Here is a 115,343-nt window from a genome sequence, read left to right on the forward strand (position 1 = left end):
GTCGATGAAAAAATAGCAGCACCAGGCCGAGCGGTCACCGTCTCTTTACCAGCATTAATCATGTCAGCATCAAGCTCTTCCTCCGTCGGGAAACGCCCCATGCCCAATAAACCATTTTCTGACTGAAGCATCACATCAATGCCTTCAGGAATGTAGTTGGCGACCAGAGTGGGAATACCAATACCCAAATTTACATAAAAGCCATCTTCCAGTTCACGCGCAACACGCTGCGCCATCTGTTCACGTGTTAAAGCCATGGTGGCAACCTCATTATTGAGCGATTAAAAAAAGTTGTTTAGCCGTTAACGGTCAACGATTTAGCCATGCACCGTGCGTTTCTCGATGCGTTTCTCAAACGAACCCTGAATAATCCGATCCACATAAATACCCGGGGTATGGATCTGGCTGGGCTCAAGCTCACCAGGCTCTACAATTTCTTCAACTTCCACCACTGTGATTTTTCCAGCGGTCGCCACCAAGGGATTAAAGTTTTGCGCGGTATGGCGGTACACGACATTGCCATAACGATCCGCTTTCCAGCCTTTTACTATTGCGAAGTCACCGACGATAGCTTCTTCCATGATGTAGTGGCGGCCGTTAAATTCGCGCACCTCCTTACCCTCACCAATGGGAGTACCGTAGCCTGTCGCGGTATAGAACGCTGGAATACCTGCGCCACCCGCCCGCATTTTTTCAGCCAGCGTGCCTTGAGGGGTAAGCACAACCTCAATGTCATCGTTGAGCATCTGCTGCTCAAAGAGCGCGTTTTCGCCGACATAAGAGGCAAATATTTTGCGGATTTGACGATCTTCAAGCAAAACGCCCAAACCAAAACCATCAACGCCGCAATTATTAGAAGCAATCGTCAGGTTCTTAACACCTCGACGTTTTATTTCTGCTATCAGGTTTTCTGGTATTCCGCATAGGCCAAAGCCGCCAGCCAGTACGGTCATTCCGTCTTCGATACCTTCCATCGCTTCGGCATAGGAAGCAACACGTTTATCAAATCCTGCCATTATTATGCCTCGCCTCGTTGTCGGTGGTGCGTAAAATGCGCTTATCGGTACTGTCAGTGTTGTCTCTATTACTACACTTGGTTACCCAAGCCCAAAAAGTGATGCCTATCACAGGCTGCCTTAAGCTTAGCCATTAAAGAGCCGGAAGTGTCGCTGGATAGAAAATTACTTTTTGAAGCGCACGAAGGTAACGACAATAAAATAAATGCTTTTTTACCATTGTGCTGGGCAGTATGGCATTGATCCATTAGCATTAATCGCATCGTTATACGTTTCATTGAAGGACGGATATGGCTATTTTCAAGGGCTTAGTCAGCATTGCGCTGTTCACGCTCACCACGCTTTTTTGGGGCATTCCCCTTATTGCGCTCACTTTTCTAAAAGTCGTTATCCCAGTGAAACGCTTTAGAAAATGGATACTTGACGGCTTATGCGCCGTGGCCCTTAACTGGATCGGCGCTAATCTTTGGTGGATGAAGCGCTGGCTGAAGCCAGATGTCACTTTTTCGATTCCTGAATCGTTGAGCCCACACCAATGGTGGCTGGTCATATCCAATCACCGTAGCTGGACCGATATTTTTATTCTTTTCATGGCCTTGCACTGCCGTATCCCTATGCCGCGTTTTTTTCTAAAACGACAATTGATCTGGATCCCGATTGTAGGTCTTGCCTTTTGGGCACTTGAATTTCCGTTTATGCGCCGCTTTAGCCGTGAACAGATCGCCAAGAACCCCACTCTTGCCACGATAGACCGCCAATCCACAGCATCCATGTGCCATCGGGCACGGAGCGCCCCCATCGCTATATTTAATTTCATCGAAGGCACACGGTTTACCATAGCGAAGCGCGATGCACAGAAAAGCCCATATCAGCATTTGTTAAGGCCAAAAGCAGGGGGAATTTCGCAGGTACTTAGCCTGCTTGGCGATCAATTGGATGGTATTCTTGATGTAACGATCAGTTACGCTAACCCGTCGCCAACGTTTTGGGGGTTTTTATGCGGTCAGGAAGCGCCTATTACACTACAGGCACGAACATTGCCCATTCCCCAGTGGATGCACGAATCCGACTACCACGAAGAAAAGCAGCATAAGGAACGCTTCCACGCATGGACCAATTCACTCTGGCAGGAAAAAGATGCCTTGTTGGACAGCCAATCCGATCACGCCTAACTGTCAGGCTTGGTGCCTGCTTGCTAATTAGCTTATTAACAGGCTGTGCAGGTTCGTCGCCCTCTTCCTCCCAACGCGATGCCGCACCTACCCATAGTGCGAGCCAAATCAGTGGCAACTGGGTGGCCGTTCAACGTGGAGATACGCTAGGAAAACTGGCTAACCGGGCTAACGTACCTCTTGAGCGACTGGAGCGTTTTAATCCAGGCGTCAATGCGCGTCGTCTTGCGGTTGGCCAGCGCTTGATGATACCTACTCAACAAGAGCGTGCTCCCTCCGGCGGCCCTTACCGTTATCAAATCCGGCCTGGCGATACGTACTCCAACATAGCACGACACTTTGGCACGACCAGTGGACGTATTCAGAGCGCCAACCCCGGCGCTTCGCCCACCGCGCTAAGGATAGGCCAAATCATCAGCGTTCCTTTAAGTAGCGGCGGTACGCGTAGCCCAGCGCCTACCAGCAACGCCTCGCCCAGTAATCGTCCGGCGCCCTCTAGCAATACCCCGGCAGTGTCGCCTCCGACCCCCACGTCATTGCCCGCATCCGCGCGTCGCTGGCCTTGGCCGCTTGAAGACTACCGCATTGTCAGACGTTTTGGCGCAGACAGCCGAGGAGCATTGCAACCCATGCTGCTTGCGACCCAAGCCGGTGCGCGTGCTCAGGCCGTAGCCCCCGGCGAGGTACGCTTTGCAAACGGTATGCGCCAGCTAGGTGAAGTCGTGATTGTGCACCACGCTGATAATCTGCAAACCGTGTATGCACTGTGTGAACGCACGCTGGTCTCGGCCGGACAGCAAGTCAAAGCAGGTGATGAACTGTGTGAAGTAGGTCAAAGTAATACCACTCAACGTTACGATCTGCTGTTTGATTTACGCCAGGGCGGCAAGCCGATTGATCCCGGCAAGGTACTGCGTTAACACGCTTGCTAAACGAGCAAAGCCCCTTATCAAAAGGGGCTTTGTTTTCTATAACGACTATTTACAGTTGACTTAGCCGCGATAATATCGGGGCTTAACAAAGGGCATCGGCGTTACGGTCATCGGTAGTTGTTTGCCGCGCACATCCGCAAACACGTTGCTTGCTGGCGCTTCCCAATCGCGGCTGACATACCCTATAGCGACAGGATGCCCAACGCTTGGCCCAAACGTGCCTGACGTTACGACTCCAACTTCGTTACCTGACGCATCCCGCAACACAGCACCTTCTCGAATAGGTGCCCTACCTTCTGCCAGCAACCCTACACGCTTGCGTAAATGATCCCTGGCATCGATTTGATGAAGAATGACATCCGCCCCAGGAAAACCTGCCGAACGCTCCCCCCCATGACGACGAGGCTTACCAATCGCCCAAATCAACCCGGCTTCCACTGGCGTTGTAGTGGCATCCATATCATGCCCATAAAGGCATAGCCCGACCTCCAGGCGCAGCGAATCGCGAGCGCCTAGCCCAATCGCCTCAACTTCCGGCTCCGCCAACAGGCGCTTGGCAAACGCTTCACAGGCATCGGCTGCCACAGAAATTTCAAACCCATCTTCGCCGGTATAGCCACTGCGGCTCACCCATACCTCATGCCCATCAATGGTAAAACGTTGATGCTGCATGAACACCAGTTCACATGCCGCTGGGCAAAGGCGCTGCATAACTGCATGTGCCTGGGGGCCTTGCAGGGCAAGCAAGCCGCGGTCTAACAACTCAATTTTGTGGGTGGCGCCCAAATTTTCCCGCAAATGCGCCAAATCTTGGTCTTTACAAGCAGCATTAACCACCAGATAGAAGTGGTCGCCACCATTAACGACCATTAAGTCATCAATAATTCCACCTTCAGTATTGGTAAACAGACCATAGCGCTGCTCACCTTTTGGGAGCCCCACTAAATCCGCTGGAATCAGTGTTTCCAGCGCCTTGGCGGTATCTTCCCCCGATACAAGAATCTGCCCCATGTGAGAAACGTCAAAGAGGCCACACTGCTGCCGGGTATGCTCATGCTCTTTTTTTACCCCCAGTGGATACTGCACCGGCATATCATATCCAGCAAAGGGCACCATTTTTGCCCCGAGTTCAAGGTGCAGTGCGTGAAGTGGCGTATGCTTTAGATCGGTCATGATAGTTCCTTGGTAAAAACGAACAACGGGGAGCTATTGTCATAACTCCCCGATGCGATTACTGCTTAAGCGGCCAATATCGCTTACTTGTCATGGTCGAGTTCTTCACCGGCTAACACTTCCTTGCCCGCAAAGTAGTCTTTGGTGAGCTTGAAAACCACCGGGGAAAGCAGCGCCAGCGCAATCAGGTTAGGAATGGCCATCATGGCATTAAAGGTGTCGGCCATGAGCCAGATAAAGCCGAGTTGCGCAATAGCACCCAGTGGAATGGCTAATACGAACAGAACGCGATAGAGCATGATGGAGCGCGTTCCAAACAGGAACTGGAAACATTTTTCACCATAAAACGACCAGCCTAGAATAGTCGTGAAGGCAAAGATAGCCAGCGCGATAGCCACAATGGGGTTACCGAATCCAGGCAGTGCCTGGTCAAAGGAGAGCGCGGTAAGCGATGCGCCTTCTTCACCCGTTTGCCATACCGTAGAGGTCAGGATCACCAGTGCCGTAATAGTACAAACGATAATGGTATCAATGAAGGTGCCCAGCATGGCAATAAGCCCTTGGCGAACCGGGTTTTTAGTTCTGGCCGCGGCATGAGCAATAGGCGCACTACCTAAACCTGCCTCATTGGAGAAAATACCCCGCGCCACACCGAAGCGAATAGCGGCCATCACAGCGGCACCCGCAAAACCACCTGCCGCCGCCATGGGGTTAAAGGCGTAGTAGAAGATCAGGCTAAAGGCCTCGCCGATTTGCCCTGCGTTAACAATCAGCACCAGCACACCGGCAATCACATAGGCAATCCCCATGATCGGTACGAGCTTCCCAGCGACTTTCGCAATCCGCTTGATGCCACCTAGAATGACCGCGCCGGCCAATACCATGATGATGACACCGGTAAGCCAATGCGGTACGCCAAAGGTGACGTCCATCGCATCAGCGACCGAGTTAGACTGCACCGTGTTACCAATACCAAAGGCTGCGACAGCACCAAAAAACGAGAACAGACCGCCAAGCCAAAGCCACTTTTTACCCAGCCCGTTTTTAATATAAAACATGGGGCCACCTACGTGGTGGCCGGTATTATCTGTTTCACGATAGCGTACAGCCAATACCGCTTCGGCAAATTTTGTTGCCATTCCCACCAGCGCTGTAATCCACATCCAAAACACAGCACCTGGGCCACCTAATGCAATTGCGGTGGCCACACCGGCAATATTGCCGGTACCAATGGTGGCTGAAAGCGCCGTCATCAGGGCATTAAAGGGAGAAATTTCGCCGTCTTCATCGGACTTGTCGACGCCAGCCTTAGCGACGGAGTCCTTGTGGGCAGGTTTAGGCTCACGCCCCTGCCAAAGTAGCTTGAACCCCATGCCCAACTTTCTGATGGGCATTAATTTTAAACCAATTTGTAGGTAGATCCCCACACCCAGTAGCAAAATCAACATCAATGGCCCCCATACGACGCCATTGATCGCCCCAAAAAGGCTATTTAACGTTTCCACACGCTTCTCCTTACCCTATTAGTTCAATTTTTATAGATGTTTGGCCGTCAGAAAACGGGCATTCACGATTATTTTGTTTAGCTAATATAGCGATGTCATGGGCACGCCCCATCTTTGATAGCATGATAGAGGCAATTATTAACATGCTCAGGTGAACCACCTGTATGTTTTACACCATTATCCCTGTTCGCTTCTATGCTTAGGCCCTTCTAAATAGTAAATGCCTTCGTACCTCCCCGCCCGATAGGCACGCTGGGTCATAAAATCTCCCTTGCTGAGCATTTTTTAGCTCACAGGAAACTTGTTTCCGATCAGAAACACGTTAACATGCTTAAAAATTCGTTTATTGGCTGGCACGCTGGTAGTCGCCAAGACTTCCGACAAGCGCTAGTATTAGCCTGTCCAGTCAATTGTTTCATAAAGGGAATCATCATGAGCAACCTTCCTTCAAATCTGCGTTACGCGAAAAGCCATGAATGGGTACTTGATCATCAAGACGGCACCGTCAGTGTAGGGATTAGTGACCACGCCCAAGAAGCGCTTGGCGATGTGGTATTTGTTGAACTACCCGAAGTAGGTCAAACGCTTACCCAGGGCAAAGAGTTCGGCGTTATTGAATCAGTAAAGGCGGCTTCCGATCTCTACGCCCCGGTAAGCGGGGAAGTTATCGAAATTAATGACGCGCTTGAAGACTCACCCGAAACGGTGAACGACGCACCCTATGAAGGCGGCTGGCTGATGAAGGTACGCCTGACCGACCAGAATCTGGACGGCTTACTGGATGCTGATGCTTATCAGGCCACATTAAGCACTGACGATTAATACCGCAAAGCCTGCCCTTTACGGCAGGCTTTGTATTTTATGCCTCTACCACGCTTCTCTTTCTCGCTCGGAATCTTCCCATGTCATTTGAAACACGCCGCTTGTCCGAACTGGCCGACCACGATGCTTTTATCAAACGTCATAACGGCCCGAATGCCGACGACGTAGATACCATGTTAAACGTGCTCAATATCAAGCGCATGGAAGATCTGATTGAGCAAACCATACCCAGCGATATTCGCCTTGGCCGCGAACTGAACCTGGATGACCCACGTAGTGAGGCTGAAGCGCTTGAGTACTTAGGCCAGCTGGCTCGCCAGAACCGTGTTGCTAAAAGCTATATTGGCCAGGGTTATTACGGCACGCATATGCCAGCGGTTATTCAACGTAATGTGCTCGAAAACCCGGGTTGGTACACCGCTTATACGCCCTATCAGCCAGAAATTTCTCAAGGCCGGTTGGAAGGATTATTAAACTTTCAGCAGGTTATTATGGACCTGACCGGAATGGAGCTTGCCAATGCTTCATTACTGGATGAGGCCACGGCAGCCGCAGAAGCCATGGCGCTATGTAAGCGGAGTAATAAAAAGAGCAAATCCAACGCTTTCTTTATTGCCGACGATATTTTTCCGCAAACCCTTGATGTCGTAAAAAACCGCGCTGATTTTTTTGGTTTTGAAATCATTACAGGGCCTGCCGATACGCTTGCCGACCATGATGTGTTTGGCGCGTTGCTTCAGTACCCTTCCGCCAGCGGCGAAGTACGTGACTTGGCACCTCTGTTACAGGCGGCCACTGCCCATAATATCATGACCTGTGTAGCCTCTGACTTGCTGAGTCTGGTGCTTCTCAAGGAACCCGGCGCGTTAGGTGCGGATATCGTGATTGGCAATTCGCAGCGTTTTGGGGTGCCGATGGGCTTTGGTGGCCCACATGCGGCGTTCTTTGCCACCTCAGATAAGCTTAAGCGCTCTATTCCCGGGCGTATTATTGGCGTATCCAAAGATAGCCGAGGCAACACCGCCCTGCGGATGGCCATGCAGACGCGCGAGCAGCATATCCGTCGCGAAAAGGCCACCTCCAACATCTGCACGGCGCAGGCTCTTTTAGCCAATATCGCAGGGTTCTACGCGACCTACCACGGTGCTGAAGGGCTGCGTAAAATTGCTGGGCGTGTCCATCGGCTCACCACATTGCTTGCGCAAGGCTTGCAGCAATCTGGCGTTTCGCTGGTGCATAACAGCTGGTTTGATACGCTGCGCTTAACCCAGGTAGATGCAGGTAAAATTCATGGCCGCGCCATGACGCACGATGTCAATCTCCACTACTTCGCCAATGGCGATGTAGGCATCAGCCTGGATGAAACAACCACCGCACACGATGTTGCCACCCTATTTGATGTGCTGCTGGGTAATGAACACGGGCTTTCTGTCGCAGCGCTGGATGAGCAGGTAATTGCCAGCGCTACCACGGGCATCCCCGCCGCCTGCCAGCGGGAAAGTGGTTTTCTGAGCCACCCCACCTTTAACCGATACCGCAGCGAAACAGAAATGCTGCGTTATCTAAAACGCCTGGAGAATAAGGACTTGTCGCTTGCCCATGCGATGATCCCTTTAGGCTCTTGCACCATGAAACTTAACGCTACCAGCGAAATGATCCCTATTTCCTGGCCTGCGTTTGCAGACTTGCACCCGTTTGCGCCGCGCGACCAGGTCGCTGGCTATCATCAGATGATTGATGAACTGGCCGCGTTCCTGGTAGAAATCACCGGTTACGATCATATTTCCATGCAACCTAACTCGGGCGCGCAGGGTGAGTACGCGGGCCTGCTGGCCATTCGCCGTTACCAGGCTGCGCAAGGCGAAGCACACCGTAATGTGTGCTTGATCCCAAGCTCTGCCCATGGTACCAACCCGGCAACAGCGGCCATGGTGGGCATGGAGGTGGTCGTTGTAGAGTGTGATCAGAACGGCAATATCGATATAAATGACCTAATGGACAAAGCCGCCCAGCATAGCGACAAGCTCTCGGCGATCATGATTACTTACCCTTCGACCCATGGTGTTTTCGAATCTCATGTGCGCAAGGTCTGTGACGTGGTGCATCAGCACGGTGCCCAAGTGTATGTCGATGGCGCCAATATGAATGCTCAAGTGGGGCTCACGCGCCCAGGCGACTTCGGGGGCGACGTATCGCACCTTAACCTACATAAGACCTTCTGCATTCCCCACGGCGGCGGCGGCCCGGGCATGGGGCCTATCGGCGTAAAAGCTCACCTGGCGCCTTATGTCTCCAACCACGTGGTGACACCTATCAATGGCGTTAACCCAGAGAGCGGTGCCGTCTCAGCGGCAGCGTTTGGCAGCGCATCCATCCTGCCTATCTCGTGGGCCTATATTAAAATGATGGGCGCCCGGGGGCTTCGCGAGGCAACACAGTTAGCCATTTTGAACGCTAACTACACCGCCAAGCGCCTAGAGGAGTCCTACTCCATTCTCTATCGGGGAACTAACGGCATGGTTGCCCACGAATGCATTATTGATATTCGCCCACTAAAAGCAGCGTCAGGTATCAGTGAGGAAGATATTGCCAAGCGGCTGATGGACTATGGCTTCCATGCGCCCACCATGTCATTTCCGGTGCCAGGCACACTGATGATAGAGCCGACCGAGTCCGAGTCGCTCTATGAAATTGACCGATTCTGCGATGCCATGATTGCCATCCGCGAAGAGATCAAGCGTGTTGAAAGTGGCGAGTGGACGCTGGATAACAACCCGTTGGTTAACGCCCCCCACACGCAGGCCGACATTATGGACAGCCAATGGGAGCGGCCTTATGACCGCCAACTGGGCGCTTTTCCCACTGAGGCGGTCACTGCAGCCAAATACTGGCCAACCGTTAATCGGGTGGATAATGTGTTTGGGGATCGTCAGCTTATTTGTTCTTGCCCGGGCATTGATGAATACCGGAAGTAAAACACGCTAGACGCCTAATACGTAAGCCAACGCTTCAGCAAGTGAACGCCTTTGAGCCCTTATTCGGGTACCAGAGGCGTTCTTTCCTGGATGCGTTGCTTACAAAAACCATCCAACAGTTTTTCATAGCGTTTAGGAAGTACGGAGTCACGCCGACGTAGCAGATAGAGCTCTTCATTCACCGCAATGGGTAAGGTTAACGCTTTCACCTGACGTTGCCACGGTGACGTTTCCAATACCAATAAAGAAACCACTGTAAACCCAAGCCCGCGAGCAACCGCATCCAGCACCATACCGACTTCGTTGGTAAACCCCTGGTAGCGAAAATGTGTCATTGAGCGAAACTCACCTGGATAATTCGCTCTCAACAGTGAATACGCGTGGTTAATGCCATCGTAGTAGTTAAGAAAGCCGATACCCATTAAATCAGACAGCGTACTCCCGGCAAAATCAGCGGGCACCACTAGGCACAGCGGCTCTTTATGCCATAGCGTGCAGGTAAGGTCAGGATGGTTGAGCGCGTCCGTCACGATACCTATATCGTAGCGCCCTTCCAGCAAGTCATTCACAATCTCATGGTTAAACGCAAAGCTATAATTAACGGTTAAATTAGGATGCATTTGCTGCTGACCTAACATAAACGGATACAGCATGAGGCCAACACTTCCAGGCGACGCAATACGGCACTCACCACTGTCCAGGGAGTCATCATCCAAGCCATGACGAAATTGTTCATGCTCAGCAAAGAGTTTTAACGCGTAATCGTAAGCACGGCGACCCGATTCCGTTAAGGTAAAAATTCGCCCTTTACGCTCAATTAGCGTTTTATCAAGGTAGTTTTCCAATTTACGTACATGCTGACTAACCCCGGGCTGGGTCATCTCCAGGCGATGTGCCGTACGTGTAAAACTACCGGTCTCAACTAACGTAATAAATGTCCGAAAATACTGGGCATTAAACATAATAAAACGCCATTTTCTATAGCCACCGTGTGCGCGTATTTTGCGCATAGAGTAGCACAGTTGGGCTTGTCACTGGTTGCGCTGTACCCACCGCTTTAGCGTGCTAGTATGCAATGAGTTAAAAAAATGACCAGGAATCGACGCACTAATGACATCAATTATCCAGCCTCGTGCCACTATCTCTAGCATTATCTCTCCCGAAGGAAGCCTTGAAGTGCTTTCACAGCACGAGGTTAATCGGCTACAAAGCACCTCACAAAACGGCTTACATGATTTACTGCGCCGCTGTGCACTGGCTGTCTTGAATTGCGGAAGGCCCACCGATGACAGTGTGGCTATTCTTGAAGCGTATAAAGATTTTGATATTGAGGTGTTACAACAGGATAGAGGAATTCGCTTAAAGCTAACCAATGCGCCCGCAGAAGCCTTTGTCGATGGCCAGATGATACGCGGCATTCGTGAGCACCTCTCCTCCATTATTCGCGATATTGTTTACGTATATAACGAGATTCAGAACCACAACCGCTTTGACCTTAATACAGCGGAAGGAACCACCAACGCCGTTTTTCATATTTTGCGTAAAGCCGGCACATTAAAACCTGGGCGTGACCCAAGCCTGGTAGTTTGCTGGGGCGGACACTCCATTTCACGTGATGAGTACGAGTACTCAAAAGATGTTGGCTACCATCTTGGGCTGCGTGATTTAGACATTTGTACCGGCTGTGGGCCTGGCGCCATGAAAGGACCGATGAAAGGCGCAAATGTTGCTCATGCCAAACAGCGGCGTCAGGATAGCCGTTACCTGGGGATTTCCGAGCCAGGCATTATTGCTGCAGAAGCCCCCAATCCCATTGTTAATGAACTCGTCGTCATGCCTGACATTGAAAAGCGTTTGGAAGCGTTTGTACGTCTAGGCCATGGCATTATCGTCTTCCCTGGCGGGGTCGGTACGGCTGAAGAGATTTTGTATCTACTCGGCATACTGCTGCATCCAAATAACAGTGAAACCCCCTTCCCTCTCATTTTCACAGGGCCTGCGGACTCAGCCGCGTATTTCCAAAAAATAGACGAATTTCTGGTCTATACCCTGGGCGAAGAAATTCGTCGCTACTACACTATCATTACCGGTGACCCGGTGGCGGTCGCCCGTAAGATGCGTACCGGGATTGATACCATTAAAGAGTTCCGGCGCAATCAGCAGGATGCCTTTTACTATAATTGGCGTCTCACCATTGCACGAGATTTTCAAGCGACCTTCGAACCTACCCACGAAGCCATGCGTGAGCTCGCTCTGCATCGCCAGCAGCCCAAGCATGAACTTGCCGCCAATCTTCGTCGTGCCTTTTCTGGGATTGTGGCTGGAAATGTTAAGGAACAAGGCATTAAAGCCATTAAAGCCCACGGTCCCTTTGTGCTAACCGCAGAACCTGCTCTGATGCAGCACCTGGATGAGTTACTGACCTCATTTGTTGCCCAAGGGCGCATGAAACTTGATGGCCAGCCCTACACGCCGTGTTATGTTTTAAAATAACCGCAGCCCCAAGGCGCTATTTGCAGCACAATTACCAGTATCTGCAGCCGAGAAATCGGCTGCTTCACTTGCTCCCGGAAGAAAACCTTGCTCATCGCCCTACTGACGCTGTTAGCTGCTGGCATTATTAAAGGTGCTATTGGTTCGGGTGTGCCGGTGTTGGTTGTGCCGGTATTTACCATGCTTTATGACGTTAAGCTCGCGATTGCCGTACTGGTTGTTCCCAACCTGCTTAGCAACCTGCTTCAGGTATGGCAATACCGGCGCCACCTACTGCCCATCCGGTTTCTGGCTGCTTTTTCGATAGCGGGCGCGCTAGGTATTATTCTGGGCACTTGGGGGTTAGTGGTTCTCTCGCCAAAGCTGCTTTCGTTAGGCGTTGCGGGCGCGATTGTCTTGTATCTACTCATCAAACTAACAAGGCGGCGCTTGGTACTTTCCTACGCACTGGCTTCACGATTCGTCATCCCGGCTGGCTTACTGGGCGGTATATTGCAAGGCGCTGCGGGCATGTCCGCTCCCGCTTCAATTACATTTTTGAATGCGATGAAGCTCGAAAGGCCTGTGTTTATTGGCTCAATTTCCGTCTTTTTTGTGGCGATTACCTGCGTGCAAATTCCCGCGCTCTTAAAGGCTGACATACTGACAATGCAGCGTTCGCTTTATAGCGTCATTGCGCTAGGCATCATTTTGACGGCCATGCCGCTGGGTGCCTACCTGGGGAATCGAATGCCACACCGTTGGTTTGATAATTTAATCATGCTGCTGCTTACGGGTATCGCCATTAAAATTATTATTGATACGCTACTCTAAGCTTGATGCCCTAACTTGATGCCCTAAGATTAAGATCCTAAAGCAAAAAACAAGAAACAATCTACACTCTAGTCTGTCTTACCTTTATCAAGGCCGATATTGACCAAGGAAAGGAGCTAACCATGCAGATGATTAGTCAACTACACGACGGAAAGACAAAAGCCTTTGCAAAACACTGCTTTGAAAGTAGCTCAGCTGAAAAGCTCCGTGCAGCAGCCGAAGGTAAGGCTGATTCGGCTGAAATGAAGCACTGGGGAATAACGGAAGGCCAATGGGAAGAAGCTGTCGCGGCAGCCTTGGCCGATCATGAGGCTGACGAGTAACCTGCTTATTACCTGCTCATTACCTGCTCATTCGTTATGCTTTCCCTAAAAGCCGCTCACGCCATTCGTCGGCGGCTTTTCTATAGCTAAATTAACAAACATTAAAGCCACCTTTAACGCAGCCATTGTGTGATCACAAGCAAACTAAAACGTTCTAACGGAGTCCTAAAAAATAGCATGAAATAACGACGGCTGATGGAGAAATATCATGTCCATAATGATTGACGATATACTGATGTTGCCAAAAACGGATTTTAATGACGCATTAACTGTCGGCGACGAGCGAGAGCATTTTGGCCTAATTGATAAACGTGATGAATATAAACAGGTGTCGAGAGACGCTCTTATCAAGGTAGTCGCCATTCATGATGACAATTATGAAGTTAAAGTCATTGACATATTAACACCGTAATACTGGAGTGGCACTGGCAGGGCATATTATTAAGCTCGCCAGTGCCCTTTCTGGCTTTTTTCACTTACTCTTCCACCGATACCCTTCGAAGATCTTCAAGACGCACATTTTCCGGCAGCTCAGACGCCTTTGCAGGCAACCATACCGGCGACAAATCGCTATCCTCACGTCCATCCTTATGAGTACAGCCGGGTATGCGATAAACCACCCGGCCATGATGGTCATCCCACGCAAAAATACGGTCCATACGGCTCTCCTTGAAATGGATAACGCTCAGCAGTGTGCCGATGCCAAGAGTTTGCAGTTGAGTAACTAGCAACCCCCGCTCTTTCCTTGGCAAAATCTCTTGGTAGGAAAAGTGACATGTTCGTGTCACCAACCTGTGCAGCCTTCTCACATTTACTTCTTTTTTCGTTCTAATGCGTCCTTGATAGACAAAATCTTTAGCGAGCCACACATAACGCGCTATTGTGGCAAGCAATTTTCCCAAGATAGAAAACAATCGGTTTTGCCGAAAGCATTTGCTAAGCTAACATTAAGAATTAATCTATATTACCAATAATTAAATGCTTTAAAACACACTGGGGGACGAACCAGCATGGCCAAAGGAATCAAGATTTATAATAAACCGGCTGGCGGGTGGGGAGCACTCAAAGCTGTCGCCGAAGCAGTGCGTGAAGAAATGGGGATGAGTACCCATACGCGCGCATTATTGCAAATGAATCAGCCCGATGGCTTTGACTGCCCAGGCTGTGCATGGCCGGACCCCGAACACACATCATCGTTTGAATTTTGCGAAAATGGCGCCAAGGCCGTCACCTGGGAGGCGACATCCAAACGCGTCACGTCAGAATTCTTTGACACACACACCGTTTCAGAGCTTTGGGAATGGTCGGATCACCAGCTGGAAAACCAAGGGCGTTTGACGCAGCCTGTACGTTTTGATGCCCAAACTGATCATTTCGTTCCAGTAAGCTGGGAAGAAGCATTTAGCCGGGCTGCAGACGCTCTGAATAATCTCGACGATCCTACGCAAGCGGAGTTCTATACCTCAGGACGGGCATCCAACGAAGCTGCCTTTCTTTATCAGCTTTTTGCACGTGAATTCGGCTCGAATAATTTTCCCGACTGTTCCAACATGTGTCATGAGCCTACCAGTGTCGGGCTACCAAAATCGATTGGCATCGGCAAAGGGACAGTGACGCTGAATGATTTTGAGCAGGCTGATGCCGTTTTTTGTATAGGGCATAACCCTGGAACCAACCACCCACGTATGCTCAGAACGCTGGCGGATGTCTCGAAGCGCGGAAAGCCGGTGGTGGTTATTAACCCGTTACGTGAACGAGGCCTGGAGCGGTTTCAGGACCCACAATCGCCCGGTGAAATGCTCACTGATAGCGCAACAGGTATTGATCGTGCTTATTTTCAGGTGAAGGTCGGCGGCGACGTAGCCGTGTTCAAAGGCATTATGAAATCGCTGTTTGATGCTGATACGAAAAACATGAACGCAGGTGGGAGCGGCCTGCTTGATCGCTCTTTTATTGCCGAACACACGGTTGGCTTTGAGGCGTTGAAGTCGGATATTGAAAATACAGACTGGGACACCATTATTCGCCGTTCGGGCCTACCGCGTGAACAAATTGAAGCGCTTACAGACATCTATGCATCTGCCGAGAACGTTATCTTCTGCTATGGCATGGGTATCACCCAGCACCGGCATGGGACAGAAGCCATCCAGCAAATGGTCAACCTGCTTCTACTACGCGGAAATATGGGACGCCCCGGTGCTGGAATTTGCCCATTGCGGGGCCACTCCAATGTTCAAGGTGATAGAACAGTCGGCATCACAGAGATTCCAAACGAGGCATTTCTGTCGCGGCTAGATAAGGCATTCGGTATTAAAAGCCCTCGTGCCCATGGTCATAATGCCGTCAACGCACTGGCTGCGATGCGTGATGGACGATCAAAGACATTCATCGGTTTGGGCGGTAACTTTGCCGTCGCCATGAGCGATCCCCAAATCGCCTACGATGCCTTCCGCGGCCTTGATCTCAACATCCAGATTGTCACAAAACTCAACAGAACCTGCCTGCTGACAGCACATGAAACCATCATCCTACCGTGCTTAGGCCGAACCGAGCATGATATCCAGGAAACGGGCCCACAAAGCATCACTGTCGAAGACTCAATGTCGATGGTCCATGCATCAAGGGGCGGCCTAAAGCCCGCATCAGATGAACTGCGCTCAGAGCCCGCCATTATTGCAGGCCTCGCCATGGCAGCACTGCCCGAAACGGCCGTCGACTGGAAGGCGCTGATTGCCGACTATAACCAGATCCGTGACAAAATTGAGGCTGTGTTTCCGGATTTCTTTGACTTCAATGAGCGTATTCAAAAACCAGGCGGCTTTCGTCTGAGAGTTGGTGCAAGTCAGCGAGAATGGGATACGCCTGACGGCAAAGCGCACTTCCTTGTCATGTCGGGTACAGACGAAGATGACGGACGCGATGATACAGCACTCACGCTGACCACCATACGTAGCCATGATCAATACAATACAACAATATACGGCTTGAATGACCGTTATCGAGGCGTCCACGGCAGGCGTGATGTACTGTTCGCAAACCGTGATGATCTAGCAGACCTGGGGCTCGAAGAAGGTGATGTCGTCGACGTACGGTCAGGAGATCGAATTTTGGCAGGGCTGACACTGGTTGATTATTCGATTTCGCGTGGCTCATTGGCAACGTACTTCCCGGAAGCCAACTGCCTTGTTGGTCTGGATGACAAGGACCACGAAAGCGAGGTCCCTGCTTATAAATCCATTCCCGTCACCATCACAAAAGCAGAGGTTTCACTCCGATCACATGCGCTGTGAGGCGGAACCTCTCAGATGGGACTACTGAATCAAACGGAAATGTGATTTTTTAAGCTCACTACTTCAGGCATAAGCAAGGTGCTGGGCACCCAACGGGGAGACAGAGCATGTCTCCCTGAACTATCCAAACTGAGATACTCAATGATGGACGATCCTGTCGAAAATCTAGACAGACCGGGAAATCGTAATGCCCAGATACGCTATGTCACACTTGCCGGAATAACGGGAATATTAACAGGCACGGTCGGCTCGTTTTTCCACCTTTTGATCGACCGCCTCCAGGTTTGGCCACATCTGTTGGCTGAGCATATTAGCGGTACTGTGCTCATTATCTCGGCTGCACTAATCACGATGTGCATTACGGTTCTTTCCGCCTATTTCGTGAACCGCTATGCCCCTGAGGCGCGTGGTAGTGGCGTGCAAGAAATTGAAGGTGCCATGCTGGGCTTAAGAACCGTCCACTGGCGCCGAGTGCTTCCTATCAAGTTCTTCACGGGTGTGGCGGCCATTGCTTCTGGCATGGTCCTTGGACGTGAAGGCCCCACCATTCATATCGGTGCTTCGTTTTCCGCGGCGATCACCGATTTTTTTAAGGTAAGCGAAACTGAGCGGCGCGGCATGCTTGGCGCTGGTGCAGCGGCTGGCTTGGCTTGCGCCTTCAATGCTCCCCTTGCTGCTATTCTTTTCATCATTGAAGAGACACACCGTCAGTTTCCTTATACGTTCCGGACGTATATGGGCATTATCGTTGCCGCGCTGCTGGCAACCGTGATGACGCAAGTCATCGGGGGTACAGCGCCCGATTTTTCCATGTTGGTTGCAGCCCCTGAAAACTGGCTACTGCCAGCGTTTGTGGCGCTAGGCTGCCTTCTCGGCGTTCTCGGTGTTGCATTGAATGCAGGCCTTATGCACATGGCGGTACTCGCATCGAGCATCAATGCACGCATCCCCTACCTCTTTCCCGCGCTTGTCGGCTTTGCAGTTGGGGCGCTGCTTATTCTCATGCCGTTATCCGTGACAGGTGGCGAATATGCTCTGACGTTTATTGCTGAGCACAGCCAAGGATTAATGTTTCTTCTGCTATTGGCGATAATGCGCTATTGCACGATGGTTACCAGTTATTCAGCCGGCACACCAGGCGGTATCTTCGCGCCTATGCTGGCTTTATCAATGTGCGTTGGCTTGGCTTTTGGTGGCACCCTTGATGCCTTAGCGCCATCAGCCGGCATCGTCCCACTGGCATTCGGTATAGCGGCGATGGGCGGTCTGTTCTCGGCCTCAGTGCGCGCTCCCGTGGTCGGCGTAGCCCTGACCCTTGAGCTGACAGCTTCCTATACAATGGTTATGCCTCTGATAGCCACATGTGTCACTGCCAATATGGTGGCTCAATGGATCGGCGGGCGCCCCATTTATGACCAGCTACTCGAAAAAACATTGGCGCAAGCCGAGATTAACCCGGCAGCCAAAGGGCCCGACAAAACGGGTCTGGCATAAGCTTTTAGGCATTAGCACTACTGTCTTTTATACGTAGGCACCAAAATCGTTGGTACGAGGATAAAGTGGATATAACTGTCATCATATTTCTGCTGGTCTATCTGGCATTAGCACTCGGCCATCTTCCTGGTTTTCGTGTTGACCGAACGGGCGCGGCCGTCGTTGGTGCTGTCGCCATGATTGGCTTTCAGAGGATTACCGATGAGGCTGCCTGGAATGCAATCGATTATGAAACGGTCGGCTTATTATTCGGGCTAATGATCGTGTCAGGTGCTTTTTCCGTTTCTGGGTTTTACGCATGGCTCGCCAGTAAAGTGGCCTCGATGGATGTCTCTCCTCCGCGCTTGCTTGCGCTGCTAGTAATAACGGGGGCAGGCCTGTCGGCGGTGCTAACGAATGATGTCGTCGTGGTTGCCATGACACCGTTGTTAGTGTCGATAACCCTCTCTCGTGGACTTAACCCAACGCCATTTTTGTTGGCCTTTTGCTTTGCGACCAATACCGGTTCGGTAGCCACTATTATTGGCAGCCCACAAAATATGATTGCAGCCCAAGCGCTGGGCTTATCGTTTACCGGATTTATGAAAGTTGCACTGGTACCTGCGCTGCTTTCCTTACCACTCGTTTGGGGCGTTGTAGCCCTGCTCTATCGAGGCAACTGGAAGCTTGCGCCGCATAATCCGAGTGTGCCATGTGAGTCGCCAGCGCCGATAGCATCAATGGACCGATTAGAAACCCTTAAAGCCGCGATTGTGACTATTGGTGTAATTTCTGCTTTTGTATTTTCAGACTTACCTCGCGAACTTATTGCTCTGTCAGCAGCAGGTATTATTCTGGTGAACCGCCGCTTATCTTCCAAGGAGGTGCTCGGCACGGTTGATGGGAATCTGCTGCTTTTATTAATGGGATTGTTTGTTGTGAATGCAGCGCTCGCACAGACAGGACTGCCGCAAAAGATCATCACCGAAATGCAGGCGGCAGGCATCGACTTTTCCGACCCAACAACACTTTTTATTGTCGGCTCAGTCTTAAGTAATGTTATTGGGAATAATCCTGCGGTAATGCTGCTGGCGCCATATTTACAGCATTCAGGGGATGTGGATGCGCTTGGTGCAGCGCTGGCATTGAGTACAGGCTTTTCCAGTAACCTCATCATTTTTGGAAGCCTGGCGGGCATTATTGTGGTTGAGCAGGCGGCAAGTCGCGGCATCACCATTAGCATGCGTGAATTTTGCCGTGCAGGCGTTCCAGTTGCCGCCGCTTGCATAGTGCTGGCACTCGCCTGGATAACACTACTGACCGCGTGATCATGGCTGCTCGTATTTTACTAACGGTCTTCATTGTATCCGATGCAACACCCATGTTGCCGAGCAATTTATACGAGGCGTGGGTATCACCACACGCTATTTCCCGAATATTGACGCCCCGGACGATGGTCAGTCGATCACTTCGAACAGGCTGACGATCCAGATCACCTGAAACAGGAGCGCAAATACAACGAACCCCGCCTGATAGCGTTCTGATCGCCAGACCAGCGCCAATATGGTTCCGGCAATCAGCACCGCTTGGCGAACCGGGTAATACCAGCCATAGTGGGCTGCATAATAGTCACCGCCCTTGATCAGGGTGTCGATAACATCGACGACCAAAAGCACTAGCAGCAAAACATAAAAGCTCCGGCTGCGCTTTTGGAGGCAATCACCATATCCCTGATATTCGTCCATGCGATCTGGAAACAGAATCGCCGACAAGGCTGCAAACAGGCTAGCGTAGAATATCAGGAAGAAATAGATTGCGAAGGACCAGTTCGGGCGATGGGCGAGCGCGAATTCAAACCACCAGAAATGAATGATGAACAGTAGCAGGAATAGCACCCAGCCTATGTGTAGGAGATAAATTTTCTCCCGCCCCGGATGTTGAACGAAACGCGTGAGGCCGATAATCAGGCGACTAACGCTGAGCCCCAGCACCATTCCTACGATGATGCGGATATGCGTAAAGATTTCTACACTGGAAGGAACGTGCGGCAACTCGTTCATGTCACCTCGCGATGCTGCAACTGGATCAACATACGCAGGTTATCAAAACCTGTTTTTTTGTATTTTTACTTCCCGACGGTATCAGTTCGATTATCTCGGTAGAAGCTCTTAGTTATACAAAATCCTTGCTGACTGGTTTGCCCCTTTCTTCGAATATAGTTACCCCACATTTTTCGTGAATCCATCTGCCGTTAACTGGGCATGGGATTATGAGTGCAAAGCGGCATCACTCTAGCGGCACATTTTTAACATAGCTGTCTACCATGCTCAGCTTCCTGAGGCTTGCCTAGGTTGTCGCTACCTGACAAAAGTTAACAGGCCCATAGCTCACCGGAAAAATTAAATATTGGTAACACCTGGAACATAAGTCCGTCTTTCGAGCAGACCTAACAAGCTCGCTACGGTAGATGTCAACACCAGGTAAATCACCCCCGCCCAGAGAAAGACCATAAAAAAGTCCAGCGTGCGTGAGCCAATATCTGACGCAACCGCGGTGATCTCCACTACACCGATCGTAAAAGCAATAGAGGTAAATTTGAGTTCGATGATCGCCTCGTTTGACCATTGAGGAATCACGCGACGCAATGCCTGTGGCAGCAGAATATGGCGAATAGCCTGCCACTGGCTCATCCCACACGCCCGTGCAGCTACCAACTGCCCTTTTGGCACCGACAGCACTGATCCACGAAAATACTCTGCCTGATAAGCCGCACTATTAAGTGTGATGGCGATAACAGCAGCCGTGAATGCATCGAAAACAATCCCGACATGAGGCAGCCCCAAATAGATAAAAAACATTTGCACTAGCATGGGTGTTCCGCGGAACAACTCCACATACCCAGTGCTAATCCAATAAAAAAAACGATTGCCATACACCCGAGCCCAACACAGTATGAGCCCTAGAAAGAACCCCAACGTAATCGCAATTATCCACAGCGACAGCGTAACAGGAACACCCGCAAGCAGAGAGGGCAGCCATTCAATCCCAAATTCGATGAACTCCTGCATGGCTCACCCGTGCTCGGCAATAACGTTGAGAAAAGCGCGTGTCCGCTCGTGGGTAGATTGATTGAACATGACTTCAGGCTTCCCTTGCTCAACTATATATCCATGTTCCATAAAAATAATCTCGTCAGCAGCTTGACGTGCGAAGCTCATTTCATGAGTCACGACCACCATTGTCATCCCTTCCTTGGCGAGCTGTTGCATCACTTTCGTCACTTCTCCCGTTAGCTCAGGATCAAGCGCCGATGTTGGCTCATCAAACAGCAAAACATCGGGATCCATCGCCAAAGCACGCGCTATCGATACACGTTGTTGCTGGCCACCGGAAAGTTCAGCTGGATAAGCATTTGCCCTATCGGTCAAGCCGACCCGCTCTAGTTCTTGATGTGCCCGTTCAGTGGCGGAAGTTTTATCTTTACCCTTCACTTTGATCTGGCAAATACGCACATTGTCGAGCACAGTTAAGTGAGAAAACAGGTTGAAATCTTGGAAAACAAAGCCCATTCGCGCCCTCATTGCATCAATATTAGTGTCCAAGACTTCTTCACCGTTTAGCTTGATACAACCGGCATCCGGTATGGTGAGATAGTTAATACATCTCAACAAAGTACTTTTACCCGACCCTGAAGGGCCAATCAGCACCTTGGTTTCACCTTTTCTCAAACTAAAGCTGATGCCTTTGAGAACATCCACCCCATCGTAGGCTTTTTTCAGGTCTTGCACGTCCAGAATCAGATCGTTGGCCATTGTAGGCTGAACCCCTTATATTATTTTTCAAAGCCTGGTACGGCCAGCTTACGCTCAAAAGCGTACAGCAAGCTGTTACCCGCACGATTAAGAATGAAGTACATAAGCGCGATCACGGCAAACACGGTCAAAACATTTCCCTGAGTACTGGTAATGATATAGTGTGCCTGGCGTGTAAGCTCAACGACACCAATCACATAAGCCAGAGAAGTCTCTTTAATCGCGGAAGAAAACTCGTTTGTCCACGGGCCAATCGCATGGCGTGCTGCCTGCGGGAACATGATGTGCCGGATGGCACTTAATTTGGACATCCCCATGGCGCGAGCTGCCATCATTTGCCCGGCAGGCACTGACTGAAATGCACTACGAAAAATCTGCGACTGGTAAGCCGCTGAGCGCAGCCCCATGGCAAGAACAGCGGCACCAAATGCTGAAACATCCCAAACGCCCGAGATACCGTAATAGAATATGAACAACATGATGATGATCGGAATGCCGCGAAAAATACGTTCATACACTTTTAATGGCCACTGCACCAGGCGTGACTTAGGCCCATAGAGCTGGATTAAACAAATCGCCATCCCAAGCACAAAACCGATCAATAGAAGCGCCGCTAACAGAACAATGGCAACGCCTAACCCTTTAAGCAAGAAAGGGAAATCACGTATCAATACGTCATAGATATTCATGAAAGCTTCCCTACGAGGCAGACAGGAAGCGCCCTAAATAAAATCAGGCCGCTTCTTAATAAACCGAAAAGTTATTCGTTACCTAACTCGGGAAGACCAGCAACAGGCTTTTGATAAGTGTCAACAAAGTCGGGCATATGACCGGGAATCGCAGGAGGCGTTACGCCAGGAATGTATTCTTCAACAATCTCACCCCACGTACCATCTTCATAAGCTGTCAGAATCCCTTGGTTTAGAATGCCTAGAATTTCCTGAGGGTCACCTTTTGTAACGGCAAGTGCTAACGGGGCACGTATGTAAATTTTACCTGCCATTTTTACCGGTCTGCCCGCGTTGATATATTCCTGAGCAGATGTATCGTCGACGATTACGGAGGAAATACGACCAATGGCCATATCATCAACCGCAGTGACATAGTTATCGTACCTGGCAAGTTCGACGTCTATATCACTGGAGTTCACAACATTCTCTTCCATCCAGGCTTGCTGTGAAGAGCCACCTTGAACACCCACGCGTGCACCACAGCACACGGCAGTAAAGATGTTTTGATCAGAATCCTCCGGTACCAACACAACATCGTTCGTTTCCCACCAAGGGATTGTAAAGTCGATATTCTGACTGCGCTCTTCCGTCACCGTCAGCCCAGTTGCGAGAATATCAATTCTTTCTGCCGCTAACGCAGGGATCAAGGATGAAAAGGGCATATCCTGAAACTCAATTTCAAAACCAGCCTCATCTGCAATGGCCTCCATTGCATCAATGGCAATACCTTTGAATTGACCACTCTCAACGTATGCCCAAGGCGGAAAAGCAGCTTCCACACCGACAGTGTAAGTTTCCTGAGCATGCGCAGAGGTTATAAAAAAGCTTCCACTAATAGCCGAACAAAGCATTGCGGTGGATACAAAAGATAGTTTTTTCATAATAAGATGCCCTGTGATTTGGATTTATTGTCAGTAGCATGGGAGTTTGGTCAGCTCTGAGCATGCTTGTCAAGTTAACGAGCTAGCAATTGTCTTGCCAAATTTAATTTAATAAGATAAACATTTATTAAGGCCTGTTTACATGGGTAATCATAAAACCAAAGGCTAAGGCTAATGCCGCCATGCTTTCGCTGAACACAATCAGCGGCCCATAAGCAACCACGACCAAGTGAATCTTGCTCGTGTTACCCGCGCGACTTTTACCCCTTCGACGGCGCTACTGGGTCTCGGCAACTCCCTCCCAAAAATGATCATCCTCCCATTCAAGCTCATGCAGTGCCCAAGTACGGGCGTCACGGGTTAGCACCCATTCGCCGTTGATGCGCTCTCAGCGGGAGGCGGCACGCCACCGGCCATCGACGCGCACGCACTCTTCGACATAGTGCCATTGCTCGTCAATGCGTAGTTGCATGGGTTGGATCCAGCGCTGCAGCCACACATCGCCGTCGGTGCTGTAACGTCGGTGCTGTAACCATCCCTAAAATCGGTGCATGCGTGATTAGAGTTCTCCAGCCTACAATGAGGCAATCGGAGAACGGCATGAAGAAATAACGGTACACCGAATCTCAGATCGTCAAGACCCTGAAGGAAGTCGAGGGCGGACGCCTGGTCAAGGAAGTATGTCGGGAGTACGGCATCTCCGATGCGACCTACTACAACTAAAGCCAAGTACGGCGGCATGGAAGCGTCTTAAATAGCTGGAAAAGGAAAGCCGCCGTCTGAAGCAGATGTACGCCGAGCTCAGCCTCGACCACAAGCTTCTGAAGGATGTCATCGAAAAAAGCTGTAAAGCCGGCTGTTCGACGAGAACGGGTGGATTATCTCAAGCAGGCTCATGGCGTTAGTCTCCGACGGGCCTGCCGTATCGCTGGCATCAGTGACTCTGTGTACCGGTATCGGCCAAACACCTCCCGGGATGAACCAGTAATTGCAGCGCTTCAAAGCGCAACTAACCGCTATCTCGCCTACGGCTTCAGAAAAACCTTCAAGGTGCTGCAACGCTGGGGGGTATGGATGGAATCACAAGCGGGTCCACCGGCTATATTGTGCACTCAACCTGAATAAACGACGACGGGGCAAGAAACGGCTCCCGACACGAAACCCGGGGCCATTGAGCGTACCAGCCTCCGTCAATCAATGCTGGGCCATGTGAGCGACAGTCTGTTCAGTGGTCGCCGGTTTCGGACGTTTAACGTGCAGGACGACTTTAACCGGGAGGTACTGGCTATCGAGATTGACCTGAATCTGCCAGCACTCAGGGTCATATTGGTGAGGCTAAAACTCAATCAGAGTTAGCGCTCAATGCAATACACCAGCTCAACTACTTTTGATGCCTTTCTCTACAGGCATCGCCATTTGGTAGAAAACCTCTTTGCCCGGCTGAAACACTTTCGCAGTATTGCCACTCGCTTTGAAAAACTGGCACGAAATTTCAAATCCATGTTTTACCTGGCGCGCACCTTCATTTGGTTGAAAATGAAATGAGGACACGCCCTAGTAATATGTCAAAAATCTTCTGGCCTCCTCAAACTAAAGGGAATAAAGGCGAGCAGCGCAGGTTGCGCGGTGAGATATTGAGAGAAAAGTTAGGCCTCCCTGATCAAGGCCATTTTCTGTGCGATAGAAATATTAGAAACCACTTAGAACACTATGATGAGCGATTAGACGATTGGAGAGAAAATAGCCCAGAGCGTCACATCCTCTCAGACATGATTGGCCCGCCCAGCGCCATAGGGGGTATCGATCCCCAAAACATGATGCGAGGCTATGCCCCCTCCACACATTCATTTAACTTTAGAGGCGAATCGTACGATATACAGCAACTAGCAGATACTATCGTCTTAATAAATGAACAAATTTCGGATTTTGAATCCGAGAGATCTAACCATAGGTAATGGCCTAGCTGGCCCACACCTTACGACTATTTCTGCATAGCTTATCCAGAGCTACGGAGCGCTGGTTTTACCAAAATATTACCAATGTTTTACCAAGCAAAAAAAACCGCCGCTCGGCATGACCCGTAAGCGGCGGTTTTCAATAATATTCTTGGTCGGAGTGACAGGATTCGAACCTGCGACCTTTGCAACCCCATTGCAACGCGCTACCAAGCTGCGCCACACTCCGATGTCTTGTGCATTTCCCTCAAGACGGTGCGTATACTATCGCTTTATGCGCCAAATGAAAAGTTATTTTTGCGCTTTCTTTTCAAGTATTTGGCATTAGGCATGGTCTGCATCCAGCAACAGGCGATGCATCGCTTCATACACACCGGGCGCAGTCACCAGCAGTTCATTAGGATACAGGTCCGCAGGCACGCCTTCTGGAACGATACCCAAGTGCCCTACGCTTGCCCCAGCTTCACGGGCAACAACCCAGCCAGCAACAAAGTCCCAAGGCGAAACGCTTTCATAATAAGCACCCAAGCGTCCGCAGGCCACATCACATAAGTCCAACGCTGCTGCTCCATTGCGTCGTACATCTCGACAATGCGCCAGTACTCCATTCAAGCGTGCTAGTAGTTTTTGGCGGGCCTCTTTTTGATAAGGAAAGCCTGTACCTACCAGGGTTTCAGCTAGCCTCATCACCTTACTGGCTTGGATCGGTTGCTGATTGCAATAAGCGCCCTGTCCTTCTGCCGCACTGAAGGTTTCATCCAGGAAAGGCGCATAGACCACACCCACCTTGGCTATCCCCTCTTCCATCCACCCAATGGACACCGCAACATGCCGTAACCCTTGCGCAAAGTTGACGGTTCCATCAATGGGGTCTACCACCCAAAGTTTAGAAACATCGGCATTTAACGCATGCGCGGGGGATAGTTCTTCACTGAGGAGCGCTTCATCAGGGAAGTAAGTGTTTAATCGTTCTCTTATTAACTGATCGACGGCCACGTCAACATCCGTGACTAACTCATCACCCGCTTTAAGCCGTTGTGAAAATGACTGGTCTGCGCGTGCCTGACGAATGAGCTCTCCTGCCTCATGGGAAATAGAAACGGCTACATCCAGACGCTCTTTCAATGTATGCATTGCTCTGCTTTTCCTTCTACGCATTGCGAGGAGTTTGAGCATAGTCACACAATATGACTTTTTAAGTCACGATGATGCAATAAAAGCAGGAAAATTAACGCAGTGCACCCACCAGAATGTCGACGACTACACGCGTGGCCGCCTCAATCAGCACTACATCAGCGCCTACTCGTTCCCATTCGTAGCCAGGATAGCGCGGCAAATGACCGGCCAATGAGCCGTCAAAGCGCTTTGCTATACCGGGTGGTAGCGGTTTGCCACGCTGAATTTGTCGTTGAATGCCGGGGGGCAGTGATTCAGCAGCGGGTGCATTAAACTGGCGTAGCAAGCGCAGTAGCTCGCGCTCATTGACGCGTGGCAAATCCACATATTGCTTATTGTGGCTTTCACGCATCGAACGTGAGCTTCCTTGCTGATACCGCTGCTCTTGCCCATTATCGCGTGCGCCATGGGCTGGCGCGTGGGCAGGCGGCTGTGCAAACGTGTTGCTGGCAACTATCAATCCTCCCAGACAACTTACCAACACGGCTAGACTCGTTCGCTTCATTTGAAAACCTCTCACTAAACATATTGGCTAACACGGTTAGCTTGTAGTGTAGTGAGGAAATACGCACAGAGTATGGAAATATAAAGATCATACGGGGTCTTTTAACATCCACTCCCTATCGGATACTAAGAGCCTTTGACCACGATTTTTCCTGCTTCAATATTAATAATGCCCCCGCGTGCTGACTGAATTTCGATTCCATCCCCACTTGTGTTACTGCTCGTAAACGCGTCAAGCAGCTCTTGTTTACGGCTATCAGTGCCGCTATCACAGGCTTGAAAGCTGAAATCATCAGAAATAGCTGAGTCTGCTTGAGCTGTTTCGGACAGCGAATAATTTACCAATGCCATACTCCGATAGGAAGCCAGCTCCCCCTCGCAGGCGGTTAAAGACGCTTTATCAAGGTAATTCCCATACTGGGGCACTGCCACTGCCATCAAAACGCCCACGATAGCAATGACGATCATGAGCTCTATCAGAGTAAAGCCATCTTCACACCCTTTGGTCTTGCCGCTATGTTTATCCAAACTGCCCCCTGTTTATCGACATCACACACATTTTTATTGAAATTACCAACTAGTCTTACCGCAGCATTATAGATACAATACTAATCATAATTAATCAATTTATTAGTTAAAATATTAGTTTTTCTTACGAGCGTAGGCAAAGCATTTTTAGAAACTTTTCATGAATTATAACAATCACTTAAATATCAAAAGCTTAAAATATCATCTTTTCGAGATTATTGATGGAATTTGAAGGATTAGCCAAGCGTTTAATTAACAGCGAGCTGCTAAGCATTGACCAGGCCGAAAAAGCAGAAACAGCATCACTCGCCTTGGGGATATCATTATTACGCTATGTAGCTGAACAAAGACTCGTGGACGCTAGCGCCGCCGCCTGTGCAGCTGCTTGGGAATATGGTTTTCCAGTGATAGATTTAGAGGCTCTGCAGCTAGAATCACTGCCAAAAGCGACCAGTTTTCCTGCTCATTTTTTAACATCATTAAAAGTCCTGCCTCTGGCTCAACGGGGGCGTCATCTCACAGTCGCCATTTCCTGCCCATCAGTCCTGTCTCAACTTGATGAGCTAACATTTACTCTAGATGTCGTTAGTATTGAAGGGATTTTGGCCCCGTTCGATCAGCTTGAGACCGTATTAAGTAGCTACCTCACCCATCATAAATATGCCTCTTTGGGTTCCATCAAGCATCTGCCTGATTATAAATTAGCCTCTGAAGATGACGATTTTCAGCTTGAAGATATGGCCCAAAGTATAGAAGACGGGCCTGTCGTTGAATTCGTTAATAAAGTACTGTTGGACGCTATTGATCGGGGCGCTTCAGACATTCACTTCGAGCCCTATGAGCAACACTACCGTATTCGATTTAGGATTGACGGCGTGCTTATTGAAGTTGCTCAGCCACCACTGACAATGCGAAATCAGATAGCAGCACGCTTGAAGATCATGGCTCGCCTTGATATCTCGGAGCGTCGCCTTCCTCAAGATGGAGCCATTAAATTCTCGGCAAAACGCCATCAAACGTTAGATTTGCGTGTCAATTCATTGCCGACCGTTTACGGCGAGAAGGTCGTACTACGTCTGCTTGATCCTACCTCTCTTCAGCTTGGCATTGACCAATTGGGCTTTTCAGATACCCAGAGGGGGCTCTATGAAAAAGCACTTGAACAACCCCAGGGAATGATTTTAGTCACAGGTCCTACTGGCAGTGGCAAAACAGTCTCCCTCTATACGGGCATCGCCCTACTCAATCAAGTAGAGCGGAATATCTGCACTGCAGAAGATCCTGTTGAAATCAAGGTAGCAGGTATTAATCAAGTGAACGTGCTACCTCACATTGGATTGGATTTTGCCAATGCACTGCGCGCTTTTCTCCGTCAGGATCCTGACGTAGTGATGGTAGGTGAAATACGCGATCTTGAAACGGCAGAGATTTCAATAAAAGCAGCACAAACAGGTCATCTTGTACTTTCAACCGTGCATACCAATTCTGCGGCAGATACCCTGACTCGCTTATGCAACATGGGAGTATCGCCGTTTAACATTGCAAGTTCGGTGAGCCTGATTATTGCACAACGCTTAGCTCGAAAATTATGCAGTCATTGCAAACAGCCTACAAACATCCCCATGGATGCCCTATCCAGCGAAGTTACCAATGAAGATACCCTTCAACAAGCAACCTTTTACCGTGCTGAAGGATGCAAAAAATGCACACATGGATACAAAGGCCGGGTGGGTATCTATGAAGTGGTTCCCGTTTCCGAAACAATTCGGCAGCTCATTATGCACAACGCGTCCGCACTTGAAATTAACGAGCAGATCAAAAAGGAAGGACATGCCAGCCTTCGCCAAAGTGGCTTTTATTACGTTATCCAAGGCATTACCAGCCTGGAGGAAATTAATCGTGTCATTAAGGAGTAACGTTTGACTCGATATGCCGTTAAACGTAAAGCCAAGTCACCCCGCTTGTATCGCTGGAAATGGACAGGGACGGTGGGCCAAACACGTTTACTACATGGTGAAATTATCGGCCACAGCAAGGTCGCCGTTACCGCCGAGCTACGTAAACAAAATATTGACGTGCGGCGTGTCGCTAAAAAAAGCGACCTGAGTAGCCAAGGACGTATAAAGCCTCGCGATATCATGATTTTTTCACGCCAGATGGCAACGATGATTCAAGCGGGCATCCCCCTATTACAGGCTTTTCAGGTAGTGGCTGAAAGCCTGAAAAAACCGTCGATGGTGGCGCTTGTTCATCAGCTAACCAATGACGTAGCATCAGGGACAAGCTTTTCTGACGCCTTACGATACCACCCTCAATATTTTGATCGTTTGTTTATTAATCTGGTTGATGCAGGCGAACAGTCCGGCACTCTTGACAAAATGTTAGAGCAAAATGCGGTTTATAAGGAAAAACTAGAGTCCCTAAAGGGGCGTGTCAAAAAGGCGTTGTGGTATCCGACGACCGTTTTGCTGACCGGCATCGCGATTACACTGCTATTACTTATTAAAGTGGTACCTCAGTTTGAAAGCATGTTTCAAAGCTTTGACGCTGAGCTACCGGCGGTGACACAGCTAACCGTCGACTTATCGATGCTGGCCCAACAACTATGGCTACCTTTACTGGGAACAGCCACAACAGTGATTCTATTGCTGCGATGGCTGACGCGCCGCTCTCCAGCGCTTGTCTACCTGCTTCATCGCCTTTTGCTACGTATTCCTGTTATCGGCAACATCATTGATAAAGCGGCTGTTGCACGATTTTCCCGTACCTTGGCCACGACGTATGCATCCGGCATTCCTCTGGTAGAAGGGCTTGCAACTGCGGCTGGCTCAACGGGCAATAAGGTATATGAACAAGCGGCACTCCAGACACAAAAGGAGGTAGCAACAGGTCAGCAGCTGCATTTTTCAATGCGAATGACCAACCGTTTCCCTGCTTTAGCGATCCAGATGGTAAGCATTGGTGAAGAAGCCGGTGCCCTTGATACCATGCTCCACCGTGTAGCCAGTTACTACGAAGAAGACGTCGATAACCAGGTGGATGCGCTGACGTCTTTAATGGAGCCCCTCATTATCATTGTGCTGGGCATTTTGGTGGGGGGAATCGTCGTTTCTATGTATTTACCTATTTTTAATCTGGGTACCGTCATCTAGGTATTCTGAGGAGCATTATGAGTTCTCTTACGCTGAGCACCGGCCTGGTGGTTTGTTTGCTGGGCCTCTGCTTGGGTAGCTTTGCAAACGTTGTTATCACTCGTCTTCCTGTCATGCTAATGCGTCACTGGCGGCTTGAGGCCCGTGCGGCTCTTGAGCTGCCTATGGAACAAGCACCTCGCTTTAATATTGCGACACCTCGCTCACAATGCCCACGCTGCGAGAGTTCCATCGCCTGGCACGATAATATTCCCTTAATCGGCTGGGTTAAACGACGCGGCCGCTGTGCAAACTGCCACACCCGCATTAGCTTGCAGTATCCCCTTGTAGAATTAAGCAGCGGTGTACTGGCCCTAACAGTTGCGCTTCTGCAGGGCATAAACCTCTCCAGCCTGTTTATTTATGCAGCCTGCGTAACCCTTCTCGTACTGGCCGTGATCGATCTTCGCACCTACTTGTTACCGGATATTCTCACCCTTCCCTTGCTGTGGGCTGGCCTTGTCTATCAGCTCTTATTTCAGCCCTACTTACTAACCAATGCCGTCGTTGGTGCAATGGCGGGTTACCTGATCCTTTGGAGTTTTTACTGGGTATTTAAACTAACCACTGGAAAAGAGGGCATGGGGTATGGTGATTTTAAGCTTCTAGCCGCTCTTGGCGCTTGGTTGGGTTGGAGCTTCCTGCCCCTGCTCTTACTGCTCTCAGCCGGGATAGGTGCTGTTGTAGGCGTTGTGGCACAGACACGCTTTCCACACTTACGTGGCGCACCGCTTCCTTTTGGGCCTTTTCTCGCGTTAGCGGGCTGGACATGCCTCCTGGAAGGACATGACCTTATCGCCCTTTATTTGTCCTTTTTCCCTGGGGTTTAATACAAACCAAGAAGGTATATTGCATCTCATGCCCAAAGCGGCGCCTACATGGGCGTAATGCGCTATGGGTACCGACTTTCTACGTAAAAACACGTAAAATAGCGTTTTAAAGAACGCAATAAAGGGTAGCTATGATTATTGGCTTAACCGGAGGCATTGGTTCGGGTAAATCAACCGTAGCGCGCGCGTTTGAATCGCTAGGGGCCAGCTGGGTAGATGCAGATATCGTTGCCCGTGAAATTGTGGCACCAGGTGAGCCCGCCTTGAGCGCTATTATTGATTATTTTGGTTCAAATATTGTCAAGCAAGACGGAACGCTTGATAGAGCCGCTTTGCGTTCAATTATCTTTGAAGATCCACCCAAGCGTGAATGGCTAGAGTCGCTTACTCATCCGATTATCAGAAAACGGTTAGTCGCGCATTTAACCTCTCTATCCCACGATTCACCCTATGTACTTCTCGTTTCACCGTTACTTTTTGAGTCAGGACAAAACATGCTGGTCGCTCGAACAATTGTGGTTGACGTACCCACCGATGTTCAGCTTTCCAGAACACTCGCTCGTGATGACGTAAGCCCTAAACAGGTACGTGCCATTCTTGCAGCGCAAATGTCTCGTGAAGAGCGCTTGGCTAACGCCGACGATGTGATAGATAACAGCGGAGATTATGACTTTATGATGCGTCAGGTTGAGCGTCTGGACAGTATTTATCGCACTCGTTAATTCAATTTTATCTATATTTCAGGATTATTATGACTCACCCTGCTAATGATACTCCCATGGAAGTTAACTGCCCCCACTGCGGCCAAAAAGTGGCTTGGGCACCAGAGAGCACCTACCGCCCTTTTTGCAGCAAGCGCTGTCAATTAATTGATTTTGGCGCATGGGCTGAAGAGTCTCACCGTATCGCAGGCGAGCCAGCCATGGATGAGGCTGACTTGGATACCCTTCTGGCACAAGCGGATAAAGATGCGCCTCTTTCTTAACGAATGGTTTTCACGGTGAGGTAAATATTGGTCATGCAAGAGCCCGATGTAACCGCTTATCACTTATTGCATGAGCTTGATAATCGATTTGATAATCTGGTTTGCGCTATTGAAGCGGCGCTGGTGCTTTACGAAAGGCAGCGCCCGGCGGCGTGGGTCATGCATCAGCCGTCCGTCGAATTAAACTGGCTGCGAAACGCACTGCTGGATATGTGGCACTTGGAAGGCCAGGACGGTCGTGAAACGCGTAATTACATAGGAGTGATTGCCGCTGGCACTCCCCTTATTGAGGCAGTTGGCACTATTAACCATGCTAAAACAGCAATTAGCGAGTTAATCCATAGGATAAAAGAGCTCTCTCCAAAAGCATTCGGAGAAATCAAGCAACGCCTGCCACAACGCCACCCTCAAGTAGATAATGTATTGCGCCGTACCGGGCTTGCCAAACTCCACCTGAAACAGTGTTGGCGACAAATACCGATTGCTGAAGCGCCGGTTTCGCGTATACGGCTTGCCTGGTACAGCAGCGGGCGCTCTATCAAGCGTCTCAGCGTGCAGGAAGCGGAGAAAAAGCTCATGCAACTGGATACCGAAGCGCCGCATATACGTATTCAACTGCGCAAGCTGGCTGGCCTTCCTGGCGACGAAGCGTTGGCACAAGTACAAGCGCAGGCGCCTTTGATGCGGGCGAACCTTTTTTTTACTGAGCCTTTACTCGACGGGCACTCACGGCGGGCGCTCAATATTGCCATGCCGCTGTTTGTGCCCGCTCCTGACCAACGCCTGCCCCATATCAACTTGCCGCCGCTACACCCCCCTACGGAACGCACACGGGCAAGAAGGCGCGATGAAAAGCTTGAGCACGAAGCGTTTTTACCCAGCTTGCGTATTTATCGCTACCGATCCTGATCAAAGGCCTAGCCACCAGTGAGCTCAGGCGCTTGATGTTGTGGCCAGAGCTCATAAAACAACAGCGTTGAAATGAGCTCGTGCAGCTCCTGGTCCGATTGGTTGTACTCATCCATTAACGCTTTCAAGCGCTCTCCAAACAAGCGCTCTCGCTCTTGTGAGCGTTTTACTGCGTCATCTTCTTCTAACGCTGCCAATGAGCGTACCGGTGGCCCGGTTGGAATATCGAAGTCACTCTTAGGATCTTCCAACTGGCGCAAAGCTTGCGCAAATGCATCATCCAACTCACGAAACTTACGCAGCTTGTCACGTTCATCCGACTGTTTTGGAGTTTTGTGATATTTCATTGATGTTTCATTCATACCTTACTTGAAATGGTCGAAGTACCGCCACAACAGATATTTCCACAAGAGATACCCAATGCCGCACAGCCAGCCTGAAAGTCTGCCGTGCATCTCGGTGCAGTGGAATTACCACCAAGCGATGACAACAAGGTTATCGGCCAATGCCAATAGCCTTACGAGAAAAGGTTCAACGTATCATTCACTAAAAACGTATAGGACGTAAACGACAAAGCCTATATGCCGGCTAACTCACATCCCCGGAAACGCTATTAAAGGCACAGCTATCCAATAGCGTTTTAAAGGCAAGACGAGCAGCCACAGAATCGTACACAAAAAAATCAAACAATAGTCAACACGATACGATGGGGCAAGCTATATGCACAAGCGACCCATATATGTCAGACAGCAACTCGATATTCCCGGACAGCGCCCGCCTTTCAATAGCGATATCAAATCAGGCCAAGCCTGTTTTTAATAAACCATAAAAGAGCGTAGTGTACAAACAGAATACTCTCCACCCCTTTGCTCTTACCAGCACAGAACAGCAGCGTGACCGGTCTACTGCCGAGCTGATAGAAGCAGTTGAATATGCCACTGAACTAGGCAAGGAACGACTACAGGCTACTTAGGCTCTGTCTGAAAAGTGTCTGCGCTCGACAATACGGCGTTAAAAATTGGCTCAAAATACTCATTTACACATGTAAACTCCGTTTTTTCGCCAATTTTTGCCTTGTCTTGTCTTCGCTCGTCGACTTTTCAGACAGACCCTAGCATGTTCATACAAAACCGTATTGCCAGAAAGGCGACGCGATGGGCTCAACGGGTAGCCAGTATTGGGCGTATACCCGGAAATAGCAATGGCACTCACCGCATTCTGCATCAGATAGCCCATGAAGGCACTTACAGCCTCGCCAAGCGCCATGCATGCTTAGGCGACTATCCTTCCAGCAAGCTATGTCACAGCAACGACACGGCCATATCAGTGACACGATTACCAAACACGCTAAATAATTTCAAGCTGGCAAAGAATGCAGCACTAACTTTTGCGGCGCTAAGCTAACGGGAGATATTTTTTTAATATTGAATAGCTATCGGGCCTACTGTGAGCCGCGCACCGGAAAGCTGCCTCTTGTTAAAGCAAAGCCGGCATTTCTTAAGAGAAGTGCCGGTAGTTGCTAATTAATCTTCCATGCTTTCCAGCCAGGACTCAACAGTTTCGTCACCGTATTCATCCTTCCAGCTACGCAAACCTTTATGGTTACCACCACGGGTTTCGATAATTTCGCCCGTATTGGGGTTTTTATACGTTTTTAGGCGACGCTTACGGCGACTAGTATTATTGCTGCCAGAAGCCTTGGCGCCACGTTGATCGTTTGTCGGATCCAGCAGGGCGATAACATCTGCAGGACGCTTACCAAATTCATTCATTAGCGCTTCAAGCTTAGCCTTGAATTCCAACTCGCTTTTTAAACGCTGGTCTCCTTCAAGACGCTGCAAGTCTTCTTGCAACTGCTTAAGTTGCTGCTCTTTTTGGATATATTCGTTTAGAAGTGACATGGGGAGTCCTTATACTTCAGATTTATCTTCTGGATATTGAATTGACACTCATCATATCCATTAGTTCAGAATGCGCGCTCATTATTACTTTAAAAGCACTAATTGACAATAGTCTAGTGTACTTTCATTCAATTACTAAGAGGTTTTTTAAGCGAATAGCGTAGATTTAAAAGTTTTTAAGCAGGTTGGTAAATCTAATTTAATACAACTAACTGGCTTAGAAAACAGCTTGTTAATAAGCAAAAAAGCGCCGCCCATAGGGCGACGCTTCTTAGAACCAGCGACTAAATAGCTTAGTCTTGGCCCATCTGCTGCTTGATCAGGTCACCGATAGTGGTCGGGCCACCAGCTTCGGGTTCCTGGTCACGCAGTTTCTTCAGGTTCTGACGAGTATCGTCCTGCTCTTTCGCTTTGATCGACAGATTAATCTGACGACTCTTGCGATCGACATTGATGATACGCGCTTCAACGCTGTCGCCTTCATTCAGCACATTGCGCGCGTCTTCAACACGGTCAGCACTGATTTCAGAGGCTTTGAGGATGGCAATAACATCGGTTGCCAGCTCAACGTGTGCTTCTTTTGCGTCTACTTCAACAATACGGCCAGTCACCATGCTGCCCTTATCGTTAACAGACAGGTATTCAGCAACAGGATCGGAATCCATTTGCTTGATACCTAAAGAGATGCGCTCACGCTCAGGATCGATAGACAGAATAACGGCTTCGGCTTCATCACCTTTCTTGAAGTTACGAACCGCTTCTTCGCCAGTTTCTGTCCAGGAAATGTCGGACAGATGAACCAGACCATCGATACCACCTTCAAGGCCGATGAAGATACCGAAGTCAGTGATTGACTTAATGGTACCTGAAACACGGTCGCCCTTGTTGTATTCAGCGTTGAACGTTTCCCACGGGTTAGCAGTACACTGCTTGATACCCAGAGAAATACGACGACGCTCTTCGTCGATATCCAGCACCATGACGTCAACATCGTCGCCCACTTGGACAACTTTAGACGGATGGATGTTTTTGTTGGTCCAGTCCATTTCAGAAACGTGAACCAGACCTTCAACGCCCTCTTCCAGCTCAGCAAAGCAGCCGTAATCGGTCAGGTTAGTGACCACAGCGTGTACTTTGGTGCCTTCCGGGTAACGCTGCTTAATGTTGACCCACGGATCTTCGCCCAATTGCTTCAGACCCAGTGAAACGCGGTTGCGCTCACGGTCAAACTTAAGCACTTTAACGTTGATTTCGTCGCCAACAGCAACGATTTCAGACGGGTGCTTAATACGCTTCCACGCCATATCGGTAATGTGCAGCAGGCCGTCAACACCACCCAGATCTACGAACGCGCCGTAGTCTGTCAGGTTCTTAACGATACCTTTAATCTGCTGGCCTTCTTGCAGCGTTGCCAGCAGCGCTTCGCGCTCGGCACTGTTTTCAGCTTCAAGTACAGCACGACGAGAAACAACAACGTTATTACGCTTCGGATCAAGCTTGATGACTTTAAAGTCCAGCTCTTTATTTTCCAAATGCGCAGTATCGCGAACCGGACGTACGTCGACCAAAGAACCCGGCAGGAAGGCACGGATAGAGTCGACATCGACAGTGAAGCCGCCTTTGACTTTACCGTTGATCACGCCTTTGATGATTTCGTCTTTCTCGAAGGCGGCTTCCAGAATCTTCCAAGCTTCTGCGCGCTTGGCTTTTTCACGGGACAGACGCGTTTCACCGAAGCCATCTTCTACGGCTTCTAGTGCAACGTGGACGTCGTCACCGATAGCGATGTTTAACTCGCCATTTTCATCGCGGAATTGTGCCGCCGGTATCTGGCCTTCAGATTTCAGACCAGCATTGACGGTAACCCAGTCGCCATCGATGTCGACAACTTGAGCCGCGACGATAGCGCCTGGCTCCATGTTAATGTCGTTAAGGGACTGTTCAAACAGTTCAGCAAAGCTTTCGCTCATGGTTTTCCTACGTGATCAACGTTGTTGAGGCATAAATGCCTTCTCCGTACCACCAGCGAGTACGGGCCTAATGTCACTCTGCCTTTGGAGGTGTTAACGCTGGTTAGACCTGACCGGGCTCTCTGATATGAACGATCATATGAACTGCCGCCCTGCCATGTCATGACACCTTTCCAAAAACGCCGCAAGGGAGAATCAGGTGCCGGATACGAACCCTTTTTGGGCAAGCAATTCCGCCAACCGTTCAACCACTTCCGGTATGCTCAGACGCGTGGTATCAAGCGTAATGGCATCATCTGCCGGCTTGAGAGGTGCCACGCTGCGCTGCGTGTCGCGTGCATCGCGTGCCTGAATCTCCTTCAAAAGACTCGAAAGACTAGCATTCATACCCGCTTCCTGCAACTGAAGATGGCGGCGACGCGCTCGTTCCTCAGCACTAGCAGTTAGAAATATCTTTAGCGGCGCGTCTACAAATACGACGGTGCCCATATCACGGCCATCTGCAACAAGGCCTGGCGCCTTCTGAAAATCTCTTTGCCGCTGAAGCAGAGCCGCGCGCACAGCGGGAAGCGCAGCCACCTGGGATGCCAACTCGCCAGTGTGCTCGGTCCGGATTGCCTGGCTTACTTCATCACCTTCAAGCAGCGTGCGGGGCTTACCATTTTCGATGGGAAATGCCACATCCAGCGATTCGGCTAATGCAGCAACAGCCGCTTCGTCATCAAGCGCAATACCATGCTTAACCGCCGCGGTGGCGGTTAGCCTGTATAACGCTCCGCTGTCGAGCAAATGCCAGCCTAAACGCTCGGCAACCAAACTACTGATGGTTCCCTTGCCTGCCCCACCTGGCCCGTCAATGGTCAGAACAGGGATAGGCTTAGTCATTCTCGCCCCCGACGTTAACCCCCATGCCGATTTTATTGGCAAGCTCAACGAAGGTGGGGAACGACGTAGCGACATTGGCGCAGTCATCAATAATAATGTCATCACTTGCGCGTAGTGCGGCAATGGCAAAGGCCATAGCGATACGATGGTCACCTAAACTATTAACGCGCCCACCACCGTAGCTTGCAACCTCGGCATTGGCGTTACCGATAATATCGATTCCGTCGCCAACCACGGTATGTTCAACGCCCAAAATCGCCAGCCCATCAGCCATGGCCTGAATACGGTCAGACTCTTTGACACGTAGCTCTTCTGCACCACGAAGACGCGTGGTGCCAGCAGCATTTGCCGCCGCAATAAACAGCGCAGGGAACTCGTCAATCGCCAAGGGCACTTGATCAACCGGGATATCAATACCTTTCAAGGGTGCATAGCGGATACGAATATCAGCAACCGGCTCGCCACCCACTTCCGCTTCGTTAAGTAGCTCAAGGTTGGCGCCCATTAACGTAAGAATATTAATAACACCGATGCGAGTCGGGTTGATACCGACATGCTCCAGGGTGATATCAGCACCCGGCGTTATTGCAGCCGCCACCATAAAGAACGTTGCCGATGAAATATCAGAAGGAACGTCAATGGGGCCAGCGCTCAAGGCACCGCCACCTTGCAACCAACAGGTGTCCCCTTCGCGTGACACAGAATAACCAAAACCATTAAGCATACGCTCGGTATGATCACGCGTTGGTGCCGGCTCACGCACCCGCGTCTCACCTTCAGCATAAAGCCCAGCCAACAGCAGGCATGATTTCACTTGAGCACTTGCCATAGGCATGTCGTAGAAAATACCTTTGAGCGCCGCGCCACCTTTAATTTTAAGCGGCGGTCGACCACCTTCAGCTGTCTCAATGGAGGCACCCATCAACCGCAACGGGTCCGCCACGCGTCCCATGGGGCGTTTGGTTAGCGACTCATCGCCGGTAAGCTCGCTATCAAATGCCTGCCCGGCTAAAAGCCCCGAGAACAGGCGCATCGCCGTTCCTGAGTTACCCACATAGAGCGGCCCGGCCGGAGCCTTAAGCCCCTTCATTCCCACGCCATGGATAGTGACACACCCTTGGTGAGGCCCCTCAATCGCAACGCCCATCTCACGAAACGCTTGCAGCGTCGCCAGGCTATCTTCACCTTCAAGAAACCCTTTGACCTCGGTGACGCCTTGAGCCAGCGCTCCTAGCATAATAGAGCGGTGTGACATCGATTTGTCACCCGGTACGCGCAAATGGCCTTTCGCCTGGCCGCCGGGCCGAACTCGGTAGGTTACCTTGCCTTGTGGTTGCATATTGTATTCCGCTTGGTAGCTGGTTTTATTCAATAACGTATCAAAGTAATGGCGTGCGTGGCTGGCACGATCAAAGGTCGCAATCAGGGCATCGCTATCGCCTCGCTCAATCGCGTGACGTAACTGAGCCAGGCCTTCTTCAAAATCATCTAAAGATGCCAGAACCGCCTCACGGTTAGCCGTAAAAATATCCCGCCACATGACCGGGTCGCTGCCTGCGATGCGCGTAAAGTCGCGAAAACCACCGGCGGCATAACGGAAAATCTCAAGCCGCTCATCCTGTCGGGCTAGCGTATCCACCAGAGAAAAAGCCAGTAAGTGGGGTAAATGACTAGTGCGTGCAAGGACCTGATCATGGCGCCCAACGTCCATCTCCAACACATTCGCGCCGCAGGCCTGCCACAACGCACGCACGCGCGCCAACGCATCACAATCGACCCCTGGCTCAGGCGTCAAAATAACGTTGTGATCAGCAAAAAGGCGCGGATTAGCCGCCGCCACACCGCTCTTTTCTGACCCTGCAATAGGATGACCCAACACCATATTGGCTGGCACAGCACCAAACACACGCTCGGCGCAGTCACGAATAGTGGCTTTGGTACTGCCCACATCGGTTAGCACCACATTGGCCGCCGCTTGCGAAAGCACGCCTGCCAACGATGCCATCACCGGCTCCATGGCAAGCACGGGCACCGCGAGGACGATCATGGTCGCGCCTGCCACTTGGTCAGCGAGAGTGACGCCCCCCGTATCGATTAACCCCATCTCGACACCGCGAGCGATTTCATCTTCGCTTGGATCGCAAGCCACAATCACGCCATTAAACCCTGAGGCGCGCAGCGCTGCTGCGAGTGACCCACCAATCAAGCCGAGACCAACGATCAATAGCCGCTGTTCATTACAGGAAGGTGCTTCAACGACCGATGATGCCATAGCGGTCACAGCACGCCCTGCGGATAGGAACCTAAAACGCGAAGCTCCGAGGCGCGTAACCTTACCTCTTCCAACACGGCAGCAACGCGCGGTTCGTCAGCGTGGCCCTTAAAATCGATAAAGAAAACATAGTTCCATACGCCCGTACGTGATGGGCGTGTCTCGATGCGCGTTAAATCAATATGATGCCGATGGAAAGGCTCAAGCAGGTCGTGCAGTGCACCAGGTTGGTTACGCATGGCCACGACAATGGAGGTTTTATCATCCCCTGCCATTGGCACACGCTCACTACCAATAATCAAAAACCGGGTCGAGTTATCCGGGCGGTCTTCAATTTTGTCAGCTACGCGCTCAAGCCCATACAGTTTGGCCGCCATATCACCTGCAATGGCCGCACTGTGCCATTCAGTTTTGACCAGCTTGGCAGCCTCTGCATTCGAGGAAACAGGAACCCGTTCGGCGTGTGGGTAATGTGCATCCAGCCACTTTCGGCATTGGCCAAACGACTGGGGATGCGAATAAATGCGGGAGATTTTATCGCGACGCGTCGTATCACTGATCAGCAGGTGATGGTGAATGCGTAGCACCACCTCGCCACAAATATGGATAGACGAATCCATAAACGTATCGAGGGTATGATTCACAACGCCTTCTGTTGAATTTTCAACAGGCACTACGCCATAGTTCACGGCACCCGCTTCTACTTCACGAAACACTTCATCGATAGCTGCCATGGGTAGGCTAATGGCGCTTTCGCCAAAGTGCTTTAGTGCCGCCTGCTGAGTAAACGTCCCTTCAGGCCCCAGATAAGCCACTTTGATCGGCTGCTCAAGTGCCAAGCAAGCCGACATGATTTCTCGAAACAGCCGCGCCATTTCTTCGGAATCCAGCGGCCCCTTGTTAAGCGACATAATCCGTCGCAGCACTTGCGCTTCACGCTCAGGCCGGTAAAACACCGCATCCTTATCGTGAGCCAGCTTTACATGCGCCACTTTTTGAGCACAGTCAGCGCGCTCACTGATCAGGCGTAGTATATCGCCATCAAGTTGATCGATACGTTGGCGTAGGTCGTCCAGATTGATCGACGAGTCGGACATGATTATTAGCCTCTTCGCTGTTCAAAATCAGCCATAAAAGCAACCAGCGCATCAACGGCTTCTTCGGGTACTGCGTTATACAAGCTGGCACGCATACCGCCCACGCTACGGTGCCCCTTTAGATTCAGTAGCCCCGCTTGGTCGGCCTCTTGCAAGAACGCTTTATCGAGGGCTGAATCAGCCAGCACAAACGGCACGTTCATACGCGATCGATTAGCCACTGCAATGGGGTTGCTATAGAAATCGCTGGCATCAATGGCGCCATAAAGCTTTTCCGCTTTACGCTGATTAATGGCATCCATAGCTACCAGGCCACCGACATCATCACGTAACCACTGGAATACAAGCCCTGCCAGGTACCACGCATAGGTTGGCGGCGTATTCACCATTGACCCAGCGTCTGCGAGCATTTGGTAATCAAACAGCGACGGAGTATTGGGGACCGCCCGGCCGAGCAAATCATCACGCACTACGGCAAGGGTTAGACCTGCCGGCCCAATATTTTTTTGGGCCCCAGCAAAGATAACGCCAAAGTCTGCGACATTAATGGACTTGGACAAAATATTGGAGGACATATCACAGACCAACGGCACATGCTGGCCATCTTCGCGTACAACCTGCGGCGTATAGTCAAATTCTAGCCCGCCAATCGTCTCATTGGAGGTGTAGTGCAGATAGGCCGCATCCGCACTTAGCGTCAACGCATCCTGGGAAGGTACATCCACATACCCACCCGCCTCACTGTTTCCAGCCAAGTGGCATGCATAGCCAAGTCGCTTGACTTCGCTAATCGCTTTTTTGCCCCAAATGCCCGTTTGGATAAAGTTGGCACTACCGCCCTGGCCCAGCAGGTTCATTGGCAGCATAGCAAACTGCATGCTGGCGCCCCCCTGCAGGAACAGCACCTTATAGTTGTCGGGCACACTTAGCAGCTGACGGAAATCGGCTTCCGCCTGCTCAGCAATGGCTATAAATTCATCGCTGCGATGGCTCATCTCCATAACGGATAAGCCACGCCCTTGGTAATCTACCAGCTCGTTGCGGGCTCTTTCGAGCACCGCAACAGGCAGGGCCGCTGGCCCTGCACAAAAGTTATAGTGACGTGTCATCAGTCGCCGTATCCTGTGCGCTGTCGCCCGCGTTGTCTGGCTCACCCTCTTCATCCAGTGCTTCAAGCTCACTGTCACCAGGCTCGTCAACACGAACTGTTTTAACCAGTTTTTCTTCTTTACCCAGACGGATCAGCATAACGCCCTGGGTGTTGCGTGAGGTGGTAGACACCTCTTCCACACGCGTACGTACCATCGTCCCGCGGTCTGTAATCAGCATCATCTCATCGCTGTCATAAACCTGCATGGCCGCCACAAGGGCACCGTTACGCTCGCTGGTCTGCATGGCGATAACCCCTTGGCCACCACGGCCGCGCAGCGGGAACTCTTCCAGGCGTGTGCGCTTGCCATAACCATTTTCGCTGGCCGTTAGAATGTAGATCTGGCCTTCTGCCTGGGTGCTTTCAGCAACGGTTTCTTCTGCCTCATCAACATCCGTATCAGCCTCAGCATCAATCTGCTGGCTCTTGGGAATGATCAGACTGATAACCTCAGCACCCTCTGCCAAGCGCATGCCACGCACACCTCGAGCGGTACGGCCCATTGCGCGAACATTGCCCTCTTCAAAACGGATCGCCTTACCGTTAGAAGAGAGCATCATGGCGTGGTCAGCGCCTGACGTAATAGCAGCACCCACCAGGCGGTCGCCCTCTTCAAGGTCAATGGCAATCAGGCCAACGCTGCGCGGACGCGAGAACTGCTCCAGGCTGGTGCGTTTCACCGTACCATTGGCGGTCGCGAAGAAAATATAGTGCTCGGGGTCGTAGTCACGCACCGGCAAGATGGCGTTAACCGACTCACCCTCTTCAAGCGGCAGCATATTGACCAGCGGTTTACCGCGCGAACCACGGCTCGCTGAAGGCATCTCGTAAACTTTCAGCCAGTACACTTTACCGCGGTTGGAGAACAGCAGAACGGTGTCATGGGTCGACGCAACGAGCAGATGCTCAATCACATCCTCATCTTTCATCGATGTTGCCGACTTACCGCGCCCACCACGCCGCTGCGCCTGGTAATCCGAAAGCGGCTGAGTTTTGGCATAGCCGGAACGCGACACGGTCACCACCATGTCTTCTTCGGCGATCAAATCTTCGATTGAGAGATCCAGATGGCTTGCCTGAATCTCTGTACGCCGGTCATTACCATACTGGTCACGCACGGCATGCAGCTCTTCACGAATCACTTCCATTAGCCGGTCGGCCGAGGCAAGAATTTCGGTGAGTTCTGCAATTTTTTCAAGAATAGAGAGGTACTCATTGAGCAGCTTCTCAGTCTCAAGACCGGTCAGACGATGTAGGCGCAGCTCAAGGATAGCTTGCGCTTGAGCAGGCGATAGGCGGTATTCGGTCGCGGAAGGATTAAGGCCAAAGCTTTCATCCAGCTCTTCGGGCTTGCACGAGGTAGCACCTGCCCGCTCAAGCATGCCGGTAACCTGCCCCGGTTGCCATGTTTTCGCCAGTAGTTTCTCTTTCGCCTCGGCTGCGCTGGGCGAGGCCTTGATCATCTCGATGATGTCGTCAATGTTCGAGATAGCCACCGCCAGACCTTCAAGAAGGTGGCCACGCTCACGGGCTTTTTTAAGCTCAAACAGCGTCCGGCGCGTCACTACCTCACGGCGGTGACGAATAAACGCCTCTAACATCTCTTTTAGGTTCAACGTGCGGGGCTGGCCATTCTCCAACGCCACCATGTTGATACCAAACACATTTTGAAGCTGTGTCTGAGCAAAGAGATTATTAACGACGACTTCACCCGATTCGCCACGTTTAATCTCAATAACCACGCGCAAGCCGTCCTTGTCCGACTCGTCGCGCAGTTCGGCAATGCCTTCGATCTTTTTCTCTTTAACCAGCTCGGCGATTTTTTCAATCAAGCGCGCCTTGTTCACCTGATAAGGCAGCTCGGTAATGATGATGTGGTCACGGCCGGTTTTATCATGGTGCTCAATTGTATGGCTAGCGCGCACATGGATGCGGCCACGCCCGGTGCGATACGCATCTAAAATGCCAGCGCGGCCGTTGATAATCCCCGCCGTGGGGAAATCAGGGCCAGGAATGTACGCCATCAAGTCATCCACCGACAGCGTGTAGTCATCAATCAGCGCTAAACAGCCGTCAATCACTTCGCGCATATTATGCGGCGGAATATTGGTTGCCATGCCCACGGCAATGCCCGACGAGCCGTTAATCAGCAGGTTGGGAACTTTAGTAGGCAAAACGGCAGGGATGCGTTCGGTGCCGTCGTAGTTATCGACCCAATCGACGGTATCTTTCTCAAGATCGGCAAGAAGCTCGTGCGACAGACGCGACATGCGCACTTCGGTATAACGCATGGCAGCAGCGTTATCGCCGTCGATAGAACCGAAGTTACCCTGGCCATCGACCAGAACGTGGCGCATTGAGAAGTGCTGCGCCATACGTACGATAGTGTCGTAAACCGCACTATCACCATGCGGGTGATATTTACCGATGACATCGCCGACAACACGCGCCGATTTCTTGTACGGTTTATTCCAGTCATTCCCCAGTTCATGCATGGCGAAGAGCACACGCCTATGAACAGGTTTCAAACCGTCACGCACATCGGGTAGCGCGCGGCCGATAATGACACTCATCGCATAGTCGAGATACGACTGTTTGAGCTCGTCTTCAATATTGACGGGCAAGATTTCTCTGGCGATGTCACCCATGAAAGTCAGATCCTTTGCACTGCATTGGCACTGCGAGAGTTGAAAGCGCTAAAAGTACCGCCTTTAAAAAAAGACGATGCGCAGATACTGCTACATCATACCACTGCATCCGCACCAAGGGCAGCCAGGACACTCCCCTTGATTATTAAGGCGTAAACTGCTCTTTGGTAAGTAGTAATGCATTCAGCCGCTCGGCAAGCTCATTTTCAATCACCGAGGCTTTATTCGCCCGCATATCGAGAAGCACAAACGTAAGATCGGCCTGTGCAACTAATACGCCATCGCTGCGATAGATGCGGTGATGACACAGCGCACGGCGTTCTCCTACCTCGACGATCCCCGTCAGAATAGTCAGGTCATCGCCCTGAACGGCGGCGGCGCGGTAGTCAATATTCAGGTTCACCACCACAAACGCCTGCCCCGCCTGATGAAGCTCGCTAATCATCGCTGGGTGCTCATCAAAAAACGCCCAGCGCCCCTCCTCCATAAACTCAAGATAGCGTGCATTATTGACATGCCCGTAGCCGTCCAAGTGGTAGCCACGTACACGCAGCTGAACGCGAGAAGGTAATACCGACATAACAACTCCTTTTAATAAACACAAGCGCAAGCCAACAGGCTCATTAGCCACTACCTCAATCAAACACAGGTTTAAAACACATACAACTTATACCTAAGCGGCAAGGTGCTGGCAGGAACGCCCCGCTTTCGACATAATGTGCCACCTTTTGGATAGGACTGGTGACATGTGGTTTAAGCACCTGCATTTATATCGCCTACATGGCGCCCCTGAGCTCGACAGTTCAACGCTTGCCGACGCATTGCAAGCACATGCGGCCAAACCGCTCGGCAATGCGGATGCTCGCCGACTAGGCTGGACAGCACCAGCAGGCCGCCTTGGCGGCGGTCAACTGCTACATGAAATCCAGGGCCACCGACTGTTATCCGTGCTACGTCAAGAACGCCTGCTACCTGCCTCTGTTGTCAAAGAGGAAGTCGACGAGCAGGTCGCTGATATAGAAGCGCGCGAAGGTCGCAAGGTGACGCGCAAAGAGAAAACCGCGCTTAAAGAGCAGGTGACGGAAGCGCTTCTGCCTCGTGCCTTTGTACGCAGCCAAAAAATTGACCTTTGGTGGGACACACGACGTCACTTGATCGGCATCAATGCCAGCTCTCGTACCCGTGCTGAAGACTTGCTAGACCTGTTACGAGAAACCTTAGGCAGCCTCAAGGCAACGCCCTTGTCATCCCAAACACTGCCTATTCGTGCGATGACAACATGGCTTGGCGACCCTGCAAACCGCCCGGCAGATTTGCAGCTGGGTGACCAGGTGGAACTTAAAGCCAAAGGCGACGATGGCGTTCTCCGCGCTCGCCAGGTTGACCTGGATAGCGATGAGATACAGCAGCTACTTGAGAGCGGACGCCAGGCAAGCAAGCTCGCCATGAGCCTTGAAGGCCGATTAAGCTTCGTTCTGCATGATGACCTGGCTCTGAAATCGTTGCGTTTTGGTGATGCCTTGATTGAAGAGGCCGACCATGCTGACGACGGCGATGACGCTCTGGCCCGGCTTGAAACCGACTTTATTTTGATGGCCCAAGCGTTATCCAATGACATTGTTCGTCTGATAGAGTGGCTGGGTGGTGAAAACAAGCAGGAACCTGCTGCCCCGTTAGGTAACTAAAGGGTTGATCGCGCTGCTATGAATTGTTCTTTATTGTTTATCATCCAACGGATCGCATGACTCATCACAACGACGCACCCAACGCACTGAACGCCGCTGACCCATGGGCGGATATACGCCCTTATACAGACAACGAAGTGGCCGATGTTCTCGCGCACCTGGCCCGCGATAGCGAGCTTCTTGATGCGCTTACTCGTTTTCGCCTTCCCCGCATGGCGCTCTGGGTTCCGCCGCTTGCCCGAAAGCTTGCAAGCCACGCGATACAGCGTGAAGTAAAAGGTGTGGCAACGGTGCGCGATTTTCAAATGCGCATCGCAAGCTACATGGATCGCATGATCCGCACCACTACCGACGCGTTTGAAGTGGCAGGCTTGGACAAGCTCGACCCAAATAGTGCTTATCTGTTTATTGGTAACCACCGGGATATTTCGCTCGACCCCGCGTTCGTTAACTACGCACTCTACCAGGCGGGCCGCGATACGGTGCGCATTGCCATTGGCGACAACCTGCTTAAAAAGCCCTATGTCACCGATCTAATGCGGCTCAATAAAAGCTTTATCGTCCCCAGAAGTGCGCGCGGAAAGCGTGCGATGCTGGCAGCGTACCAACAGCTTTCTGCTTATATTCGTTACTCAATTACCGATGACCAGCACTCCATCTGGATGGCTCAGCGTGAAGGCCGCGCCAAAAACGGCATTGACCGCACCGACCCCGCTATTATCAAGATGCTGACCATGGCCAAGCGTAATGCCGAGCGAGACATGATGTTTGGTGAAGCGGTAGCCGAACTCAAGCTGGTGCCTGTCTCGATTAGCTATGAATATGACCCTTGCGACGTGCAAAAAGCGCAGGAGCTACACGACGTGGCAACAGAAGGTAGCTATGCTAAAAGTGAATTTGAAGATATTCGCTCTATCGTTGCTGGCATTACCGGTGATAAAGGCAGAGTACAGCTGCGTTTTGGCTCCCCGGTAGGCGCCGACATGGCGACTCCCGATGAAGTAGCCGCTGAGATTGATCGTCAGGTTATCGGTGGTTACCGCCTCTTCCCAAGCCACTATTTAGCCCTGGAAGCACTCGGTGAAGCGCCGGAGTTGGTTGCCCGTAAAACCATCACTCGCCAGGACCGCGAACGCTTCCAGGCGCGAATGGCGGCAGTGCCGGAGAATCTGCGTCCTTACTGGCTGGCTCAGTATGCCAATCCGGTAAAACACAAAGCAGGCCGTTTAACGTTAACGTAGTAGGCTAAATCACTGGTCTAAACGTAGACAAGCCATACTCGCTGCACTAAAAATGCTATGGTCAATGCATGGACTGGCTTCGCTTGATAATCAGCTCAAGCGCCGCGTTAAGGAGACTCTTATGTCTGCATCAGAAATTCAAAAAACACGTATTATTAATGAACTGCGCGGTTTCATACGCAAACTGCTTCAAGATCCTGACATTCTTGGTCAGTCGCTGGTAATCGCGCGTCAGCAATTAAGCGAAGGCAGCAGCCCGGCAGTAATGGCGCGAATCGCCAATGAGATATCTGGCACTACCAGTGTCCACATTCCGGAAGATCCTGCCGAGCATTCAGAGGCTGACAAACTGTTTTTAGAGCTTTTAAAAGAGGTCGTTCAAGAAGAGCAGGCACTTTACTAACCACCCGACATCAAGACTGCACGCGCTTTAACGTCAATTTAAACGCCTGCATCGTACCTTGTTACCGGCCAGCTGCCGGCTAACTTCGCCGTTTTATTGTTATCGTCTAACCGGAATTATCATTCACCATGTCTAACTCTGCCACGCGCAATATTCTGGTGACCAGCGCGCTCCCCTACGCTAACGGAGCGATCCACCTCGGTCACTTACTTGAATATATCCAAACCGATATCTGGGTACGTTTTCAGAAAAGCCGTGGCCAGCAGTGCTACTACGTTTGCGCCGACGACGCTCATGGTACGGCCATCATGCTGCGTGCCGAGCAGGAAGGTATTACGCCTGAAGCTTTGATTGACCGCGTCTCACGCGATCACCAGGAAGACTTCGCTCGCTTCAACGTTAACTTTGACAACTACCATTCCACGCATTCGGAAGAGAACCGGCACCTCAGTGAGGTTATCTATAAGCGTCTGCGTGATAAAGGCCATATCGCCACCCGCGATATAGAGCAGATGTACGACCCGCAAAAAGGCCTGTTCCTGGCGGACCGTTTCATCAAAGGCACCTGCCCGAAATGCGGCACCGACGACCAGTACGGTGATAATTGCGAAAAGTGTGGTGCCACTTACACCCCTGCTGACTTGATCAACCCGGTATCCGCCATTTCCGGCGCAATCCCGGAAGTACGCTCTTCAACCCATTACTTCTTTAAATTGCCGGACTTTGCCGAGTTCCTGCAGCGCTGGATCAACGATGGCCACGTACAGCCACAGATTCGTAACAAGCTGATGGAGTGGTTTGAATCAGGCTTTAACGAATGGGATATCTCCCGTGATGCGCCCTATTTCGGGTTTGAAATCCCCGACGCGCCGGGCAAATACTTTTATGTATGGCTTGATGCCCCTATCGGTTACTTAGCCAGCTTCAAGAATTTGTGTGACCGTGACGGCATTGATTTCGATAGCTACTGGAATAAAGACTCCAACGCCGAGGTCTACCACTTTATTGGGAAAGACATTGTCTATTTCCACGCACTTTTCTGGCCAGCCATGCTGCATGGCGCTGATTTACGCACGCCCACCGCGGTAAATTGCCACGGCTTTCTGACCGTAGATGGTGCCAAAATGTCGAAGTCACGCGGCACCTTTATCAAGGCTTCGACCTATGCCGATTACTTGAATCCCGAGTACTTGCGCTATTACTTCGCTGCCAAACTGACGTCCAAAGTGGACGACCTGGACCTCAACCTGGATGATTTTGCCGCACGGGTTAATTCAGACCTCGTGGGCAAAGTGGTTAACATTGCCAGCCGCTGCGCCGGGTTCGTTAAAAAGTTAGGTGGCGGCACCCTTTCAGCGCACTGCGCCGAACCGCAGATGGTCGCCCGATTTATCGCCGCGGGCGATGACATTGCCGATGATTTTGAAGCACGCGAATTTAGCCGTGCCATGCGTAAAATCATGGAGCTGGCGGATGAAGCCAATACCTATATTGCCGAGAAAGAGCCTTGGGCGCTCGCTAAGCAAGATGGCCATGACCAAGAAGTGCTCGAGATTTGTTCAGTCGGCATCAACCTCTTCCGCCAACTAATGGTGTACTTGGCCCCCGTGGTACCCACCATGGCCGCTCAGGCACAAGCCTTCTTGAAGCTTGATTCACTTAACTGGGAAAGCCGTCATAATGTGCTGGTTAATCATGAGGTGGAGAAATTCAAACCTCTTATGACCCGCGTAGAGCGTGACAAAATTGACGCCATGATTGAAGCCTCCAAGGAGGATCTGGTGGAAGAGCAAAAGCTTAAAGAAGCTCCCAAAGGGCCTCTAGCAGATGACCCCATTGCCGCCGAAATTAGCTTTGACGACTTTGCCAAGGTAGACCTGCGCATTGCCCGGATCACCAAGGCACAGTATGTAGAGGGCGCGGACAAGCTGCTGCAATTAACGCTAGATTTAGGCGGTGAAACCCGCAATGTTTTCTCCGGCATTCGCAGCGCCTATGCGCCTGAGGCGCTTGAGGGACGTCTTACCGTCATGGCAGCCAACCTTGCGCCGCGTAAAATGCGTTTTGGCCTTTCCGAAGGTATGGTGCTCGCCTCTGCCAATAAAGACGGCATTTATCTGCTTTCACCTGACACTGGTGCCGAACCCGGCCAACGTGTAATGTAGCCGATCTTCAAGCACTTCCGGGGGGTAGAGACGACCAAGCTCTACCCCCTTCTTACGTGGATTGCTTAATAAACCTTTTATAAGACTCTCCGTTTAGGCCTGATTATGCGTCGGCACTTCTCTCAATCACTGCGTTTTCAATTTTTAGTAGCGCTGAGTGGTGTGCTCTTGCTCGCACTATGCTCGTTAGTCATGTTGAGCAAGTGGTTTATTGTTCCCGCGCTGCACGAAGAGGAACGCGGCATGATCAGCCAAGAGCTAAAACGTATTGAGCGTAGCCTCGCCTTGGCCCAGCAAGATCTTTTAACTCAAGCACGCGACTGGGCAAACTGGGACGATACTTATCAATTCGTTCAGGATAACAACCCACGCTACGCCGAGGTTAATTTCAGCCCTGAAATGATGGAAGAGATGCGCTATCAGTTGATAGCGTTTTTCGATGCTGACGGCGAGATATACTTCCTTTCAGGCTTAGCGCCTGACACTAACGATTTTACAACCTGTGCGCGCGTTGCTGACGATTGCGCCTGGATGGCACGACTTATTGACAGTATCCAACACTCGATAGACAACACCCCTGACCAGCAAGTCTTTTTCTCTCCAGGCATCAGTTCACCAACCATGGTAGCCATCACGCCGATTTTGCGCACTAATGGTGATGGCCCAAGCACCGGCTGGTTAGCAAAAGTTCGCTTAATGGATAAGAAATGGGTGGAGCAGATGGAAAACATGACCGGCCTTTCGATCACTATTGAGCAACAACCTACCTCCAAGGCCATGCCGTTAACCAATATTGAAGGCGAGACGATTTACGCCCAATACTTGCTGCCTACCAATGTGCCCGCTATTAGCATCCAGGTAGGCACTCAGCTTAACCGTACTCATTATCTGGCAAGCCTTAGCACCATTCGTTATGTATTAATCTGGACAGCCTGCCTTATGCTGTTTGTCATTGGCTTTGTGCTCTGGCGTATGGAACGCATGATTTTAAAGCCGCTGAAAGCACTGGCCGTTTTTGCGAAACAGGCTTCAAACGAAGACAGCAAGAACTCTGCACGGCTTTGCCAGCGTAATGATGAAATTGGCATGTTGGCTCGAAGCTTTGAACAGCAGCTAGGCCGCCAGCGCAAACTTAATGCAGAGCTTTTAAATCTCTCGACACATGATGCTTTAACTGGCCTGCCAAACCGGCGGCTGTTCGACCAGCGCCTTCAAACGACGATTCATGAAATGGAAGCGTCATCGCAACCGTTAGCAGTAATGATGCTGGATATCGATCATTTTAAACTATTCAATGATCATTATGGGCACCAACAAGGCGATAAGTGTTTAAAGCAAGTAGCCCAAGCGCTACAAAAAGTGGCTACCGCTCATGACTTTTTAATCGCCCGAACTGGGGGTGAAGAATTTAGCGCATTACTGCCCAATACCTCCGCCCAACAGGCAGAATATATTGGCCAGTTGCTGCATGATACGATAGATGCTTTAGCATTTCCTCACTTGGCCTCTCCCGTAGCGCCCTATGTTACTATTAGCGTGGGAATCGGGTCGCTTAACGAAGGCACCGATATTTCTCCCAATGTGCTGATGAGCACCGCCGATCAAGCGCTGTATAGTGCTAAAGCGGCAGGGCGCCATCAGGTCAAGATATTCACACCGCCTAACGCTGATTTTTCAGCTGTCAGCCACGATACGTCACTATGAGTGAGTTATTCATCATTTTGGTCAGCACCGCGCTGGTCAATAATTTTGTCTTGGTACAGTTTTTGGGGCTCTGTCCGTTTATGGGGGTTTCCAACAAACTGGAGTCCGCCATGGGAATGTCACTGGCAACGACGTTCGTATTAACCCTCGCCTCTGCAGCAAGCTACGTCGTTTATTATGGCTTGTTGGTGCCTTTGGATGTTACTTACCTGCGCACCATCAGCTTTATTGTGGTGATTGCTGCCGTCGTGCAATTCACCGAAATCATGGTGCGCCATTTAAGCCCGTTGCTACATCAAGTGCTGGGCATCTTTCTGCCCCTGATTACGACCAACTGTGCCGTACTGGGTGTTGCTCTGCTCTCGCTCAACCGTGAGCTTGGCTTTTTTCATACCACACTCTATGGGCTGGGGGCAGCGCTCGGCTTCTCGCTGGTGTTGGTCCTGTTTGCCGCCATGCGCGAGCGCTTGGCTGGCACGGATGTCCCCAGGCCTTTCAAAGGGGCCGCTATTGCCATGGTCACTGCCAGCCTTATGTCGCTCGCCTTTCTTGGTTTTTCTGGTTTAACTCAAGGGTAATTTTCTACCATGAGTGATGGTTTTTCTCTTTGGGGGATTGTCAGTTCAATTGGCATCTTGACGGGGCTTGGCATCGGTTTTGGCGCCCTGTTGGGTGCGGTTAGTGAACGTTTTAAGGGGGACGAGCACCCTCTTGTTGAGAAAATTGATGCGCTGCTGCCCCAAACGCAGTGCGGCCAATGCGGTTACCCAGGCTGCCGCCCTTACGCCGAAGCGATTAATGAGGGCGATGCACTCAACAAGTGCCCGCCCGGTGGCGAGGCCACCATTCATGCCTTGGCAGATCTACTCGGCCGTGAACCCGAGCCACTTGATGGCGAGGCGCTCAGCGAAGCCAACGTGGCGTATATCCGCGAGGCCGAGTGCATTGGCTGCACCAAGTGCATTCAGGCGTGCCCAGTGGATGCCATTATTGGCGCGGCCAAGCAGATGCACACCGTGATTGAGGATGAGTGCACAGGCTGTGACTTATGCGTTGACCCTTGCCCGGTAGACTGTATCGACATGCTGCCCCGGAGCACGCCGCTTGGCCAGTGGCAGCCCGTTGTTTTACCCACTGGCGTCATTGCAAGCGACCGTACACCAGCAACAAGGGGGCCAGATGGCACACCCATTTGATTTCCCCGGCGGCATCTACCCACCGGAGCGAAAGGACCGTTCAACGCAATCACCGTTGCGACGTGCCCCGTTACCGTCGCAGGTCATCCTTCCGCTGTGCCAGCATAGCGGCCGCCCCACCACCCCCTGTGTGGCCCGGGGCGATCATGTTCGCGTTGGCAGCCTGATCGCCAAGCGCGATGGTTTGATATCCGCAGATATCCACGCGACCGTTAGCGGCACGGTTGGTCATGTTGATAGCGCTGCTATTCACATAGACAGCGATGGTCAGGATACCCGGCAATACCTGCCCCCGCTTGATTGGCGCACGACGGATGCGCCTACGCTGCTTATGCGGCTGGATGAGAGCGGTGTGGTCGGGTTAGGTGGTGCTGGGTTCCCGACCCATATCAAGGCTCGCGTGATTGAGCGCCATGCTATCGACACGCTGGTGATTAACGCCGCCGAATGCGAGCCTTACATTACAGCCGATGACCTCACATTACGGAATTATCCAGGCGACGTGCTGGAAGGCGCACAGCTCATCGCTGCCTTATGCGGTGCCCAGCAGATCATCATCGGTATTGAAGATAATAAGCCCGAGGCCATTGCCGCCTTAGAGCATGCCCTTCCAGACAGCCAACCAGCCCGCGTGACGCTGACCGTTATCCCTACTCGTTACCCAAGTGGCAGCGAGCGACAGTTAATTAAAAAGCTATTGAACCGAACGGTACCCAGCCAAGGCCTACCGGCAGATGTTGGAGTGCTTTGCCACAACCCCGGCACGCTACTGGCAGCACTTTACGCGGTGCGTGATGGCCAACCGCTGGTCGAGCGGATGGTGACGCTAACCGGGGAAGCCATTACTCAACCGGGTAACTACTGGGTGCGTTTGGGGACGTCTATTGAGACGCTTTTATCCCATGCAGGGCTTGATAGCGCCCAGCTCAGCCGCGTAATCCTGGGTGGACCGATGATGGGCACCTCAATTGAAACGCTTAATACGCCCGTCACAAAGACCACCAACTGCCTGATTGCGGCAACGCCTGACGAACTGCCGCCTGCGCCGATGGAATCACCCTGTATCCGCTGCGGAGCATGTGAAAGTGTATGCCCCGCCCTGCTTCTTCCTCAGCAGTTGCACTGGTACGCCCGCGCCCAGGACGACGATAAGCTAACGAGCCATCACCTGTTTGACTGCATCGAATGTGGCGCCTGCAGCTATGTTTGCCCCAGCCATATTCCGCTGGTCGATGATTACCGCGACGCCAAACGTCGCCTTCGCTACCAACAAATTGAAGCAGCCAAGGCCGAACATGCCAAGCATCGCTTCGAGTTTCGCCAGGCACGCTTGGCCCGGGAAGAAGCAGAAAAACAGGCGCGCCGCCAGGCTCGGCTAGCGCACAACAAGCCCACCGACGGCAACGCCAGTAACGAAAGCACCAGCGCGCCTCCAGCCGACTTGCGCAGCCTGCGTATTGCCCAGACGGCGGCCAAGGCAGCGGTTAGAAAAGCCGAAAAAGTGCTCGCACGGGCAGCCCAGCAAGAGCCACAGCACTCCCATGAAGACCTGGAAACGCTGCTGGCGACCGCCCAGGAAAATCTTAAGGCCGCCGATTTACAGCTGGCGCAAGCGCGTGAAAGCGCTAAAGCACCGACCGCGGAGGACACCCTATGAGTATGTTTCACGCATCACAAGTAAGCGCATCCTCTGCCAAGTCAACAACACCAGCAACGGCGTCATTAATGCGCTGGGTGGTGGTCGCCACACTGCCTGGTGTGTTGGCCATGACGTATTACTTTGGGTTGGGCGTACTCAGCAATATTGCCTTGGCGGCCATTATGGGCATGTTTCTGGAGGCGGGCATGCTGCGCCTTCGCCGCCGACCCATCGCGCCAGCCTTAACGGATACCAGCGCCCTACTTACTGGCGTACTGCTGGGTGCCTCGCTCCCTCCGGCAAGCCCTTGGTGGCTAATTGGGGTCGGCATGATAGCCGCCGTGGTGATTGCCAAGCAGCTGTATGGTGGCCTAGGGCATAATCCGTTTAATCCGGCCATGGTGGGCTATGCGCTATTGCTGGTCTCATTCCCTACGTACATGACGCTATGGGCGCCGCCTCAGCCTCTCATTAGCGATACGCTTTGGGCGCAAATTCTTGGGACACTGCCTACGTCACAGCTTGATGCGCTTAGCGGTGCAACGCCATTGGATGCGTTCAAACATAAAGCCGAAGGGCTCTCTGCCGAGCAGTTCTGGCTAAGCGCACCGCTACCCGAACAAACGCTTGCTGCCTGGTACAGTATCAGCCTGGCTTGGCTTGCGGGCGGGGTACTGCTGCTGTTTAAACGGATTATTAGTTGGCACATCCCCATCGCCCTGTTAGGTAGCCTGGTAGCGCTGGCAACGCTGTTTCATCTACTTGATCCTAACCGTTTTGCATCGCCTCTTTTTCACCTGCTAACCGGTGCGGCGCTGTTTGGGGCTTTCTTTATTGCCACCGACCCGGTATCCGCGGCGACCAGCCAGCGCGGAAAATTGCTGTACGGCATAGGCATGGGGGTGCTGATCATGGTGATTCGCAACCTGGGGGGCTATCCGGATGCGGTGGCTTTTGCCGTTTTGTTGATGAACCTGTGCGTCCCATTGATTGACCTGTACACCGTGCCACGCCCTCAAGGTCACTCAAAAGGCGCGCTAGGAGCATTGCGATGACGCCTATTATCGCCATGCGGCGTGGCGCTTTAACGCTGGGTATCTTCGCGCTCGTTACGGCAGGCAGCGTCGCGGTTACCCGGGCCTTGACCTCTGAACGTATTACCCAGCATCAGCAAACCTACCAGCTCCGCCAGTTGCAAGCGGTACTGCCTCAGGCATTAGCCGATACACCGGCGGATCAAGTGCTAAACAGTGCCTTCGACTTACCCAATGCCGCCGCCCTGGGCCACCGAACGCCAGTGACAGGCTGGCAAATCAGCCGTGGGGATCACCGCGTTACTGTTCTGCCAGTGATCACCCGCCAGGGTTACAGTGGAGAAATTGATTTACTGGTAGGAATAGATGAGCAGCAGCGTATTAGCGGTGTGCGCGTGACCTACCATCAGGAGACCCCAGGCCTCGGTGACAAGATTGAGCGCCAGCGCAGCGACTGGATTACCCGCTTTAACGGATTAAGCCTTGATGAACTGCCACCAAATGCCTGGGCCGTTAAAAAAGAGGGCGGCCAGTTTGATGGTTTTACCGGCGCAACCATTACACCTCGCGCCGTTATTGAGGCCGTTCATAACGCTTTAGAGTACGCCGCCAATACGCCGCTACCGGGTAACATTGAGGAGCCGATTCGATGAGCCAATGGCAAGCGCTGACCCGTGACGGGCTTTGGAGCAATAATCCGGCATTAGTACAATTGCTGGGGTTATGTCCACTGCTGGCCGTCAGCACAACCGTGGTTAACTCGCTAGGGTTAGCCATCGCCACGCTGTTTGTCATGGTAGGCGCCAGCACCGCCGTATCGCTTGTGCGTCACCAGGTGCCGAATGCCGTTCGGCTACCGGCCTTTGTCATGATCATCGCGGCGTTTGTTACCTGTGCTGAACTATTGATGGCCGCCTTTGCCTACCCGCTCTATCAACTGCTGGGTATTTTTATTCCGCTAATCGTCACCAACTGCGCCATTTTAGGGCGTGCCGATGCGTTTGCCTCCCGCCAACCGGTAGGACTTGCAGCGCTTGATGGCCTGATGATGGGCGTTGGTTTCGGTAGCGTTTTAGTGCTGCTTGGCGGGCTGCGTGAGCTATTGGGCCAAGGCACGCTATTTAGTGATATGGCGCTGCTGCTTGGTCCTATCGCGGCCAATTGGCAACTCACCCTGGTAGACGACTATCAATTTCTGTTTTTCGTGCTGCCACCTGGCGCATTTTTTGTGGCCGGGATGCTGATCGCGCTAAAAAACGTGATAGACCAGCGACGCGCCGCACGCGCCTTGCCTTCAGCGGCCACCCCACGAACAGAGCGTCGCGTCCGGGTCACCGGCATCATCAAGTAACCATAGAGACACGCTATGAATGCCCAAAAGCGTCATGAAATTTTTGCTCGCCTTCAGGCAGCAGACCCGCACCCAACAACAGAGCTCAACTGGACGACCCCTTTTGAGCTGCTTGCGGCGGTTTTACTTTCCGCACAAGCCACCGATGTCGGCGTCAATAAAGCCACCGCACGGCTCTACCCCGTTGCCAATACGCCCCAGGCTATTATTAACTTGGGGATTGATCAGCTTAAAGCGCATATCAAGACCATCGGCCTGTATAACACCAAAGCAGAGAACTTGATGAAGACCTGCCATATTCTGGTCAACCAGCACGGCGGCGTCGTGCCCGACACGCGCAGTGCGTTAGAAGCACTGCCAGGGGTTGGGCGTAAAACCGCCAATGTAATTCTGAATACGGCGTTCGGGCAGCCAACCATTGCCGTCGATACGCATATCTTTCGTGTATCGAACCGTACCGGCATCGCCAAAGGTAAAAATGTCGTTGAAGTCGAGCAGAAGTTAATACGCCATGTGCCCAAGGAGTTTAAGCAGGATGCTCACCACTGGTTGATTCTCCACGGTCGATACACCTGCATTGCGCGCAAACCTCGTTGCGGAAGCTGTATTATAGAAGACCTGTGCGAGTACCCCGACAAAATCGAACTCGCCTAGCTTACGTTAACAGGAGACTCCTATGCCGATGCCTGCTACTTTGCTACATGACCAACCCATTGAGCAGCGTATTGACGCACTATTTGCGCTCTCCCGCCAGCACGCTGACCACTTTGGCAGTGCAGGCGCCTGGCTTTCACGCCAACGCTACCTAGCGCAACACCCTACGTCGATTGTGGTTATGAAATGTATGGATGGACGTATTCATATCCCACACGCCACCCGCACACCGCTCGGCATTATTACCCCATTTCGTAACCTTGGCGGGATTTTCGATTTGGGTTGGCCGTATTTGGGTGAGCTACTTACCGACACCGTTATTGAAGCCGCCAACGCGGGGCGAGCCACGCTTTTATTGATTACTTACCACTTTTCCGAGGGCAACCCGGCGCGAGGATGCGCCGGATTCGCTTGCGACACCCTAGCCGCCAAAGCACACGCGCATACGATTGCCCACCAGGCCGGCCAGCTATTTGGTGAAGACCATCAGCAGGTGTACCCGTTAGTGTGTGGCTTTGAAACGGATAGCGACGCTCTCATCCTTCACGGTCAGGACGACGCAGTATTGGATGTGCGCGAATGGATTGGGCAGCCCACAGAAGCGCTCACCGCGCATCTACAGGCTATTTTCCCTGATATGCCTGCGGACATACGCCGGGATTTACTGCCTTTATTGAAAGGTAACCTAGCGCATGTCAATGATCTTCAGGGCGTTGAACGCGAACTGGATATCGAGCATCGCGAGTGGGCAATCTGTATTGGGCGTGGGTTCGACTTTTTGCACTTGCCTAATACAGCACTGATTATTGGGCCTTACGGGCCCGACCTGGCTGAACCGATTGGTACTGCCGCCACGATTATTGAAGCCAATATGCAGGCTGGCAAGATCCCCGATGATGGTTTTATGCTGCTTGCCTCAACACCGTATCAGCATAGCGGTGTTGATCGTGCCCGGGCGATGCTGAAGTCGCGTTTTTTATCCGAGTTCGCCGAGCACGTCATTCGGCGGGAGCATCCGCACCTTGCCCAAAAAATGCGCCGCCATACGGCTGTCGTTCACTGGCCAACCCGACGGCTGGATTCACTGGACTAGCGCGGTAGCGATAAGCCTGGCTGTAATAGTGCGCGGTACGCATCACGCCAGGCGGGCCACTCCCAGGCCTGCGTGTTTATCTCCTTTGGCCGTGAATCAGGCGTGCTAAGCCACGCATGCAAACGCATATAAAGGCCATCTGGCGTACCATCATAACGGTAAGCATCCGGATATAGCTCAGGAAAACAGAGTCTATCGGGCACTAGCGGTAATGCCCCACGCTGGGCAGCTTCCATAATGGCCAAGCCCTGAAACTCGTGCCAGGTCGTCGAGACTACAATCCCGGCGGTCGCCAACAGCTCTCGGTATTGCGGTTCCGGCTGCGGGCCCCAGGCCACACTATGCGCAGCTAGTTTCTCTTGGGCGACATCAAAAATAGGCGGTGTTTGCCGAAAACGCTGACCCAATACGGCTAACTCAAAATCAATGCCCTGCTCGCTTAGCGCTATTAACGTATTGAAAAAGTCATCCGGGTTTTTGTCATACTCCCAGCGATGGTTCCACACAATACGCCGTGAAACCCGGCCATCAGCATGCGTTTCTGCCAGCGGTGAAATCGGTACGGGCAGTACGCGAGCACGTGAGCGTAATGCCTCAAGCGGCTTGGCCGCAGGCAGGTTTTCGGGCATTTTCTTTAAGAATGCCCGCACGCCGGTAAAAAACGAGTCGCGGTTATAGGCGGTGTTAAAAACAACGGTATCGGCGGCAAGCGCTGCATAGAGATTGACCATTTTTGCCTCTACCTGAGGCATCTGGTCACTCGATTCCGGATAGGCGAACTGGTTTTCGTGAAAATAGACAATTTTCCTGGCCTGACCCAAATGAGGGAAAAGCCCCAAAAGCGTCGCCAAATCCACCATCGACGTTGCCAATACAACGTCATAGGATTGGCTAAGTGTGTCATGCTCTTTTAGCCACCAGCTAAGCGGGTTTCCACGAATTCGCCAGGCAAAGTGACGCGGCGATAAATTTAATGTTTTCCATGTTATCTCAGGGAGATGGGCCATTAAACTGTCTGCCCAGTAACGGTGGCTCACCGCTTCGTATGCCGAAAGTAGTAGAACGCGCATTAAAACCCTTGTTTTAAAAACTCTGACATTAAAAACCCTGGTGCTCCAGCTTATCAGCCAGCGATTCTAACACGTCGATCCCTTGTACATCGGTCGCTAACCACGGCAGCGTGGGTCGGGGAAATTGCTTAAATAACGTATCAATGCGTTCAAGATAAGTGGCCTCCTGCACACGTCGTGCCTGCAAAAAGGCACCGTCCGCTTCTTTAGGTATCACCCGGTTAACCAGTACGCCCGCCACGTTGATATTAACCTCTTCCAAGGCGCTGACGGCTCGCTGCGTCTCAAGGATAGGCAGTCGCTCCGGCGTCATGACGAATAAAAAGCTGCACGCCTTGGCATCCTCTATACGACGCCGTGCCTGGTGAAACAGCCGCCGACGGTTGATCAGCGTTTCCGCCACCTCGCGGGTACGCTCATCCAGACCGGAAAGCGCATCTTCTGTGGGGTTATCAAAGGGAGTAGCCACATCCTGCCCACGTGATGGAGTGAGATGCTTAAGCACACCGCTCAATTCAGCCGATTTGCGATTATGTGCCAGCAGCCCATCCGTCCAGGCCGCCATGGCTTCGGGCAGGGTTAAAAGGCGCAGCGTATGTCCAGTGGGCGCCGTATCGATAATCACCAAGTCATAAGGCGCATCGTCATCCAGAATCAGCCGCGCCAGCCGCTCAAGCAGGGCCGCTTCCTGAGTGCCAGGGGATTGACGCGTCAGGCGCATTTGCCGCTCTAGCTCCTGCATCATTTCAGGCGCGGCGAAGCGGCGCATTTGCTGGGTGATTCTATCTAAATGCGCCTCAACCTCACTATCAGGATCAATCTCCATGGCATCCAGATTAGGCAGCAAGCGACACGGCGTATCGCCTAACGTTTGATCAAACACATCGCCCAGGCTATGGGCGGGGTCAGTTGAAACCACCAGCACGCGCTTGTTACGCTTGGCCGCAAGAATTGCCAAAGAGGCCGCGACGGTTGTTTTACCCACGCCGCCTTTACCGCCTACCCACAGCAGGCGGCGGTTGAGAACTGATTGCATAGGTTACACCTATCCATGGGCTTATTTAGGGGGCTAGCAACAGCGAAAATGGTCCAGCGGCGAATGCTCCATGCCCATTCGCGTATGCCAGTCATGAAAACGTTCAAGCAGCAGCGGCTGCAATTCCAGTGTGTAATAGGCGGCGGGGTTGGGTACACCCATCATTTCTGAAAAAACCAGCAGCATGAACAGGTCATCTTCATCACGGCGCGCCCGCGCAATCGCCCCTCGATAGCGCGCGCTATAGACCTCTTCGGTAAAAAAGCGGGCCTGGCCTAGCCAGGCCCGCAACGTATCACGCTTGGATGACATTATGATGCCCTCTTATTTAGTCACCTTGGGCTGCCATTTCGGCACGCGAGCGTTTAAGCGCCGCGGCACACTCCATCGCGACGAGAATGGCCGCCATCAGCACCACAATATCCATCACCAGCAGGAACATGTTGCCTTGGTCCCAGAAAGTGCGAAGCTGAATGAGTAATGCCAATATGGTCATTACCAGCAAAAAGCACAGGGGCGCCAGGGTGTACCACATGGGCCGCCGCAGACGTACCAGCATGACAGTAATAATCAGCAGCGTTAACCCGGCAAGCAACTGGTTGGTGGTGCCAAAAAGCGGCCAGATAATCAAACCGCCAGAACCATCCGCACCACCCGCCCCGAACGCCAACAACAGGCAGGTTCCCACCGCCAGACCTGTCGCAAGTGCCGGTTTTTTCATCCACGGCTGGTTATAAATATCACCCCACTCCTGGAAAATATAACGCTGCAAGCGTAAGCCAGTATCCATGGTGGTACCTGCAAAAAGCGCGGCCATGACCGTAAGCAGCGTCGCGGCAGTAGCCTCAGGCAGCCCAATACCGTTATGAATAATAAATGCGCCCCCTTCCACAAAGGCGTTAACGCCGCCCTGGCCAAAGGCGCTGTACATGGCCTGCCAATCGCCAAATGTCGCAAACCCTGCCGTCGCGGCCAAAATAGCCGCTAGTGCTAGCATCCCCTCGCCTACCGCCCCAAAGTAGCCCACGAACCGCGCATCGGTTTCTTTATTAAGCTGTTTGGAGGTAGTACCGGAAGATACCAGCCCGTGGAAACCCGATATTGCCCCACAGGCAATCGTTACAAAAAGCAGCGGAATCATCGAAGGCGTGCCGGCAGGTACATTGCTGTTAAAGGCAGGCGCGACCAGCGTTGGGTTAAGCAGCACCAGCGCTCCATAAAGAATCAGCAGACCGATAAATAGCTGTAAACCATTGATATAGTCTCGTGGCTGCAGCAGCATCCATACGGGCAATAGCGAAGCAATGGCTGCATAGCCAAACAAAATCACAATCCAGATAGCGTTACCCGACAGCCCAGCGACTTCAGCAGGCATTTGAACAGGCACCATCGGGCCAATACCAATCAGCGCATAAAGAGCAATGACGCCTAATACCGATACCACAGTTAGGCTCAGTATCCGCCGGTAGATCAGTTGGCCAATGATCAGTGCCACAAAAATCGCTCCCCAGACCGGTACCACTGCACTAGGAAAGTTCATCATTAATCCGGCAATCACCACGGCAAACACGGCATTAACCATGAGCAGCACAAGGAAAATAACGATCATAAAAATGCTGCGTGCCCGTTTGCCGACTACATCGCCCGTTAAAGCGCCTACCGACTTGGCCTTATTACGTACGCTGGCCCATATAGCGCCAAAATCGTGTACACCGGCAAAAAAGATGGTGCCGAACACCACCCATAAAAAAGCAGGTGCCCAGCCCCATATCACCGCAATGGCAGGCCCTACTATGGGTGCCGCTCCCGCTACTGAGGTAAAGTGATGCCCCCAGAGCACAAAACGGTTGGTCGGCACATAGTCGATGCCATCCTCAAACTCATGGGCAGGGGTTTTGAAATCAGGGTCTAACTGATAGATCTTTTGAGCAATAAATTTAGAATACAACACGTATCCTAACGCCATTGCCCCAAGTCCGATTAACAGCAAGATAACAGCACTCATATGCGCGGCTCCTTTGGCAAGATTGTTCTTTATTATTAAAACCAAGGCACGTATAGGTTAGGTGTTTCTGTTTATATGTTGGTACGGCTTCTTGATTACGTCTATGTCTAAATCTCTTTAACACCGATTATTCACCCTAAAGTTGTAAACTGGTACCCGCACTCGCTTTCTATTCGGCCAAGGTCGTCTTGGCCTGCCTTGCATCGCTACCTACACTCGTAGTGAGTGAGATAAATGTTTTTAAACAACAACCAGTCGGTGGGCTCCATGACAAAAGTGCTAGTGGTCGATGATGAACCGAACATCGTCCTGTCGATTGAATTTTTAATGGAGCAGGCAGGGTTTGATGTCATCAGCGCGCTGGATGGCGAACAAGCCCTTGAGTGTGTGGCGGCCAACGAACCAGATGTTGTGTTACTGGATATTAGCCTTCCCGGGATTAGCGGGTTTGATGTATTGGAAGCACTACGCAGCCATACCGCTACGGCACAGCTGCCGGTGATTATGCTCACCGCCCATGGCCGTGAAGCGGAGCGTGAAAAGGGCTTTGCGCTGGGCGCTAACGCCTATATTACCAAGCCATTTTCAACACAGGCGCTGGTTGAGAAAGTGCAAACCCTGCTGGGTGAGGAAACCTCATGACGCCAAAGGCACTGCCTAAACGGCAGCGTTTGGTGGGTGCCTGGCTACTGCTTAGCGGCTTGAGTCTCTTGGGAGGGGCTTTATTTGCTGCTTGGCTGGAAAGCCAGTTGAACGTGACGGGTGGCTATCGGCTTATCCTCTGGGCAGGTTGCTTTTCAGGCGGCATCACACTTTTCTTAGTGGGCTTGCTGCTTGAACGTCTGCTTTTTACGCCGCTACGCAGTCTGCAAGCACAGCTTGCCCGACTGGCCGCCAACCCTGATACCGAAGACACTTGGCCCCCGCAAGGCTGGCTGAAGGGTCTGGCACCTGATCTACGCCGTGTGCAAGAGAGCTGGCACTCAGACCGTCATTCATTGCATAAGGCCCGTGCCGAGGGCGCCCAAAGCGCAACCCGTATCCGTAAAGCGCTTGAGGCGCTGCTACAGGTGCTGGAAACGCCGCTTCTGCTTTACGATAAGCACCGCCGTTTAATGCTGTTCAACCAAGCGGCTGAGCGCTTTTTTGTGAATACGCAAGGCCTGGGCTTGGGTAAGCGTCTGGAAGCCCTATTGCCGCTTGCAAGCTTGCAACAACTCCTTGAGCAACTGCCCGCTAATGGCACTCCGCGTGAGCTTTTGGTGCCGTGTGATCAGCGCTGGTTAAAAGTCATTATCCGTCGGGTGCCTGAAAGCCAAGGTGAAACACTAATAACCTGCAGCGATGCCACGGCGGCCTGGGCCAGTGAACGGGGTGAGCGGGCCGATCTTGCACGTATGCTCACACCTCTGCGCCAACATACGGCAAGCCTGGTAACGGCGACGGATGCACTCAGCCAACTGCGTCAATCGACGTATGAAAGTGGCTCGCTTGCTCAGCGGCTAGAGCAAGTAGTGCATGAAGAGAGTAGCGCCCTTGGTGAAACAGTCGCTAACGTCAGTGAACTTGTTGAAGCCATGCAGCAACAGGGTGAGCGGCTTACCTCAATATGGTCCAATGACTTTTGGCAGATGCTGGATGATTATCTGGACCCTGCCCACCGCCTGATCACCCCCATTGGAATGCCAGTCTGGTTTAAAGGCGATGCCCCTGCGTTGATGGCTCTTTTTGGATCGCTGGTTAAACACCTGAGTGATTACATCACGGGCAGTGTGTTTGAAGGCGAAGTGTCACTTAGCCCGAAACACACCTACCTCGACCTTGTATGGAAGGGCAAACCGATACCCGAGAGCGAGCTTACCAAGTGGCTAATGCACCCCCTGAACACGCTCCCCTTGAGCCCAAGTGCGGCGGATGTATTGCGCCAGCACGCAAGCGATGCCTGGAGCACGCAAGACACCGACGGCCAGCACGCACGCTTGCGGCTACCGCTTCTTGGCGTGGCGCAAAACGCGGCTCCGCGCTCTGCGCCACCTCGGCCAGAATTTCATGATTTTGGTATCGCAGACCTGCCCTCTCCCGATACCACGCTCGCTAATTGCGCTCTGCGTAGCCTGGAACTGGTGATTTTTGATACCGAAACAACCGGGCTTGAGCTACGCAGAGGCGATACGGTGATTAGCCTCGGCGCCTGTCGTATTGTGAATGGACGCTTATTAGCCAGCGATGTGTTTGATCACTACGTTAACCCACACAAGCCGATTCCTGCCGCCAGTACCGCGATTCATGGCATCACAGATAGCGACGTTAACGAAGCCCCGCGCCTGGAGCAGGTGCTACCGCACTTTCGTGATTATATTGGTGAAGCTGTCCTGCTCGCCCATAACGCTTCGTTCGATATGCTCGCGATCAGTCAGAAAGGTGTGCTATTCGACATGCCCGTACTGGATACTTTATTAATCTCCCGTGCGCTTGATGAAGGGCTCGATGGCCATGACCTGGACAGCCTAGTGAAGCGGTATGGCTTGACACTGCCACCCGGTCTTCGCCATACGGCGCTGGGCGATGCTCGCGTAACTGGCGAGCTCTGGCTTGCATTACTGCCGCGTTTGGAAGCACGCGGAATTACTACACTTGAGCAGTTACTCGCCTTACAAGCCAGTGCGTTTGATAAAGAGGATGCCAGCGCCTCATGATGCCTTCAAATTCACGCTACCGAGAACGCTTACTTGGGCTAGTCACCCTGGCACTGATGCTTTTCTGTCCGCCACTGCTTCTAGTGATTGATCGCCTGCCCTCGGTAGGTATCGGTTGGCTACCCCTTTATCTTTTCTGCAGTTGGGCGTTCATCATTGGCCTGAGCGCGTGGCTGATGGAACCTACTAAAAGGCGATAATCATGCGAACGGATGCGCTGATACTAAGTGCGGTGTTCGGCTATTTAGGCCTGCTTTTTCTAGTAGCGGCCTGGGGCGACCGCCGGGCGGTGCAAGGCCGTTCCATTATCAACTCACCAACGGTGTATGCCCTTTCTATTGCCGTTTACTGTACGGCATGGACATTCTACGGCAGTGTCGGGCGCGCGGCGCAGTTTGGCCCAAGTTTTTTACTTATCTATTTAGGGCCAACGCTTGCGATGATGCTATCGCCTTTTATCATCCGCAAAATGGTGCGCATTGCCGCACGCCAACGGCTCACCTCCATTGCTGACTTTATTAGCGCCCGCTATGGCAAAAGTGCCAGTCTTGGCGCGCTGGTGGCGCTCATATCGCTGATTACCATTACGCCGTATATAGCCCTACAGCTAAAGGCCATTACGGTGAGCCATGCGGTACTCATTAGCTACCCACAAAGCGCTGAGTCGATTCTCTATAACGAGCGTTTCTGGATGGACCGCTCCTTGTGGGTTGCTTTGGTACTGGCCGTTTTTATTATTTTATTCGGCACACGCCATCTGGATGCCAGCGAGCGTCATGAAGGCATGGTAGCGGCTATTGCGCTGGAGTCTATTGTCAAACTGGTGGCTTTTCTAGCGGTGGGGATTTTTGTTGTCTTTATCCTGTTTGAGGGGCCAGGTTCGCTATTTACTCAGGTCGCCCAAACGCCTGCCTTAAGTCAATTAATGCACCTGGAAAGCGTTCCAGGTGGAGCAACCGGCTGGGTAGGCATGTTGGTCCTTGCCTTTCTGGCGTTCCTAACCCTACCACGTCAGTTCCAGGTGCTGGTGGTTGAAAATATCGACGAGCGCCATCTTGCCAGGGCCAGTTGGCTATTCCCCCTGTATTTACTCCTGATCAACCTATTTGTGATCCCTATTGCCCTGGCCGGTTTACTGCTCGATGCGGGAGACCCAGACAGCTTTGTGCTGACCCTGCCGCTTTCTGCGGGGCTTGAAGGGCTTCCCCTGCTGGTCTTTATTGGCGGGCTTTCTGCGGCAACGGGCATGGTCATTGTTGAAACCATTGCGCTCTCCACTATGGTCAGCAACCAACTGATCATGCCGCTCTTGCTACGTTTCAAGGCGCTGCATACAGACAGTAAAGGCGGGCTTGCCCGGTGGCTTTTAAGAATACGCCGGGTCGCCATCGTACTTATCTTGCTACTCGGCTATCTCTACCACGCGCTCATCGGCGACTCCTACAGTTTAGTCACCATCGGCCTGGTGTCTTTCGTCGGCGCGGCACAGTTCGCACCGGCCCTGCTAATTGGCCTTTATTGGCGTGGCGCTACCCGGCTGGGGGCAGTGTATGGCTTAATCGGCGGATTCTTCATGTGGAGCTACACCCTGCTTCTGCCTGGGTTTGCTCAGTCCGGATGGCTGGATAGCGCACTACTCACCGAAGGCCCTTGGGGTATTGGCTGGCTGACGCCCTATGCGCTTTTTGGGTTGGAAGGATGGGACATTTATACGCACTCCCTTCTCTGGAGCATGTTTGTCAACGCAGGTCTGTTAGTGAGCATTTCACTGTTTACGCGCTCCACCCCGCTTGAACAAACCCAGGCCGCCCTGTTTACCGAGGCGCTGCACCCCAACCTGCCCACCACTTCGCTTCAACGTGGCCAAACAACGCAAGGTGCTCTGCATGAGCTATTGGTGCGCTACTTAGGACTTAAAGCGGCGCAGCAGGTTTTTTCAACGCACACCCAAACCCTTAGCACATTGCAAAAAGACCAGCCTGCCGCTGATGAACTTATCATGCGCGCAGAACAGGCCTTGGCAGGCTCACTGGGTAATGCGTCAGCGCGCGTATTGATCAACTCGGTGGTTCGCGGTGAAGCACTCGATATTGAGTCATTGCTCAGCATGCTGGACATCACCACGCAAACGCTGGAGTACAACCGTCGTTTAAAACAGAAATCGGATGAGCTGACGCGAATCGGCAAGGACTTACAAAGCGCCAATGATCGACTCCGTGAACTGGACCGTTTAAAGGATGAGTTTGTAGCGATGGTGAGTCATGAGCTGCGCACCCCGCTCACCTCCATTCGCGCATTTGCAGAAATCCTGTCAGGTTCTCAGGCCGTTCCCGAGGAAAAACGACAGCACTTTTTGCACGTCATGGTACTTGAGAGCCAACGCCTTTCACGGCTGATTGATGAAATTCTGGATCTTGCTCGTCTGGAGAGTGGCCGTATGACGTTTGATGCAAAAACGCTGGATCTAGCAGCGCTTACCGACCATAGCCTTGAAGCGATTGCGCGACTACAAGAGCAACGTAATGTCCACCTTGAAATCACTATTTTAGAACGACCCTCCAACGTTATTGGCGACCCGGACCGGCTGGAGCAAATTATTATCAATCTGCTGGATAACGCGAGCAAATTTGCCGACCCGGCAGACCCACACGTCTTGCTGCGCTTGTATAAACAGAATCAACACGTTTATTTATGCGTCGAAGATAATGGCGCAGGCATTGAGCCAAGCGCACGTGAACATGTATTCGAGAAATTCCACCAGCTACAGCCGGGCGATACATCCACCGGTGGTCGCCCTAAAGGCAGTGGTTTAGGCTTACCTATCAGCCGGGCAATTGCTGTTCACATGGGTGGCAGGCTTTGGGTAGAGGATGCCCAAGTACTCAAGGGCGCCTGCTTTGTGTTGACACTACCAGAAGCAGAGCCTAACAAAGGCACGCCTGCGCCTTAGGCGCTTGGCGTTTGCTGGTTATCCGTCATTGTTGGCTCACTGCCCGCATGACGAGGGTCAGGCTTAAACATTTCATCGCCCACTTCATCAATAAAACGCTGTGCCTTGGTCACCATCATGGCATCGCAAGCATCGCGGCCAGGGAGCATATCGGAACGCTCAAAGCGAAGTTCACGCGGTTCACCATTGCTGTCAGCCTTGCTAATCCAACCGCTGACGCGGTATTGACCGCTTTGTTGATCGGGCTGAGAAACGATCGAATAGCCTTTGTATTCCACCGGTTCCGCGGCATTGGTGACCGCCTTAGTGGCCGACTTACTGCCGCCACCCAACAGTCCTGAAAAGAGCTTTTTAAACATACGGGCTCCTCGCGTTAGAAAAAAAGCGGCAGGAAAACCTGCCGCTTTTGATCGGAATTAGCTCTGCTGACGACCTTTGCCAGCGGCGATCCGTAAACGTAATGCATTCAGCTTGATAAAGCCTTCCGCGTCTTTCTGGTTGTAAGCACCGGCGTCATCTTCAAACGTTGCGATGGACTCGTCGAACAACGACTGCTCGGACTTACGTCCTACTACGGTGGCGTTACCTTTATAGAGCTTCATGCGCACAACGCCCGAGACGTTTGCCTGCGTCTCATCAATAGCGGCTTGCAGCATGCGGCGCTCGGGGCTCCACCAGTAGCCGTTGTAGATCACTTCTGCGTATTTCGGCATTAGCTGATCTTTGAGGTGGGCTTCTTCACGATCAAGCGTCAGCGATTCAATGGCACGGTGGGCGCGAAGCATGATGGTGCCGCCAGGTGTTTCGTAGCAGCCACGCGACTTCATGCCCACGTAACGGTTCTCTACGATATCCAAACGGCCAATGCCGTTATCACCACCTACTTTATTGAGTTTCTCAAGCACTTCGTGCGGCTTGTGTGCTTCGCCGTCGATGGCAACGATATCGCCTTTCTCGAACGTCAACTCAACATACGTAGGCTGATCCGGGGCGGCTTCAGGCGATACGCTCCAACGCCACATATCGTCCTCAGCTTCGGCCCACGGATCTTCCAAAATGCCGCCTTCGTAGGAAATATGCAGCAGGTTGGCGTCCATGGAGTACGGCGATTTCTTCTTCTTGCTGGAGAAGTCGACCGGGATATTGTGCTCTTCGCAGTAAGCCATCAGCTTTTCACGAGACGTTAGATCCCACTCGCGCCACGGCGCAATCACTTTAACGCCAGGTTTCAGTGCGTAACCGCCCAGCTCAAAGCGCACCTGGTCGTTACCTTTACCGGTTGCACCGTGAGAGATAGCGTCGGCGCCGGTTTCATTGGCGATTTCGATCAACCGCTTGGCGATTAGTGGGCGTGCAATGGAGGTGCCCAGCAAATACTCGCCTTCATAAACGGTATTGGCACGGAACATGGGGAAGACATAGTCGCGTACAAACTCTTCGCGCAAATCTTCAATGTAAATTTCTTTAACACCCAGTGCCTGTGCCTTCGCGCGTGCCGGCTCGACTTCTTCGCCTTGACCGATGTCGGCAGTAAAGGTCACTACCTCGCAGTTGTAAGTTTCTTGCAACCACTTAACGATTACAGAGGTGTCCAGGCCGCCTGAATATGCCAGCACAACCTTTTTGACATCGGACATTCTTTGCTCCTTGTTTATAAAACCGTTTATAAAAACCACGTGTGTGAAACGACGCTCACCAGCGAATACGGCGCCTTTAAGCGCACAACGTATCAAAGTAAACGCCAAGTATAGCGTTCTCTATGGCTAGCGAATACCGTCAGCGACGCCTTATACAGAAACCTGCTAGAATCACACCATCCAGGAGGCGGCTTACCGCCCATTTTTGACGATTACTCGCTGTACTAAGGAGAGCTGCATGAGCGAGGCAATTGCCCGCGAATTAATGGCCCAACGTTTTCGCAGTTATCTGCCGGTTGTCATTGATTTAGAAACGGGCGGCTTCAATGCCCACAGTGATGCCGTGCTTGAAATTGCAGCCGTCACGCTCACCATGGACCCGGAAGGAAACCTACTGCCTGATGCGACCTACGCTTATCACATTCAACCTTTTGAAGGGGCCAATGTTGAACAGTCAGCGCTGGACTTTACCGGTATCAATCTGGATGACCCACTACGCCGCCAGGTAGCGCTCAGCGAAACAGAAGCGCTGGGTGAAATTTTCCGCCCTATACGCAAATCTATAAAAGCCCATGGATGTTCGCGCGCCATTTTAGTCGGCCACAATGCGGCGTTTGATCAGGGGTTTCTTAACGCTGCCGCTAATCGCTGCAACGTTAAACGCAATCCGTTCCACCCTTTCTCAAGTTTTGACACCGCGACGCTGGCAGGCCTTGTTTACGGCCAAACCGTACTGGCCCGAGCCTGCCGTGCGGCCGGTATCGAATTTGACAATAAAGCAGCACACTCAGCACGCTACGATACCGAACGCACGGCGGAGTTATTCTGCGCCATGGTTAACCGTTATAAAGACTTGGGCGGATGGCGCCTGGCCCAACGAGAGCAGGACATGGATGACGGTGAATAACCCCAAGCTGGATGCAGTGACGTGGGCTTTACGCTAAACTTCGACACTTTACATGCACCGTTGATGAAGGCGTTCAACGCTTTCTGTGTGCTTTACTTTTTCGCTTTTCAAAAGATGAGACGTTTCAATGGCTCAGTATAATGCCTTTTACGCCCAGTCAGGCGGCGTTACCGCCGTTATTAACGCCAGCGCCTGCGGCGTTATCGAAGCATGCCGACAAGCTCCCGAACAAATTGGCAAGGTATACGCGGGCCATAACGGCATTATTGGCGCATTAACCGAAGACCTCATTGATGTTACTCAGGAAAGCGACGAAGCGATTGCCGCATTACGCTATACGCCCGGCGGTGCATTCGGTTCTTGCCGCTATAAGCTAAAAGATATCGATACCCATCGCACTCAGTACGAGCGTTTAATTGAGGTATTTAAGGCACATAACATTCGCTACTTCTTCTATAACGGTGGTGGCGACAGTGCCGACACTTGCCTGAAGATCTCTCAACTTTCAGAAAAGCTGGGCTATCCGCTAACCGCTATTCACGTGCCTAAAACCGTGGATAATGACCTGCCGATTACCGATAACAGCCCAGGTTTTGGTAGCGTTGCCAAATATATTGCCACCTCTACCCGTGAAGCCTCTCTTGATATCGCCTCCATGTGCGCAACATCGACCAAAGTCTTCGTGCTTGAAGTGATGGGGCGCCATGCCGGCTGGATTGCAGCGGCGGGCGGATTAGCCGGTGAAGGCGAAGGTGAACCGCCTCACTTGATTATTTTCCCCGAGATCGCCTTCAACCGTAAAGCCGTCATGGCGCGGGTTGAGAAAAGCGTGAAACAGAACGGCTACTGCGTCATCGTGGTATCAGAAGGCGCACGTTATGAAGACGGCACCTTCCTGGCCGATGCAGGCAATACCGATGCCTTTGGTCATCGCCAGTTGGGTGGTGTTGCGCCTACGCTTGCCGGCATGATCAAGCAAGACCTGGGCTACAAGTATCACTGGGCCGTCGCTGACTACTTACAGCGTGCAGCTCGCCACTTGGCCTCGAAAACAGACGTTGAACAAGCCTATGCGGTTGGCCGTGAAGCCGTGACGCTCGCGCTGGCAGGCAAGAACTCGATGATGCCCGCGATTCGCCGCATTTCTCAATCACCCTATCAGTGGGATGTTATTTCCGCGCCGTTGGCCCAGATTGCCAACCAGGAAAAGTTCATGCCGCGTGATTTTATTAGCGAAAGCGGCTTTGCGATTACCCAGGCATGCCGTGATTACCTCTCACCGTTGATTCAAGGCGAAGACTTCCCGCCCTTTGAGAACGGCTTGCCCAAAGTGGCTAAGCTGAAACTTGCCAAAGTGGACCAAAAACTTCCCACATTTACGCTATAAGGCGCCCCCTTTCGGGGTTGCCAACGGCGGTAACCAAAACGGGCGATGATTATCTCATCGCCCGTTTTTTTAGCTAGCACATCACCTTAATAGCCACGAAAGCACCAATAGCAGCAGCAGCACACCGGCGACGCCTTGCCAGAAATGACGACGTGGCTCCTGGCGAGTGTCCTCTTGAACAGGCAAACGGCCTAGCGGAACTCGCAGTGCATGCAGAAACTCTGACTGACGCCTAAAGCGCAGCGCACGCTGTGGGTCCAATGCACGCCGTAAGGCATCATCCAGCTCTTGGGTAATTTCCGGGTTATGAGTTCGCGAGCTGCGATAGCTAAGTTCTTCTAAATCCGTATGACTGCGCAACTTGTTTGGGGTAAGTTGGTAAGGTAGCTCTCCGGTTAACAGCCAGTAGACGGTTGAAGCGAGGGAGTACTGATCGCTGCGGCGGCCAATGCTATCTTCCAATGCATACTCAGGCGCGGTGTGTTCGTTAAAACCAATTTGGCGCAATAGCTCACCTGAATGCCGGTGACCGTCCACCTCACGCATATGGCACGCGCTAAAATCGTTGAGCATCAGCTTACCGTGGCTATCAATTAAAATATTATCCGGCGTAATCTGCTGATGAATAATGTCGCGGTGGTGCAGCGCTTGCACGGCCTTACCCAGCTGGTTTGCGATATCCAAGCGCTGGACAAGGCTGGCCTGAGGATGCCGCTCGGCCCACTGGCGCAACGTGTCCCCTTCAACATGCTGCATCAAGTAGTAAAGATAGCGGCGTGGTCTTGAGGGCTTTACGACCTTAGCGATAAAAGGCGAATTAACCCGCTCAACGATCCACTGCTGAAGCAGGAAATGCTCCAGATAGGCATTACGGAGCGATAGCTCAGGGCTTGGCGCCTTCATTGCCATTTCACGCTCGGTATGCACGTCTCTTACCCGATAGACACGAGACTGCGCATTACGCGACAGAACTTCTATCACTTCCAACCCATCAAGCCGTTCGCCTGGCGCCAGTTCAGGCGGAATCGGCAAATCACCGTAAATCAGCCCCGGGTCGTCCGGCGACTCTTCCGGCAACTCATCAATGCGCACCAATTGAAAGCAAAATTGATCCCCTCCGTAGCCTCGCTCTTGAGCGCGCTGCTTGGCTTCACTGGCCAGGCGTTCGCAAGCCGCATCCAGGTCACTGGCATCCTGGCGAATCAAGCGTACGTAGTCGGAAGGCAACAGCGTACCGCGCACGCCACGCGTGGTGAACAGAAAAATATCGCCCTGCTTAAGGCCCAGATGGGTATAGTCGATGTCCACACTGCCATCCATTCCCAGCGCCCGGGAAGGATAGTGGTAGCCGCCAATATCGGTCACATGGTCTCGCGTCAGCTGCTCAAACTCAGCGCCCCGTAAGCGAAATACCAGCGTGTCCCCCATATGAAACAGGTGCGCTTCGCACTTACGAAAGACAACCACCGACATTGAGGAAACAAAGCCACCCTCTTTTACATGCTGGCTTTGGCTGTAACACCAGCTATTGAGTGCACGTAGCACGCGTGTTGCTGACGTTTTAGTGTCCCAATGGTCAGGCGTAGAAAAGTAATCCGCTAAAAAGCCACGCACACTTAAATCACCCGCCTGTTTGGCCAGCGTATTGCGCGACACAGAGTCGCTGATAACGGCGCAGCCCCCTTTGACCTTTAATAGCGGTGCATCAGGGAAACGCACCGACATGGAGCTGCGATGCAAACGTCGGTCAGGCGCAACAAACGCTTGACCATAACTGATCAGCAACTGGGCATGCCCCACTCATCCTCCTTGGCGAACCGCTCAACAGAATTTCATGACAGAATTTCATGACAAAACTTCATGGTCGCTATAATACACGCAACGGCTTTACTGCGATGCCCACCAAACGTCGCGACCACTGCGATAAAAGCAAATTACCGCTACCATTAAGCGATAGCGTCGGCGCTGCGCCCATGTTGCATTGGCAATCGCCCAGCCATCTTCGTATAATTCCCGACTATTCGTGCAACGCATCAATTGCTTAGCCACTGCAACACCCAAGAACTTCTAAGGACTCAACGATGAACTTCGATAACATCCCAGCTGGAAAGGATTTGCCGAACGATATTTACGTGGCGATCGAGATTCCTGCGAACCACTCGCCTATCAAATACGAAATTGATAAGGATATGGGCGCACTCTTGGTTGATCGTTTTATGGCGACCCCGATGTTTTACCCCGCCAACTACGGCTTTATTCCCCATACGCTGGCTGATGATGGCGATGCACTCGACGCCTTAGTAGTAACACCGCACCCGGTAGCGCCTGGCAGCATTATTCGTGCGCGCCCCATCGGCATCCTGAACATGACCGATGAAGCAGGTGAAGATGCCAAGCTGGTATGCGTACCGCACCCCAAACTCAGCACGCTTTATGATGACGTACAGGAAGTTACCGACCTGCCCGAGCTTCTGCGTCAGCAAATCGCTCACTTCTTTGAAAACTACAAAGACCTTGAAAAAGGCAAGTGGGTAAAAGTTGAGTCTTGGGAAGGCGTTGAAGCAGCGCGTAAAGCTATTGAGAAATCAGCGGCCGCTTACCAAAAGGCGTAAGTGAACTAAACGCGCTGTTTTGTCTCTATTAAGAAGGCCGCCAATAGGCGGCCTTCTTATTACACCCACTAGCCATTTTTTTATCACTGCGCGCGGATCTTTCACAAGTGCTACCAAGCGCTCGTTCCATATTATGCGCCATGTTAATGCGGGTGCTTTTCAGCCATATCGCCGTTAAGGATGTATCGTGTTATCCGTCAAACGATTAGGTTTATTCTGGCTACTCTGCTGGCTACCGTTATTCGCCCACGCACAATGGTTTTCATCCAGCAGCAACGATCAGTTTCTGCCCGTAATGGAGGCATTTCAGCCTACCGCTTGGCACGATGGCGAAACACTTTATATCGGCATTCAAAGTGCCGAAGGCTATTACCTTTACCGACATCAGTTTGACGTTAAAAGCCAAACGCCGTCTGTGGCACTGGGTAGCCCTGCTCTACCCGAAGGCACCTTTACCAATGACGAATTTATGGGCGATGTCTACACCTTTCGCGACATACTGGTGTTTGAGACACCGCTTGAACATGTTTATTCAGGTCCCATCGACATTAAGCTTACCTTTCAAGGCTGCGCCGATGCCGGGCTTTGCTACCCACCTGAACAGGTACCACTACAGGCCGCTGAGTCACAGCCGCCTGCTCAATATGCCCAATGGTTAGCCGAAAACAGCCCCTCATCAACAGACATTGCCGCGCCTGCCCAAGCGACTACCAGCGCTGGGTCGGAAAACCCAAACACTTCTCGTCAAGCGCTGAACACACCGCAAAGTGCCGACAGCCGCTTTAGCGCCTTACTAAGCGAGGCAAGCCTGCCGCTAGCCTTGGGGCTTTTCTTTATTGCCGGGCTGGGTTTAACATTTACGCCCTGCGTTTTACCCATGATTCCCATTCTTTCCTCGATCATCGTTGGTCAGAACCCGACTAAACCGCGTGCGTTTGTTCTTTCGGCAAGCTACGTATTGGGCATGGCGACGACCTACGCCATTGTCGGTGTCTTAATGGGGCTCTTTGGAGCAGGCCTAAACTTGCAGGCCCGCCTTCAGTCGGCGCCTGTATTAATAGCGTTTGGGTTACTTTTCACGCTGTTTGCGCTCGCCATGTTTGGCGCCTTCGAGTTACGTTTCTCGTCACGCATGACCCACCGCATCGAGGCATGGCAAGCTCGGGCGCAACGCAGTGGCCCGGGAGGGCTCGCCCTGGCAGGCGCGCTTTCGGTACTGGTGGTATCGCCCTGCGTTACCGCGCCGCTTGCCGGTGCATTGGTCTTTATTTCCTCTACCGGCGACGCTGCTATTGGGGGCGCGGTTCTTTTTGCGCTGGGTCTTGGCATGGGGTTGCCGCTGCTACTGGTCGGCACGCTGGGCGTTACCCTACTGCCACGAACAGGCGCCTGGATGAACGGCGTTAAAACCGGCTTTGGTTTATTGCTGCTGGGTGTGGCCATTTGGATGATTGAGCGTCTTGTACCCGGGCCTGTAGGACTCCTGCTCTGGGCAGCACTGGCGATAGGCAGCGCGCTGGCGCTGGGCGCGTTACGTCTGAACCCACCGTCAGGTTGGTCGCGTGCGCGACAAACGCTGGGATTGATGCTGCTTGCCTGGGGGGTTGCCCTCGTTTTGGGCGCAGCTCAGGGCAATAATAACCCGCTTCAACCGCTGCGCTTTTCCCATAGTGCTACAGCCACTCAAGAAACGGCGCTTGATTTTGTAACCGTGGATAGCCTGGATGAACTACGCTCAGCTCTTGCTCAGGCAAACAGTGCCCATCAACCCGCCTTTGTCCACTTCACCGCTGACTGGTGTATTTCATGCAAAGTTATGGAGCGTGAAGTTTATCCAGACCCACGTGTTATTGAGGCGTTGGAAGGCTTCACGCTAATTGCCGTCGATGTCACCGATACGACCCCTGAAAGTAGGCAGCTACTTAACCAGTACCAGCTTTTTGGGCCGCCCAGCCTGCTGTTCTTTGATCAAGGTGCAGAAATACGCCCAGCGCGGATCCAAGGGGAGGTCACCGCCAACGCGCTTGCAGAGCATCTTTCATCCTTAAAACAGTGGCTATTAAGCTAAAAGCCTGAACTTTATTTGTACCCTGGGGGCAATTGTTGAGTACCGATAACAGCATGCTCTTCGCTAAACGGTAAAGATAGCCATCAAGGCATACCGCGTTTTATGCCTCGGCTCTGCACTGGACTAGCGCTGGACATGTTCCGCTTTTTTCGGCAAACTCCGCCTCCACATTAGTTAAATGCTCGATTTTTAAGCTGTTAGAGGGGTAACGTTCACCATCATGCTGCGTTCTCTTCTTTTCTTAACTTGGTTTACTGCGCGCTAAATATTGCGATACTTAAGCGTTATCACTAGCGTGTTAGGCAGCAACCTTCATCTATCTACGGGGCCCAATATGGATATTCGCAAAGTAAAAAAACTGATCGAACTGCTCGAAGAATCCAACATTAGCGAAATTGAAATTCAGGAGGGCGAAGAGTCAGTACGCATCAGCCGTCATCCTAACGGTGCTACCTGGCAGCCCCAGCCAATGCCCCAGTATTCCCAACCTTTTGCAGCGCCTGCACCGGCTCCCGCAGCACCTACAGCGCCCAGCGTTGACGCGGAGCCTGCCAGCGCAAGCTTCCGCGGTGAAGCCGTTAACTCTCCGATGGTGGGCACCTTCTACCGCAGCCCGGCACCGGGTGCAAAATCGTTTGTTGAAGTAGGCGACACCGTTAAGCAAGGCGACACGGTATGTATCGTTGAAGCGATGAAAATGATGAATCAGATTGAAGCTGATCGCGACGGCGTGGTTGAAGCCATCCTGGTGGAAGATGGTGAGCCGGTGGAATTTGATCAACCCATGATCGTCCTCGCTTAATCTTTCACATCAACACGGGTGGACTCTCCCATGCTGGACAAGGTACTTATCGCGAACCGCGGCGAGATAGCCCTACGTATTTTACGGGCATGTAAAGAGCTGGGCATCAAAACCGTCGCCGTACACTCCAAGGCTGACCGCGAACTGATGCACGTACGCTTGGCGGATGAGGCAGTGTGCATTGGCCCGGCCTCTTCGGCCCAGTCGTACTTGAATATTCCCGCGCTGATTAGCGCTGCCGAAGTGACCGACTCAAGCGCCATTCATCCCGGCTATGGCTTTTTGTCTGAAAATGCCAATTTTGCCGAGCAGGTTGAGCGCTCCGGCTTTACCTTTATTGGTCCGCGCGCTGAAACCATTCGCTTAATGGGCGACAAAGTGAGCGCCATTGAAGCCATGAAGAATGCGGGCGTACCTACCGTACCTGGCTCTGATGGCCCCCTGGGCGATGATGAAGCCGCAAGCCTGGCGGCTGGCGTGCGTGTAGGCTATCCCGTTATCATCAAGGCAGCGGCTGGTGGCGGTGGTCGTGGCATGCGGGTCGTGCATTCAGAAGACCAGTTACTGTCCGCCATTAGCATTACCCAAAACGAAGCCCAGGCAGCGTTTGGCGATGGCACGGTTTACATGGAAAAATTCCTTGAGAAACCGCGCCATGTGGAAGTACAAGTTCTGGCCGATGGTCAGGGCAATGCGATCCACCTCTATGACCGCGACTGCTCTTTGCAACGCCGCCATCAAAAAGTACTTGAAGAAGCACCTGCCCCCGGCCTCGACCCGAAAGCACGTGCCGACGTACTGGAAGCGTGCCGCCAGGCCTGTATTGAAATTAACTACCGCGGCGCCGGTACGTTCGAGTTCCTGTACGAAGATGGCAAGTTCTTCTTTATCGAGATGAACACACGTGTTCAGGTTGAGCATCCGGTAACGGAAATGGTCACCGGCGTGGATATCGTCAAAGAACAGCTGCGTATTGCGTCAGGCTTGCCACTGTCGATTCGCCAGGAAGACGTTAAGCTTAACGGCCACGCGTTTGAATGTCGGATCAACGCGGAAGACTCACGCACATTCATGCCATCACCAGGCAAAGTGACGCTGTATCACGCCCCAGGCGGCTTGGGCGTGCGCATGGATTCTCACCTGTATACCGGCTATACCGTTCCGCCACACTACGACTCACTGATTGGCAAGCTGATCACCTGGGGCGAGGATCGTGAGATCGCGTTAACGCGCATGCGTAATGCGCTGGATGAGCTGCTGGTCGAAGGTATCAAAACCAATATTGACCTACAGAAAGACCTGGTGCGCGATAGCCAATTCCGCCAGGGCGGTGTCAACATTCACTATCTAGAAAAGAAACTTGCCGGCTAAACGCTCCATGTGCCAAGCAAGCATTTCATAGTGTTGCCGAGTAATACCCAACGGGGTGGCCAACCCACCCCGTTATCGATTATGCCTACCGCGGAGACTCCCCATGCCTTGGCTGCAACTCAAAGCCCACGTAGCGCCTGAACAGGCTGAACTTCTGGAAGAGCTACTGCTTGAAGAGGGAGCTACCGCCATTGGGCTTCAGGATGCCCATGATGACCCCGTCTTTGAGCCAGAACGCGGCACCACGCCGCTTTGGCAGGACACCATTCTGACCGGCCTGTACGATGATTTGGAGGGCGTGGAAAGCATGCTGGCCCGCATCGAAAGCGCTTGGGCGCAACAAATGCCCGATGAATCCTGCCCCACCATTGAGTATGAGCTGCTGGCCGACCGCGACTGGGAACGCGAGTGGATGGATGACTTCAAACCGCTCCAGATGGGCCAGCGCTTATGGATTGTTCCTAGCTGGCATACACCGCCTGAAGCAGGCGCGGTCAATCTAATTTTAGACCCAGGTTTAGCCTTCGGCACCGGCACTCATCCTACTACCGCACTGTGCCTTGAATGGCTTGATCAGTTAGCGGTTGATGGCACACTTGGCGACAAGAACGTGCTGGATATTGGCTGTGGCTCGGGCATTCTCGCCATTGCCGCGCTTAAGCTAGGTGCTCAGCACGCCGATGGCACGGATATTGACCCTCAGGCGCTGCAGGCTAGCCGCGATAACTCCGAACGCAATCATATTGCAGAGCAAAATCTCGCGCTCTATTATCCGGAGCAGTTAACAGGCGGCCCTTACCCGATTGTCACTGCGAATATTTTAGCCGGCCCCCTGGTGGAGTTAGCGCCAACGATTGCGGGACATGTCGCGCCGAAGGGGCTTCTTGCGCTGTCAGGCATTCTTGCCAACCAGGCCCAGGACGTGCTTAAGGCCTACGAAGCAGAAGGCATAATGATGGATGAGCCGGTTATTCGTGAAGGCTGGGTGAGACTAACAGGCCATCGACCCGGTTAATCTTCAAAACAGCCTTCATTCCGCTTCCGAGTAGGCGTATCATACGCCCCCCTGAACGCCTACTCGCTTATCCAGCAGCGCAAACTCCATGACATTAGCCACGCTACAATCGACATCTATCGGCCCTTACAGCTTGCCCAATCAGGTCATACTGGCGCCGATGGCAGGCGTGACCGACCGCCCTTTTCGCCAGCTTTGCCGGCGGCTGGGCGCTGGCTGGGTAGTAGGCGAAATGGTCACCTCAGACCCCAGCCTGTGGCATACCCGAAAGTCCCAACTGCGGATGGACCATACGGGTGAGCCCGACCCACGGATCGTGCAAATTGCCGGTGGCGACGCCCAGATGCTTGCTCAGGCGGCACGCCTTAACGTCGAACTGGGCGCCCAGATTATCGATATCAATATGGGCTGCCCGGCAAAGAAGGTCTGCAACAAGGCGGCTGGCTCAGCGCTACTGCGCGATGAGGTCTTGGTTGCCGATATTTTAGATGCGGTGGTCAAGGCGGTGGATGTGCCGGTTACCTTGAAAATCCGTACCGGCTGGTGCGCCGAATCCAACAATGGCGTGAGAATTGCTCGATTGGCAGAAGATGCAGGCATTCAGGCACTCGCTGTTCATGGCCGACATCGCGAACAGCGCTATACTGGTTGGGCAGAGTACGACACGATCGCCGATATCAAATCGTGTCTGTCCATCCCAGTGATTGCCAATGGTGATATTACAAGTCCTGAAAAAGCAGCCGATGTCCTACGCTATACCGGCGCGAATGCGGTAATGATTGGACGTGGCGCCCAGGGTAATCCTTGGATTTTCAAGCAAATAACCCATTACCTACAGCATGGCGAGCAGTTGGCTTTGCCAAGCTTGGAGGAGCGTCGTCACGTGCTGGCCGGGCATGTAGCGGCGCTGCACGCCTTTTATGGCGACACGATGGGTGTACGCATTGCGCGCAAGCATATTGGCTGGTATCTCGAAAGTGATCTGCGCTTTTACGATACAAAGCGCCGCGAGCTAAAACAGCAATTCAATGCGCTGGCATCACCTGAAACACAATTTGATTGGATTAACGACGCCATGGCGTTTGACGCAGACAAGCGTCTATTAGCCAAAGGAACCCATGCTGCATGAACGAACGCGATCTTCTTTCTAGCGAGTTACCCTCGCGACTAGCGGGTACGCTCGCTGACCCAGCGGCAAGCGCCCCGCCGCAGCCGTTAAGAGAGGCCGTGGAGTCTGCCATGCGCCGCTACTTCGAGCATCTCGATGGCAGTCAGGCCACCGACCTGTACGCCATGGTGATGGCCGAAGTAGAAGCGCCGCTGCTGGCCTGCGTGCTGGAGCATACCGAAGGTAACCAGACACGCGCCGCTGATGTACTGGGATTAAACCGCGGTACGCTGCGCAAGAAACTCAAGATTTACGGTCTTATCGAAGGTGACGCCCCATAACCATGGGGCGTTGTTGTTTTTATTGTTCCACTCTGCACACGAGCTTATTCATGGTTGATAGTACCGCTACTCCTGTTCGCCGCGCGCTGTTAAGCGTGTCCGATAAAACGGGTATTGTTGAGTTTGCCCGCAGCCTTACCGAGCGCGGCATTGAGCTACTGTCCACGGGCGGCACCTTCCGCTTGTTACAGGAAAACGCCATCCCGGTCACCGAAGTATCCGAACATACGGGCTTCCCTGAGATCATGGATGGCCGAGTGAAAACGCTGCATCCTAAAATTCACGGCGGTATTCTGGCGCGCCGTGGTCAAGATGACGCAGTAATGGCTGACAACGATATCACCCCGATTGATATGGTCGTGGTTAATCTCTACCCGTTTGCAGCCACCGTTGCCAAACCTGACTGCAGCCTGGAAGACGCCATCGAAAATATCGATATTGGCGGCCCCACCATGGTCCGTGCCTGCGCTAAAAACCACGCGTACACCACCATCGTAGTTAACGCCGACGACTACACGCGCGTGCTTGAAGAACTGGCCGCCAATGATGGCCAGGTGAGCACCGCCACACGCTTTGACCTTGCGGTTAAAGCGTTTGAGCACACTGCGGGCTACGACGGCGCCATTGCCGAGTACTTGGGTCGTAAAGTCAGCGAGAGCGATGCCACCTTCGCGCGTACCTTTAATCTTCAGTTGCATAAAAAGCAGGACATGCGCTACGGCGAAAACCCGCATCAGCAGGCTGCCTTTTACGTTGACCCTGCAGCATCTGAACCCTGTGTTGCGACAGCTACCATGCTGCAAGGCAAACCGCTTTCTTTTAACAATGTTGCCGATACCGATGCGGCTTTTGAGTGCGTCAAGGCGTTTGATGAAACGGCGTGCGTGATTGTTAAACACGCTAACCCCTGTGGCGTTGCCATCGGCGCTACGGCGCTTGAGGCTTATGACAAAGCGTTTGCAACTGACCCTACCAGTGCTTTCGGCGGCATTATTGCCTTCAACACGCCGCTTGAAGCTGATACCGCGCGCGCAATTGTTGATCGTCAGTTTGTTGAGGTCATTATTGCACCCGGGGTGAGCGATGAGGCCGTTGCGATTATCGCCGAAAAGAAAAATGTCCGCCTGCTGGATGTCAGCGCACATTGGCCTGGCAACCACCAGCCCGCCTTTGATTTCAAGCGGGTTAACGGAGGTTTGCTGGTACAAGAGCGCGATCAGGGCATGGTGACTCGCGACGAGCTTACTGTGGTCAGCGAGCGCGCACCTTCAGAACAGGAACTGCGCGACTTGGCATTCGCATGGCGCGTTGCCAAATTCGTTAAATCCAATGCCATTGTGTATGCCAAAGCCGGCCAAACCATTGGCGTGGGCGCAGGCCAGATGAGTCGCGTGTACTCCGCTAAAATTGCGGGCATCAAAGCGGCCGACGAAAACCTTTCTGTACCTGGTTCCGTTATGGCGTCTGATGCCTTCTTCCCCTTCCGTGATGGCATTGATGCCGCCGCCGCTGCGGGCATTACCGCCGTTATTCAGCCTGGTGGTTCCATGCGCGACCAGGAAGTGATTGATGCTGCCAACGAAGCGGGCATTGCCATGGTCTTCACCGGGATGCGCCACTTCCGTCACTAAGCTGTGCTTTAGCGCTAGCACCATAAAAACCTCGCAAGCACTGCTTGCGAGGTTTTTTTATGAATATAACGCTCAGAATGCCTTAACCGACACTAGCCAAGGTCAATGCATAAATACTTGGTTTCCAGGTACTCTTCCAGCCCCTGATGACCACCTTCACGGCCAAGCCCTGATGCTTTGACACCCCCAAACGGCGCCGACGCATTGGAAATAGCCCCGGTATTAATGCCCACCATGCCGTATTCAAGCGCGTCAGCCACGCGCCATACACGAGCAAGATCGCTGGAGTAGAAATAGGACGCCAGCCCATACTGAGTATCATTGGCCATTTCGATAGCGGTCTCTTCGTCGTCGAACGGGAACACCGCCGCTAGCGGGCCAAACGTCTCTTCCTGAGCAACCTTCATGCTGGCATCGGCAAAGCTGATTAACGTAGGCGTGAAGAAGTTGCCGCCTAACGGATGCGGATGACCGCCCAGCAGCAACTCAGCACCTTTATCAATAGCGTCCTGAACGTGTTCGCTGACTTTCTTGACCCCATTTTCATCAATGAGCGGGCCAATATTGTTGCCTGGCTGAGCACCATCGCCAACATGCAGCTCACTGTTCATGGCAACCGCGAGCTTTTCGCAAAACGCGTTAATCACACTAGACTGAACTAAAAACCGATTGGTGCAAATGCACGTTTGGCCTGCATTGCGGAACTTGGCTGCCATCGCGCCCTCAACGGCGGCATCAAGGTCAGCATCTTCAAAAACGATAAACGGCGCGTTTCCGCCCAGCTCAAGCGATATTTTTTGCACATGCTGCGCCGCTTTTTCCATCAGCGTCCGGCCTACTTCCGTAGAGCCAGTAAAGGTGATTTTGCGCACCTTGGGCGACTGGGTTAGCGCTTCAGCAATGTCAGCGGCGCTGCCTGGCACCACATTAAAGACGCCGCGGGGTATCCCTGCTCGCTCAGCCAATAGCGCCAGCGCCGTTGCCGAGAAAGGCGTTTGGCTAGCGGGCTTAACGATAACGGTACAACCTGCTGCTAGCGCTGCACCTGCTTTACGCGTGATCATCGCTGCGGGGAAATTCCACGGAGTAATCGCTCCTACAACGCCCACCGGCTGCTTGGTTATCACAATACGCTGGTTGGCTTTTGCTGCAGGAATGGTCTCGCCATATACACGCCGCGCCTCTTCGGCAAACCAGCGCAGAAAACTGGCGGCGTAAGCAATTTCGCCCTCAGCCTCTTTAACCGGTTTACCCTGCTCATAGGTCATCAGCAGTGCAAGGTCGTGCTGATGCTCAAGCATCAGATCATGCCACTTAAGCAACATGTCTGCCCGCTCTTGAGCGGTCAATGCCCGCCAGGCAGGCAAAGCGGCATCAGCAGCGTCAATGGCACGCTCGGTTTCAGCTTTACCTAATCGCGGCATATCCCCCACCGGTTTGCCTGTGGCGGGGTTAATAACGTTAATTTGTTCTCCACTTTCAGCCGCTACCCAACTGCCGTCGATATAGGCAAAGGGGCAATACAGCTGTGTCTCTTTTAGCGCTTCCATGACAGACTCCTGGCCAAAGGATGGCCCTGTGGGCTCATATTTACGCTTTCATGCTAAGACGAAACGGCGTATTTAACCAAGTGTTTGGCAAATATGGCCATCCTGGCCGTGGAGAAATTCGTTTAGTTAATAAGCGTTAGAAATTCCTGGCGCGTCGCGGGGTTGTCACGGAATCCACCCAACATTACCGATGACGACATGCTCGAATTCTGCTTTTCAACACCGCGCATCATCATGCATAAATGGCGCGCCTCAACGACAACCGCTACCCCTTTCGCACCGGTTACCTGCTGGACGGCATCGGCAATTTCACGGGTCAGGTTCTCCTGAATCTGCATACGCCGCGCATACATATCAACGATGCGCGCAAATTTGGAAAGCCCTAACACCTTGCCATCAGGTAAGTAGGCAATATGACACTTGCCAATAAACGGCAATAAGTGGTGCTCACACATTGAGTAAAGCTCAATGTTTTTTACTAACACCATTTCGTCGGTCTTCGATTCAAACACCGCGCCGTTGATAATCTCTTCCAGCGACTGCTGATAGCCCGCGTTTAAAAACTGCATGGCTTTGGCTGCACGCTTTGGTGTATCCCGCAGCCCTTCGCGGTCCGGGTTTTCGCCAAGGGCGGTAATAATTTGGCGATAGTGCTGGGCGATATCGTCGGTCATAGTCATTCTCATTAAAGCGGTGCCCGCTCACTCGCTCGTTATTGCTTTATCAAGTAACCAGCACGCAAGCAAAACAACCTTACAAAACAATGCCCAAGCATACAGAAACCACTAAACGTACCAAAGGCGATTTATGCACTTATTTTAACGTACCTGGCCACTCGGTGGCAGCGTCGCAACGACTTTTAAGGCAGTGAACGTATAATTTTTACGACAACTGAGGGTTCAAAATATCTATTAAGCCAACCAAACAGGACGCTCAAGCTGTAAACACTGCTGTTCTAACTGACGGATATGCTGATCCCAGTAGCCGCTATCTGCCATCCAGGGAAAAGCACGCGGAAACGCCGGATCGTCCCAGCGCGAAACCAACCAGGCGCTATGCCGAATCAAGCGATAAGCCCTTAGCGGTTCAATGAGCGACATCTGCTCATGAGGAAACGCTAGTGACTCCTCATAGCCTTCACTAATCTCACTTAGCTGCGCCCGCCAGCTATCCGGCTCATCAGTGGGCAGCAACATCCATATATCCTGTATAGCGGGCGCCATCGCACAGTCATCAAAATCGACCAGGGAAAAATGCTCATCTCGGCCCAATACGTTCCCTAAATGACAATCACCGTGGCAACGTATTAACGATGCTGGGTCCAACGCCTTGGGCGCCAACCGATGCTGCAGCTTTTGAATCACCGCGTCATACGCCCGACGCTGAAACTTGTCGAGCCATTGGCTGCCCACAACGCGCTGCCGTGCCTCTTCTATACCGCTTTCCAGCTCCAAGCGCGGGCGGTGTTGAAATGCCTTGCGCTGCGATACGTTATGCAGCTGACCTAACACTTCGCCCAGCGCAAAGAGGTGTTCAGGATTATCAAGCTCAGGCGCCTGGCCTGCACACTGGGGGAAAAGAGCAAAGCGAAACGCTGCGTAATGATGCAATGACTGCCCCGCGCTGTTACGCCAGGGTGCGACAACCGACACCCCGGCCTCGCTTAATTCCTTTAAAAAATCATGCTCCTCTTGAATCGCAGCATCCGACCAGCGCTCGGGACGGTAAAACTTGATTACCCAGTGACGGGCATCATCATCACGAAACATCAATACACGGTTTTCATAACTGTTGAGCGCAAAAGGCTCGCCTGCGGGCCAAATATCAACCGATTCGGCCGCCGACATAACCGTGTCGGGCGAAAGCGCACTAAAAGGATGTGACATAGATCGCTCCTGCATAACGGGGCGCCTATCTTATCAACTATTGCATGGAAACGTTCTGACGAACGCCCCACTATCGATGCACTGAGCCTTTGCTTTTAGTACACCTTCTTCGGGGAACGTCTGGAGGAAAAGGGCACGAAGATAACAACACATAGCTTTAAACCGTGCAGCCTGGAGAAATTTACATGACAAAAGCAGGCTAATCTGATTTATGTATTTCTATATTTTGTGCCCAACTTAAGACACGTTTACGATCGCGCCTGCTATTCATACGATGTGTATCCACGTCACAAGGGTTGAGCTGCCGAGCGGGCTCAGCCGAAATATCAAGATGAAAATGGCGTGCGGCGCCAACCGGCATGTCTTCTGAGCCATAGATGGCAATCACCCGAATTTCAAGCTGAGGTTTCTGCTGTTTAATGGTGTCTTCTTTTAAATCCCAGTGCTGAAGGAGTCGCTTCAGGATCCTGTCAAATGACTGAATATGAATGTAATCACCTGAATTAAGCGGGCCCTGGTGGGTACGGAAAGCGGCTTCATGCTCTTCATCACCCTGCTGTTGGTATTCAACAATATCGAGTTCGTAATCTCCGTCCCGGGCATGCAGCACAGCCACCAGGTGCTGAATATAGATAGCCTCATTGCTCATATTACTTATTAAGCACAAGGCCTCCAGCCCAACGCCCTTGCCCCGGTTAATAATAATTCGCGGACGTCGCTGCCGAACATAGCCGTTATAAAGAAGCTGAGCATAGAAAACCCAAACAAACAGGGTAAGGACGCTGGCAATAGCAGAAATTGCCTGGGCGTGCTCATTGAGCCATCCCATGATTGAGATCCTTCTCAAAGCAATAATGAAATATCAAGCTAGTGCAACAGCAAGCAAAAGTCAGGCGGGCAGGAAGGAGGGTAGCGAAAAATAGACACAAAAAATCGGCAAGCAGATGCTGGCCGATTGATATTTAAGTAATAACTATGAGATAACAAGTAATTGGTGCGGATGGGGAGACTCGAACTCCCACACCTTACGGCACTAGAACCTAAATCTAGCGTGTCTACCAATTCCACCACATCCGCAGAAGACGAGACGTATATTATATATATGCGGTGCAAAAGTCAACGCTATCATCCAACATAATTATTCAAAAGCATTCCAGGAGCAGTATGCGTTTAAGGTCAACGTGGCAGCAAGCGGCCCATAAGGAACTTCAAAAGGCATTACCAGGCTACTGCGCCTTTTGTTTAATGCCAGCGGATCGAGGTCTAGGCTGGTGCCAAGCTTGTTTTACTGAATTACCCTGGAACGTTTCAAGTTGCGAACAATGCGCCGAGCCCCTGGATCATCCAGCACAACGACGCTGTGGGCACTGCTTGCTTGATCCGCCCCTGGTCACTCACGCCCATGCTGCTTTGCTTTTTCAAGCATCGATTAAAGAGCTGCTGCACGATTTCAAATTCAAGGCATCTCCTCGTGCTGGGATGCTGCTGGTAGAGCTTATGCTGGCGAGCATACCCGACGACCCAGGCACTGCCTTGGTAGCAGTCCCCATGCATCGCAAACGAGCACGCGAGCGAGGGTTCAATCAAGCGCGATGGCTGGCGGAGCAACTGGCAAAGCGTACAGGCCTTGTCGTGCTGGAAGCTCAATGCAATAAGCTGGTCGCTTCCCAGCGTAGCTTAAACCGACACGAACGGGCGGCTAATTTACACGGAGCCTTTTCAATCAAAGCACCACTTCCAGCACATATAACGCTGATTGATGATGTAATCACTACCGGTGCAACCATCAATGCATTAGCGAACGTTGCCCAACAAGCAGGTGCCACACGCATCGATAGCTGGGCAGTCGCCAGGACGCCGCTGGGCGGCTAGAAGATGATACAACAAGCCAAGTGATAGCTCAGGCGATACTAAAGCCGCAAGCCGCCATCGCACTCAATAATACGCGCACTAAAATAGTCGTTATCAAATATAAACGCGACACTTTTGGCAATATCACCCGGCTCCCCCAAGTGCTTTAACGGCACGCTTGAAGAGATCCGCTCTAACATATCAGGGCGCATGGACGCCGTCATTTCGGTCGCTATAAACCCAGGTGCCACGGTGCCGGTGCGGATACCATAGCGCGCAAGCTCTTTACCCCACGTGACGGTTATCGCATGAACGCCCGCCTTGGCGGCGGCATAGTTGCTTTGCCCCGCATTGCCAGCCCGGGAAATACTCGAAATATTGACAATCACCCCTTCGTGTCCGGCCTTGATTATCTGTGTTGCCGCTTCACGGCCGCATAGAAATACGCCGGTTAGATTAACATTGAGGACTTTCTGCCAACTCTCTAGCGACATGCGCTTTTCGACCTGGCCATCACGTGCTTTTACCAGCAAGGCATCTTCGGTAATACCCGCATTATTAACGCAACCACTGATGGCACCCATGCGTTTCGCAATATCATCAAACGCCGTGATGACTGACGACTCATCGGCAACATTGACGACAAACGCTTCGGCGTGAATGCCTTGTGACTTAAGGGTTGAGACCGCTTGGTCCAACGCTTCAGCACTCCTATCAAGCAGTGCAAGCGCGGCACCTTGCTGGCCCAAACGCTCTGCAATGGCATAGCCTAATCCCCGCGCCCCGCCCGTTACTGCAATGACTTTATCGGTTAACTGCATCCGTTACTCCTTTAATGTAAGCGTGCATTCAAAATTCGAGTTTATCCAGGAGCGCCCCCTTGTCAGCAAAGGGCTTTCCGGCAAAGACCTTCGGGCGCTTGTTTTTTGCATATTTGACACAATAATGAGCGATTACGCCTGTTACGGAGTCCACCATGCCTATTCTTGTTTTTATTTCCTTGTTTACCTTACTCGATTTTATTTTGCTATTTTCGATTGGTAGTCAAATAGGCTTATTAACCACCCTACTGCTCGTGCTGGCAACCGGTGTTATCGGCCTTCATCTTATTCGTAAAGAGGGTGTGGCCACCTTTTCCCGCGCCCGCCAGCGCATGCAAGCAGGAGAGCTACCTTCCAGCGAGCTCCTAACCGGCGCGGCACTTATATTCGGCGGTGCTTTGCTGATGGCGCCCGGCTTTCTCTCCGACCTGCTGGGTATTGCTTGCTTACTCCCCACCGCTCGGCAGCTTATGTACAACGCATTAATGTGGCTGGGTTTAAAAACCAGAGTGAATAGCGAGCAAGCAACATCTACCAAAACGCATCGTCGTGAAGGCACGACTTACCACGAAAATAGCCACTCCAATGCTAATACCTCACATAAAGAGACTCCCCTGGAAGGCGATTTCATTAGCCGTGATGAAACTACCCGGTGACGCTAGCCTGCATTAGCAAGAAAAAATCCAACAAAAGACACTTTTTTCACTGCCACCCCCTTGAAAGGGCTACTGAAGCCCCCACTTTTGAACCAGCATACAAATTCGGTGGCGATGGTGACATTGCCACCATTAACAACGAAGGTCGCGAACCTTCATTTCTCGATGGGACATCCTCGAGAATCTTGTTTTAGCTATCTGCCCTATACGGGCCTTGACGATACTCAGGAGAACGTGAGCATGAAAATCCGTCCTTTGCACGATCGCGTCGTTGTTCGTCGCGTGGAAGAAGAACAGAAAACTGCTGGTGGCATCGTTCTGCCAGGCAATGCACAAGAAAAGCCCACGCGTGGCGAAGTTCTTGCAGTAGGCAATGGTCGCATTCTCGATAACGGCGAAGTACGTCCGCTAGACGTTAAAGTTGGCGACAGCGTCATTTTCAAAGATGGTTTCGGCGTTGAGAAGCAAAAAATCGACGGTGAAGAAGTCTTGATCATGAGCGAAGCCGACATCCTGGCGGTCGTTGAAGGCTAATCATCGCCTCGACTACTTACTTTCACCTTTTACAATTCGATTCTAGGAAGTAACGAACATGGCAGCTAAACAAGTTAAGTTTTCTGATGACGCACGCAAACGTATGGCGCATGGCATTGACGTCCTGGCCAACGCGGTAAAAGTTACTCTAGGCCCGAAAGGCCGTAACGTTGTGCTCGACAAATCCTTTGGTGCGCCGACCGTCACTAAAGACGGTGTATCAGTTGCCAAAGAGATCGAACTGAAAGACAAGTTCGAGAACATGGGCGCACAAATGGTGAAAGAAGTTGCGTCTAAAACTTCTGACGCTGCGGGCGACGGTACTACGACAGCTACCGTACTGGCTCAAGCTATTGTTGCTGAAGGCCTGAAAGGCGTAACGGCTGGCATGAACCCGATGGACCTTAAGCGCGGCATCGACCAAGCGGTTACTGCAGCGGTTAAAGAAATCCAGGCAATGTCTGTACCCTGCACCGACACCAAGTCTATCGCTCAGGTAGGTACTATCTCTGCCAACGGTGACAAGCGCATCGGCGAAATCATCGCTGAAGCAATGGAAAAAGTCGGTAAAGAAGGCGTTATCACTGTCGATGAAGGCCGTGGCTTCGAAGACGAGCTGGAAGTCGTAGAAGGTATGCAGTTTGACCGCGGCTACCTCTCGCCCTACTTCGTTACCAACCAGGACACCATGGCGGTTGAACTTGAAGATCCTTACATCCTACTAGTGGATAAGAAGATCTCCAACATTCGCGAACTGCTCCCGGTACTGGAAGCCGTTGCCAAGCAAGGCAAACCGCTTGCCATCATCGCTGAAGACATCGAAGGCGAAGCGCTGGCAACGTTGGTTGTGAACAACATGCGCGGCATCGTTAAAGTAGCAGCGGCCAAGGCACCTGGCTTCGGCGACCGTCGTAAAGCCATGCTGCAGGATATCGCCATCCTGACTAACGGCACCGTTATCTCTGAAGAAGTTGGCCTGACACTTGAGCAAGCGACCCTGGATCACCTGGGTACCGCCAAGCGCATGACCATGTCCAAAGAGAACACCACCATCATCGATGGCGCTGGTGCAGAGAACGATATCGAAGCACGCGTTAACCAAATCCGCGCGCAAATCGAAGACACCACTTCTGATTACGACAAAGAGAAGCTGCAAGAGCGCGTTGCCAAACTGGCAGGCGGTGTTGCCGTTATCCGCGTTGGTGCTGCTACCGAAGTAGAGATGAAAGAGAAGAAAGCTCGCGTTGAAGACGCGCTGCACTCTACTCGCGCTGCCGTAGAAGAAGGTGTTGTACCTGGCGGCGGTACTGCGCTGGTTCGCGTAATGGCCAAAGTACAAGGCTTGACTGGCGATAACGAAGATCAGAACCACGGTATCAACATGGCGCTGCGCGCTATGCAGTCTCCGCTGCGTCAGATCGTTACCAACGCCGGTGAAGAAGCCGCTGTTGTGATCAACCGCGTTAAAGACGGCGAAGGTAACTTCGGCTACAACGCTCAAACGGGTGAGTACGGCGACCTGTTCGAAATGGGCGTTCTTGACCCGGCAAAAGTAACCCGTACTGCGCTGCAGTCTGCGGGTTCCGTGGCTGGTCTGATGATCACCACCGAGTGCATGATCGCTGACGATCCGGAAGAGAAAGAAGCTGCACCGGATATGGGTGGCATGGGCGGAATGGGTGGCATGGGCGGCATGATGTAATGCACCCCTGAGCCTACCGCTCTGACGCCTAGCGTCACCAAGAACCCCGCCTTTGCGGGGTTCTTGCCGTTTAACGCCTGCGTAATGCCCACGCGTACCCGGCGTTAAAGCGTGCTACCATCAGCGCCTTTATTAGGCAGCTTTTAGGTCATCATTACCGTGCTTTCCAATATTCGCATTGTACTCGTGCAAACCTTTCATCCTGGCAACATAGGCGCCGCCGCTCGCGCCATGAAAACCATGGGACTAACCCACCTGGTACTGGTTAACCCACGAAGCTTCCCTGATGAAGAGGCCACCCGATTGGCAGCGGGCGCGACGGATGTGCTGGAAAACGCCCGCGTGGTTACCAGCCTTGAAGAAGCGGTGCAGGATTGCGTGCAAGTGATTGGCGCAAGCGCCAGATTACGCAGCCTGCCACTTCCCCACTTTGATGAGCCGGATGAAATGGCCGAACAGGTTATTTTAAACACAGCCAATGCCCCCGTCGCACTCGTTTTTGGCCGTGAGCGTTCGGGCTTAACCAATGGCGAGATTCGCTGCTGCACGCATCAAGTCAGCATACCGGCCAACCCTGAATACGGTATTTTAAACCTTTCCCAAGCCGTACAGATCCTCGCCTACGAAACCCACCGCGCTTGGCGAAAACGTGCCGGTAACGACTTCACTTACCAGCGCCCTCTTGACGCCACCCCACCCAGCCGCGAGCAGTTTGTGCATTTCCAGGACCACTTGGGCCGCTTGATGCAGCAAAGTGGTTTTCTTACCCAGCCGCATGCGCGCACCGAAGAGCAGCTTCAGGCGCTCTTTGCACGTGCCCAGCCAAGCCGAAAAGAGCTTTCTCTGTTGCGCGGGTTATTAAGCGCCTTTGAAGCTCACTTCCCGAAGCAGCCATAAATAAGGCAGCCATAACAACAAGGGCAGCCATTGGCTGCCCTTGTTGTGACTGCGATTACCGTTTTGAGTGCTTAATGGTTGCTGCCCTATAACACTATTAAAGCGTCATGGCCGCCAGCCAACCAAAGGCGATTAATGGCAGGTTGTAATGCAAAAATGTCGGTACAACGCTATCCCAAATGTGGTCGTGTTGCCCGTCCACGTTTAGGCCTGAGGTTGGCCCTAACGTCGAGTCAGATGCTGGTGAACCTGCATCACCCAATGCCGCCGCCGTACCCACCAGCGCCACCGTTGCCATGGGGGAAAAGCCAAACTGTATCGCCAAGGGTACAAAGATCGCGGCAATAATCGGAATCGTCGAGAATGATGATCCAATGCCCAGGGTAATAAAAAGCCCTACCAGCAACATCACTAACGCTGCGACACCTCGGTTATCACCAAAGATATCAAAAGCCCCCGTCACTAACGTATCGATCTCACCCGTGGATTTCATCACTTCGGCAAAACCTGACGCAGAGATCATGATAAAACCGATCAGCGCCATCATCCGCATGCCGCTGGTAAACAGGTCATCAGCTTCACGCCACTTAAAAATGCCGCCTAAGGAGAGCAAGCCAATCCCGACCAGGCCACCCAAAATCATCGACCCGCTATAAAGCTGCAAGCCAAGCGCTGCCACAATGGCAACACCAGACATTACCAACCCCAAGAGGTGAGGCTCAGCCGGTGTAGAATCCTGCTGATAAGGAGCCGCCGCCAACTCTTTATCCGCATATTCGCGATTACCGCGGTAGCTAAAGAACAGCGCCACTAATAAGCCAATGGCCATACCCCCAACAGGAATGGCCATCGCCATCGGCACCATGCCACGCGTAATCTCCAAGCCAAATGGCGTACCGGCGCTGTTTAAGTTAGCCAACAAAATATCGTTCAAGAAAATTGCGCCGAACCCAACGGGCAATAACATGTAAGGCGCGGTTAGGCCGAACGTTAATGCACAGGCTACCGCTCGACGATCCAACTTCAGACGATTCATAAGGGTAAGCAGTGGAGGAATCAGCACCGGAATAAACGCGATATGCACCGGAATCACGTTTTGCGATGCAATAGCCACTAACAATATAGCGGTGAGCAGCAGCGTTTTCACACGAGCCTGACGCGCGGCCGTTGCCTCCTTGCCCAGCATGGCAATCAATCGGTTCGCCAGCATATCGGGCAAGCCAGAACGCGAGATGGCAACCGCAAACGCACCGAGCGTTGCATAGGCCAGCGCTACTTGCGCTCCCCCGCCAACGCCGTTGTTGAAGGCCTCTAACGTTTGGTCAAGCGTAAGCCCACCCACCAGGCCACCCACCAGCGCACCTACAACCAATGCAAAAACAACTGAGACACGCACAAGAGACAGCACTACCATGACAAGCACGGCAAGAATAACTGCATTCATGAAGATTTCCAGACCGATGACAAGGTGATTAGGACGTGTACGAAAAACAAGCGAATGCCGGATGGCACACTCAAGAGCCACCATTTCGTACACAGCCTAATATCGAAGGGTGCAAATTTTAGCAGATAGCGCGCTTACAAAAAGCATCCATCAGTTATTTCTCTGCTGTTGCTAATGTTTTGGCATATAGAGGCATCTCTGTACGTTTGCTAGCCCCGCTAATGGCGTCACTGGCCGTACTGCTTTTTAGCCAACTCATGGCGGACTCGGGTGCTCTGTTCGTAAACGAGCCGTTATCCCATCTTCCAATGACGCCACTGGCGCGGCACGATACCCTGCTTGGGCGAAAAGAGCAGCGCTAAAACAAAGAAAGCGAAAGCCACTAGTACGATTGAGCCACCCGATGCCACGTTAAATACTACCGAAAGCCAAAGCCCAATAACCGCAGACAATATGCCAATAGATACTGAAATCAACAGCATTATCGTGAAGCGGTCTGTCAGCAGATGTGCTGTCGCACCTGGCGTGATTAACATGGCAACGACCAATATGATGCCGACAGTCTCAAGGCTTGCAACAATCGTCAGCGTCAGCAAAAGAATGAGGCCATAGTGAATAATCTGCGTATTAAAGCCCAATGCTTGTGCCTGCTGAGGGTCGAAGGCATAGAGCAACAAGGGCCGATAAGCGAGCCATACCGTTAAAATGGCAATGATGCTGGCAACAAAGGTCAGCATTAATGCTGAGTGTTTAACACCCAGTACATTGCCAAACAGAATGTGCATCAGATGGGTACTGGAAGCCAATTTACTGATAATGACCACACCAAGGGCGAAGGAGGCGGTAAACATCAGTCCCATCGCGGCATCTGCTTTAATTCGTGTGTTCCTTTCAATCGCCCCGATGCCTACCGAGGTCAGCGCCCCGGTAATAAACGCCCCTACAAAGAAGGGCCAGCCAAGCAAATACGCAATGGCTACCCCCGGCAGCACAGCGTGAGAAATCGCATCCCCCAGCAGCGACCAGCGCTTTAGCACGACATAACAGGAAAGCATCCCACAAATAGCGCCTACCAGCACCGAGGTGAGTAGCGCTCTTTGCATAAATGCATACTGAAAGGCGTCAGAAACGCTGTCAGGTAGCAGGTTAACTACCACCATTAACGCTGCGATTAAGCCGTTTACCAGTGCATCGCTAAACGTTTCAATCATTAATATGCTGTCAACCACGTAACTTACCCCTGCCCAGAACTATTGGAAGCCACTGGCATCGTTTGGCGATCATTGACCGTTTGCTCAATTGAACTCACTGCAAGTTCGGCCAGTTTTGTTTCGCTTAGCATCTCTTCAGGCGTACCGGTACCCCGCACAAAGCGATTAATCAGCACGACGTGATCCACATAGCGGCGAGCACCGGGCATATCATGTGTGACCATAATCACGGTTCTACCCGCTTCACGCTCGCGACGAAGTACTGACAAGATGAGCTTCTCGCTGGGCGGGTCAACGCCAGCCAGTGGCTCATCTAACAACAAAATGCTGGCCTGCTGCGCTAGCGCGCGTGCTAGCAACACACGTTTTTTTTGACCACCGGAAAGAGCGCCAATAGGTCGGTCAGCCAGGTCGAGCATATTGACTGCCACCAAAGCATCATGCACCGCTTCGCTATGTCGAGCGTGATGCCAGCGCGCAGGCAATAAGCGGCGCCATAACGCATCGCTGCGCATGTGTCCGTAGCGCCCACCCATGACGGTGTCCCATACCGAGACAGGGAAATCCCACTCAATCGCCTCGCGCTGAGCCATATACGCGATACGCCCCGCCCGACGATGCTTTGCTATGGGCTCGTCAAAGGCTTTTACGCTGCCTTGCAGCGGCTTCATGCTGCCGGTCAACACATGAAAAAGTGTCGATTTTCCCGCACCGTTAGGTCCGACAATGGCCGTCCATTTCCCAGCGGGAAATGTGAGGTGTATATCTTCCAGCACGGTTTGGCGCTGATAAGCAGCGTACAGCCCGGTTATTTCAATGGCGGCCATCGTGCTCGGTAAACTGGTTGTCATGGTGCACTACTCAACGGCTAAATACTGGCGCAGCATATCGGCGTTATGCCTCAACATGGCAAAATAGTCTCCCGCCTCGCCCTCTGGCTCGCTTAACGAGTCCACGTATAAAGGACCCGCGGTGGGAATTCCCGTATCTCTGGAAAGGCTACTAACGTAACGATCCGATGTTGTGCTTTCCCAAAAAAGCGCTGCAGGCTGGCGTGCGTTAATCAAGTCAATGATGCGCATTAACTGCTGCGGCGAGCCTTCCGTTTCGGCGTTATTCCCCCAGATACCGTCATGTTCAAAGCCATAAGTATCAGAGAAATACAAAAATGCTGCTTCGCTTGAGAGCAAAACACGACGCTCTTCCGGAATATCGCTTAGCGTCTGTTGAAGCTCCAAGTGAAGGTCTTGAAGTTCTGTCACGACGTTATCGGCACGCGCCTGAATATCCTCTGCCTGCTCTGGCAGAAGGTCTTCCAACTCATTCGCTATCACGTGAACATAGGCCATTGCCGCACGCGGGTCTGTCCACAAATGTGGGTCGACATCGCCCTGCATATCGCCAATCATAATATGTTGAGTGGGGTGTTCAGACGCTTCGGCAACGGCGACCAAGGGCACATCGCCTTGGGTAGTCGCTTCCACCTGGTGCATCCACTGCTCTAGCTGATAGCCGTTATAAAAAACAATATCGGCTTCTTCCAGAGCGGCAAAATTATTGGGTGTTAATTCCCACTCGTGCACCTCTGCATTAACAGGGCTCAGCACTGATACGTTGGCGTCGTCTCCTGCCACGCGGGCCACCAAATCGCCCAATACCGTAAACGTCGCCACAACATTAATCGGCGGCGATAGCGTCTGGGCACTGGCCGTCGTAACGCTGCCCGCCGTCGCAAGCAACAAACTTATTATCAAGCATGTTTTTCGTTGGCTCATGGACGTCCCCCGTTGTAAATTTGGTTTGCGCTAATTACAACTTTAGCTCAACAAAAAAGCATTGTGCAAATAGTTTAGCCTTGGCTAACAATTATTCTACAATATGCGCTACCATGATCCATTAGAGTTTTCCATTCACCTCGATATAGTCTGCCAATGAGTGATAACGATCAGCCGCTTCCCCATAACGCCAAATGTATGAGTAAAAGTTACTGCAATGACGCATTGCCGCCCATTGAAGAGCACACACGGCAATATGAAACCGTGCGCAATGCGCATGAAACCGAGCTAATCGAAGATTACGTTGAGCTGATCGGCGACCTGATTCGCCATCGGGGAGAAGCGCGCGCCGCCGACATCGCCAGCCGCATGGGGGTGAGTCAAGCGACCGTATCCAAGATGATCCGCCGCTTAAATGAGCTGGGACTGGTCACCAGTAAGCCTTACCGCTCCCTGTTTCTAACAGCGGAAGGCCAAAAAATGGCAGAAACATCCCGGGCACGGCACGATATAGTGCTACATTTTTTACGCGCGCTGGGCGTTAATGATCATACCGCACGCATTGATGCTGAAGGCATGGAGCATCATGTCAGCAATGAAACTCTGGCGATTATGCAGCACTTTATTGACGAACAAACAACGCGTTAATCACGACCGACAGCCTAGTGATTAACATCCCTCGCTACTCACAATCCTGAGAAGTGCTATTTAAGTAACACGGTGAGGACGTTAACTCTTGGTCTGCTCGGTCTTCTATATCCAGCGCGTCCAGCACCGCTTCACGCAGAATGGGCAAATGTGAATGGTCCAACTGACGTGAAGCCGTTAATAACGTCAGCTTACCTTGCCTGGCATAACGCATCAGCGGTAGTAACGCTTCATCCGACTCCTTTAATTCCAAACGGTAGCGGGTCTGAAAGGAAGCCTCACTAATTTTGTCCTGGTGGTAGTCACGCCTTAGAGATGATGAAGGCGCGGCATCGCGATACCATTCCGTTAGCGCCAGCGAAGCACGCTCTTTTCCACGTGGCCATAAACGGTCAACCAGGACGCGTGCTCCCTCGTCGTCTTCAAACGCTGAATAGACGCGCTTAAGCACTATTTCGTAGTTCATATGACCTCCCTGATCCGTTTTTTAACAACACCCCATTCACCCCACCCATGCTATACAGGCTACCAGGCAATTACTCTGCCCCATGTTAACGACATTAACGATGAGCAAAAATGATTAATAGCGCTCATTTTCTATCATAAACACCTTCCTTTTATTATCACGGCCCCTAGCCGAATATTCCCCATCCTTTTTAAACCCCGTACAATGCGGTGTTTGGTCCACACTTGGCAAACCATGCACCTAACCCGCTTCACGGATTACTCTATTCGCGTTTTGATTTACCTGGCAGCCAAGGGAGAAGAGCGCGCAACAATCACGGAAATTGCCGAGACATTCTCGATCTCGCGCAATCACTTGATGAAAATTGTCCAGGAACTACATCAAAAAGAGTACCTCAAAGCCATCCGTGGCAAGCATGGCGGGCTTTGGCTAAACCGGGCGCCCGAACACATTCGGTTAGGGGCGTTGGTGAGAGATACCGAGCAGGAAATGGCGCTCGTCGAGTGCTTTCGAGACGATAGCGCCTGCGTCATTACCCCCGCATGCCGCTTAAAGCCTATCCTTAACGATGCACTAGACGCCTTTTTGGGCGTTCTGGATCAATATACACTGGCCGATTTGCTGCAGGGCCAACACACCAGCCTAGCGTCACTGATGAAAATACCTGCCAAAGAACTTTAATTTTTTTTAAAGTCTCCTTCCAAATAAATAAAATCCAATACGATAAATCGCGTAACCTGGCTATTTCACCTCACGTGGAGCATGCTTGAGACTGGCATTACCAAACCACATAGTGCGCAGAAAATGTTGCATCAGGCTTCATTATTTCTGCAAACCTCGGAGCCAAACATGACCACAGCGCCCTTCTCGCCCAATCACATCATGATCCGCAAATTAGAAAATATTTTCGCGCTTACCAGTGAAGAGAAGCAGGCACTGATGGGGTTACCGATTCACACAAAAGAAATCAAGAGCAATCAAGACATTGTTAAAGTGGGCGATCAGCCAAACCAGTGCTGCTTGATGGTTGAGGGCTTTACCTGCGTCAACAAAGTATCCATTGAAGGCAAGCGCCAGATCATGGCCCTGCATGTTCCTGGCGACATCCCCGACCTGCAAAGCCTTCACTTGAGAGTAATAGATATTAATATTGCCTCTATCAGCCCCTGCAAGCTCGGCTTCATTCAGCATAAAGATCTGCATCAACTCTGTGAGCGCTATCCCAGGCTTGTCGCTGCCTTTTGGCGCGAGACACTTGTCTACGCCTCTATTTTCCGTGAATGGCTGTTAAATATTGGACAACGCGAGGCTTACTCCCGCATCGCGCATATTATCTGCGAACTCATGGTGCGCCTAAAGACAGTCGGCTTGACTGAGGGGAACACGTTCTATATGCCAACGACCCAAGCAGAAATAGCAGATGCGACAGGGATGACGCCCGTCCACGTAAACCGCGTTTTTCAGGCACTACGCGCAGATGGCTTGATCATCACCGAAAGAAGCCGGATGACCATACCGGACTGGGACAAGCTGCAGCAAGCTGGCGAGTTCGACCCACTCTACCTTCACCTTAAAAACGATGGAAACACATAGCGCTCAGCCTCCAACCGGCAGGTAGGCCGTATGATTATCACACAGCAGTAGCATTAATATAGGGCACAGTAGAACCAAGTTGATGGCGCCTCAAACGTTAATATCCACCGCAAGACCGAGTGTTAATCCGCATGCTTAATTAATGGCGGTAACAGACACTATCCACTAAATCGTTGTTTATACCTAAGGCCAATGTGAGTTTGGGCTTAGGGGGCAAATAAATCATTGGTTTACTACTTCCTGGCACGTCATTGTAAGGGATTGAAGTCGCGCCTATTGGCAGCTTCGAATATCAACAATACTCGCCAGGGAGATTTCTATATGGCTAGACCTAATGTACTGGTGTTAATGGCCGACCAACTCAACGGTACACTGTTCAAGGATGGCCCCGCCGATTTCTTGCATGCGCCTAACCTCAAGAAACTGGCCAAACGCTCGGTCAATTTCAACAATGCCTATACACCTAGCTATCTTTGCGCACCGGGGCGGGCCGCCTTCATGTCGAGCCAGTTGCCGAGCCGCACCGGGGTATATGACAACGCAGCGGAATTTCCTTCAAGCGTGCCGACATGGGCGCATCATTTGCGTCGCGCAGGTTATTCCACCTGCTTGTCAGGAAAGATGCACTTCGTCGGCCCAGATCAGCTCCACGGTTTCGAGAAACGCTTAACCACCGATGTCTACCCGGCTGATTTCGGCTGGACACCTGACTACACCAAGCCCGGGGAACGTATCGACTGGTGGTACCACAACCTGGGGTCGGTGACAGGCGCTGGCGTTGCTGAAATTTCCAATCAGATGGAATACGACGACGAAGTCGCGTTTCACGCCGAGCAGCGGCTATATGACCTGTCGCGCGGTCACGACGAGCGGCCTTGGGCGCTGTGCGTCAGTTTCACTCACCCGCACGACCCCTATGTAGCACGTCGCCAATACTGGGATTTATATAACGACTGCGAGTATCTTGAGCCCCAGCAAGGGCCCATACCCTTCGATGAGCTGGATCCGCACTCCCAGCGAATTTTCGAAGCCAACGATTACACCAAGTTCAATATCCAGCCCCAGGACGTGCGCAACGCTCGCCAGGGCTATTTCGCCAACATCTCCTATGTCGACGATAAGATCGGCGGCATTCTAGACGTGCTCGAACGCACCCGCATGCTCGACAACACGATTATCGTGGTCTGTGCTGATCACGGCGATATGCTTGGCGAAAAGGGCCTGTGGTTCAAGATGAGTCCCTATGAAGGCTCGTCGCGGGTACCGCTGATGCTGTCTGCACCGGGGATCGAACCGCGCAACGTTGAGGATCCGGTATCGATCATCGATATCAATACCACCATTGCCGACCTGGTCGGCATCGACCTTTCCTCGATCGCGCCCTATACCGATGGCCAGTCGCTGCTCCCCTTGACCAGAGGCGAGAAGCGCGACGCGCCGGTGTACATGGAATACGCCGCCGAGGCCAGTTATTCGCCAATTGTGACCATCCGCGAGGGCAAGTGGAAATTCAACTATTGCGAGATTGACCCACCGCAGCTATTCGACTTGGAGGCCGACCCGCTGGAGCAGTACAATCTGGCGGTGCATCCCGACTACGCCGAGGTGGTAGCCGACTATCAGGCCAAGGTACACAAGCAGTGGGACATGAAAGCCTTCGATGCCGACGTGCGCGCCTCCCAGGCACAGCGTCTGATCGTCTACGAAGCCCTGCGTAATGGCCACTACTATCCGTGGGACTATCAGCCGCTGCAGGACGCTTGCGAGCGTTACATGCGTAACCACATGGATCTGAACGAAGTCGAAGAAGCCCAGCGCTACCCTCGCGGCGAGTAAGCTCATGGCGACTCACCTCATCTGAGCTGAATCGGGTTTTCGGGGGGATTACACAAGCAACGCGGACGCCCGTACCTGTTGGGGTACAGGCGTTTTTGTTTCGTGCGGGACAGTAAAACTTCTCTTTGGCGGACATCGCGTCCGGCAAAGGGACTTCACGTCACTTTCCGTTGCGCATGCGGCGCAGCTCGCCGTTCAGCGCTCGGATGATGCAGTAGCACATCAGCAGCATCAAGATGGAAAATGGGATAGCCGTCGCCGTGACACCCGCTTGAAGCGCCGACAACCCACCACCGATCAGTAACACGATGGCAATCAACCCCTCTACCGTCGCCCAGAACATACGCTGAGGCCGAGGCGCTTCGATCTTGCCGCCGGCGGTGATGGTATCGATCACCAGAGAGCCGGAATCCGATGACGTCACGAAGAAGGTGAGCGCCAGAATGATCCCCAGGCTCGACATCAAACCCGTCAGCGGTAGCTCATTGAGCATGCCGAATAGGGCTAGTTCGGGACGGTAGCTATCGATCACGTACTCCTTGACCAGACTCGCGGCGGGATTGGTATAAAGCTGATCCAGTGCAATGCTGCCGAATACCCCCATCCAGATAAAGATAAAAAGGCTTGGCACGATCAGCACGCAGAGCAGAAATTCACGCACCGTACGACCCTTGGACACGCGCGCGACAAACATTCCGACAAAAGGCGCCCAGCTGACCCACCACGCCCAGTAAAACACCGACCAGTCTTGACGATAAGCGTCATCTTCACGGCCAAAGGGCGCCGAGAGCGGAATGAGTTCCGTCACATAATGGGTGATTCCCGTCCACATGCCGCTGATCGCCATCAGGGTCGGGCCAGCGAACAGCACAAAGAAGAAGAACATCACGGCCGCGATCATGTTGATCTCGGAGAGTCGCTTTACGCCCCCCTCCAGGCCACGCCACACCGATACCAGCGCCACCGCAGTGACAAGCGCAATGATGATGACCTGTGTCGTGGTATTGATGGCCATACCGAACACAAAATTCAGTCCCGCGTTGGCCTGCTGCGCGCCCAGGCCCAGTGCCGTGGCCAAGCCGAACAGGGTGGAAAACACCGCCAGGATATCGATCCAGTGCCCCCACCAGCCCCATACGCGATCCCCCAGGATAGGAAAGAAGATCGAGCGAATAGAAAACGGCAGTTTCTTGTTATAGCTGAAGATCGCCAGGGCAAGCGCCATCACCGCGTATACGGCCCAGCCGTGCAGCCCCCAGTGTAGAAACGTCCCCGCCAGCCCCATGGCCGAGGCTTCGTCAACCGCGGCCATATTTAGCGCACCGTCGGCACCAAAGGGCGAAGGAGTGCCTAAGGGCGAAGACACATTTGCATGATAAACCGGTTCCAGCACGCTGAAGAACAGCAAGGCGATCCCGATACCCGCCGTGAACAACAAAGCGAACCACGACAGGTAGCTGTGTTCCGGCCGGGCATCCGGGCCGCCTAGTCTCACTTTGCCATGGGGAAGCACGATCAGCGCCAGACAGAAGACAATGAAAAAATCCACCAGAATCATGAAGTACCAGTCCAACGTGCGCGTCGAGAAGCCAACGATAGATTGGAACAGCTCCCCTGCCTGCGCCGGGAACATCAGGGTCAACACAATGAAAATCAACGAGGCGAGTGCGGACAGGACAAAGACGCGGTTATGAATGTCAAAACCGATGGGCCCCATACTTCCCTGGATGTTGTCCTGCCCTACAACATAATCCGTCTGCATATCGCTGTCGTCGTACGTCGACGAGGCCCGTTTATTTAATAAGCCCATACGCTGTATCTCCTTATTGTAGTGATTGATTTATCATTGTTCTCGCTTGGGCACTGACGACTGGCTGCAAAGCGAAATGGCTTGCTGCTCGAAGCGTTGTTATGTAGAAAAACGTCATGCAGGAAAACCTGGCAATGCCTCTCATGAAGTAATGCACCCAGGCAGCTAGCCTCTGCCGGCGCTCCCGGGGGATTCCCCTCACTCTTATGCTCTAGCACCCCTCTCACCGAGACAACGGCTACGAATAGTCAGTTGACCTGAGTGGCGCGCCAGGAGGCTGGCTTATCTCTAACTGGGGTGCTTTCATGCAGAAACCTCTCAGGCAGGGGCTGCCAATGCTAAAACAATTCATCTAGTCGTCGTGAGTCCATGCACAATGACGTGCTTGTCGCTAACAGACCAATGATTTATTCGCTACCTGAGCCCAAGCACACATTGGCCTTAGGCATCACCGCTACTGAGTTCTTCAAAGCCTTGGATGGATATAAGAAAATGCATGCCATCGCATAAGATAAAGGCGCTACTCGCTTAGTTGCTTAATCGCCATGTTCCCAGTAGTCATAGCACGCGTGCTGATCACAACCCGTCAAGGAAGACTCAACAATGCGAGTACAGCTTGTTTTAAAACTAGCAAATTTGTAGAGGTTTTTTACACGAGGGTGACGGAGCTTGCGCTAAACATGACAACACCCCATTTCGTAGGATTACTACAAAAACAGGTTATGTCACGATAAGCCGCAAATTATGTCATTTTGGCTGGAATTTATGTCACAACAGGCTGGAAACGACAGAAATGGAGGCGGCCCCAAAAGCCACATCCCGGCACACGCAGCCACCACTACCGTTGCTCCCTTCCGGGCCTGGCGGGGTTTGCAGTTTAGCGTTGCGGGAGGACCTAAGGGGCCACCATAGCAATACACTTGGATATCCGTGTACTGCGGCGCTGATTTTGGTGGCTACGCCCTGATTTGAACAGGGGACCCCATCATTATGAGTGATGTGCTCTAACCAGCTGAGCTACGTAGCCTTTCCGACATCAGCGGGTGCAGATTATGCCTATTCTCGAAACAAAAGGCAAGCCGAAAACAGGCCTACCTTTCAATGAGACAATGACAAATTTACAGAGCGGCCTGAACTGCTGGCAGTGCAGGCTCACCATCCCGGGTTGTCACACCCTCAAGCCACGCGGCTAATAAATCGTCGTGCTCTTTTAAATAACGATTGGCGGCAACGCGAGGGCCGACACCCTCATTCATAATGGCGCCCATTAACTGGTTTTCCATTTCCAGCGTAAACGTCATATTACCAAGTAACGTACCCACGTTCGGGCACGCTTCGACAAACCCGGCGCGCGTATTGGTGTGCACCGTGGCGCCACCCAAATCAGGCCCAAAGTAATCATCCGCATCGGATAAGTAGGCCATATCAAAGTTGGTATTCATGGGATGCGGCTCCCACCCCAGAAAGACCATCCACTCTTCATTGGGGACGCGTGTTGTCAATTCTGAAAGCATGCCAGCTTCACTGGAATCCACCACCTGCCAATCGCCCAGGTCGTAGGCATTATCATCAATCATTTGCTGGATAAGCTCATTGCCATCGTTACCCGCCTCGATGCCATGCACGCGATGGTTAAATCGATCAGCGTGAGCCGCTAAATCATTCACAGAGGTAACACCTGCATCGTACACGTATTGCGGTACAGCCAGCGTGTATTTGGCACCTTCCAAATTGACAATTAACCGCTCAACATCGCCACTCTCAATATACGGGTCGCTGATGGACGCCATAGAGGGCATCCAGTTGCCTAGAAAAACATCAAAATCATTGTTACGCATGCCCGCATAGGCAATCGGCACTGACACCGTATCGACGGTTGGCGTATAGCCTAGCGCCTCCAGCACTTCGCTGGCCAACGCCGTCGTCGCGGTAATATCGGTCCAGCCCACCTCGGCAAAACGCACACGCGAACACTCATCGGCTTGGGCCATCATGGGCATAGCAGCCCCCAACACCAATGCGCTTAATCCCACCACCTGGACACGTTTCATTACAACTCCCCTTCTATTTTACGTAAATGGGCATGTTTATTCCTTTAACGCCAAGCGCAGCAACATGCACCAGCGTTTATTGATTGAACGTTCAATAAACAACTACTAAGATATACAGATAATCATGACTAACCGTATGTTTCAAGTTAGGCATTCAACGTCATCAGGAGACAGCTGTGCCAAAGCTGGGAATGGAACCGATACGCCGCCAGCAGTTAATCAACGCCACCATGGCGGCCATTGACGAAGTGGGGTTGGCAGAAGCAACCATTATGCGGATTGCCCGTCACGCGGGCGTCTCTGCAGGCATCATCAGTCACTACTTTGGCGGGAAAGATGGCCTTCTTGAAGCCACTATGCGCCAGATCTTGACTGACCTTAGTGACGCTATTTCTGCGCGACGCAGGGCGTTGAACGATGACTCACCTAAAGCGCACATCAGCGCGATTATCGAAGGCAACTTCGATCGCACTCAAGTGACCGGCCCAGCGGCTAAAACATGGCTTGCCTTTTGGGCCAGCAGCATGCACAAGCCGATGCTTCAGCGCCTGCAAAATGTGAACGATAGACGCCTTTACGCCAATTTATGTTGTCAGTTTCGACGCGTGCTCCCCCACGTTGAGGCACGCAATGCGGCCCGTGGGTTGGCCGCCATGATTGATGGTTTATGGCTACGCGGTGCATTAACACCCGAAGGGCTTGATGCCGACAAAGCCCGCCATCTAGCGCTCCACTATCTTGATCAACTCTTGGCCCATCACAAATATCAACACTCAGCACCCGCTCATTAAGGTTATAAAGGAGATCAACATGTCCGCTCAAGATGTACAGCCTCTCTATATTGATGGTCGCCCGGTCGCTGCCACGTCAGGTACTACTTTTACCGTTACTAACCCATTTGATGGCAGCCTGCTTGCGACACTTGGCCAAGCAAGCCAACAGGACGTTGACGCAGCCGTTGAAGCGGCCCAGCGTGGCCAGCGCGAATGGGCTGCCATGACCGGCATGGAGCGCGCCCGTATTATGCAGCGCGCGGTTGCGTTGCTGCGTGAGCGCAATGACGAGCTGGCAGCGCTCGAGACCCGCAACACCGGTAAGCCGATTAGCGAAACAGCAAGTGTCGACATCGTGACGGGCGCTGATGCGATTGAGTACTTCGCAGGGCTGGCCCCCGCTATTCAAGGTAGCCAAATTCCACTGCGCGAAAGCTCCTTTGTGTATACCCGCCGCGAGCCGCTGGGCGTCATTGGCGCCATCGGCGCGTGGAACTACCCCCTTCAAATCGCCTGCTGGAAAGCCGCGCCAGCGCTGGCGGCAGGTAATGCCGTTGTCTTTAAACCCAGTGAAGTGACACCGCTGAGCGCAATTAAACTGGCTGAGATATTTACCGAAGCTGGCCTGCCAGACGGTGTTTTCAACGTGGTGCAAGGCGATGGCGACGTAGGCGCGATGCTGACGGCACACCCGAGCATTGCCAAAGTGTCGTTTACCGGTGAAGCAGGTACCGGCAAAAAAGTGATGGCCGCAGCCGCTAGCTCATCGCTTAAAGACGTCACGATGGAACTGGGTGGAAAATCACCGCTGATCATCTTTGCCGATGCGGACCTGGACCGCGCCGCCGATGCGGCCATGATGGCCAATTTCTACTCCAGTGGCCAAGTTTGCACCAACGGTACGCGGGTGTTTATCGAACGCAGTGTGAAAGACGCATTTGAAGCCAAGCTGGTGGAGCGTGTTAAGCGCATCAAAGCAGGCGACCCTATGGACCCTGGCGTTAATTTTGGTCCTCTGGTCAGTTTTGAGCACCAGGCAAAGGTGCTTTCCTATATTGCCTTGGGTAAACAGCAAGGCGCCCGCCTGCTGGTGGGGGGTGATGAGTGGAAAAGCGGCGACTGGGCCAACGGCGCTTGGGCAGCACCTACCGTATTTACCGATTGCACAGATGATATGCGCATTGTGCAGGAAGAAATTTTCGGCCCGGTGATGTCGGTGCTGGCCTTTGATGATGAAGCTGACGTCATTCGTCGCGCCAACGACACCCGGTATGGCTTGGCAGCCGGCGTATTTAGCGAAAGCTTAAACCGCGCACATCGCGTTATTCATCAGTTGGAAGCGGGTATTTGCTGGATGAATACGTGGGGTGAATCGCCTTCTGAAATGCCGGTTGGCGGTTATAAAGAGTCGGGTATTGGCCGTGAAAATGGTATCGATACGCTTAACCACTATACCCAAACCAAGTCGGTACAAATCGAGATGGGCCCCTTTGAGTCGGTGTTTTAAAGCGAAACAGCAAACACGCCAGCTATTCTACTCTCTCAAGGTGTAACTATGCCGCAACCGCATGAATTTGATTACATTATTATCGGCGCGGGCTCAGCGGGAAGCGTGCTGGCTATGCGTTTAACGGAAGACAGCGACGTCCGCGTTCTCTTGTTAGAGGCCGGCGGGCCGGATTACCGGCTTGATTTCCGTACCCAAATGCCAGCAGCCCTCGCCTTTCCACTTCAGGGAAAGCGTTACAACTGGGCATTTGAAACGGACCCGGAACCGCATATGGATGGCCGCCGCATGGAGTGCGGGCGCGGGAAAGGGTTGGGCGGTTCTTCGTTGATTAATGGCATGTGCTATATCCGCGGCAATGCACTGGATTACGATAACTGGGCTCAACAGCCAGGCTTGGAAGATTGGGATTACTTAAGCTGCCTACCCTACTTTAAAAAGTCAGAAACCCGCGACACCGGGGCCAATGACTACCACGGTGGTAGCGGCCCGGTCAGCATCACTACTCCCAAAAACGGTAACAACCCGCTGTATCGCATCTTTATTGAAGCAGGCAAACAGGCAGGCTACCCGGAAACAGATGATGTTAACGGCTATCAGCAAGAAGGCTTTGGCCCCATGGACCGGTTCGTTACGCCCAAGGGGCGACGCGCCTCTACCGCCCGGGGTTACTTGGACACCGCCAAACAGCGCACCAACCTGACCATAGAAACCCACGCCGTTACCGACATCATTGAGTTTGACGGCAAGCGCGCTGTGGGTGTGCGCTACGAGCGCAAAGGGCAACAGCAGACCGCCCGCGCCAAGCGGGAAGTGCTGCTGTGTGGTGGTGCTATTGCGTCACCTCAAATTTTGCAGCGCTCGGGCATCGGCCATCCTGAAGTGCTCGAGCCGCTAGGCATCAAGACCGTTCATGCCCTGCCGGGTGTCGGCGAAAACCTGCAAGACCACTTAGAGATGTACATTCAGTACGCATGTAAAGAACCCATCTCGCTCTACCCCGCTCTAAAATGGTACAACCAGCCCATGATAGGCGCTGAGTGGCTACTCAAGGGTACGGGTATTGGCGCCAGCAACCAGTTTGAAGCGTGTGCGTTTATTCGCAGCCGTGATGAGGAAGAGTGGCCCAACCTGCAGTATCACTTTTTACCCATCGCGATTAGCTATAATGGCAAAAGCGCGGTTCAAGCGCATGGCTTTCAAGCGCACGTGGGCTCGATGCGCTCCAAAAGCCGAGGCCGCATTCGGCTAGCCTCAAAAGACCCGCACGCGGCACCCAGTATTTTGTTCAACTACATGTCGCATGAAAAAGATTGGGAAGAGTTCCGTGATGCCATTCGCTTAACGCGCAACATTATCGAACAACCCGCATTCGATAAGTACCGAGGCCGTGAAATTTCCCCAGGGCCTGATGTACAAAGCGATGAAGCGCTGGATCAGTTTATTAAGGCAAACGCGGAAACGGCGTATCACCCCTGTGGCAGTTGCCGTATGGGAGACGATACGCTGGCCGTGACAGATGGCCAGGGTCGCGTTCATGGCGTAGAAGGTTTAAGGGTGGTTGACGCCTCACTGTTCCCTCTAATTCCTACCGGCAACCTGAATGCACCAACCATCATGCTGGCCGAAAAGATTGCCGACCACATTCGTGGACACGAACCGCTGCCTCGCGCGCAAGTTACCTATTTTGTAGCTAACGGCGCGCCTGCCCAACATGGGTGAATGGCGTTTTCACACGTGAATCCCCGTTCATCCAAGCGCCACGGCTAACTGCCGTGGCTTTTTTTTACTAAGCTACTATTAATAAGCAGGATAAAAAGACGTAACGACTTGCGCGGGATAGCGTACGTCTGCCAATATTCAAACATCTGTTCGAATGCCTATGGCTTGCGTTCTAATCATCACTTCAAGCGTTACACACGACGGCAAGGCTGCATTGATGGATCAGACATCAACGTTCTGAGCCAAGCGCATGTAGACCAGAACTGGACAGTGCCTAATAATACATGGAGACGTTCTATGCTCACCCTACTACTGATTATCCTGGCCGTGGTTGGCCTGCTGATTATTATGCGCCGCGAAGCAGGCGCCCCAGCAGCCCTGACACTGTTGGGTATATTAGGGCTTGTTGGCCTACTCTTTGACGCCGCCGTTATAGGCGTATTGCTGCTAATCGCTGCTCTGGTCGTTGCTGTGACGGGCCTTGAAGCAGTGCGCAAACAGTGGCTGACACCGCGGATTTTTAAAATTTTCAAAAAGGTCGCGCCAAAGGTCTCCGCCACCGAGCGCACGGCGCTAGAAGCCGGTAGCGTTTCCTGGGACGGGGAGCTTTTCTCCGGTAAGCCACAGTGGAATAAGCTGCTGGCTTACAAGGATGAAGGCCTGCGCGAAGATGAACAGGCTTTTCTTGATAACCAGTGCGCTAAAGCGGCTGGCATGTGTAACGCATGGGACATTGCTCAAGAGCGTGCCGACCTGCCCCAGCAGTTATGGGACTACCTGAAAAAAGAAGGCTTCTTTGGGATGATTATTCCCAAGGAGTACGGTGGCCTGGGTTTCTCAGCAAAAGCCCAATCCATGGCACTGCAAAAACTCTCCGCTAACGAAACGTTAATGGTGACCGTTGGGGTGCCCAACTCCCTCGGCCCGGGCGAGCTGCTGCTTAAATACGGTACTGAGGAACAGAAAGACCACTACCTGCCCCGTTTGGCCGATGGCCGCGAAATCCCCTGCTTCGGCCTAACAGGCCCGCGGGCGGGCTCTGACGCAACGTCATTGCCTGATACTGGCGTAGTGTGTAAAGAGATTATTAATGGAAAAGAGACGCTGGGCCTGCGCCTGACGTTTGAAAAACGCTGGATCACGCTGGCTCCCATTGCCACGGTTGTAGGTTTAGCCTTCCGTTTATTCGACCCTGAAAAGCTGCTGGGCGACGAAGAAGACCGAGGCATTACCTTAGCGCTCATTCCTCGCGATACGAAAGGCATGGACATTGGCCGCCGCCATCACCCCATCGGCAGCCCGTTCATGAACGGCCCGATTAAAGGCGTGGATGTCTTTGTCCCGCTGGATACCATCATCGGCGGGCAGGAGATGATTGGCCAAGGCTGGCGCATGCTGGTTGAGTGCCTATCGATTGGTCGTTGTATCACGCTGCCCTCCGGCGCGACCGGCACCGCCCGCTACGCACTGGGCTGGAGCGGTGGCTTTACGCGTGTTCGTCGTCAGTTCAACGTGCCTGTCGCCGAAATGGAAGGCGTTCAAGAACCGCTGGCACGTATGGCAGCGATGGCTTATATCTCCCAGGCAACCGTTTATCAAACGGCTAACCTGATTGATCATGGTGAGAAACCGGCGGTTCCTTCAGCGATTTTGAAGAGCCAACTGACCGAGTTTCAACGTGATTTGTTAAGCGATGCGATGGATGTGCATGGCGGTAAAGCGGTCACATTGGGCCCACGTAACTACTTAGGTATTGGCTATAGCGCCAACCCGGTAGCGATTACCGTTGAAGGCGCCAACATCATGACGCGCAACCTGATGATCTTTGGTCAAGGGGCGATCCGCTGTCACCCCTACGTGCTGGAAGAGCTGGCCGCCAAGGATGCCAACGACATCAACGCGTTTGATAAAGCCTTCTTCAGCCATGCGGGCCTGATTTTTGGTAACGCCGCACGTGCGTTCACCATGGGGCTAGGGTTTGGCAAAGAACGCGTGCCGTTTGACGGGCCAGCCGCGGCTTATGCGCAAGATATTGCCCGCCTCTCGGCAGGCTTTGGGCTATGTGCGGATGCCGCCATGGCAAGCCTGGGTTCCGCGCTGAAAAAACGCGAAATGCTCTCTGCCCGTTTGGGTGATGTGCTCTCTAACCTGTATCTCGCATCCATGGTGCTCAAACAGTGGCAAGCAGGTGACAAAGTGGAAGGCGAAGACGCCCTGCTTCACTACAGCTGCCGTTTCCTGCTGCATCGTGCAGAACAAGCCTTTGTGGAGATTTTCGACAACTTGCCTAATCGGGCACTCGGCCGTGTGCTTAACGCCGTGGTAATGCCAACCGGCCGCCGTTGGGATAAACCCCATGACGATTTGGCACGCGACATTGCTAAACGGGTTTCCACCCACACTGCGTTGCGTACCAAACTGCTTTCCAACACCTGGGATACCGACGACGGCGAACAACCCAACCCATTGGCGCGCTACAACGCACTGTTGGTTGATTATGACCGTGCTGAAGCCATTTATCGCACGGTTAACAAAGCCTACGCCAAAGGTGAGCTGCCTCAAACGGCCCTTCACCCTGAAGCTCGGGTTGAGGTAGCGTTTGAGAAAGGCCTGCTTAGTGAAGAAGAAACGATCTTTATGCGCGAATTCGAAAAGAACGTGCTGGAGATGCTAACGGTCGATGACTTTGCCTACGATGCGTTTGCAAAGAATAAAAGCACGCTCATTAACCATAATGCTACGCAGGCAGCGCCAATTAATCCTGAGGAAGCCCACGTCGAATAACACATCCTGGCAACAGGATTGCCATAAGCCGGCTCCACGATGGAGCCGGTTTTTTTATAGGCGCTCAATGTTCGTTTTCAAACTTGAAAGATCGCAAACGATCACATATTCTTCATAAATGAAAATAACTGTGTTTTGCTTTGGTTATCAAACCTAATTTCCCATTAATGAGGCTATCATGACCCTGCGTGAACAAAACGTTAGTCAATTGACAAGTGCCACCTTTGACGCGCTGGTAATTGGTGGCGGTATTAATGGCGCAGCCAGCGCGGCGGCACTGGCAGGCAAAGGTGCCAAAGTCGCCTTGATTGATCGTGGCGACTTTGCAGGCAGCACCAGCATGCACTCCTCCAACCTGGTGTGGGGGGGCATCAAGTATATGGAAAGCAATGACTTTGGCCTGGTGCGTAAACTCTGTAAAAGCCGCAATCATCTGATCAAGAGTTACCCTTCCACGGTTGAGGAAATACGCTTTCTCACCACGATTACCAAAGGGTTTCGCCACTCCCCTCGCTATCTGTGGGCAGGCACCTGGCTTTACTGGTTAATGGGTAATGGTTTTACCAAAACGCCCCGCCTGCTTTCGCCAAAAAATATCAAGCAAGAAGAGTCGATCATTAATGTCGATACATCGGTGGGCGGCTTTGAGTATTCGGATGCCTACCTGCACGACAATGATGCTCGGTTTGTGTTTAATTTTATCCGCCACGCGCTCGATTTCGGTGCGACAGCCGCCAACTATGTGGAGTCGCTGGGTGCTGAGCGCAAAGATGGTGTCTGGGTAACGAAAGCCCGCAACACCATGGATGGCAGCACGTTTGAGATACGAGCCAAGGTATTGATTAACGCGGCTGGCCCGTGGGTAGATCATCACAACAAGCTGACCAACCAGCAGACATCGCACCAGCACCTTTACTCAAAGGGCATCCACTTAATCGTGCCGCAGTTAACAGAGTCAAAGCGTGTACTGGCGTTTTTTGCTGATGATGGGCGGCTTTTCTTTGTTATCCCCATGGGCAACCGTACCTGTATCGGCACTACCGATACGCACATGGACCACCCTGATGCGGTAGTGACCGATGAAGACGTAAGCTTCGTGCTGGAGAACATTAACAAGCGCTTAACGCTTGAGAAGCCCCTGACACCTGACGATATTATTTCAACACGCTGTGGCGTACGCCCCTTGGCCGTCGAGGCCAACCAAGGCAGTGACCGTGACTTCCTGCAGCTTTCACGCAAGCACATTATTGATACACATGACGATACGGCACATATCAGTATCTTTGGTGGCAAGCTCACCGACTGCTTAAACGTCGGCGATGAAATTGCGGATGCGGTAACCCAGCTAGGCGTGACGTTAACCAACCCCAGGTTCCAGTGGTACGGCGAACCTGCTGATTCTGTTAAACAGCAATTTATGGCTCAGGCCGAGCGTATCGGCCTTGATGCGATGACGCCCAGCACCTCTTCAGAGCTACTTACAAAACGCCTGTGGCGCCGCTACGCGGATAAAGCGTTTGCGATGCTTGAAAAAATCGAAGCAGACCATGACCAGGCCGCCTTGCTTATTGAAGGTACCGAATATATTCGCGTTGAGCTTGAACACGCCCGCG

At 52.3% G+C, this 115,343-nt stretch carries 100 protein-coding genes, 3 tRNA genes, 1 other RNA gene and 2 pseudogenes (2 of these 106 running past the window's edge); 60 read left to right on the forward strand and 46 right to left on the reverse strand.

Going from position 1 to position 115,343, the window contains the following annotated elements:
- Both ACT3RQ_RS04425 and ACT3RQ_RS04430 read right to left on the reverse strand, forming a co-directional pair.
- Nucleotides 1-257 carry the 5' portion of a CoA transferase subunit B gene (locus ACT3RQ_RS04425; protein WP_444639838.1) on the reverse strand. 409 nt of this gene lie to the left of the window's left edge, so 257 of the gene's 666 nt are visible here — the first part of the coding sequence; the start codon lies at nucleotides 255-257; the stop codon falls past the left edge of the window.
- 60 nt (nucleotides 258-317) lie between these two features.
- Complete coding sequence (locus ACT3RQ_RS04430; RefSeq protein WP_087105500.1) at nucleotides 318-1,016, reverse strand: CoA transferase subunit A; 699 nt, start codon at nucleotides 1,014-1,016, stop codon at nucleotides 318-320.
- 290 nt (nucleotides 1,017-1,306) lie between these two features.
- On the opposite strand from ACT3RQ_RS04430, the gene ACT3RQ_RS04435 reads away from it, so the two are divergent.
- The gene (locus tag ACT3RQ_RS04435; RefSeq protein WP_444639837.1) at nucleotides 1,307-2,188 is read left to right on the forward strand and encodes an acyltransferase; all 882 of its coding nucleotides are present in this window, start codon (nucleotides 1,307-1,309) and stop codon (nucleotides 2,186-2,188) included.
- A gap of 122 nt (nucleotides 2,189-2,310) precedes the next feature.
- Nucleotides 2,311-3,108, forward strand: a complete 798-nt coding sequence (locus tag ACT3RQ_RS04440) for a LysM peptidoglycan-binding domain-containing protein (RefSeq protein WP_444639917.1) — start codon at nucleotides 2,311-2,313, stop codon at nucleotides 3,106-3,108.
- Nucleotides 3,109-3,180: 72 nt separating this feature from the next.
- Here the strand turns inward: ACT3RQ_RS04440 and gcvT are convergent, their stop codons facing one another.
- Together gcvT and ACT3RQ_RS04450 are read right to left on the reverse strand one after the other, a co-directional pair.
- Entirely contained in the window at nucleotides 3,181-4,293 is a 1,113-nt protein-coding gene (gene gcvT / locus ACT3RQ_RS04445; protein ID WP_444639835.1) for a glycine cleavage system aminomethyltransferase GcvT, read from the reverse strand.
- An 83-nt stretch (nucleotides 4,294-4,376) separates the two neighbouring features.
- Nucleotides 4,377-5,798 carry an alanine/glycine:cation symporter family protein gene (locus ACT3RQ_RS04450; RefSeq protein ID WP_444639833.1) on the reverse strand — a complete coding sequence of 474 codons (1,422 nt, stop codon included), beginning with the start codon at nucleotides 5,796-5,798 and terminating at the stop codon, nucleotides 4,377-4,379.
- 432 nt (nucleotides 5,799-6,230) lie between these two features.
- On the opposite strand from ACT3RQ_RS04450, the gene gcvH reads away from it, so the two are divergent.
- Both gcvH and gcvP read left to right on the forward strand, forming a co-directional pair.
- A complete protein-coding gene (gene gcvH, locus ACT3RQ_RS04455) occupies nucleotides 6,231-6,620 on the forward strand; it encodes a glycine cleavage system protein GcvH (protein WP_172116571.1) in 390 nt (129 codons plus the stop codon).
- Between the two features lie 80 nt (nucleotides 6,621-6,700).
- The gene (gene gcvP / locus ACT3RQ_RS04460) at nucleotides 6,701-9,595 is read left to right on the forward strand and encodes an aminomethyl-transferring glycine dehydrogenase (protein ID WP_444639832.1); all 2,895 of its coding nucleotides are present in this window, start codon (nucleotides 6,701-6,703) and stop codon (nucleotides 9,593-9,595) included.
- Between the two features lie 59 nt (nucleotides 9,596-9,654).
- Here gcvP and ACT3RQ_RS04465 read toward each other — a convergent pair whose 3' ends face one another.
- Entirely contained in the window at nucleotides 9,655-10,557 is a 903-nt protein-coding gene (locus ACT3RQ_RS04465) for a LysR family transcriptional regulator (protein WP_172116569.1), read from the reverse strand.
- 148 nt (nucleotides 10,558-10,705) lie between these two features.
- Here ACT3RQ_RS04465 and ppnN point away from each other — a divergent pair, with 148 nt between their 5' ends.
- The 4 genes from ppnN (at nucleotide 10,706) to ACT3RQ_RS04485 (ending at nucleotide 13,636) form a co-directional block, all read left to right on the forward strand.
- Nucleotides 10,706-12,088 (forward strand): nucleotide 5'-monophosphate nucleosidase PpnN, encoded by a 1,383-nt coding sequence (ppnN, locus tag ACT3RQ_RS04470; protein WP_216657936.1) that lies wholly within the window; start codon nucleotides 10,706-10,708, stop codon nucleotides 12,086-12,088.
- 87 nt (nucleotides 12,089-12,175) lie between these two features.
- Entirely contained in the window at nucleotides 12,176-12,901 is a 726-nt protein-coding gene (locus tag ACT3RQ_RS04475; RefSeq protein WP_444680059.1) for a TSUP family transporter, read from the forward strand.
- Between the two features lie 122 nt (nucleotides 12,902-13,023).
- Complete coding sequence (locus tag ACT3RQ_RS04480; RefSeq protein WP_444624392.1) at nucleotides 13,024-13,224, forward strand: hypothetical protein; 201 nt, start codon at nucleotides 13,024-13,026, stop codon at nucleotides 13,222-13,224.
- Nucleotides 13,225-13,432: 208 nt separating this feature from the next.
- The gene (locus ACT3RQ_RS04485) at nucleotides 13,433-13,636 is read left to right on the forward strand and encodes a hypothetical protein (RefSeq protein ID WP_444639831.1); all 204 of its coding nucleotides are present in this window, start codon (nucleotides 13,433-13,435) and stop codon (nucleotides 13,634-13,636) included.
- Between the two features lie 64 nt (nucleotides 13,637-13,700).
- Here ACT3RQ_RS04485 and ACT3RQ_RS04490 read toward each other — a convergent pair whose 3' ends face one another.
- The gene (locus ACT3RQ_RS04490) at nucleotides 13,701-13,955 is read right to left on the reverse strand and encodes a hypothetical protein (protein ID WP_444639829.1); all 255 of its coding nucleotides are present in this window, start codon (nucleotides 13,953-13,955) and stop codon (nucleotides 13,701-13,703) included.
- 279 nt (nucleotides 13,956-14,234) lie between these two features.
- Between ACT3RQ_RS04490 and ACT3RQ_RS04495 the strand changes: the two genes are divergently transcribed.
- The 3 genes from ACT3RQ_RS04495 to ACT3RQ_RS04505 all read left to right on the forward strand — a co-directional run bounded on the left by ACT3RQ_RS04495 (nucleotide 14,235) and on the right by ACT3RQ_RS04505 (nucleotide 19,315).
- Nucleotides 14,235-16,514 carry an FdhF/YdeP family oxidoreductase gene (locus tag ACT3RQ_RS04495; RefSeq protein WP_444639828.1) on the forward strand — a complete coding sequence of 760 codons (2,280 nt, stop codon included), beginning with the start codon at nucleotides 14,235-14,237 and terminating at the stop codon, nucleotides 16,512-16,514.
- Nucleotides 16,515-16,655: 141 nt separating this feature from the next.
- Entirely contained in the window at nucleotides 16,656-18,008 is a 1,353-nt protein-coding gene (clcA, locus tag ACT3RQ_RS04500) for a H(+)/Cl(-) exchange transporter ClcA (protein ID WP_444639827.1), read from the forward strand.
- 65 nt (nucleotides 18,009-18,073) lie between these two features.
- The gene (locus tag ACT3RQ_RS04505) at nucleotides 18,074-19,315 is read left to right on the forward strand and encodes an SLC13 family permease (RefSeq protein WP_444639826.1); all 1,242 of its coding nucleotides are present in this window, start codon (nucleotides 18,074-18,076) and stop codon (nucleotides 19,313-19,315) included.
- A gap of 129 nt (nucleotides 19,316-19,444) precedes the next feature.
- On the opposite strand, the gene ACT3RQ_RS04510 is transcribed toward ACT3RQ_RS04505, so the two are convergent.
- The 5 genes from ACT3RQ_RS04510 to ACT3RQ_RS04530 form a co-directional block, all read right to left on the reverse strand.
- Complete coding sequence (locus ACT3RQ_RS04510) at nucleotides 19,445-20,047, reverse strand: hypothetical protein (RefSeq protein WP_444639825.1); 603 nt, start codon at nucleotides 20,045-20,047, stop codon at nucleotides 19,445-19,447.
- Between the two features lie 339 nt (nucleotides 20,048-20,386).
- Nucleotides 20,387-21,055: an amino acid ABC transporter permease gene (locus tag ACT3RQ_RS04515; RefSeq protein ID WP_444639824.1), complete on the reverse strand. Its 669-nt coding sequence runs from the start codon at nucleotides 21,053-21,055 to the stop codon at nucleotides 20,387-20,389.
- 3 nt (nucleotides 21,056-21,058) lie between these two features.
- Nucleotides 21,059-21,799, reverse strand: coding sequence for an amino acid ABC transporter ATP-binding protein (locus ACT3RQ_RS04520; protein WP_444639823.1), 741 nt, complete (start codon nucleotides 21,797-21,799; stop codon nucleotides 21,059-21,061).
- A gap of 20 nt (nucleotides 21,800-21,819) precedes the next feature.
- Nucleotides 21,820-22,488 carry an amino acid ABC transporter permease gene (locus ACT3RQ_RS04525; RefSeq protein WP_444639821.1) on the reverse strand — a complete coding sequence of 223 codons (669 nt, stop codon included), beginning with the start codon at nucleotides 22,486-22,488 and terminating at the stop codon, nucleotides 21,820-21,822.
- Nucleotides 22,489-22,559: 71 nt separating this feature from the next.
- A complete protein-coding gene (locus ACT3RQ_RS04530) occupies nucleotides 22,560-23,411 on the reverse strand; it encodes an ABC transporter substrate-binding protein (protein ID WP_444639820.1) in 852 nt (283 codons plus the stop codon).
- Nucleotides 23,412-24,023: 612 nt separating this feature from the next.
- Here ACT3RQ_RS04530 and ACT3RQ_RS04535 point away from each other — a divergent pair.
- Nucleotides 24,024-24,743: pseudogene (locus tag ACT3RQ_RS04535) on the forward strand (transposase); the annotation flags it as partial.
- A gap of 57 nt (nucleotides 24,744-24,800) precedes the next feature.
- Nucleotides 24,801-24,956, forward strand: a pseudogene (locus ACT3RQ_RS04540) (transposase); the annotation flags it as partial.
- Between the two features lie 562 nt (nucleotides 24,957-25,518).
- Here ACT3RQ_RS04540 and ACT3RQ_RS04545 read toward each other — a convergent pair.
- From ACT3RQ_RS04545 to ACT3RQ_RS04560, 4 genes are all read right to left on the reverse strand, one after another.
- Nucleotides 25,519-25,595 (reverse strand) — tRNA-Pro (locus ACT3RQ_RS04545).
- 95 nt (nucleotides 25,596-25,690) lie between these two features.
- Nucleotides 25,691-26,500 (reverse strand): inositol monophosphatase family protein, encoded by an 810-nt coding sequence (locus ACT3RQ_RS04550; RefSeq protein ID WP_444639709.1) that lies wholly within the window; start codon nucleotides 26,498-26,500, stop codon nucleotides 25,691-25,693.
- A 94-nt stretch (nucleotides 26,501-26,594) separates the two neighbouring features.
- Nucleotides 26,595-27,047, reverse strand: a complete 453-nt coding sequence (locus tag ACT3RQ_RS04555; RefSeq protein WP_193053501.1) for an anti-virulence regulator CigR family protein — start codon at nucleotides 27,045-27,047, stop codon at nucleotides 26,595-26,597.
- Nucleotides 27,048-27,172: 125 nt separating this feature from the next.
- Nucleotides 27,173-27,514, reverse strand: coding sequence for a hypothetical protein (locus tag ACT3RQ_RS04560; RefSeq protein WP_193053582.1), 342 nt, complete (start codon nucleotides 27,512-27,514; stop codon nucleotides 27,173-27,175).
- A gap of 281 nt (nucleotides 27,515-27,795) precedes the next feature.
- Here ACT3RQ_RS04560 and pilB point away from each other — a divergent pair, with 281 nt between their 5' ends.
- The 6 genes from pilB to ACT3RQ_RS04590 all read left to right on the forward strand — a co-directional run bounded on the left by pilB (nucleotide 27,796) and on the right by ACT3RQ_RS04590 (nucleotide 33,489).
- Nucleotides 27,796-29,490: a type IV-A pilus assembly ATPase PilB gene (pilB, locus tag ACT3RQ_RS04565; protein WP_444680060.1), complete on the forward strand. Its 1,695-nt coding sequence runs from the start codon at nucleotides 27,796-27,798 to the stop codon at nucleotides 29,488-29,490.
- 3 nt (nucleotides 29,491-29,493) lie between these two features.
- The gene (locus tag ACT3RQ_RS04570; protein ID WP_444639705.1) at nucleotides 29,494-30,726 is read left to right on the forward strand and encodes a type II secretion system F family protein; all 1,233 of its coding nucleotides are present in this window, start codon (nucleotides 29,494-29,496) and stop codon (nucleotides 30,724-30,726) included.
- A 17-nt stretch (nucleotides 30,727-30,743) separates the two neighbouring features.
- Nucleotides 30,744-31,595 carry a prepilin peptidase gene (locus ACT3RQ_RS04575; RefSeq protein WP_444680061.1) on the forward strand — a complete coding sequence of 284 codons (852 nt, stop codon included), beginning with the start codon at nucleotides 30,744-30,746 and terminating at the stop codon, nucleotides 31,593-31,595.
- 131 nt (nucleotides 31,596-31,726) lie between these two features.
- Complete coding sequence (coaE, locus tag ACT3RQ_RS04580; RefSeq protein ID WP_444639703.1) at nucleotides 31,727-32,317, forward strand: dephospho-CoA kinase; 591 nt, start codon at nucleotides 31,727-31,729, stop codon at nucleotides 32,315-32,317.
- A gap of 29 nt (nucleotides 32,318-32,346) precedes the next feature.
- Entirely contained in the window at nucleotides 32,347-32,580 is a 234-nt protein-coding gene (gene yacG, locus ACT3RQ_RS04585) for a DNA gyrase inhibitor YacG (RefSeq protein WP_172116555.1), read from the forward strand.
- A gap of 33 nt (nucleotides 32,581-32,613) precedes the next feature.
- Complete coding sequence (locus tag ACT3RQ_RS04590) at nucleotides 32,614-33,489, forward strand: DNA replication terminus site-binding protein (protein ID WP_444621997.1); 876 nt, start codon at nucleotides 32,614-32,616, stop codon at nucleotides 33,487-33,489.
- 8 nt (nucleotides 33,490-33,497) lie between these two features.
- Here ACT3RQ_RS04590 and ACT3RQ_RS04595 read toward each other — a convergent pair whose 3' ends face one another.
- The 9 genes from ACT3RQ_RS04595 to ACT3RQ_RS04635 form a co-directional block, all read right to left on the reverse strand.
- The gene (locus ACT3RQ_RS04595) at nucleotides 33,498-33,836 is read right to left on the reverse strand and encodes a hypothetical protein (protein ID WP_444621998.1); all 339 of its coding nucleotides are present in this window, start codon (nucleotides 33,834-33,836) and stop codon (nucleotides 33,498-33,500) included.
- A gap of 1,176 nt (nucleotides 33,837-35,012) precedes the next feature.
- On the reverse strand, nucleotides 35,013-35,390 hold the full coding sequence (locus ACT3RQ_RS04600; RefSeq protein WP_444639702.1) for a histone-like nucleoid-structuring protein, MvaT/MvaU family: 378 nt from the start codon (nucleotides 35,388-35,390) through the stop codon (nucleotides 35,013-35,015).
- A 293-nt stretch (nucleotides 35,391-35,683) separates the two neighbouring features.
- Nucleotides 35,684-37,360: a 30S ribosomal protein S1 gene (gene rpsA, locus ACT3RQ_RS04605; protein WP_172116551.1), complete on the reverse strand. Its 1,677-nt coding sequence runs from the start codon at nucleotides 37,358-37,360 to the stop codon at nucleotides 35,684-35,686.
- A 195-nt stretch (nucleotides 37,361-37,555) separates the two neighbouring features.
- Nucleotides 37,556-38,245: a (d)CMP kinase gene (cmk, locus tag ACT3RQ_RS04610; protein ID WP_444639701.1), complete on the reverse strand. Its 690-nt coding sequence runs from the start codon at nucleotides 38,243-38,245 to the stop codon at nucleotides 37,556-37,558.
- Nucleotides 38,238-40,517: a bifunctional prephenate dehydrogenase/3-phosphoshikimate 1-carboxyvinyltransferase gene (locus tag ACT3RQ_RS04615; RefSeq protein WP_444639700.1), complete on the reverse strand. Its 2,280-nt coding sequence runs from the start codon at nucleotides 40,515-40,517 to the stop codon at nucleotides 38,238-38,240. Before ACT3RQ_RS04615 ends, cmk begins: the two co-directional genes overlap by 8 nt.
- A gap of 5 nt (nucleotides 40,518-40,522) precedes the next feature.
- Nucleotides 40,523-41,614: a prephenate dehydratase gene (gene pheA / locus ACT3RQ_RS04620; RefSeq protein WP_172116548.1), complete on the reverse strand. Its 1,092-nt coding sequence runs from the start codon at nucleotides 41,612-41,614 to the stop codon at nucleotides 40,523-40,525.
- A gap of 5 nt (nucleotides 41,615-41,619) precedes the next feature.
- On the reverse strand, nucleotides 41,620-42,723 hold the full coding sequence (gene serC, locus ACT3RQ_RS04625; protein WP_444680062.1) for a 3-phosphoserine/phosphohydroxythreonine transaminase: 1,104 nt from the start codon (nucleotides 42,721-42,723) through the stop codon (nucleotides 41,620-41,622).
- On the reverse strand, nucleotides 42,707-45,412 hold the full coding sequence (gene gyrA / locus ACT3RQ_RS04630) for a DNA gyrase subunit A (protein WP_172116546.1): 2,706 nt from the start codon (nucleotides 45,410-45,412) through the stop codon (nucleotides 42,707-42,709). The genes serC and gyrA overlap by 17 nt, the downstream gene beginning before the upstream one ends.
- 145 nt (nucleotides 45,413-45,557) lie before the next feature.
- Nucleotides 45,558-45,992 carry an acyl-CoA thioesterase gene (locus ACT3RQ_RS04635; protein WP_193053491.1) on the reverse strand — a complete coding sequence of 145 codons (435 nt, stop codon included), beginning with the start codon at nucleotides 45,990-45,992 and terminating at the stop codon, nucleotides 45,558-45,560.
- Nucleotides 45,993-46,158: 166 nt separating this feature from the next.
- On the opposite strand from ACT3RQ_RS04635, the gene ACT3RQ_RS04640 reads away from it, so the two are divergent.
- From ACT3RQ_RS04640 to ACT3RQ_RS04700, 13 genes are all read left to right on the forward strand, one after another.
- On the forward strand, nucleotides 46,159-47,097 hold the full coding sequence (locus ACT3RQ_RS04640; protein WP_193053490.1) for a recombination-associated protein RdgC: 939 nt from the start codon (nucleotides 46,159-46,161) through the stop codon (nucleotides 47,095-47,097).
- A gap of 56 nt (nucleotides 47,098-47,153) precedes the next feature.
- Nucleotides 47,154-48,338, forward strand: a complete 1,185-nt coding sequence (locus ACT3RQ_RS04645; RefSeq protein WP_444680063.1) for a 1-acyl-sn-glycerol-3-phosphate acyltransferase — start codon at nucleotides 47,154-47,156, stop codon at nucleotides 48,336-48,338.
- Between the two features lie 121 nt (nucleotides 48,339-48,459).
- Nucleotides 48,460-48,741: a hypothetical protein gene (locus tag ACT3RQ_RS04650; RefSeq protein WP_087105533.1), complete on the forward strand. Its 282-nt coding sequence runs from the start codon at nucleotides 48,460-48,462 to the stop codon at nucleotides 48,739-48,741.
- 128 nt (nucleotides 48,742-48,869) lie between these two features.
- Complete coding sequence (gene metG, locus ACT3RQ_RS04655) at nucleotides 48,870-50,906, forward strand: methionine--tRNA ligase (protein WP_444639697.1); 2,037 nt, start codon at nucleotides 48,870-48,872, stop codon at nucleotides 50,904-50,906.
- A 105-nt stretch (nucleotides 50,907-51,011) separates the two neighbouring features.
- Nucleotides 51,012-52,610: a sensor domain-containing diguanylate cyclase gene (locus ACT3RQ_RS04660; RefSeq protein ID WP_444680064.1), complete on the forward strand. Its 1,599-nt coding sequence runs from the start codon at nucleotides 51,012-51,014 to the stop codon at nucleotides 52,608-52,610.
- Nucleotides 52,607-53,188 (forward strand): electron transport complex subunit RsxA, encoded by a 582-nt coding sequence (rsxA, locus tag ACT3RQ_RS04665; RefSeq protein ID WP_444680065.1) that lies wholly within the window; start codon nucleotides 52,607-52,609, stop codon nucleotides 53,186-53,188. Before ACT3RQ_RS04660 ends, rsxA begins: the two co-directional genes overlap by 4 nt.
- A 9-nt stretch (nucleotides 53,189-53,197) precedes the next feature.
- Nucleotides 53,198-53,806, forward strand: a complete 609-nt coding sequence (gene rsxB, locus ACT3RQ_RS04670) for an electron transport complex subunit RsxB (RefSeq protein ID WP_444680066.1) — start codon at nucleotides 53,198-53,200, stop codon at nucleotides 53,804-53,806.
- Nucleotides 53,790-55,463, forward strand: coding sequence for an electron transport complex subunit RsxC (gene rsxC / locus ACT3RQ_RS04675; protein ID WP_444680067.1), 1,674 nt, complete (start codon nucleotides 53,790-53,792; stop codon nucleotides 55,461-55,463). Before rsxB ends, rsxC begins: the two co-directional genes overlap by 17 nt.
- Nucleotides 55,460-56,500 carry an RnfABCDGE type electron transport complex subunit D gene (locus tag ACT3RQ_RS04680; protein ID WP_444680068.1) on the forward strand — a complete coding sequence of 347 codons (1,041 nt, stop codon included), beginning with the start codon at nucleotides 55,460-55,462 and terminating at the stop codon, nucleotides 56,498-56,500. The genes rsxC and ACT3RQ_RS04680 overlap by 4 nt, the downstream gene beginning before the upstream one ends.
- Nucleotides 56,497-57,132, forward strand: coding sequence for an electron transport complex subunit RsxG (gene rsxG / locus ACT3RQ_RS04685; protein ID WP_444680069.1), 636 nt, complete (start codon nucleotides 56,497-56,499; stop codon nucleotides 57,130-57,132). Before ACT3RQ_RS04680 ends, rsxG begins: the two co-directional genes overlap by 4 nt.
- Nucleotides 57,129-57,830 (forward strand): electron transport complex subunit E, encoded by a 702-nt coding sequence (locus ACT3RQ_RS04690; protein ID WP_193056381.1) that lies wholly within the window; start codon nucleotides 57,129-57,131, stop codon nucleotides 57,828-57,830. Before rsxG ends, ACT3RQ_RS04690 begins: the two co-directional genes overlap by 4 nt.
- A 15-nt stretch (nucleotides 57,831-57,845) precedes the next feature.
- Nucleotides 57,846-58,484, forward strand: coding sequence for an endonuclease III (gene nth / locus ACT3RQ_RS04695; RefSeq protein ID WP_444680070.1), 639 nt, complete (start codon nucleotides 57,846-57,848; stop codon nucleotides 58,482-58,484).
- 22 nt (nucleotides 58,485-58,506) lie between these two features.
- On the forward strand, nucleotides 58,507-59,577 hold the full coding sequence (locus tag ACT3RQ_RS04700; RefSeq protein ID WP_444680071.1) for a hypothetical protein: 1,071 nt from the start codon (nucleotides 58,507-58,509) through the stop codon (nucleotides 59,575-59,577).
- Here the strand turns inward: ACT3RQ_RS04700 and ACT3RQ_RS04705 are convergent.
- The 4 genes from ACT3RQ_RS04705 to ACT3RQ_RS04720 are packed head-to-tail and all read right to left on the reverse strand — an operon-like array spanning nucleotide 59,574 to nucleotide 63,688.
- Entirely contained in the window at nucleotides 59,574-60,647 is a 1,074-nt protein-coding gene (locus ACT3RQ_RS04705) for a tRNA-queuosine alpha-mannosyltransferase domain-containing protein (protein WP_444680072.1), read from the reverse strand. The genes ACT3RQ_RS04700 and ACT3RQ_RS04705 overlap by 4 nt on opposite strands.
- A gap of 28 nt (nucleotides 60,648-60,675) precedes the next feature.
- Nucleotides 60,676-61,683 (reverse strand): ArsA family ATPase, encoded by a 1,008-nt coding sequence (locus ACT3RQ_RS04710; protein ID WP_444680073.1) that lies wholly within the window; start codon nucleotides 61,681-61,683, stop codon nucleotides 60,676-60,678.
- A gap of 33 nt (nucleotides 61,684-61,716) precedes the next feature.
- Nucleotides 61,717-61,995 (reverse strand): cory-CC-star protein, encoded by a 279-nt coding sequence (locus ACT3RQ_RS04715; RefSeq protein WP_087105546.1) that lies wholly within the window; start codon nucleotides 61,993-61,995, stop codon nucleotides 61,717-61,719.
- Between the two features lie 16 nt (nucleotides 61,996-62,011).
- Nucleotides 62,012-63,688 (reverse strand): carbon starvation CstA family protein, encoded by a 1,677-nt coding sequence (locus ACT3RQ_RS04720; protein WP_193053477.1) that lies wholly within the window; start codon nucleotides 63,686-63,688, stop codon nucleotides 62,012-62,014.
- A gap of 267 nt (nucleotides 63,689-63,955) precedes the next feature.
- Here ACT3RQ_RS04720 and ACT3RQ_RS04725 point away from each other — a divergent pair, with 267 nt between their 5' ends.
- Genes ACT3RQ_RS04725 through ACT3RQ_RS04740 form a run of 4 tightly spaced genes read left to right on the forward strand, consistent with a single transcriptional unit; the run spans nucleotide 63,956 to nucleotide 69,334 of the window.
- A complete protein-coding gene (locus tag ACT3RQ_RS04725; protein WP_172116528.1) occupies nucleotides 63,956-64,330 on the forward strand; it encodes a response regulator transcription factor in 375 nt (124 codons plus the stop codon).
- Nucleotides 64,327-66,384, forward strand: coding sequence for a 3'-5' exonuclease (locus tag ACT3RQ_RS04730; protein WP_193054351.1), 2,058 nt, complete (start codon nucleotides 64,327-64,329; stop codon nucleotides 66,382-66,384). The genes ACT3RQ_RS04725 and ACT3RQ_RS04730 overlap by 4 nt, the downstream gene beginning before the upstream one ends.
- Nucleotides 66,381-66,584 carry a hypothetical protein gene (locus ACT3RQ_RS04735; RefSeq protein ID WP_172116526.1) on the forward strand — a complete coding sequence of 68 codons (204 nt, stop codon included), beginning with the start codon at nucleotides 66,381-66,383 and terminating at the stop codon, nucleotides 66,582-66,584. Before ACT3RQ_RS04730 ends, ACT3RQ_RS04735 begins: the two co-directional genes overlap by 4 nt.
- A gap of 2 nt (nucleotides 66,585-66,586) precedes the next feature.
- Nucleotides 66,587-69,334, forward strand: coding sequence for a sensor histidine kinase (locus ACT3RQ_RS04740; RefSeq protein WP_193054352.1), 2,748 nt, complete (start codon nucleotides 66,587-66,589; stop codon nucleotides 69,332-69,334).
- On the opposite strand, the gene ACT3RQ_RS04745 is transcribed toward ACT3RQ_RS04740, so the two are convergent.
- Together ACT3RQ_RS04745 and ACT3RQ_RS04750 are read right to left on the reverse strand one after the other, a co-directional pair.
- Complete coding sequence (locus ACT3RQ_RS04745; RefSeq protein ID WP_193054353.1) at nucleotides 69,331-69,693, reverse strand: HlyU family transcriptional regulator; 363 nt, start codon at nucleotides 69,691-69,693, stop codon at nucleotides 69,331-69,333. The genes ACT3RQ_RS04740 and ACT3RQ_RS04745 overlap by 4 nt on opposite strands.
- 57 nt (nucleotides 69,694-69,750) lie before the next feature.
- A complete protein-coding gene (locus tag ACT3RQ_RS04750; protein WP_193054354.1) occupies nucleotides 69,751-70,971 on the reverse strand; it encodes an argininosuccinate synthase in 1,221 nt (406 codons plus the stop codon).
- 238 nt (nucleotides 70,972-71,209) lie between these two features.
- Between ACT3RQ_RS04750 and rnt the strand changes: the two genes are divergently transcribed.
- Nucleotides 71,210-71,878 carry a ribonuclease T gene (gene rnt / locus ACT3RQ_RS04755; RefSeq protein WP_193054355.1) on the forward strand — a complete coding sequence of 223 codons (669 nt, stop codon included), beginning with the start codon at nucleotides 71,210-71,212 and terminating at the stop codon, nucleotides 71,876-71,878.
- Nucleotides 71,879-72,005: 127 nt separating this feature from the next.
- Nucleotides 72,006-73,265 carry a 6-phosphofructokinase gene (locus ACT3RQ_RS04760; protein ID WP_193054356.1) on the forward strand — a complete coding sequence of 420 codons (1,260 nt, stop codon included), beginning with the start codon at nucleotides 72,006-72,008 and terminating at the stop codon, nucleotides 73,263-73,265.
- Between the two features lie 81 nt (nucleotides 73,266-73,346).
- Here ACT3RQ_RS04760 and ACT3RQ_RS04765 read toward each other — a convergent pair whose 3' ends face one another.
- A complete protein-coding gene (locus tag ACT3RQ_RS04765) occupies nucleotides 73,347-75,065 on the reverse strand; it encodes a bifunctional protein-serine/threonine kinase/phosphatase (RefSeq protein WP_193054357.1) in 1,719 nt (572 codons plus the stop codon).
- 281 nt (nucleotides 75,066-75,346) lie between these two features.
- On the opposite strand from ACT3RQ_RS04765, the gene ppa reads away from it, so the two are divergent.
- The 8 genes from ppa (at nucleotide 75,347) to purH (ending at nucleotide 84,213) form a co-directional block, all read left to right on the forward strand.
- Nucleotides 75,347-75,877: an inorganic diphosphatase gene (ppa, locus tag ACT3RQ_RS04770; protein WP_087105558.1), complete on the forward strand. Its 531-nt coding sequence runs from the start codon at nucleotides 75,347-75,349 to the stop codon at nucleotides 75,875-75,877.
- Between the two features lie 187 nt (nucleotides 75,878-76,064).
- Nucleotides 76,065-77,945 carry a protein-disulfide reductase DsbD gene (gene dsbD, locus ACT3RQ_RS04775; protein ID WP_444680074.1) on the forward strand — a complete coding sequence of 627 codons (1,881 nt, stop codon included), beginning with the start codon at nucleotides 76,065-76,067 and terminating at the stop codon, nucleotides 77,943-77,945.
- A gap of 334 nt (nucleotides 77,946-78,279) precedes the next feature.
- Nucleotides 78,280-78,747 carry an acetyl-CoA carboxylase biotin carboxyl carrier protein gene (gene accB, locus ACT3RQ_RS04780; protein WP_172116519.1) on the forward strand — a complete coding sequence of 156 codons (468 nt, stop codon included), beginning with the start codon at nucleotides 78,280-78,282 and terminating at the stop codon, nucleotides 78,745-78,747.
- 30 nt (nucleotides 78,748-78,777) lie between these two features.
- Entirely contained in the window at nucleotides 78,778-80,118 is a 1,341-nt protein-coding gene (gene accC, locus ACT3RQ_RS04785) for an acetyl-CoA carboxylase biotin carboxylase subunit (RefSeq protein WP_444680075.1), read from the forward strand.
- A gap of 103 nt (nucleotides 80,119-80,221) precedes the next feature.
- On the forward strand, nucleotides 80,222-81,133 hold the full coding sequence (gene prmA / locus ACT3RQ_RS04790; RefSeq protein ID WP_193054360.1) for a 50S ribosomal protein L11 methyltransferase: 912 nt from the start codon (nucleotides 80,222-80,224) through the stop codon (nucleotides 81,131-81,133).
- A gap of 88 nt (nucleotides 81,134-81,221) precedes the next feature.
- Nucleotides 81,222-82,262 carry a tRNA dihydrouridine synthase DusB gene (gene dusB / locus ACT3RQ_RS04795; protein WP_444680076.1) on the forward strand — a complete coding sequence of 347 codons (1,041 nt, stop codon included), beginning with the start codon at nucleotides 81,222-81,224 and terminating at the stop codon, nucleotides 82,260-82,262.
- Nucleotides 82,259-82,582, forward strand: a complete 324-nt coding sequence (gene fis / locus ACT3RQ_RS04800; RefSeq protein ID WP_087105564.1) for a DNA-binding transcriptional regulator Fis — start codon at nucleotides 82,259-82,261, stop codon at nucleotides 82,580-82,582. Before dusB ends, fis begins: the two co-directional genes overlap by 4 nt.
- 50 nt (nucleotides 82,583-82,632) lie before the next feature.
- Nucleotides 82,633-84,213 (forward strand): bifunctional phosphoribosylaminoimidazolecarboxamide formyltransferase/IMP cyclohydrolase, encoded by a 1,581-nt coding sequence (gene purH / locus ACT3RQ_RS04805; RefSeq protein WP_193054362.1) that lies wholly within the window; start codon nucleotides 82,633-82,635, stop codon nucleotides 84,211-84,213.
- A gap of 92 nt (nucleotides 84,214-84,305) precedes the next feature.
- On the opposite strand, the gene ACT3RQ_RS04810 is transcribed toward purH, so the two are convergent.
- From ACT3RQ_RS04810 to ACT3RQ_RS04830, 5 genes are all read right to left on the reverse strand, one after another.
- On the reverse strand, nucleotides 84,306-85,763 hold the full coding sequence (locus tag ACT3RQ_RS04810; RefSeq protein ID WP_193054363.1) for an NAD-dependent succinate-semialdehyde dehydrogenase: 1,458 nt from the start codon (nucleotides 85,761-85,763) through the stop codon (nucleotides 84,306-84,308).
- Between the two features lie 122 nt (nucleotides 85,764-85,885).
- Nucleotides 85,886-86,437: a GTP cyclohydrolase I FolE gene (gene folE / locus ACT3RQ_RS04815; protein WP_087105567.1), complete on the reverse strand. Its 552-nt coding sequence runs from the start codon at nucleotides 86,435-86,437 to the stop codon at nucleotides 85,886-85,888.
- 237 nt (nucleotides 86,438-86,674) lie between these two features.
- Entirely contained in the window at nucleotides 86,675-87,649 is a 975-nt protein-coding gene (locus tag ACT3RQ_RS04820; protein WP_444680077.1) for a serine/threonine protein kinase, read from the reverse strand.
- A 199-nt stretch (nucleotides 87,650-87,848) separates the two neighbouring features.
- Nucleotides 87,849-88,478 carry a hypothetical protein gene (locus tag ACT3RQ_RS04825; protein ID WP_444680078.1) on the reverse strand — a complete coding sequence of 210 codons (630 nt, stop codon included), beginning with the start codon at nucleotides 88,476-88,478 and terminating at the stop codon, nucleotides 87,849-87,851.
- 163 nt (nucleotides 88,479-88,641) lie between these two features.
- A tRNA-Leu gene (locus tag ACT3RQ_RS04830) sits at nucleotides 88,642-88,726 on the reverse strand.
- 87 nt (nucleotides 88,727-88,813) lie between these two features.
- Here ACT3RQ_RS04830 and ACT3RQ_RS04835 point away from each other — a divergent pair.
- Entirely contained in the window at nucleotides 88,814-89,521 is a 708-nt protein-coding gene (locus ACT3RQ_RS04835; protein WP_444680079.1) for a double zinc ribbon domain-containing protein, read from the forward strand.
- A gap of 38 nt (nucleotides 89,522-89,559) precedes the next feature.
- Here ACT3RQ_RS04835 and ACT3RQ_RS04840 read toward each other — a convergent pair whose 3' ends face one another.
- On the reverse strand, nucleotides 89,560-90,321 hold the full coding sequence (locus ACT3RQ_RS04840; protein WP_444680080.1) for an SDR family NAD(P)-dependent oxidoreductase: 762 nt from the start codon (nucleotides 90,319-90,321) through the stop codon (nucleotides 89,560-89,562).
- A 155-nt stretch (nucleotides 90,322-90,476) separates the two neighbouring features.
- Between ACT3RQ_RS04840 and ACT3RQ_RS04845 the strand changes: the two genes are divergently transcribed.
- From ACT3RQ_RS04845 to ACT3RQ_RS04860, 4 genes are all read left to right on the forward strand, one after another.
- The gene (locus tag ACT3RQ_RS04845; RefSeq protein ID WP_172116508.1) at nucleotides 90,477-90,977 is read left to right on the forward strand and encodes an FxsA family protein; all 501 of its coding nucleotides are present in this window, start codon (nucleotides 90,477-90,479) and stop codon (nucleotides 90,975-90,977) included.
- 240 nt (nucleotides 90,978-91,217) lie between these two features.
- Nucleotides 91,218-91,511 carry a co-chaperone GroES gene (locus ACT3RQ_RS04850; RefSeq protein WP_018916005.1) on the forward strand — a complete coding sequence of 98 codons (294 nt, stop codon included), beginning with the start codon at nucleotides 91,218-91,220 and terminating at the stop codon, nucleotides 91,509-91,511.
- 58 nt (nucleotides 91,512-91,569) lie between these two features.
- Nucleotides 91,570-93,213: a chaperonin GroEL gene (gene groL / locus ACT3RQ_RS04855; RefSeq protein ID WP_172116507.1), complete on the forward strand. Its 1,644-nt coding sequence runs from the start codon at nucleotides 91,570-91,572 to the stop codon at nucleotides 93,211-93,213.
- 159 nt (nucleotides 93,214-93,372) lie between these two features.
- Nucleotides 93,373-94,110, forward strand: coding sequence for an RNA methyltransferase (locus ACT3RQ_RS04860; protein ID WP_444639675.1), 738 nt, complete (start codon nucleotides 93,373-93,375; stop codon nucleotides 94,108-94,110).
- Between the two features lie 97 nt (nucleotides 94,111-94,207).
- Here ACT3RQ_RS04860 and ACT3RQ_RS04865 read toward each other — a convergent pair whose 3' ends face one another.
- The 4 genes from ACT3RQ_RS04865 to ACT3RQ_RS04880 all read right to left on the reverse strand — a co-directional run bounded on the left by ACT3RQ_RS04865 (nucleotide 94,208) and on the right by ACT3RQ_RS04880 (nucleotide 98,540).
- The gene (locus tag ACT3RQ_RS04865; RefSeq protein ID WP_192526485.1) at nucleotides 94,208-95,554 is read right to left on the reverse strand and encodes a Na+/H+ antiporter family protein; all 1,347 of its coding nucleotides are present in this window, start codon (nucleotides 95,552-95,554) and stop codon (nucleotides 94,208-94,210) included.
- Nucleotides 95,555-95,847: 293 nt separating this feature from the next.
- Nucleotides 95,848-96,765: a metal ABC transporter permease gene (locus ACT3RQ_RS04870; protein ID WP_172116766.1), complete on the reverse strand. Its 918-nt coding sequence runs from the start codon at nucleotides 96,763-96,765 to the stop codon at nucleotides 95,848-95,850.
- Nucleotides 96,766-96,788: 23 nt separating this feature from the next.
- Nucleotides 96,789-97,616 carry a metal ABC transporter ATP-binding protein gene (locus ACT3RQ_RS04875; protein ID WP_444639674.1) on the reverse strand — a complete coding sequence of 276 codons (828 nt, stop codon included), beginning with the start codon at nucleotides 97,614-97,616 and terminating at the stop codon, nucleotides 96,789-96,791.
- 6 nt (nucleotides 97,617-97,622) lie between these two features.
- Nucleotides 97,623-98,540 (reverse strand): metal ABC transporter substrate-binding protein, encoded by a 918-nt coding sequence (locus ACT3RQ_RS04880; protein ID WP_444639673.1) that lies wholly within the window; start codon nucleotides 98,538-98,540, stop codon nucleotides 97,623-97,625.
- 198 nt (nucleotides 98,541-98,738) lie between these two features.
- Between ACT3RQ_RS04880 and mntR the strand changes: the two genes are divergently transcribed.
- Complete coding sequence (gene mntR / locus ACT3RQ_RS04885) at nucleotides 98,739-99,188, forward strand: manganese-binding transcriptional regulator MntR (protein ID WP_226911993.1); 450 nt, start codon at nucleotides 98,739-98,741, stop codon at nucleotides 99,186-99,188.
- Nucleotides 99,189-99,222: 34 nt separating this feature from the next.
- Here mntR and ACT3RQ_RS04890 read toward each other — a convergent pair whose 3' ends face one another.
- Nucleotides 99,223-99,654 carry a DUF488 domain-containing protein gene (locus ACT3RQ_RS04890; RefSeq protein WP_444680081.1) on the reverse strand — a complete coding sequence of 144 codons (432 nt, stop codon included), beginning with the start codon at nucleotides 99,652-99,654 and terminating at the stop codon, nucleotides 99,223-99,225.
- Between the two features lie 234 nt (nucleotides 99,655-99,888).
- Between ACT3RQ_RS04890 and ACT3RQ_RS04895 the strand changes: the two genes are divergently transcribed.
- From ACT3RQ_RS04895 to betC, 3 genes are all read left to right on the forward strand, one after another.
- Nucleotides 99,889-100,335 carry an Rrf2 family transcriptional regulator gene (locus ACT3RQ_RS04895; protein WP_444630605.1) on the forward strand — a complete coding sequence of 149 codons (447 nt, stop codon included), beginning with the start codon at nucleotides 99,889-99,891 and terminating at the stop codon, nucleotides 100,333-100,335.
- Between the two features lie 168 nt (nucleotides 100,336-100,503).
- Nucleotides 100,504-101,247 (forward strand): Crp/Fnr family transcriptional regulator, encoded by a 744-nt coding sequence (locus tag ACT3RQ_RS04900; RefSeq protein WP_193054374.1) that lies wholly within the window; start codon nucleotides 100,504-100,506, stop codon nucleotides 101,245-101,247.
- Nucleotides 101,248-101,568: 321 nt separating this feature from the next.
- Entirely contained in the window at nucleotides 101,569-103,083 is a 1,515-nt protein-coding gene (gene betC / locus ACT3RQ_RS04905; RefSeq protein ID WP_444639671.1) for a choline-sulfatase, read from the forward strand.
- A 160-nt stretch (nucleotides 103,084-103,243) separates the two neighbouring features.
- On the opposite strand, the gene ACT3RQ_RS04910 is transcribed toward betC, so the two are convergent.
- From ACT3RQ_RS04910 to ACT3RQ_RS04925, 4 genes are all read right to left on the reverse strand, one after another.
- Nucleotides 103,244-104,893, reverse strand: a complete 1,650-nt coding sequence (locus ACT3RQ_RS04910; RefSeq protein WP_444630607.1) for a BCCT family transporter — start codon at nucleotides 104,891-104,893, stop codon at nucleotides 103,244-103,246.
- Between the two features lie 803 nt (nucleotides 104,894-105,696).
- Nucleotides 105,697-105,793: signal recognition particle sRNA small type (gene ffs, locus ACT3RQ_RS04915), an RNA gene on the reverse strand.
- Between the two features lie 50 nt (nucleotides 105,794-105,843).
- Nucleotides 105,844-105,920 (reverse strand) — tRNA-Met (locus tag ACT3RQ_RS04920).
- Nucleotides 105,921-106,011: 91 nt separating this feature from the next.
- Complete coding sequence (locus tag ACT3RQ_RS04925) at nucleotides 106,012-106,944, reverse strand: choline ABC transporter substrate-binding protein (protein WP_444680082.1); 933 nt, start codon at nucleotides 106,942-106,944, stop codon at nucleotides 106,012-106,014.
- A 176-nt stretch (nucleotides 106,945-107,120) separates the two neighbouring features.
- On the opposite strand from ACT3RQ_RS04925, the gene betI reads away from it, so the two are divergent.
- The 5 genes from betI to ACT3RQ_RS04950 form a co-directional block, all read left to right on the forward strand.
- A complete protein-coding gene (betI, locus tag ACT3RQ_RS04930) occupies nucleotides 107,121-107,735 on the forward strand; it encodes a transcriptional regulator BetI (protein WP_193054377.1) in 615 nt (204 codons plus the stop codon).
- Between the two features lie 19 nt (nucleotides 107,736-107,754).
- Nucleotides 107,755-109,224: a betaine-aldehyde dehydrogenase gene (betB, locus tag ACT3RQ_RS04935; RefSeq protein ID WP_444639669.1), complete on the forward strand. Its 1,470-nt coding sequence runs from the start codon at nucleotides 107,755-107,757 to the stop codon at nucleotides 109,222-109,224.
- A gap of 48 nt (nucleotides 109,225-109,272) precedes the next feature.
- Nucleotides 109,273-110,946: a choline dehydrogenase gene (betA, locus tag ACT3RQ_RS04940; protein WP_444680083.1), complete on the forward strand. Its 1,674-nt coding sequence runs from the start codon at nucleotides 109,273-109,275 to the stop codon at nucleotides 110,944-110,946.
- A gap of 297 nt (nucleotides 110,947-111,243) precedes the next feature.
- A complete protein-coding gene (locus ACT3RQ_RS04945; protein WP_444639667.1) occupies nucleotides 111,244-113,730 on the forward strand; it encodes an acyl-CoA dehydrogenase in 2,487 nt (828 codons plus the stop codon).
- Between the two features lie 178 nt (nucleotides 113,731-113,908).
- Nucleotides 113,909-115,343, forward strand: partial view of a glycerol-3-phosphate dehydrogenase/oxidase gene (locus ACT3RQ_RS04950; RefSeq protein ID WP_444639666.1) — the 5' portion only. Its footprint extends 206 nt past the window's final position; 1,435 of the gene's 1,641 nt are visible here — the first part of the coding sequence; its start codon is at nucleotides 113,909-113,911; the stop codon falls past the right edge of the window.

The organism is Halomonas sp. AOP43-D1-4, from assembly GCF_052446175.1.
Classification (GTDB): Bacteria; Pseudomonadota; Gammaproteobacteria; order Pseudomonadales; family Halomonadaceae; genus Vreelandella; species Vreelandella citrativorans.

Coding starts and splice junctions, on each gene's coding strand:
- ACT3RQ_RS04430 (WP_087105500.1), bottom strand. CDS start 1,016: ATGGCAGGATTTGATAAACGTGTTGCTTCCTATGCCGAAGCGATGGAA.
- ACT3RQ_RS04435 (WP_444639837.1), top strand. CDS start 1,307: ATGGCTATTTTCAAGGGCTTAGTCAGCATTGCGCTGTTCACGCTCACC.
- gcvT (WP_444639835.1), bottom strand. CDS start 4,293: ATGACCGATCTAAAGCATACGCCACTTCACGCACTGCACCTTGAACTC.
- gcvH (WP_172116571.1), top strand. CDS start 6,231: ATGAGCAACCTTCCTTCAAATCTGCGTTACGCGAAAAGCCATGAATGG.
- gcvP (WP_444639832.1), top strand. CDS start 6,701: ATGTCATTTGAAACACGCCGCTTGTCCGAACTGGCCGACCACGATGCT.
- ACT3RQ_RS04465 (WP_172116569.1), bottom strand. CDS start 10,557: ATGTTTAATGCCCAGTATTTTCGGACATTTATTACGTTAGTTGAGACC.
- ppnN (WP_216657936.1), top strand. CDS start 10,706: ATGACATCAATTATCCAGCCTCGTGCCACTATCTCTAGCATTATCTCT.
- ACT3RQ_RS04480 (WP_444624392.1), top strand. CDS start 13,024: ATGCAGATGATTAGTCAACTACACGACGGAAAGACAAAAGCCTTTGCA.
- ACT3RQ_RS04485 (WP_444639831.1), top strand. CDS start 13,433: ATGTCCATAATGATTGACGATATACTGATGTTGCCAAAAACGGATTTT.
- ACT3RQ_RS04495 (WP_444639828.1), top strand. CDS start 14,235: ATGGCCAAAGGAATCAAGATTTATAATAAACCGGCTGGCGGGTGGGGA.
- clcA (WP_444639827.1), top strand. CDS start 16,656: ATGATGGACGATCCTGTCGAAAATCTAGACAGACCGGGAAATCGTAAT.
- ACT3RQ_RS04510 (WP_444639825.1), bottom strand. CDS start 20,047: ATGAACGAGTTGCCGCACGTTCCTTCCAGTGTAGAAATCTTTACGCAT.
- ACT3RQ_RS04515 (WP_444639824.1), bottom strand. CDS start 21,055: ATGCAGGAGTTCATCGAATTTGGGATTGAATGGCTGCCCTCTCTGCTT.
- ACT3RQ_RS04520 (WP_444639823.1), bottom strand. CDS start 21,799: ATGGCCAACGATCTGATTCTGGACGTGCAAGACCTGAAAAAAGCCTAC.
- ACT3RQ_RS04525 (WP_444639821.1), bottom strand. CDS start 22,488: ATGAATATCTATGACGTATTGATACGTGATTTCCCTTTCTTGCTTAAA.
- ACT3RQ_RS04530 (WP_444639820.1), bottom strand. CDS start 23,411: ATGAAAAAACTATCTTTTGTATCCACCGCAATGCTTTGTTCGGCTATT.
- ACT3RQ_RS04550 (WP_444639709.1), bottom strand. CDS start 26,500: ATGCATACATTGAAAGAGCGTCTGGATGTAGCCGTTTCTATTTCCCAT.
- ACT3RQ_RS04555 (WP_193053501.1), bottom strand. CDS start 27,047: ATGAAGCGAACGAGTCTAGCCGTGTTGGTAAGTTGTCTGGGAGGATTG.
- ACT3RQ_RS04560 (WP_193053582.1), bottom strand. CDS start 27,514: ATGATCGTCATTGCTATCGTGGGCGTTTTGATGGCAGTGGCAGTGCCC.
- pilB (WP_444680060.1), top strand. CDS start 27,796: ATGGAATTTGAAGGATTAGCCAAGCGTTTAATTAACAGCGAGCTGCTA.
- ACT3RQ_RS04575 (WP_444680061.1), top strand. CDS start 30,744: ATGAGTTCTCTTACGCTGAGCACCGGCCTGGTGGTTTGTTTGCTGGGC.
- coaE (WP_444639703.1), top strand. CDS start 31,727: ATGATTATTGGCTTAACCGGAGGCATTGGTTCGGGTAAATCAACCGTA.
- yacG (WP_172116555.1), top strand. CDS start 32,347: ATGACTCACCCTGCTAATGATACTCCCATGGAAGTTAACTGCCCCCAC.
- ACT3RQ_RS04590 (WP_444621997.1), top strand. CDS start 32,614: ATGCAAGAGCCCGATGTAACCGCTTATCACTTATTGCATGAGCTTGAT.
- ACT3RQ_RS04595 (WP_444621998.1), bottom strand. CDS start 33,836: ATGAAATATCACAAAACTCCAAAACAGTCGGATGAACGTGACAAGCTG.
- ACT3RQ_RS04600 (WP_444639702.1), bottom strand. CDS start 35,390: ATGTCACTTCTAAACGAATATATCCAAAAAGAGCAGCAACTTAAGCAG.
- rpsA (WP_172116551.1), bottom strand. CDS start 37,360: ATGAGCGAAAGCTTTGCTGAACTGTTTGAACAGTCCCTTAACGACATT.
- cmk (WP_444639701.1), bottom strand. CDS start 38,245: ATGACTAAGCCTATCCCTGTTCTGACCATTGACGGGCCAGGTGGGGCA.
- ACT3RQ_RS04615 (WP_444639700.1), bottom strand. CDS start 40,517: ATGGCATCATCGGTCGTTGAAGCACCTTCCTGTAATGAACAGCGGCTA.
- pheA (WP_172116548.1), bottom strand. CDS start 41,614: ATGTCCGACTCGTCGATCAATCTGGACGACCTACGCCAACGTATCGAT.
- serC (WP_444680062.1), bottom strand. CDS start 42,723: ATGACACGTCACTATAACTTTTGTGCAGGGCCAGCGGCCCTGCCTGTT.
- gyrA (WP_172116546.1), bottom strand. CDS start 45,412: ATGGGTGACATCGCCAGAGAAATCTTGCCCGTCAATATTGAAGACGAG.
- ACT3RQ_RS04635 (WP_193053491.1), bottom strand. CDS start 45,992: ATGTCGGTATTACCTTCTCGCGTTCAGCTGCGTGTACGTGGCTACCAC.
- ACT3RQ_RS04640 (WP_193053490.1), top strand. CDS start 46,159: ATGTGGTTTAAGCACCTGCATTTATATCGCCTACATGGCGCCCCTGAG.
- ACT3RQ_RS04645 (WP_444680063.1), top strand. CDS start 47,154: ATGACTCATCACAACGACGCACCCAACGCACTGAACGCCGCTGACCCA.
- ACT3RQ_RS04650 (WP_087105533.1), top strand. CDS start 48,460: ATGTCTGCATCAGAAATTCAAAAAACACGTATTATTAATGAACTGCGC.
- metG (WP_444639697.1), top strand. CDS start 48,870: ATGTCTAACTCTGCCACGCGCAATATTCTGGTGACCAGCGCGCTCCCC.
- ACT3RQ_RS04660 (WP_444680064.1), top strand. CDS start 51,012: ATGCGTCGGCACTTCTCTCAATCACTGCGTTTTCAATTTTTAGTAGCG.
- rsxA (WP_444680065.1), top strand. CDS start 52,607: ATGAGTGAGTTATTCATCATTTTGGTCAGCACCGCGCTGGTCAATAAT.
- rsxB (WP_444680066.1), top strand. CDS start 53,198: ATGAGTGATGGTTTTTCTCTTTGGGGGATTGTCAGTTCAATTGGCATC.
- rsxC (WP_444680067.1), top strand. CDS start 53,790: ATGGCACACCCATTTGATTTCCCCGGCGGCATCTACCCACCGGAGCGA.
- ACT3RQ_RS04680 (WP_444680068.1), top strand. CDS start 55,460: ATGAGTATGTTTCACGCATCACAAGTAAGCGCATCCTCTGCCAAGTCA.
- rsxG (WP_444680069.1), top strand. CDS start 56,497: ATGACGCCTATTATCGCCATGCGGCGTGGCGCTTTAACGCTGGGTATC.
- ACT3RQ_RS04690 (WP_193056381.1), top strand. CDS start 57,129: ATGAGCCAATGGCAAGCGCTGACCCGTGACGGGCTTTGGAGCAATAAT.
- nth (WP_444680070.1), top strand. CDS start 57,846: ATGAATGCCCAAAAGCGTCATGAAATTTTTGCTCGCCTTCAGGCAGCA.
- ACT3RQ_RS04700 (WP_444680071.1), top strand. CDS start 58,507: ATGCCGATGCCTGCTACTTTGCTACATGACCAACCCATTGAGCAGCGT.
- ACT3RQ_RS04705 (WP_444680072.1), bottom strand. CDS start 60,647: ATGCGCGTTCTACTACTTTCGGCATACGAAGCGGTGAGCCACCGTTAC.
- ACT3RQ_RS04710 (WP_444680073.1), bottom strand. CDS start 61,683: ATGCAATCAGTTCTCAACCGCCGCCTGCTGTGGGTAGGCGGTAAAGGC.
- ACT3RQ_RS04715 (WP_087105546.1), bottom strand. CDS start 61,995: ATGTCATCCAAGCGTGATACGTTGCGGGCCTGGCTAGGCCAGGCCCGC.
- ACT3RQ_RS04720 (WP_193053477.1), bottom strand. CDS start 63,688: ATGAGTGCTGTTATCTTGCTGTTAATCGGACTTGGGGCAATGGCGTTA.
- ACT3RQ_RS04725 (WP_172116528.1), top strand. CDS start 63,956: ATGACAAAAGTGCTAGTGGTCGATGATGAACCGAACATCGTCCTGTCG.
- ACT3RQ_RS04730 (WP_193054351.1), top strand. CDS start 64,327: ATGACGCCAAAGGCACTGCCTAAACGGCAGCGTTTGGTGGGTGCCTGG.
- ACT3RQ_RS04735 (WP_172116526.1), top strand. CDS start 66,381: ATGATGCCTTCAAATTCACGCTACCGAGAACGCTTACTTGGGCTAGTC.
- ACT3RQ_RS04740 (WP_193054352.1), top strand. CDS start 66,587: ATGCGAACGGATGCGCTGATACTAAGTGCGGTGTTCGGCTATTTAGGC.
- ACT3RQ_RS04745 (WP_193054353.1), bottom strand. CDS start 69,693: ATGTTTAAAAAGCTCTTTTCAGGACTGTTGGGTGGCGGCAGTAAGTCG.
- ACT3RQ_RS04750 (WP_193054354.1), bottom strand. CDS start 70,971: ATGTCCGATGTCAAAAAGGTTGTGCTGGCATATTCAGGCGGCCTGGAC.
- rnt (WP_193054355.1), top strand. CDS start 71,210: ATGAGCGAGGCAATTGCCCGCGAATTAATGGCCCAACGTTTTCGCAGT.
- ACT3RQ_RS04760 (WP_193054356.1), top strand. CDS start 72,006: ATGGCTCAGTATAATGCCTTTTACGCCCAGTCAGGCGGCGTTACCGCC.
- ppa (WP_087105558.1), top strand. CDS start 75,347: ATGAACTTCGATAACATCCCAGCTGGAAAGGATTTGCCGAACGATATT.
- accB (WP_172116519.1), top strand. CDS start 78,280: ATGGATATTCGCAAAGTAAAAAAACTGATCGAACTGCTCGAAGAATCC.
- accC (WP_444680075.1), top strand. CDS start 78,778: ATGCTGGACAAGGTACTTATCGCGAACCGCGGCGAGATAGCCCTACGT.
- prmA (WP_193054360.1), top strand. CDS start 80,222: ATGCCTTGGCTGCAACTCAAAGCCCACGTAGCGCCTGAACAGGCTGAA.
- dusB (WP_444680076.1), top strand. CDS start 81,222: ATGACATTAGCCACGCTACAATCGACATCTATCGGCCCTTACAGCTTG.
- fis (WP_087105564.1), top strand. CDS start 82,259: ATGAACGAACGCGATCTTCTTTCTAGCGAGTTACCCTCGCGACTAGCG.
- purH (WP_193054362.1), top strand. CDS start 82,633: ATGGTTGATAGTACCGCTACTCCTGTTCGCCGCGCGCTGTTAAGCGTG.
- ACT3RQ_RS04810 (WP_193054363.1), bottom strand. CDS start 85,763: ATGGAAGCGCTAAAAGAGACACAGCTGTATTGCCCCTTTGCCTATATC.
- folE (WP_087105567.1), bottom strand. CDS start 86,437: ATGACCGACGATATCGCCCAGCACTATCGCCAAATTATTACCGCCCTT.
- ACT3RQ_RS04820 (WP_444680077.1), bottom strand. CDS start 87,649: ATGTCACATCCTTTTAGTGCGCTTTCGCCCGACACGGTTATGTCGGCG.
- ACT3RQ_RS04825 (WP_444680078.1), bottom strand. CDS start 88,478: ATGGGATGGCTCAATGAGCACGCCCAGGCAATTTCTGCTATTGCCAGC.
- ACT3RQ_RS04835 (WP_444680079.1), top strand. CDS start 88,814: ATGCGTTTAAGGTCAACGTGGCAGCAAGCGGCCCATAAGGAACTTCAA.
- ACT3RQ_RS04840 (WP_444680080.1), bottom strand. CDS start 90,321: ATGCAGTTAACCGATAAAGTCATTGCAGTAACGGGCGGGGCGCGGGGA.
- ACT3RQ_RS04845 (WP_172116508.1), top strand. CDS start 90,477: ATGCCTATTCTTGTTTTTATTTCCTTGTTTACCTTACTCGATTTTATT.
- ACT3RQ_RS04850 (WP_018916005.1), top strand. CDS start 91,218: ATGAAAATCCGTCCTTTGCACGATCGCGTCGTTGTTCGTCGCGTGGAA.
- groL (WP_172116507.1), top strand. CDS start 91,570: ATGGCAGCTAAACAAGTTAAGTTTTCTGATGACGCACGCAAACGTATG.
- ACT3RQ_RS04865 (WP_192526485.1), bottom strand. CDS start 95,554: ATGAATGCAGTTATTCTTGCCGTGCTTGTCATGGTAGTGCTGTCTCTT.
- ACT3RQ_RS04870 (WP_172116766.1), bottom strand. CDS start 96,765: ATGATTGAAACGTTTAGCGATGCACTGGTAAACGGCTTAATCGCAGCG.
- ACT3RQ_RS04875 (WP_444639674.1), bottom strand. CDS start 97,616: ATGACAACCAGTTTACCGAGCACGATGGCCGCCATTGAAATAACCGGG.
- ACT3RQ_RS04880 (WP_444639673.1), bottom strand. CDS start 98,540: ATGAGCCAACGAAAAACATGCTTGATAATAAGTTTGTTGCTTGCGACG.
- mntR (WP_226911993.1), top strand. CDS start 98,739: ATGAGTAAAAGTTACTGCAATGACGCATTGCCGCCCATTGAAGAGCAC.
- ACT3RQ_RS04890 (WP_444680081.1), bottom strand. CDS start 99,654: ATGAACTACGAAATAGTGCTTAAGCGCGTCTATTCAGCGTTTGAAGAC.
- ACT3RQ_RS04895 (WP_444630605.1), top strand. CDS start 99,889: ATGCACCTAACCCGCTTCACGGATTACTCTATTCGCGTTTTGATTTAC.
- ACT3RQ_RS04900 (WP_193054374.1), top strand. CDS start 100,504: ATGACCACAGCGCCCTTCTCGCCCAATCACATCATGATCCGCAAATTA.
- betC (WP_444639671.1), top strand. CDS start 101,569: ATGGCTAGACCTAATGTACTGGTGTTAATGGCCGACCAACTCAACGGT.
- ACT3RQ_RS04910 (WP_444630607.1), bottom strand. CDS start 104,893: ATGGGCTTATTAAATAAACGGGCCTCGTCGACGTACGACGACAGCGAT.
- ACT3RQ_RS04925 (WP_444680082.1), bottom strand. CDS start 106,944: ATGAAACGTGTCCAGGTGGTGGGATTAAGCGCATTGGTGTTGGGGGCT.
- betB (WP_444639669.1), top strand. CDS start 107,755: ATGTCCGCTCAAGATGTACAGCCTCTCTATATTGATGGTCGCCCGGTC.
- betA (WP_444680083.1), top strand. CDS start 109,273: ATGCCGCAACCGCATGAATTTGATTACATTATTATCGGCGCGGGCTCA.
- ACT3RQ_RS04945 (WP_444639667.1), top strand. CDS start 111,244: ATGCTCACCCTACTACTGATTATCCTGGCCGTGGTTGGCCTGCTGATT.